The organism is Halioglobus japonicus (assembly GCF_001983995.1).
Lineage (GTDB): Bacteria > Pseudomonadota > Gammaproteobacteria > Pseudomonadales > Halieaceae > Halioglobus > Halioglobus japonicus.
The window spans coordinates 1,669,592-1,784,934 of record NZ_CP019450.1 but is presented as its reverse complement, the minus strand read 5'-3'; the positions used below and the strand labels follow the sequence as shown (position 1 = coordinate 1,784,934).

The 115,343-nt window shown below is 56.2% G+C and carries 99 protein-coding genes, 1 other RNA gene and 4 pseudogenes (2 of these 104 running past the window's edge); 40 read left to right on the top strand and 64 right to left on the bottom strand.

Annotation, left to right across the window (positions count from 1 at the left end; genetic code table 11):
- From BST95_RS08440 to BST95_RS08430, 3 genes are all read right to left on the bottom strand, one after another.
- A protein-coding gene (locus BST95_RS08440; RefSeq protein WP_229801665.1) for an insulinase family protein crosses the window boundary here: on the bottom strand, nt 1-196 show its 5' end (the start). Its footprint begins 2,669 nt before the window's first position; 196 of the gene's 2,865 nt are visible here — the first part of the coding sequence; it begins with the start codon at nt 194-196; the stop codon falls past the left edge of the window.
- An 89-nt stretch (nt 197-285) separates the two neighbouring features.
- Entirely contained in the window at nt 286-1,296 is a 1,011-nt protein-coding gene (locus BST95_RS08435; protein ID WP_338073414.1) for an AI-2E family transporter, read from the bottom strand.
- Between the two features lie 15 nt (nt 1,297-1,311).
- Nucleotides 1,312-1,542, bottom strand: coding sequence for a sulfurtransferase TusA family protein (locus tag BST95_RS08430; protein ID WP_066058137.1), 231 nt, complete (start codon nt 1,540-1,542; stop codon nt 1,312-1,314).
- Nucleotides 1,543-1,709: 167 nt separating this feature from the next.
- Between BST95_RS08430 and BST95_RS08425 the strand changes: the two genes are divergently transcribed.
- Nucleotides 1,710-3,197 (top strand): M48 family metalloprotease, encoded by a 1,488-nt coding sequence (locus tag BST95_RS08425; protein WP_229801666.1) that lies wholly within the window; start codon nt 1,710-1,712, stop codon nt 3,195-3,197.
- 13 nt (nt 3,198-3,210) lie between these two features.
- Here BST95_RS08425 and nadA read toward each other — a convergent pair whose 3' ends face one another.
- On the bottom strand, nt 3,211-4,284 hold the full coding sequence (gene nadA / locus BST95_RS08420; protein WP_066058134.1) for a quinolinate synthase NadA: 1,074 nt from the start codon (nt 4,282-4,284) through the stop codon (nt 3,211-3,213).
- Nucleotides 4,285-4,392: 108 nt separating this feature from the next.
- On the opposite strand from nadA, the gene BST95_RS08415 reads away from it, so the two are divergent.
- Nucleotides 4,393-4,881 carry a nitroreductase family deazaflavin-dependent oxidoreductase gene (locus BST95_RS08415; protein ID WP_084198892.1) on the top strand — a complete coding sequence of 163 codons (489 nt, stop codon included), beginning with the start codon at nt 4,393-4,395 and terminating at the stop codon, nt 4,879-4,881.
- 50 nt (nt 4,882-4,931) lie between these two features.
- Here the strand turns inward: BST95_RS08415 and BST95_RS08410 are convergent, their stop codons facing one another.
- A complete protein-coding gene (locus tag BST95_RS08410; protein WP_084201109.1) occupies nt 4,932-5,756 on the bottom strand; it encodes an enoyl-CoA hydratase/isomerase family protein in 825 nt (274 codons plus the stop codon).
- Between the two features lie 250 nt (nt 5,757-6,006).
- Between BST95_RS08410 and BST95_RS08405 the strand changes: the two genes are divergently transcribed.
- Nucleotides 6,007-7,713 (top strand): putative bifunctional diguanylate cyclase/phosphodiesterase, encoded by a 1,707-nt coding sequence (locus tag BST95_RS08405; protein ID WP_084198891.1) that lies wholly within the window; start codon nt 6,007-6,009, stop codon nt 7,711-7,713.
- On the opposite strand, the gene BST95_RS08400 is transcribed toward BST95_RS08405, so the two are convergent.
- A complete protein-coding gene (locus tag BST95_RS08400) occupies nt 7,714-8,958 on the bottom strand; it encodes a GGDEF domain-containing protein (RefSeq protein WP_084198890.1) in 1,245 nt (414 codons plus the stop codon). It lies immediately after the preceding gene.
- A gap of 131 nt (nt 8,959-9,089) precedes the next feature.
- Here BST95_RS08400 and BST95_RS08395 point away from each other — a divergent pair, with 131 nt between their 5' ends.
- The 6 genes from BST95_RS08395 (at nt 9,090) to BST95_RS08370 (ending at nt 22,582) form a co-directional block, all read left to right on the top strand.
- Nucleotides 9,090-10,901, top strand: a complete 1,812-nt coding sequence (locus tag BST95_RS08395; protein WP_084198889.1) for a putative bifunctional diguanylate cyclase/phosphodiesterase — start codon at nt 9,090-9,092, stop codon at nt 10,899-10,901.
- Between the two features lie 8 nt (nt 10,902-10,909).
- The gene (locus BST95_RS08390; protein ID WP_084198888.1) at nt 10,910-12,880 is read left to right on the top strand and encodes a S8 family peptidase; all 1,971 of its coding nucleotides are present in this window, start codon (nt 10,910-10,912) and stop codon (nt 12,878-12,880) included.
- A gap of 335 nt (nt 12,881-13,215) precedes the next feature.
- Nucleotides 13,216-13,884 carry a hypothetical protein gene (locus BST95_RS08385; RefSeq protein WP_084198887.1) on the top strand — a complete coding sequence of 223 codons (669 nt, stop codon included), beginning with the start codon at nt 13,216-13,218 and terminating at the stop codon, nt 13,882-13,884.
- 351 nt (nt 13,885-14,235) lie between these two features.
- Nucleotides 14,236-18,501, top strand: coding sequence for a hybrid sensor histidine kinase/response regulator (locus BST95_RS08380; RefSeq protein ID WP_169843886.1), 4,266 nt, complete (start codon nt 14,236-14,238; stop codon nt 18,499-18,501).
- A gap of 99 nt (nt 18,502-18,600) precedes the next feature.
- Nucleotides 18,601-21,615 carry a ligand-binding sensor domain-containing protein gene (locus BST95_RS08375; RefSeq protein WP_084198885.1) on the top strand — a complete coding sequence of 1,005 codons (3,015 nt, stop codon included), beginning with the start codon at nt 18,601-18,603 and terminating at the stop codon, nt 21,613-21,615.
- A 70-nt stretch (nt 21,616-21,685) separates the two neighbouring features.
- Nucleotides 21,686-22,582, top strand: a complete 897-nt coding sequence (locus BST95_RS08370) for an FAD:protein FMN transferase (RefSeq protein ID WP_084198884.1) — start codon at nt 21,686-21,688, stop codon at nt 22,580-22,582.
- Nucleotides 22,583-22,588: 6 nt separating this feature from the next.
- Here the strand turns inward: BST95_RS08370 and BST95_RS08365 are convergent, their stop codons facing one another.
- On the bottom strand, nt 22,589-23,347 hold the full coding sequence (locus BST95_RS08365) for an enoyl-CoA hydratase/isomerase family protein (protein ID WP_084198883.1): 759 nt from the start codon (nt 23,345-23,347) through the stop codon (nt 22,589-22,591).
- Between the two features lie 115 nt (nt 23,348-23,462).
- Here BST95_RS08365 and BST95_RS08360 point away from each other — a divergent pair, with 115 nt between their 5' ends.
- Nucleotides 23,463-24,047 carry a DNA-3-methyladenine glycosylase I gene (locus tag BST95_RS08360; RefSeq protein ID WP_084198882.1) on the top strand — a complete coding sequence of 195 codons (585 nt, stop codon included), beginning with the start codon at nt 23,463-23,465 and terminating at the stop codon, nt 24,045-24,047.
- Entirely contained in the window at nt 24,048-25,391 is a 1,344-nt protein-coding gene (locus BST95_RS08355) for an MATE family efflux transporter (RefSeq protein ID WP_084198881.1), read from the top strand.
- Here BST95_RS08355 and BST95_RS08350 read toward each other — a convergent pair.
- From BST95_RS08350 to hrcA, 13 genes and pseudogenes are all read right to left on the bottom strand, one after another.
- Complete coding sequence (locus BST95_RS08350) at nt 25,388-26,095, bottom strand: histidine phosphatase family protein (RefSeq protein ID WP_084198880.1); 708 nt, start codon at nt 26,093-26,095, stop codon at nt 25,388-25,390. The two genes, BST95_RS08355 and BST95_RS08350, sit on opposite strands and share 4 nt — an antisense overlap.
- On the bottom strand, nt 26,095-27,822 hold the full coding sequence (aceK, locus tag BST95_RS08345; protein ID WP_084198879.1) for a bifunctional isocitrate dehydrogenase kinase/phosphatase: 1,728 nt from the start codon (nt 27,820-27,822) through the stop codon (nt 26,095-26,097). The genes BST95_RS08350 and aceK overlap by 1 nt, the downstream gene beginning before the upstream one ends.
- A 15-nt stretch (nt 27,823-27,837) precedes the next feature.
- Nucleotides 27,838-28,650 carry an SDR family oxidoreductase gene (locus BST95_RS08340; RefSeq protein ID WP_084198878.1) on the bottom strand — a complete coding sequence of 271 codons (813 nt, stop codon included), beginning with the start codon at nt 28,648-28,650 and terminating at the stop codon, nt 27,838-27,840.
- Nucleotides 28,650-29,684 (bottom strand): LLM class F420-dependent oxidoreductase, encoded by a 1,035-nt coding sequence (locus tag BST95_RS08335; protein ID WP_084198877.1) that lies wholly within the window; start codon nt 29,682-29,684, stop codon nt 28,650-28,652. The genes BST95_RS08340 and BST95_RS08335 overlap by 1 nt, the downstream gene beginning before the upstream one ends.
- 75 nt (nt 29,685-29,759) lie before the next feature.
- Nucleotides 29,760-30,896 (bottom strand): acyl-CoA dehydrogenase family protein, encoded by a 1,137-nt coding sequence (locus BST95_RS08330; RefSeq protein WP_084198876.1) that lies wholly within the window; start codon nt 30,894-30,896, stop codon nt 29,760-29,762.
- Nucleotides 30,897-30,911: 15 nt separating this feature from the next.
- On the bottom strand, nt 30,912-32,096 hold the full coding sequence (locus tag BST95_RS08325; RefSeq protein WP_066058625.1) for an acyl-CoA dehydrogenase family protein: 1,185 nt from the start codon (nt 32,094-32,096) through the stop codon (nt 30,912-30,914).
- 153 nt (nt 32,097-32,249) lie between these two features.
- On the bottom strand, nt 32,250-33,155 hold the full coding sequence (locus BST95_RS08320; RefSeq protein ID WP_169843885.1) for a glycosyltransferase family 2 protein: 906 nt from the start codon (nt 33,153-33,155) through the stop codon (nt 32,250-32,252).
- A gap of 116 nt (nt 33,156-33,271) precedes the next feature.
- Nucleotides 33,272-34,126 (bottom strand): thioredoxin, encoded by an 855-nt coding sequence (gene trxA / locus BST95_RS08315; protein ID WP_066058077.1) that lies wholly within the window; start codon nt 34,124-34,126, stop codon nt 33,272-33,274.
- A gap of 43 nt (nt 34,127-34,169) precedes the next feature.
- Nucleotides 34,170-34,975 (bottom strand): annotated as a pseudogene (gene dapB / locus BST95_RS08310) (4-hydroxy-tetrahydrodipicolinate reductase).
- Nucleotides 34,972-36,110, bottom strand: a pseudogene (dnaJ, locus tag BST95_RS08305) (molecular chaperone DnaJ). The pseudogenes dapB and dnaJ overlap by 4 nt, the downstream one beginning before the upstream one ends.
- 119 nt (nt 36,111-36,229) lie before the next feature.
- A complete protein-coding gene (gene dnaK / locus BST95_RS08300; RefSeq protein ID WP_066058069.1) occupies nt 36,230-38,158 on the bottom strand; it encodes a molecular chaperone DnaK in 1,929 nt (642 codons plus the stop codon).
- A 204-nt stretch (nt 38,159-38,362) separates the two neighbouring features.
- Nucleotides 38,363-38,968: a nucleotide exchange factor GrpE gene (grpE, locus tag BST95_RS08295; protein WP_084198874.1), complete on the bottom strand. Its 606-nt coding sequence runs from the start codon at nt 38,966-38,968 to the stop codon at nt 38,363-38,365.
- Nucleotides 38,969-39,152: 184 nt separating this feature from the next.
- Nucleotides 39,153-40,184: a heat-inducible transcriptional repressor HrcA gene (gene hrcA, locus BST95_RS08290; RefSeq protein WP_084198873.1), complete on the bottom strand. Its 1,032-nt coding sequence runs from the start codon at nt 40,182-40,184 to the stop codon at nt 39,153-39,155.
- A gap of 144 nt (nt 40,185-40,328) precedes the next feature.
- Here hrcA and recN point away from each other — a divergent pair, with 144 nt between their 5' ends.
- On the top strand, nt 40,329-41,981 hold the full coding sequence (gene recN / locus BST95_RS08285; RefSeq protein ID WP_084198872.1) for a DNA repair protein RecN: 1,653 nt from the start codon (nt 40,329-40,331) through the stop codon (nt 41,979-41,981).
- A gap of 61 nt (nt 41,982-42,042) precedes the next feature.
- Here the strand turns inward: recN and fur are convergent, their stop codons facing one another.
- Nucleotides 42,043-42,453: a ferric iron uptake transcriptional regulator gene (fur, locus tag BST95_RS08280; RefSeq protein WP_066058057.1), complete on the bottom strand. Its 411-nt coding sequence runs from the start codon at nt 42,451-42,453 to the stop codon at nt 42,043-42,045.
- A 74-nt stretch (nt 42,454-42,527) separates the two neighbouring features.
- Here fur and BST95_RS08275 point away from each other — a divergent pair, with 74 nt between their 5' ends.
- The gene (locus BST95_RS08275; protein WP_066058054.1) at nt 42,528-42,863 is read left to right on the top strand and encodes an outer membrane protein assembly factor BamE; all 336 of its coding nucleotides are present in this window, start codon (nt 42,528-42,530) and stop codon (nt 42,861-42,863) included.
- Nucleotides 42,864-42,894: 31 nt separating this feature from the next.
- Here the strand turns inward: BST95_RS08275 and BST95_RS08270 are convergent, their stop codons facing one another.
- The 4 genes from BST95_RS08270 to BST95_RS08255 are packed head-to-tail and all read right to left on the bottom strand — an operon-like array spanning nt 42,895 to nt 44,998.
- Nucleotides 42,895-43,194 carry an RnfH family protein gene (locus BST95_RS08270; protein WP_084198871.1) on the bottom strand — a complete coding sequence of 100 codons (300 nt, stop codon included), beginning with the start codon at nt 43,192-43,194 and terminating at the stop codon, nt 42,895-42,897.
- Between the two features lie 4 nt (nt 43,195-43,198).
- Nucleotides 43,199-43,630 (bottom strand): type II toxin-antitoxin system RatA family toxin, encoded by a 432-nt coding sequence (locus tag BST95_RS08265; RefSeq protein ID WP_084198870.1) that lies wholly within the window; start codon nt 43,628-43,630, stop codon nt 43,199-43,201.
- Between the two features lie 19 nt (nt 43,631-43,649).
- Complete coding sequence (locus tag BST95_RS08260) at nt 43,650-43,985, bottom strand: SLC5/6 family protein (protein WP_084198869.1); 336 nt, start codon at nt 43,983-43,985, stop codon at nt 43,650-43,652.
- Nucleotides 43,943-44,998 carry a sodium-dependent transporter gene (locus tag BST95_RS08255; RefSeq protein ID WP_084198868.1) on the bottom strand — a complete coding sequence of 352 codons (1,056 nt, stop codon included), beginning with the start codon at nt 44,996-44,998 and terminating at the stop codon, nt 43,943-43,945. The genes BST95_RS08260 and BST95_RS08255 overlap by 43 nt, the downstream gene beginning before the upstream one ends.
- A 107-nt stretch (nt 44,999-45,105) precedes the next feature.
- On the opposite strand from BST95_RS08255, the gene smpB reads away from it, so the two are divergent.
- A complete protein-coding gene (smpB, locus tag BST95_RS08250; protein WP_084201108.1) occupies nt 45,106-45,588 on the top strand; it encodes an SsrA-binding protein SmpB in 483 nt (160 codons plus the stop codon).
- Between the two features lie 339 nt (nt 45,589-45,927).
- Here the strand turns inward: smpB and BST95_RS08245 are convergent.
- Both BST95_RS08245 and BST95_RS08240 read right to left on the bottom strand, forming a co-directional pair.
- Nucleotides 45,928-46,709, bottom strand: a pseudogene (locus BST95_RS08245) (sulfite exporter TauE/SafE family protein).
- 243 nt (nt 46,710-46,952) lie between these two features.
- Entirely contained in the window at nt 46,953-47,432 is a 480-nt protein-coding gene (locus tag BST95_RS08240) for a helix-turn-helix domain-containing protein (RefSeq protein WP_084198867.1), read from the bottom strand.
- Nucleotides 47,433-47,686: 254 nt separating this feature from the next.
- Between BST95_RS08240 and ssrA the strand changes: the two genes are divergently transcribed.
- Nucleotides 47,687-48,078: a transfer-messenger RNA gene (gene ssrA, locus BST95_RS08235) on the top strand.
- 170 nt (nt 48,079-48,248) lie between these two features.
- Nucleotides 48,249-48,581 (top strand): hypothetical protein, encoded by a 333-nt coding sequence (locus tag BST95_RS08230; protein WP_084198866.1) that lies wholly within the window; start codon nt 48,249-48,251, stop codon nt 48,579-48,581.
- A gap of 528 nt (nt 48,582-49,109) precedes the next feature.
- Here BST95_RS08230 and BST95_RS08225 read toward each other — a convergent pair.
- Nucleotides 49,110-49,853 (bottom strand): hypothetical protein, encoded by a 744-nt coding sequence (locus BST95_RS08225; RefSeq protein WP_146004190.1) that lies wholly within the window; start codon nt 49,851-49,853, stop codon nt 49,110-49,112.
- Nucleotides 49,854-49,950: 97 nt separating this feature from the next.
- On the opposite strand from BST95_RS08225, the gene BST95_RS19680 reads away from it, so the two are divergent.
- Nucleotides 49,951-50,202, top strand: coding sequence for a hypothetical protein (locus BST95_RS19680; RefSeq protein ID WP_146004189.1), 252 nt, complete (start codon nt 49,951-49,953; stop codon nt 50,200-50,202).
- A 538-nt stretch (nt 50,203-50,740) separates the two neighbouring features.
- Here the strand turns inward: BST95_RS19680 and BST95_RS21325 are convergent.
- The 3 genes from BST95_RS21325 to BST95_RS19675 all read right to left on the bottom strand — a co-directional run bounded on the left by BST95_RS21325 (nt 50,741) and on the right by BST95_RS19675 (nt 52,484).
- The gene (locus BST95_RS21325) at nt 50,741-50,947 is read right to left on the bottom strand and encodes an RHS repeat-associated core domain-containing protein (RefSeq protein WP_084198864.1); all 207 of its coding nucleotides are present in this window, start codon (nt 50,945-50,947) and stop codon (nt 50,741-50,743) included.
- 287 nt (nt 50,948-51,234) lie between these two features.
- Complete coding sequence (locus BST95_RS08215) at nt 51,235-52,026, bottom strand: alpha/beta hydrolase (RefSeq protein WP_084198863.1); 792 nt, start codon at nt 52,024-52,026, stop codon at nt 51,235-51,237.
- Nucleotides 51,969-52,484 carry a hypothetical protein gene (locus BST95_RS19675; RefSeq protein WP_157114473.1) on the bottom strand — a complete coding sequence of 172 codons (516 nt, stop codon included), beginning with the start codon at nt 52,482-52,484 and terminating at the stop codon, nt 51,969-51,971. Before BST95_RS19675 ends, BST95_RS08215 begins: the two co-directional genes overlap by 58 nt.
- Before the next feature lie 526 nt (nt 52,485-53,010).
- Here BST95_RS19675 and BST95_RS08210 point away from each other — a divergent pair.
- Nucleotides 53,011-54,480, top strand: coding sequence for a flavin-containing monooxygenase (locus BST95_RS08210; protein ID WP_084198862.1), 1,470 nt, complete (start codon nt 53,011-53,013; stop codon nt 54,478-54,480).
- Nucleotides 54,481-54,867: 387 nt separating this feature from the next.
- Here the strand turns inward: BST95_RS08210 and BST95_RS08205 are convergent, their stop codons facing one another.
- The 5 genes from BST95_RS08205 to BST95_RS08185 all read right to left on the bottom strand — a co-directional run bounded on the left by BST95_RS08205 (nt 54,868) and on the right by BST95_RS08185 (nt 58,299).
- Nucleotides 54,868-56,232, bottom strand: a complete 1,365-nt coding sequence (locus BST95_RS08205) for a DsbA family protein (protein ID WP_084201107.1) — start codon at nt 56,230-56,232, stop codon at nt 54,868-54,870.
- 143 nt (nt 56,233-56,375) lie between these two features.
- Nucleotides 56,376-57,005 (bottom strand): flavin reductase family protein, encoded by a 630-nt coding sequence (locus BST95_RS08200; protein ID WP_084198861.1) that lies wholly within the window; start codon nt 57,003-57,005, stop codon nt 56,376-56,378.
- Nucleotides 57,006-57,077: 72 nt separating this feature from the next.
- Nucleotides 57,078-57,308, bottom strand: a complete 231-nt coding sequence (locus tag BST95_RS08195; protein WP_084198860.1) for a hypothetical protein — start codon at nt 57,306-57,308, stop codon at nt 57,078-57,080.
- A 17-nt stretch (nt 57,309-57,325) separates the two neighbouring features.
- Nucleotides 57,326-57,760: a c-type cytochrome gene (locus BST95_RS20940; RefSeq protein ID WP_276205925.1), complete on the bottom strand. Its 435-nt coding sequence runs from the start codon at nt 57,758-57,760 to the stop codon at nt 57,326-57,328.
- Between the two features lie 104 nt (nt 57,761-57,864).
- Nucleotides 57,865-58,299, bottom strand: a complete 435-nt coding sequence (locus BST95_RS08185; RefSeq protein WP_169843884.1) for a nitroreductase/quinone reductase family protein — start codon at nt 58,297-58,299, stop codon at nt 57,865-57,867.
- 303 nt (nt 58,300-58,602) lie between these two features.
- Between BST95_RS08185 and BST95_RS08180 the strand changes: the two genes are divergently transcribed.
- The 4 genes from BST95_RS08180 (at nt 58,603) to BST95_RS08165 (ending at nt 62,443) form a co-directional block, all read left to right on the top strand.
- Nucleotides 58,603-59,550 carry a PilZ domain-containing protein gene (locus tag BST95_RS08180; protein WP_084198858.1) on the top strand — a complete coding sequence of 316 codons (948 nt, stop codon included), beginning with the start codon at nt 58,603-58,605 and terminating at the stop codon, nt 59,548-59,550.
- Between the two features lie 162 nt (nt 59,551-59,712).
- Nucleotides 59,713-60,105 carry a VOC family protein gene (locus BST95_RS08175; protein WP_084198857.1) on the top strand — a complete coding sequence of 131 codons (393 nt, stop codon included), beginning with the start codon at nt 59,713-59,715 and terminating at the stop codon, nt 60,103-60,105.
- A 64-nt stretch (nt 60,106-60,169) separates the two neighbouring features.
- Nucleotides 60,170-60,898, top strand: coding sequence for a class I SAM-dependent methyltransferase (locus BST95_RS08170; protein WP_180962013.1), 729 nt, complete (start codon nt 60,170-60,172; stop codon nt 60,896-60,898).
- Between the two features lie 6 nt (nt 60,899-60,904).
- Nucleotides 60,905-62,443 (top strand): cryptochrome/photolyase family protein, encoded by a 1,539-nt coding sequence (locus BST95_RS08165; RefSeq protein ID WP_084198856.1) that lies wholly within the window; start codon nt 60,905-60,907, stop codon nt 62,441-62,443.
- Here the strand turns inward: BST95_RS08165 and BST95_RS08160 are convergent.
- The 3 genes from BST95_RS08160 to BST95_RS08150 form a co-directional block, all read right to left on the bottom strand.
- Entirely contained in the window at nt 62,440-62,820 is a 381-nt protein-coding gene (locus BST95_RS08160) for a thiol-disulfide oxidoreductase DCC family protein (protein ID WP_066058011.1), read from the bottom strand. The two genes, BST95_RS08165 and BST95_RS08160, sit on opposite strands and share 4 nt — an antisense overlap.
- A complete protein-coding gene (locus BST95_RS08155; protein ID WP_102106219.1) occupies nt 62,813-64,165 on the bottom strand; it encodes a DASH family cryptochrome in 1,353 nt (450 codons plus the stop codon). Before BST95_RS08155 ends, BST95_RS08160 begins: the two co-directional genes overlap by 8 nt.
- 315 nt (nt 64,166-64,480) lie before the next feature.
- On the bottom strand, nt 64,481-64,723 hold the full coding sequence (locus BST95_RS08150) for a carbon storage regulator (protein WP_084198855.1): 243 nt from the start codon (nt 64,721-64,723) through the stop codon (nt 64,481-64,483).
- 229 nt (nt 64,724-64,952) lie between these two features.
- On the opposite strand from BST95_RS08150, the gene BST95_RS08145 reads away from it, so the two are divergent.
- The 7 genes from BST95_RS08145 to BST95_RS08115 all read left to right on the top strand — a co-directional run bounded on the left by BST95_RS08145 (nt 64,953) and on the right by BST95_RS08115 (nt 74,316).
- Nucleotides 64,953-66,836 (top strand): sigma-54-dependent Fis family transcriptional regulator, encoded by a 1,884-nt coding sequence (locus BST95_RS08145; protein ID WP_169843883.1) that lies wholly within the window; start codon nt 64,953-64,955, stop codon nt 66,834-66,836.
- Between the two features lie 148 nt (nt 66,837-66,984).
- Nucleotides 66,985-67,911, top strand: a complete 927-nt coding sequence (rbsK, locus tag BST95_RS08140; protein ID WP_084198853.1) for a ribokinase — start codon at nt 66,985-66,987, stop codon at nt 67,909-67,911.
- 124 nt (nt 67,912-68,035) lie between these two features.
- Nucleotides 68,036-69,577 carry a DUF2235 domain-containing protein gene (locus tag BST95_RS08135; protein WP_084198852.1) on the top strand — a complete coding sequence of 514 codons (1,542 nt, stop codon included), beginning with the start codon at nt 68,036-68,038 and terminating at the stop codon, nt 69,575-69,577.
- Between the two features lie 89 nt (nt 69,578-69,666).
- Nucleotides 69,667-70,626: a sugar ABC transporter substrate-binding protein gene (locus BST95_RS08130; protein WP_102106218.1), complete on the top strand. Its 960-nt coding sequence runs from the start codon at nt 69,667-69,669 to the stop codon at nt 70,624-70,626.
- 1 nt (nt 70,627) lies between these two features.
- On the top strand, nt 70,628-72,160 hold the full coding sequence (locus BST95_RS08125) for a sugar ABC transporter ATP-binding protein (RefSeq protein ID WP_084198851.1): 1,533 nt from the start codon (nt 70,628-70,630) through the stop codon (nt 72,158-72,160).
- A complete protein-coding gene (locus BST95_RS08120) occupies nt 72,153-73,121 on the top strand; it encodes an ABC transporter permease (protein ID WP_102106217.1) in 969 nt (322 codons plus the stop codon). The genes BST95_RS08125 and BST95_RS08120 overlap by 8 nt, the downstream gene beginning before the upstream one ends.
- Before the next feature lie 91 nt (nt 73,122-73,212).
- A complete protein-coding gene (locus BST95_RS08115; RefSeq protein WP_084198849.1) occupies nt 73,213-74,316 on the top strand; it encodes an NAD(P)-dependent alcohol dehydrogenase in 1,104 nt (367 codons plus the stop codon).
- A gap of 100 nt (nt 74,317-74,416) precedes the next feature.
- On the opposite strand, the gene katG is transcribed toward BST95_RS08115, so the two are convergent.
- A complete protein-coding gene (gene katG / locus BST95_RS08110) occupies nt 74,417-76,477 on the bottom strand; it encodes a catalase/peroxidase HPI (protein ID WP_157114472.1) in 2,061 nt (686 codons plus the stop codon).
- A gap of 372 nt (nt 76,478-76,849) precedes the next feature.
- On the opposite strand from katG, the gene BST95_RS08105 reads away from it, so the two are divergent.
- Together BST95_RS08105 and BST95_RS08100 are read left to right on the top strand one after the other, a co-directional pair.
- Nucleotides 76,850-77,743 carry a hydrogen peroxide-inducible genes activator gene (locus BST95_RS08105; RefSeq protein WP_084198848.1) on the top strand — a complete coding sequence of 298 codons (894 nt, stop codon included), beginning with the start codon at nt 76,850-76,852 and terminating at the stop codon, nt 77,741-77,743.
- 85 nt (nt 77,744-77,828) lie between these two features.
- Nucleotides 77,829-78,098, top strand: coding sequence for a hypothetical protein (locus BST95_RS08100; RefSeq protein ID WP_084198847.1), 270 nt, complete (start codon nt 77,829-77,831; stop codon nt 78,096-78,098).
- A 3-nt stretch (nt 78,099-78,101) separates the two neighbouring features.
- Here the strand turns inward: BST95_RS08100 and BST95_RS08095 are convergent, their stop codons facing one another.
- The 14 genes and pseudogenes from BST95_RS08095 to BST95_RS08030 form a co-directional block, all read right to left on the bottom strand.
- On the bottom strand, nt 78,102-78,542 hold the full coding sequence (locus BST95_RS08095; RefSeq protein ID WP_084198846.1) for a DUF2721 domain-containing protein: 441 nt from the start codon (nt 78,540-78,542) through the stop codon (nt 78,102-78,104).
- A gap of 142 nt (nt 78,543-78,684) precedes the next feature.
- Entirely contained in the window at nt 78,685-80,376 is a 1,692-nt protein-coding gene (locus BST95_RS20935; RefSeq protein ID WP_084198845.1) for a prolyl oligopeptidase family serine peptidase, read from the bottom strand.
- A complete protein-coding gene (locus BST95_RS20930) occupies nt 80,373-80,777 on the bottom strand; it encodes a prolyl oligopeptidase family protein (protein WP_084198844.1) in 405 nt (134 codons plus the stop codon). The genes BST95_RS20935 and BST95_RS20930 overlap by 4 nt, the downstream gene beginning before the upstream one ends.
- 33 nt (nt 80,778-80,810) lie before the next feature.
- Complete coding sequence (locus tag BST95_RS08080; RefSeq protein WP_338073420.1) at nt 80,811-81,314, bottom strand: glycerophosphodiester phosphodiesterase family protein; 504 nt, start codon at nt 81,312-81,314, stop codon at nt 80,811-80,813.
- On the bottom strand, nt 81,311-82,186 hold the full coding sequence (locus tag BST95_RS08075; protein ID WP_157114471.1) for a glycerophosphodiester phosphodiesterase family protein: 876 nt from the start codon (nt 82,184-82,186) through the stop codon (nt 81,311-81,313). Before BST95_RS08075 ends, BST95_RS08080 begins: the two co-directional genes overlap by 4 nt.
- An 18-nt stretch (nt 82,187-82,204) precedes the next feature.
- Nucleotides 82,205-84,258: pseudogene (locus BST95_RS08070) on the bottom strand (S9 family peptidase); the annotation flags it as partial.
- Between the two features lie 131 nt (nt 84,259-84,389).
- A complete protein-coding gene (locus BST95_RS08065) occupies nt 84,390-84,749 on the bottom strand; it encodes a HigA family addiction module antitoxin (protein ID WP_066057965.1) in 360 nt (119 codons plus the stop codon).
- Entirely contained in the window at nt 84,746-85,735 is a 990-nt protein-coding gene (locus tag BST95_RS08060) for an SPFH domain-containing protein (protein ID WP_084198841.1), read from the bottom strand. The genes BST95_RS08065 and BST95_RS08060 overlap by 4 nt, the downstream gene beginning before the upstream one ends.
- Nucleotides 85,736-85,748: 13 nt before the next feature.
- Nucleotides 85,749-86,192: an NfeD family protein gene (locus BST95_RS08055; protein ID WP_084198840.1), complete on the bottom strand. Its 444-nt coding sequence runs from the start codon at nt 86,190-86,192 to the stop codon at nt 85,749-85,751.
- Nucleotides 86,193-86,293: 101 nt separating this feature from the next.
- On the bottom strand, nt 86,294-86,467 hold the full coding sequence (locus BST95_RS08050; protein ID WP_157114470.1) for a hypothetical protein: 174 nt from the start codon (nt 86,465-86,467) through the stop codon (nt 86,294-86,296).
- Nucleotides 86,464-86,850 (bottom strand): hypothetical protein, encoded by a 387-nt coding sequence (locus tag BST95_RS08045; RefSeq protein ID WP_084198838.1) that lies wholly within the window; start codon nt 86,848-86,850, stop codon nt 86,464-86,466. The genes BST95_RS08050 and BST95_RS08045 overlap by 4 nt, the downstream gene beginning before the upstream one ends.
- A gap of 9 nt (nt 86,851-86,859) precedes the next feature.
- Nucleotides 86,860-87,819, bottom strand: a complete 960-nt coding sequence (locus BST95_RS08040) for a threonine dehydratase (protein WP_084198837.1) — start codon at nt 87,817-87,819, stop codon at nt 86,860-86,862.
- Between the two features lie 2 nt (nt 87,820-87,821).
- Entirely contained in the window at nt 87,822-88,196 is a 375-nt protein-coding gene (locus BST95_RS08035) for a hypothetical protein (protein WP_084198836.1), read from the bottom strand.
- A gap of 29 nt (nt 88,197-88,225) precedes the next feature.
- Entirely contained in the window at nt 88,226-89,161 is a 936-nt protein-coding gene (locus tag BST95_RS08030) for a winged helix-turn-helix transcriptional regulator (RefSeq protein ID WP_084198835.1), read from the bottom strand.
- Nucleotides 89,162-89,526: 365 nt separating this feature from the next.
- On the opposite strand from BST95_RS08030, the gene BST95_RS08025 reads away from it, so the two are divergent.
- The 4 genes from BST95_RS08025 (at nt 89,527) to nagB (ending at nt 93,869) form a co-directional block, all read left to right on the top strand.
- Entirely contained in the window at nt 89,527-90,765 is a 1,239-nt protein-coding gene (locus tag BST95_RS08025) for an MFS transporter (RefSeq protein ID WP_084198834.1), read from the top strand.
- A 127-nt stretch (nt 90,766-90,892) separates the two neighbouring features.
- A complete protein-coding gene (locus BST95_RS08020) occupies nt 90,893-91,921 on the top strand; it encodes a LacI family DNA-binding transcriptional regulator (protein ID WP_084198833.1) in 1,029 nt (342 codons plus the stop codon).
- Between the two features lie 5 nt (nt 91,922-91,926).
- Nucleotides 91,927-93,081, top strand: coding sequence for an N-acetylglucosamine-6-phosphate deacetylase (gene nagA, locus BST95_RS08015; protein ID WP_084198832.1), 1,155 nt, complete (start codon nt 91,927-91,929; stop codon nt 93,079-93,081).
- The gene (gene nagB, locus BST95_RS08010; RefSeq protein WP_084198831.1) at nt 93,078-93,869 is read left to right on the top strand and encodes a glucosamine-6-phosphate deaminase; all 792 of its coding nucleotides are present in this window, start codon (nt 93,078-93,080) and stop codon (nt 93,867-93,869) included. Before nagA ends, nagB begins: the two co-directional genes overlap by 4 nt.
- Here the strand turns inward: nagB and BST95_RS08005 are convergent.
- The 7 genes from BST95_RS08005 to BST95_RS07975 all read right to left on the bottom strand — a co-directional run bounded on the left by BST95_RS08005 (nt 93,859) and on the right by BST95_RS07975 (nt 105,756).
- Nucleotides 93,859-94,968 (bottom strand): acyltransferase family protein, encoded by a 1,110-nt coding sequence (locus BST95_RS08005; protein ID WP_229801668.1) that lies wholly within the window; start codon nt 94,966-94,968, stop codon nt 93,859-93,861. The genes nagB and BST95_RS08005 overlap by 11 nt on opposite strands.
- Nucleotides 94,965-97,001 (bottom strand): sodium:solute symporter family protein, encoded by a 2,037-nt coding sequence (locus BST95_RS08000; protein ID WP_146004187.1) that lies wholly within the window; start codon nt 96,999-97,001, stop codon nt 94,965-94,967. Before BST95_RS08000 ends, BST95_RS08005 begins: the two co-directional genes overlap by 4 nt.
- A gap of 34 nt (nt 97,002-97,035) precedes the next feature.
- Nucleotides 97,036-99,255, bottom strand: coding sequence for a beta-N-acetylhexosaminidase (locus tag BST95_RS07995; RefSeq protein WP_084198829.1), 2,220 nt, complete (start codon nt 99,253-99,255; stop codon nt 97,036-97,038).
- Nucleotides 99,256-99,259: 4 nt separating this feature from the next.
- Nucleotides 99,260-100,774, bottom strand: coding sequence for a tryptophan halogenase family protein (locus BST95_RS07990; RefSeq protein ID WP_084198828.1), 1,515 nt, complete (start codon nt 100,772-100,774; stop codon nt 99,260-99,262).
- A gap of 20 nt (nt 100,775-100,794) precedes the next feature.
- On the bottom strand, nt 100,795-102,348 hold the full coding sequence (locus tag BST95_RS07985) for a tryptophan halogenase family protein (protein WP_084198827.1): 1,554 nt from the start codon (nt 102,346-102,348) through the stop codon (nt 100,795-100,797).
- A 4-nt stretch (nt 102,349-102,352) separates the two neighbouring features.
- Nucleotides 102,353-103,084, bottom strand: coding sequence for a SapC family protein (locus BST95_RS07980; RefSeq protein ID WP_084198826.1), 732 nt, complete (start codon nt 103,082-103,084; stop codon nt 102,353-102,355).
- A gap of 92 nt (nt 103,085-103,176) precedes the next feature.
- On the bottom strand, nt 103,177-105,756 hold the full coding sequence (locus tag BST95_RS07975) for a TonB-dependent receptor (RefSeq protein WP_084198825.1): 2,580 nt from the start codon (nt 105,754-105,756) through the stop codon (nt 103,177-103,179).
- 413 nt (nt 105,757-106,169) lie between these two features.
- On the opposite strand from BST95_RS07975, the gene BST95_RS07970 reads away from it, so the two are divergent.
- The 3 genes from BST95_RS07970 to BST95_RS07960 are packed head-to-tail and all read left to right on the top strand — an operon-like array spanning nt 106,170 to nt 110,767.
- A complete protein-coding gene (locus BST95_RS07970) occupies nt 106,170-107,063 on the top strand; it encodes a glucosamine kinase nucleotide-binding domain-containing protein (protein WP_084198824.1) in 894 nt (297 codons plus the stop codon).
- Between the two features lie 29 nt (nt 107,064-107,092).
- Entirely contained in the window at nt 107,093-109,258 is a 2,166-nt protein-coding gene (locus BST95_RS07965; RefSeq protein WP_084198823.1) for a glycoside hydrolase family 20 protein, read from the top strand.
- Nucleotides 109,259-109,309: 51 nt separating this feature from the next.
- On the top strand, nt 109,310-110,767 hold the full coding sequence (locus tag BST95_RS07960; protein ID WP_229801669.1) for a WS/DGAT/MGAT family O-acyltransferase: 1,458 nt from the start codon (nt 109,310-109,312) through the stop codon (nt 110,765-110,767).
- Between the two features lie 8 nt (nt 110,768-110,775).
- On the opposite strand, the gene BST95_RS07955 is transcribed toward BST95_RS07960, so the two are convergent.
- The 3 genes from BST95_RS07955 to BST95_RS07945 form a co-directional block, all read right to left on the bottom strand.
- On the bottom strand, nt 110,776-112,098 hold the full coding sequence (locus BST95_RS07955; RefSeq protein ID WP_229801670.1) for an ABC1 kinase family protein: 1,323 nt from the start codon (nt 112,096-112,098) through the stop codon (nt 110,776-110,778).
- On the bottom strand, nt 112,085-113,497 hold the full coding sequence (locus BST95_RS07950; protein ID WP_229801671.1) for an ABC1 kinase family protein: 1,413 nt from the start codon (nt 113,495-113,497) through the stop codon (nt 112,085-112,087). Before BST95_RS07950 ends, BST95_RS07955 begins: the two co-directional genes overlap by 14 nt.
- A gap of 136 nt (nt 113,498-113,633) precedes the next feature.
- The gene (locus tag BST95_RS07945; protein WP_084198821.1) at nt 113,634-113,822 is read right to left on the bottom strand and encodes a hypothetical protein; all 189 of its coding nucleotides are present in this window, start codon (nt 113,820-113,822) and stop codon (nt 113,634-113,636) included.
- A 245-nt stretch (nt 113,823-114,067) separates the two neighbouring features.
- Here BST95_RS07945 and BST95_RS07940 point away from each other — a divergent pair, with 245 nt between their 5' ends.
- Nucleotides 114,068-114,349, top strand: coding sequence for a hypothetical protein (locus tag BST95_RS07940; RefSeq protein ID WP_084198820.1), 282 nt, complete (start codon nt 114,068-114,070; stop codon nt 114,347-114,349).
- A gap of 148 nt (nt 114,350-114,497) precedes the next feature.
- Nucleotides 114,498-115,343 carry the 5' portion of a ferrochelatase gene (gene hemH, locus BST95_RS07935; RefSeq protein ID WP_229801674.1) on the top strand. It continues 153 nt past the right edge of the window, so 846 of the gene's 999 nt are visible here — the first part of the coding sequence; it begins with the start codon at nt 114,498-114,500; the stop codon falls past the right edge of the window.

The window sequence follows — 115,343 nt, the reverse complement described above, 5'->3', positions numbered from 1 at the left end:
GAGTCTGCGGATCAGAGATCAAGAGCACCTGCATCTCGTTGTCGAGCGTCAGCAACCGATACTGCCGGTCGTCATTGGGACTCTGCACTGGCTGCATGCTGTCCGGGTCTGGCGAGCCGGCACAGCCCACGACAAAAACAACAGCAAACAGCAGGGGCAGCAGCAGATACTGGCGCCCAAAGTGAGAAAGCGGCATGAATTACTCCACAGCAGTTTCGATGTCTGGAGCGGGCAGTTCCATCGGGTCACCCTCCCCACTTGGCCAGGCGTAAATAATCGCCTTAATCAGAGTTGCCAGGGGAATCGCGAAAAACACCCCCACATACCCCAGATCCCGCCGAAAAACAGAATGGCGAGAATAATGGCCACAGGATGCAGGTTCACTGCCTCAGAAAACAGGAAAGGCACCAACACGTTGCCATCCAGGGCCTGGATTACAATATAGACCACACACAGCGTATAAAATTCACCGGCAAAGCCCCACTGGAAAAAGCCCACCAGCACTACCGGTAGCGTCACGATTACAGCGCCGATGTAGGGAATGATGACCGACAGTCCAACCAGCAGTGCCAGCAGAGCGGCGTAATTCAGCCCCATCCAAGAGAAGCTGGCGTAACTGACGGCACCCACGACAATAATCTCGATCACTTTGCCGCGCGCATAATTGGCAAACTGCAGGTTCATTTCGGTCCAGATGCGGGTTAACAGCGGGCGTTCTTCAGGCAGGAAGCCGCCCAGCCAATTCAGGATGAGTTCTCTGTCACGCAGGAAAAAGAACACCAGAATCGGGATAAGAATCATGTAAACCATGAATGCGAACAGGCCACTGATACCGGCCAACCCCTGGGTCACCACGAATTGTCCCAGCGTGGCAGCCTCCGCCTGCGCCATGCTGACGAAGTCGCTCATTTGTTGCTCGCTGAACAACTCGGGGTATTGCTCCGGCAACACCGCCAGCAGCTGCTGGCCTTTCCCCAACATGGCGGGTAATTCAGAAGCGAGGCTTAAGAACTGTCGCCAGGCCAACGGCAATAGCCCCAGGGTAACGCCGAAGAAGGCACCGACAAAAACAAGGAATGAGACACTCACACCAACCCATTTAGGCAACCCATAGCCCTGCAGCTTGGACGACAGACCTTGCATCAGAAACGCCAGCACCATGGCCGCCAGCAGCGGCGCGAGAATATCGCCAATGGTCACCACCAGCGTGACGGAAATCACCAGCATTACCAGCAGGAGGATGGCCTCCTCCTCAAACAGGTAGCGCTTATACCATTTGTTGAAAGTGTCGAACATTCGTCAGTTCCGTCCCTAGGCCTTTTCGATGAGGTGGATATAAACGCCGCCGGCGGATTCCTCCGACGATAGCAGTCGATGACCGGACTGCTCGGCGAACACCCTGAAATCGCGCATGGACCCCTGATCGGTCGCCGTAATTCGCAGCCGCTCGCCCGTCGACATGTTGTTCAGGGCGCGCTTCGCCTTGAGCAGTGGCATCGGGCAATCCAGCCCCTTTGCGTCCAGTTCTATTGTTGCCGTCATGTTTGTTCCACACTTTCAGGATGGCCAAGTATACGCATTACGCAAGTGCGAATGAACTTCGCTCCCTCGATGTGCTCTAAGTTGCTCAAGGGGGCATTGCCCCAAGGGTAACTGATTGCAGTACAATGCTCGGCAACTGTGGTTCACAAGATATCTGGTCTGTGTTAGTGCAATTTAATCGCCAACCGGCAACTCCTTCGCTGCGCGCCACGGCAACGCTCCTCTGCGCGCTGCTGACCGCGTCTTTGCTGGCAGCGCCTGCCCGGGCCAATACCGAAGAGCTCAAGTTGCCCAATCTGGGCGAATCCAGCACCAGCCTTTTCTCCGCTGAATTCGAACACCAATTGGGCCGCACCTGGTTGAAGATTTTTCGCAGCCAGGTGTCCACCGTCACCGACCCATTGATGTTCGATTACATTGAGAACCTGACCTACCAGTTGGCGACACACAGCAAACTCGAAGATCGACGACTGGAACTGGTGGTGGTCGACAATCCGACCATTAACGCATTCGCGGTACCGGGCGGCGTTATCGGGGTACACAACGGGCTGTTGCTATACGCCCAGACAGAAGATGAACTCGCCACCGTTCTGGCCCACGAAATTGCTCACTTGAGCCAGCGTCACTTCTCCAGGGGCGTGGAGTTTCAGAAATCCCAGACGCCCATGAACTTGGCAGGCATGCTTGCCGGCCTGGTGTTAATGGCCACCGCCGGCGGCGATGCCGGCATGGCGGCTCTGGCGGCAAGCCAGGCCGCGGCCCAGAACAATGCCTTGCGCTACAGTCGCGGCAACGAACAGGAAGCCGACCGAATCGGTATGCAGACCATGGTAGAGGCCGGCATGGACCCCCACGCTGCCCCGGCCATGTTCGAGCGCATGTTGCAAGCCTCGCGCTACTCCAGCAGCGAACGCATACCAGAGTTCATGCGCACTCACCCGCTGTCTGAAAACCGGATAGCCGACACCCGCAACCGCGCTCGCCAGTACCCGAAAACCATTCGCCCGGTAAGCCTGGATTATCAGTTGATGCGCGCCAGAGCCTATGTACAGCTGGCCAATACACCCGAAGAAGCGGTACAGCGTTTCAAGGGTGAGCTTGGCGGCACACCTCGCTCGCGTGAGGCGGCACAGTACGGGCTGGTGCTGTCGCTGACCGAAGCTGGCCGCGCCGATGAGGCAGCGCTGGCCCTGGACAGCATCTGGTCGGGTAATCCCGATCGCCTGGAATATGTCATTGCCGATGCCGAGATCGACATGGCGCGCAATACGCCGGAGAAAGCGGCGGAAAAACTGCGTAAGCGCCTGGCGCTCAGCCCCGGCAATCACCCGCTCACCATGACCTACGCCAAGGCACTCATGGCCAACGGTGAAGCGCACATTGCCGAAGAAGTACTGCTGGCGCAGAGCACGCGCCGGCCCACTGACCCGGGGCTATGGTATCTATTGGCAGAGGTTCAGGGACTGTCGGGCAATATCGCCGGCCTCCACCAATCGCGGGCAGAGTACTTTATTCTCAATGGTATTCTCGACGAGGCAGAACGGCAGCTTAGCTACGCCCTGAAGCTCACTCGCAACGACTACCACACCACAGCGCAGGTGCAACAGCGCCTGCGGGATGTGGCGCTACTGCGCCAGCAGATGGAAAGCTTCTAACCCGGTGTACGGATCAGGCGTTGCCCTTGACCTTCAGGTTGAGGTCGGCGGCGAAATCCAGCATTCGCGTCAGCGGCACCATGGCCCGCTCACCCAGTGCCGGGTCGACGAAGATTTCGTTGTCTGACTGATCAAACACCCTCGCGAGTGTTTCCAGATCATTCATGGCCATCCACGGACAATTGGCACAGCTGCGGCACGTAGCGCCCTCACCCGCAGTGGGTGCAATAATGAATTCCTTGTCCGGTGCCATCTGCTGCAGCTTGTAGAAGATGCCCTGATCCGTTGCCACGATGAACTGCTTGTTGTCCATCTCCATGGCCGCGCGAATAATCTGGGTCGTAGAGCCCACGCGGTCAGCGTGCTCCAGCACCGCTGCCGGTGACTCTGGATGCACCAGCACGGCAGCGTCGGGGTACACCGCCTTGAGATCGGCGATACCGCGCGCCTTGAATTCTTCATGCACGATACAGGCGCCGTCCCACATAATGATGTCGGCACCGCTTTCCCGGCGCACATAGTCACCCAGGTGCTGATCCGGCGCCCAAATGATTTTCTCGTCCTGTTCGGCCAGATGTTCCGCCACCTCAAGCGCAATGCTGGACGTGACCACCCAATCGGCGCGGGCCTTTACGGCCGCCGAGGTGTTGGCGTAGACCACAACCTTGCGATCGGGGTGCTGGTCGCAGAATGCGGAAAATTCATCGATGGGACAGCCCAGGTCCAGAGAACAGGTGGCCTCCAGTGTGGGCATGAGTACGCGCTTTTCCGGCGTCAGGATTTTCGCGGTCTCGCCCATAAATTTGACCCCGGCGACCACAAGCGTGTCCGCCGGATGCTCATTACCGAAGCGTGCCATCTCGAGGGAATCCGAGACACAACCACCGGTTTCTTCAGCCAGGGCCTGCACGACGGGAGATGTGTAGTAGTGGGCCACTATTACAGCGTTTTCCTCGATCAGCCGCGCTTTGATCTGCTCAATCAATGCAGCCTCACGGGCAGGATCCAGACGATGCTGTTCGGCGTGGTCCAGATGATGCTGTACCTGCTGGCGAATCGTTTCCAGTTTGTCGGTCGCTATACTCATACTTTCTTGGGCGTGGCGGGGCAAAAAACAGGCGGCGATTCTAGCACAGATTGGCACCGGGGAAATCGTCCGATAAGCTGTGCCCTCGAATCAGGGGAACAGCTCACCATGACAAAATACGATTATGTAAAAACTCGCCGCGAAGACGTGGTTCAGTACAAGGAAAGCCAGCTGCCAATGATTAAGGCTTTTCTGAAATTTGGCAGCCGGGCGCAGGCGAAGATCTTCCGCCTGAGCAAAGGCCGACTCATGAAAAGCTTTCTGGGTGGCCCGGTATGCCTAGTCACCATGACCGGCGCCAAAACCGGCAAGACCCGCCAGATTCCGCTGATTCATATTTGCGACGGCGAGAACAAGGTGCTGGTGGCTTCCTGCGGCGGCATGCCAAAGAACCCGGTCTGGTACTACAACCTCAAGGCGCACCCCCAAATCAAGATCATGGCGGACGGTGAAGAGAGAGAGTACATGGCCCGCCAGGTCAGCGACGAAGAAAAAGCCGCGCTCTGGCCCCTGCTGGTAGAGACATACTCAGACTTTGATGAGTACCAGGCCAGGACGGATCGCAATATCCCGGTGTTCAGCTGCGAGCCGCTGTAAGCGTCGCGCCCGACAGGTGGACGTGCCAGCCTCGACTAAACCGGGTTGAGCTAGTCGTCCCCTGCTTCCGCCATCCAGTCGGGCCATTCTGAGCTTACCGAGCCCTGCCAATCGGGGGCGCGTCGCTCAAAGTAGGCCATGCCGCCCTCGATGGCATCGGGGCGCGTCATGCTCAGGTTAAGTGCCCGACTCTCCAACCCCGCAAAGTCGCTCAGAGACATATCCATGCCCCGCCAAAGCAGGCGCTTGTGGAACGCCATGGCCAACGGCGCGCTGTTAACGGCAATATCCCGGGCAATGTCCATGGCCGTGTCGAGGACCTGATCAGCCTGCACGCTGCGTCCGGCCAGGCCCCACTCAACTGCCTCCTGGCCGGTCAGCCGCTGGCCGCGCATGAGCAACTCCAATGCGCGCTCCATGCCGATGACCCGCGGCAGCACGTACTCCATCGCAAAATCTGTCACCACACCCCGACGCACCTGGAGAAAGCCGTATTTGCCCTCATCCGCGAATACCCGCATATCGGTTTGCATTGCCATGCCCAGACCTGCGCCGACCGCGTGGCCGTTACACGCTGCAATAACAGGCTTGCGCACATCCCAGGCCTGCATGCTGAGTGGGCAGGAGTCCACTTCCATCGCCACCGCCTCGCTGTCAAACGTCGTCCCTCCGCCACTCATGTCAGCGCCGGCACAAAAGCTCTTGCCGGCACCTGTGACCACCACAACACGCACAGCATCGTTTTGATCACATTCCTGATAGGCGGCGCCGAGTCCCGCGATGAGCCCTGAGGTCAGGGTATTGTGGGCTTCAGGGCGGTTGAGCGTGATCAGGGCAACGCCCTCAGTCACATCGAACAGTAATTCTTGGGTCATTTTGATTTCTACAGGGACAGACTCGCTCAGCATAATACACAGCCGGCCCGCAGCAATGCCTGGGCAGGCCACGAATCGCTATCGCCAAAGCTCACCAGCCCCAAGATCGGAAATATTTCATAAACAAGCACTAGAATTCCTATGAGTTATTCCGTATAACTTCATGTTATATAAAGAATAAGCAGTCAGGCATTGGGGATTCCCCTGACGCGGACTGCCAAGACCATTGTCGGGCACCCAGGGCGAATAGGTGGAACAAAACACCGTACTCATTATTTCTGAACACCAGGCAGATCATCTGGTGCTGTCAGCTTGTCTTGAGCGAGCGCCGCTGCAGCAGTTCCAACTGGCGAGCTCGGAGTCGATGGAGCGGCCACTGGAAGCCCTGCTGGATCCTGCCATTGATGCTGTCATCATGGCCTACGGCCCACAAACCGAATACCTGCTGCGACTGGCGCAAAAGAACAACGCCACCGTTCCCCTAATTCTGCTGTTAGATGACGCAGAGCAAACCACGCTGGAACAACTAAATGATCTGGGCGCTCAGGACTACCTGGTGCGCGGCCAGATTCAGGATGCACTGGTTCACCGCATTCTGGACTACTGCATCCAGCTCAAGCAGGCACGCGATAAGATCCAGCAACTGTCGAACCGCGATGGACTCACTGGCGCGCTGAACCGGGTAGGCTTTCGCGCTCACCTGGAGCGGGCCATGGAGCGCTCATCACGCTACGGTTTCAACACCGCACTGCTCTACATCAACATGGATCAGTTCGCCAACATCAACGATCACTACGGCGAAGCCGACGGCGACCTGCTGATCAAGACTATTTCGCGGCGTCTACTGAACAAGATGCGCAGCACCGACAGCATCGCCCGACTGGGTGGCGATGAGTTTGCCGTGGTACTGGAAGATGTCAGCTCTTTCGCCGACGTGGAGCTCATCTCGGAGAAGATGCTCAAATCGATTGCGGCACCGATGATTCTGAGCGAACAGCAGGTTTCGATCGACGCCAGCATCGGCGCCGCCATGTTCCCCGACGACAGCAAAGACTTTGCCGAACTGGTTGAGTGCGCACGCAGCGCCATGCAACAGGCCAAGACCGTCGATGGCAACAAGTTTATCCGCTACACCAACCAGATCAGTTTCGACGACTCTGGTGCCAGTTCACTGGCCGCGGAACTGCGTACCGCTGTGCGCAAAAATCAGTTCGAGCTGCACTACCAGCCCCGGGTAGATCTCAACACCGGCGCACTGGTGGGCCTTGAAGCCCTGTTGCGCTGGAACCATCCCGAGCGTGGCCTGCTATGCCCCGGCGAATTTTTGTCAGCCTGCGAAGATATGGGGCTGATGAAAACGATCGGCTACCAGGTTATCCAGCACGCATGTGCAGCGCAGGTATGGATAGAAGAACAGGGCATTCGCAACGTCGATGTAGCGGTGAACATTTCGTTCTCGCAAATCCAGGACGACCGCTTTGTTGAGATCGTCAAAGACATCATCAGCCGCACCGGCACCAATGCTTCGAGGCTGGAGCTGGAACTGACCGAAAGCACCATTCTCAAGAGCCCGGCGGCCATTAAAGCCCGCATGGACGAATTGCGACTGCTGGGTGTGTCCTTCTCACTGGATGATTTCGGCACCGGCTTCTCACAGCTCTCACACCTGACCGAACTACCGATCTCCGCACTCAAGATCGACGCTTGCTTTGTGCGCGACCTGCCGCACAACGCACACCAGGAGGCGGTGTGCACCATGATTATCGAGATGGCTCGCCGTCTCGGTATGCTGGTGGTGGCAGAAGGTGCCGAGACCTACGAGCAGGTGGAATTCCTGCGCGAGAAAAACTGTCAGCAAGTGCAGGGCTTTTACTACAGCCCGGCCATTCCACTGCAGCAAATTCCCCGTTTTGTCGAAGAACAGCGCCTCAAGCGCAACGACCCACTATTTTCTTGATTACTTTCTAGAGCCCGGCCATGCCACCCGATTGCGGCCACCGCGCTTGGCTCGATAAAGCTGTTTGTCTGCGGCGGCCATAACCTCCTCCGGCGTCTGCAGCTTGTCATCCCGTTCCGCTATGCCGGCACTGACGGTGACGTAAACGGACGCCGCGGACAATCGAGTGGCGCCACGACGTCGTGTGCCCTCCTTCGCCTTGACCGGACGCCTGCCCTGGTCGCGAATGGACATTTCATAGTTAGCGATACGCTCGCGCGCCTGATCGAGTACCTCCGCGCACTCCTCCGCGGACTTGCGCGGGAACACAACACAAAATTCCTCGCCGCCGTAGCGGTAGGCAGTGCCGCCACCACCCACCTGCCGGATGCGCGACGCAACCAGCTTCAGCACCTCATCGCCCACCTCGTGGCCATGGGTGTCATTGAATTTCTTGAAATGATCCACGTCGAGCATGGCAATAGCATAATGCCGCCCCAGGCTCTGCAGGCGCTCGCTTAAGGCCCGCCGGCCCGGCAAGCTGGTGAGATCATCGCGATAAGCCATCGCGTGCGAGCCGCGGATCAGTCCCCAACCCACACTGAGCAGGCCCGCACAGGCCATCACCACAGAGATCTGCTCCAGGTGCAAAAACGCCAGCGCACAAAACCCTGCCAACAGCGCGCCAAACAGCGCACCCTCCGTTTCATCATCGCGCGCCAGCACCAAAAAGATAGCCAGCAGCGCCGCACCGGCGATCAGCCACGACACCGCATGGGACAGAATATAATCGTCGTGGGTGGGCGCAGCGAAACGCGCAGACCATGCGGCATCCGTTGCGCCAATCCACTCCGCGGCTCCATAACAAAGACCCAACAGCCCCGCGAATATGATCACCATCAACAAACTGCGCAGCGTCAGCAAGCCGTAATCGCGCACGACCAGGAGGTAGGCCACTCCCACTGCGAGGGCGAGGCCAGCAAAGAGATACAATTCACCCGCGGGCGACTCGGAAAGACTGACCTGAAGGTGCAATTTGATAAGCAGATACAAACCCGTGGAGGCCAACGCCGCCAGGGCCAATCGCAGACGATTGAACATCCACCCCAGACCGCAGCAGATAGCACACAAAAGGTAGGGAAGATTTTCCAGCAGAATGCTGGCTTCATGATCCAGCGAGGGAGCGAAACCACGCGCCCACATTGCCAAGGCAACGAGCATAAAAGGAACCACCAGCCTGTATACCGCAGACAGATGTACTCGCATGCCCAGTCCGTTACACCCCCCTTGATCGTCCCTCTCCGCCAATAAACCCACTGCATTTATGATTCGGGCTAGGCGGACGTAGTCAGTGATGATAGCCTACCGCACTCTCAAAAATTTTTCTGCTTCTAATAATGATCAGTGAAGATCGAGCGCATTATCGCGCGAAAATTCTGGTATGCGATGACGACTTCAATGTTCGTCTGCTCACTCGCCAGTGCCTTGAGGCAGAAGACATGGTGGTGGTTGAAGCCGCCGATGGTACCGAAGCGCTCGACGTCTTCGCCCGCGAGCGACCCGACCTTGTTTTCCTGGATGTAGAAATGCCCGGCATGACGGGCCTGGAAGTGTGCCAGCGAATTCGCCAGATGCCCCAGGGGGAATCCATCCCTATCATGATCGTCACTGGTTCGGACGATCGCGAATCTATTGACCAGGGATTCCAGGCGGGCGCCACTCAGTACAAAACCAAACCTGTGAACTGGTCACTGCTGGGCCGGGATGTGCAGTACATGCTGCGCGCCTCAGACGCTTTCAACGCGCTCAAGCGCCAGGAAGACCGGCTGCGCTATCTGGCTTACTACGACCCACTGACCAGCCTGCCCAACCGACGTAGCTTCAACGAACAGCTCAATCGAATTCTCAAGCGTTGCCGCCGTCACGATACGGGTGCTGCATTGTTGTTTATCGACCTCGACCACTTCAAGCGCATCAACGACTCCATCGGCCACAGTCGCGGTGACCGTCTGCTGGTAGAGATCGCCAAGCGACTCACCGTGGAGTTGCGCGAAGATGATGCGATCAACTACTACACTGAGAACAGCGCCAACGACGAACACGAATACACCAGCAACACCGAAATAGCGCGCCTGGGTGGCGACGAATTTACCGTAGTGCTATCGGATGTAAAAGACAGCGCGCATATTGAGAAAGTGGCCAAGCGCATTCTCAACACGCTGTCCGAACCCATCGCTCTGCAATCACATAACCCGGTGGTTACTCCCAGCATTGGCATAGCTGTCTTCCCGCAAGATGGCCAGGATCCTGATGCACTGATTCGCAATGCGGATACCGCAATGTATGTAGCCAAGGCGGCAGGCCGAGCCTGCTTTCGCTTCTATGATGAAGAAATGAACGCCCGGGCAGTCGAACAGCTCAAGATGGAAGAAGAACTGCGCTACGCCATGAGCAGCAACCAGTTGGAACTGCGCTATCAGCCCCAGATTGATACCGCGACCGGCACCGTGGTCAGCATGGAAGCCCTGGTACGCTGGAAGCACCCCGACAGGGGGATGATTTCACCCCTGGAGTTTATTCCGGTGGCCGAACGTACCGGCCAGATTATAGAGCTTGGCGACTGGGTGCTCGGTGAGATAAACCGCCACTGTCGCTACTGGGATTCACTGGGACTCCCCCCGTTTCGGGTGTGCGTCAATATCTCACCGATTCAGTTCAATCAGGACGATTTACCCAAGCGCATGCGCGCTTTCCTCGAAAGCGCTCACATACCCGCCAATCGCCTGGAAGTGGAACTCACTGAGAGCGCCATCATGAACGATGCGCCAGCCAACATTAAAAAGCTGAGCGAGCTCAAGGAGCTTGGACTGGAAGTCGCGGTAGACGACTTCGGCACCGGCTATTCCTCGCTCAGTTATTTGAAGCGCTTCCCGATCGACACATTGAAAATCGACCAGAGCTTTGTCGCTGACCTCGACACCACCGATGGTGCCGCGATAGTCGACGCCATTATTGCCTTGTCGAACACCCTCAATTTACGCGTGATCGCAGAAGGCATTGAACAGAAAGACCAGCTGGACTACCTCGTGGCCAAAGGCTGCCATCTGCTCCAGGGATACTATTTCGCCCGACCGCTGTATCCCGAAGATGTTCCCGACACGCTGCAGCAAGACTTCTCTGCTGACCTGACGCCCAAACCACAAGACTGATTCACGGCATGAAATATTTGGCGCCGATGCGGGCGACATTGATTGCCATGACATGTGCTGTGAGCTTCACCGCCAATAGCGAAGAACAGCCTCTGCACGTGATGCTGCAGGGCGAATCTGCCGACGCCATGGCCGCATTGGTGGCTACCCATAAGGGCGAGATCACCCATCAGCTACCCATCATTGATGCCGTTGGGGCGCAGCTTAATCGCCAGCAACTGGAAGCCATACTGGTTTCAGACAAGGTACATCGATACATCGATGACCTGGCGTTCGATCCCCCCGACGAGTACACCGAGCCTTCTTCGGACTGTAACGTAGCCGGCTACCTGCAGCTCGAGTTTTCACCTGACAGCATGCGCTGGCGCTTAATCAACAAAAGTGACGCCCCCGCGAAAGCAACGCAGATAGACATGACCTGGCCTGCCGCCTGGGGAGCCGTCACCCGCGCGAGCGTCGGTGACAGTAACGTAGCTGCCGACACGCTGCCCAACACGCCAGGCAAAATGTCACTTGCCCTCAGCCAAACCACTACTACCCCCTTTTCGGGCACGGCTCACCTGGAGATCGAATTCGCCAATAAAGATGATGCCCCCTCCCCTGAGCGCCAGAACAAAGTAAGCGCCGCCATCCACTTTGGTGAGAATTGTAAAGTTGAAAGTCCGCCCGCGTACCCGGATAACCACAATGACTTCTACTACGCGACCGTAGCAGGGGCAGACAGCCTGCATCTGCACGATATTCGCGGCGCGGGTGTCACCGTTGCCGTGCTCGACTCAGGGCTTTGGGAACACGATCATCTGTCACTGAACACCCAGGGACAACCCCGGGTTCTGGGCCGCTATGATGCGATCAATGGTCGTGAAGTTGATGAAGCCTTTGACGAAAGCGGGCACGGTTCGCACATGACCAGTATTTTGGGCAATAGCGGCCCCACGCTGCGCAACGGCAAACCAACCGGCTCTTTCAAGGGCATCGCCCCCGACGCCAATTTGGTGACGATCAAGGCTTTCAATGTCGAAGGTCAGGGGGGCATGCTGGATATTGTGCGCGGCGTTCAGTGGGCCATCGATAACCGCGAGAAATTTGATATCCGTGTGCTCAACCTATCATTTGCATCGCGACCCCGGTGGCCCTATTTCCTGGATCCGGTTAATCAAGCTGTGATGCGCGCCTGGCAGGCAGGCATTGTCGTAGTCGCAGCTGCTGGCAACGAAGGCCCTGAATTGATGAGTGTGGGTTCACCCGGCAACCTGCCCTACATTATCACCGTTGGGGCGATCACCGACTCGTGGACCCCCTTGGATCGCAGCGACGATTATCTTCCGGATTTCTCATCGCGCGGCCCTACCCCTTCGGCGCACATCAAGCCTGACATAGTCGCGCCGGGCGGGCACATGACTGGACTTACCCGCCCTGGATCAAGTCTCACCAAGGACTATCCCGAATACGTACTGGACACCGGCGAATTCGTAATGACCGGTTCCTCGCAAGCGGCTGCCCTGGTGTCCGGGCTGGTAGCCCTGTTACTGCAACTCGAACCCGAACTGACTCCAGACGACGTCAAGTGCATGCTCACCAGCACCGCCGATCTCGCTATTAATCATGATGGCCTGCTCTCCTACAGCCCGTTCGAGCAGGGCCAGGGCTATGTGAGCATCACGCGCGCAATCACTCTGGGAAGGCGCGGCTGCGGCAACGAAGGCCTCAGCCTGGCAGACGACATCGCCGGCCAGGATCACTTTCAGGGCCCCGCCATTATCACCGATGAAGGCGACACCAGCCTCCCCGGCCTCGAACTGATGCTGTCGCCCTTCCCCGCTGAGAAAGGCCGCAGTGACACCCGCGTTTGGGGCATCAAATCGCACGTAGAACGCCTGCCTCCCGACGCCAAAGAACCCCCCGATTCACCCTTCCAATGGCTGCAAATCTACGAGATGGAACGCCGCCAGATTGAGCAACTCGGTAAGCAACCGTAATTGCATCGACGCCACGGTCCGGTAAATTACCCAGACTGGGTCAATTTTTAACCAGACCACCCTCAGCACTGAGTTATTTCATATAAATCAGTGACCTAGAGCATACCGCTGCTCGCCTCAGCTTTCTCACAATCAAATTTCACCCGCCAACTAACCCAAAATGGTTAGACCTACTAGTTTATTTTGGTCAGTCGTTGCTCTTATATCGAAGTCAAGCACCGCAGAAAAAGAGTGTGAACGGGGTCTCAAACTGCCCCAAGAAAACACAAAAACATATACGCGTGTCACAGATTTCCGCGCGAACAATTCCCATCAGAAAACAGTAGGTAGGCAAAATGAAAACTTCGGCAAAGATCAAAGCTCTGGGCATCTCTAGTATTTCCGCACTCCTGATCGCGGCACCAAACACAACTTTGGCTGAGGTTTCTCAATCAGGCCCGACTTTAGGTTCTGGCGGCCACAGCACCATTCAGAGGGTCAGCCACTCAATTGCCGGAGCCACCTCCTACACTCGAGCAAATACCTCAGGCTACAAGTGGGGCAAGAGTGTCGAAACGCAGACTGAAAGCTTCAAATGGGGAGCAACGGAGCGCGCTGCAGGCGGGAACAAATGGGCCAAATCCAATCCCAGCAATAACGAATCCAATCAATCGATTACAAGCTCTACAAGCTATGAATGGGGCACCATGAATCACTCAGGGCAGAGTGCCTTCAAATGGGGCCTCAAGACAACTGGGGAGCAAAGCGCATTCAAGTGGGGCCTGAAATCGTTCAGCGAGCAAAGCGCCTTTAAATGGGGCCTTAAATCTACTGGTGATCAGACTGCGTTCAAGTGGGGTTTGAAATCGACTAGCGAACAAAGCGCATTTAAGTGGGGCTTGAAGTCTTTTGGTGAGCAAACAGCTTTTAAGTGGGGCCTGAAATCTGCGGGTGAACAGAGCGCGTTTAAGTGGGGCTTGAAGTCCTATGCAGAGCAGAATGCCTTCAAATGGGGCCTGAAATAGCCATAGCTAGCAATCTGTAAGACTGTAATACCCTCCAGATAACAAATTTCTTTCTGGCGCGGAGATCCTAGGACTGCCTACCCCTAGCTCCGCGCCGTCTTTACTTGATCAGGCGATTCCGCCTTTTGAACTTTATGCCCACAATGGCATAAAATTTATCCTCCAGAATAACAATGTTAGCTGACTATGCAGCGCTTGATTCTATTAGTACTACTTATATGGGCTACTGCAGCTACACATGCATTAGACCAGCATCGCTATATTAGATTTAGCAAGTCGCCAATCTCTGACCAACTTACTCAACAAAGTGTCAGGCAGATACATCAGGATTCTCAGGGAGCCTTATGGCTCGTGACCCAGGAGGGACTAACCAAATACACTGGTCGCCACCTCGAAAGCTTCACCGCCTCAGCACAGATCGATGATTCACTCACAGTTGATACCATTTCAGGTATCGACGAAGACATTGAGGGCAATCTATGGGTTGCAACCCATGGAGGTGGCCTGAACCTTTACAACCAGATAACAAATGGGTTTCGCGCATACAGATACAACCCCGCTGATCGAAACTCTCTATTATCTGACGACATTCAATCTATATATGCTGACAGCACTGGACGCCTATGGATCGGATATATAGATCGCATCAGCGTTTTCGACCCCGTTTCGGAAACCTTCAAACATCTGATTCCAGACAATCAAAAAATCCCGAATTTCGGGATCGTCCATTCTTTCGATCAAAGTGAGGACAGCGGCGTAGTTTGGGTAGCTACCCAACGCGCCGGTCTGATTAGCATTAGTATCGAAGACTTGGTAATTGAGAGACATAGACTCGTACCAACAGCAACACCAACCTCCGAGCAAGCCAAACCGACCTACATTGCGGCTGAATCCGCTGACAAAATTTGGATAGCTACCGAAAATCAGGGAGCCTACAGATACGACCCAGTAGAGGGTTCTTCAACGCACTTCGCTCATCTGGAGAGTCAGTTAGATTCTATCTCAAGCAATAGCGTTACAGAGATATATGTCGATGCACAAAGCAATGTGTGGTTTGCCACAGAGAATGGCCTCAACCTTTTTGATCCAGCCGGAGAAAGCTTTGTTCGATATAGAGAGCAAAATTCGGGCCTACCAGAAATTGCGGCGTACTCAATTTTCCAATCGCGTGATGGCCAATACTGGGTCGGCACAGTCCATGGCCTTGCCAGCGGAAGCGAGAACCGCTTCGAAGCGTTCGATGAAGTTCGTGGCGGACTATCGAGCAGTTCCGTAAACGCATTTGCCCGGACCAAAGACGGCAGTTTATGGGTAGCGACCGACAGAGGACTCAATAGACTACCGGAGGGGTCAGAGGAATTTGAATGGATCAATCCATTTACTGACCCTGGCATTTCATCCGATACCGTAATGAGTCTACTTGCCGACAACGAGTACTTATGGATAGGTACCTATGATGGTGGACTAAATCGATTAAGCCTCACCAACAACAAGGTTGATGTATATCGACATTCCCCCCTTTCTGACACATCGATTAGCAGCAATGGCGTCACATCACTACTTAGGCTATCAAGTGGAGAGCTGCTAATCGGCACTTATGGAGGCGGGCTCAATATCTACAACGAGGAGTCCGACTCTTTTACACAATTGCTACATGACGAGTACAACATACAAAGCATCAGTGACAACCGTGTGCTAGCAATGTTTGAGGACAGTCTTGGCTATATATGGATAGGCACCCAAAACGGACTTAATCGTTTTCTGATAGAAGAAGAGACTTTTAGTCGAATCTATACAGATAGCCAAAATCCAAACAGTCTCGAAAGTGACATGATTTGGGCCTTCAAGGAAGACAGCCATGGAACACTTTGGCTAGGTACCGCCGGTGGTGGCATAGCCAAATGGACCTATGATTACCGCACAGAACTCAGACCAGTGTTTGAAAATGGTATTTCTAACATCACCATCCCAAGCTCTAGCATTTACGGAATTCAGATTGATTCTGAAGACTACCTTTGGCTTTCGCATAATAGAGGCCTGACCCGAATCGCACCTTCACTCTCGGAAGCCACCAACTTTGGGATCGAAGATGGATTGCAAGGTTTAGAATTCAACATGGGAGCGTCCTTTACAGATGTCGACGGAAAGCTTCTGTTTGGCGGTATTTCGGGGTTTAACGTTGTTGATCCAGCTTTGATCCAAAATACAGGACAACTGCCAGAAGTAGCCATTTATTCCATCAAGGTCATGAACGAGCGCAGAACGTTTGACGTTCCGTACCATGAACTCGACAAGTTAAATCTCACATACGAAGACAAGATGCTTTCGATTGAATTCTACGCTTCAGAATTCTCAGCACCCGACCTTGTCCAGTATGCATACAAAATTGAGGGGCTGAACTCAACCTGGAACATATCACCAGACTCCAGAATAGTATCTATTACCACTTTGCCACCGGGCTCATACACACTCAAGTTAGCCGCAGCTAGTACGGCAGGCGAGTGGAATTGGGATGCCCTATCTTTACCCATAGAAGTCTCACCTCCACCCTGGCAAAGCCCACTGGCGTACGCGGCCTATACGGCTTTGGCTTCGTTCCTATTCGCCCTGTATATGCGAGCACAACGGAGACAGACCGCCGCTGCTATTGAAAGACAGCAAGAACTTGAGCGGATGGTTGATGAAAGAACTTCTGATCTTCAAGAGGCGAGACTAGCTGCGGAATCTGCAAACACTGCAAAGTCTGAGTTTCTTGCAACCATGAGTCATGAAATACGCACTCCTATGCATGGAATGATTGGCATGACGGAGCTTCTACTGCACACAGAATTGGATACTCAGCAGAAGCAGTTTGCGACAGCCGCCCATAAAAGCGGCAATGCACTTCTCACGCTTATCAATGAGATACTCGACTATTCAAAGCTAGAAGCCTCTAAAGTCGAGTTAGAGCAAATCGAATTTAGCTTGGTAGAGTTACTTGATGAGGTCTGCTACTTACAGGCAGAACCTGCGGCAAGAAAGAACCTGGATATTAACGTCATTATTGGAACATCGATTAGCAATACTTATGTCGGTGACCCGACCAAGATTCGCCAGGTTGTAATGAATCTCGTCAGTAACTCCATCAAATTCACGCATCACGGTTGTATTGATGTTCTAGCCTCGACTAGAAGCAGTGATGCGGATAGTCAAAAAGAATTGGTGATAATATCGGTTAGAGATGACGGTATCGGCATGGATGGAAACACCCAAGCAAGGGTTTTCGAAGCGTTCACTCAAGCTGACGCAAGCACAACTCGTGAATATGGTGGCACCGGCTTAGGTCTGTCAATCTCAAAGCACTATATTGGGATTATGGGCGGCGAAATTGAAATTAGATCTGAAATCGGCGTAGGCACTGAAATATCTATATGCGTCCCCTTACAACCAGAAACTACCAAGTCAGACTCGATAGCCCAACATCCCACCACTGTTTATATCGCGACTTCTACACCTGCTTTTTATAAGACGATCGAAAGCCATCTGGCTTTCGAGAACATTCAATGCAGTTGGTATAAAGAGGAAAATGCACTCGACCCCAATGGAGTCTACATAGCAGACTTCAACGATCTGAGAGAATATCCACAACTGGAACAGTCACTCATGGTTGAAAACATCTCTTGTGGGTATCTAATGCTTCGAATGAACGAAGTGCGGCCTGAAATTATATCGAGTAAATGGATGACGCTCCCGAAGCCATTTACTCTACAGAACGCTAAAAATCTCAAGAAACAGCTCAATGAACGTCGGGCTGAAAGCAATATTGATACGAAGTCGCCAAAGAACAATGAGAATCAAATTTCGATTCTTGTTGCCGAAGATGTTTCAACCAACCAAGAAATTGTAATAGAAATGCTTGGAATGATGGGGCTTACCGTAACGATTGCGGAAAATGGCGAAGAAGCTGTGACCAAGTATAAATCCAACCCATTTGATCTGATACTGATGGACTGTCAGATGCCTGTAATGGACGGATTCGACGCTACTAAGAAGATCAGAAAATTTGAGACGGAGCTCAAACTAAAACCGGCGAAAATTGTCGCTCTCACCGCAGGAATAAATCCAACTGATCGTGAAAAATGTGTTGATGCTGGAATGGATCATTTCATTTCTAAACCATTTTCCATTGACGACATTAAGGGCGCCCTCGACATTTCAACAAGATCCGGACTGAAAGATATTCAGTTCACTAACAACACCAATAGCCTGGAAGTGGTTGATCTGCATCAGGATATTTTTGATGAGAAGGCTATTTCAACAATTCTGGAAGTTGAGAAATCCACAGGTAAGCCCCTGCTTTTCAAAGTCTTCGACGGCTATCGCGAGCAGTTCGCCCAGAAGCTATCTCAAATTGAACACTGCATCGAGAGCAATGACTTTACAGAAATTGCGCGCACTGCCCACGCAATAAAATCGTTGAGCGCAAACGTAGGAGCGATAAAAGTGCGAGGGATAAGCGCGACAATTGAGGAAGGCGCAAAGAAGAATGAGGATACTGACTATCTCTTCAAACTCAATCTCCTTAGGACAGCCGACTCTGAGTTTCAAAACGAATTTAGGCGAATTTACGTCGATTGATCGATAACGGAACTATCAGTATTTTTCGTTGAAGGAGTAGCAAGAAGGATTTTCGCCATTTAGAACATCTTGATCCTTACCGGAGCAGGACTTTTCGAAATGCACATCGATCTAAGATTCTTAACCTTGATAGCAGCTCTCTTTCTCGGAGCCAGCGGTCCGGTCTACTCGAACTATCAAATAGTTTCCCCAACATTCGCTCAGCAAATTGCGCAGCCAACAATTACCTCATTACATCAAGATTCAATGAGAAACTTGTGGATTGGCACACAAGAAGGACTGTACAAATTTGATGGGAGTACTCTATCTAGGTTTCAGGAAGCCAGGTCAAAGGAAGGCAAAGTCCTCTTCTCCGACATTCGCGGAATTAGCGAGTCCAATACGGGTGATATCTTGGTGGCCGCATACGGCATTGGGCTGGTCTCAATTTCACTCAACAATCATGCAGCAACGATTGTTAGCCATAGTACGAATTTCGACTTAACCAATATAACCAGTGTATCGAAAGACGAGACTTCTCAGAATTGGATCACTACTCGCACTAACGTATTCAGGCTCAAGGGGACATCAAAGTTAGTTCAAGTCCGTACCGACGCCCTCGAACAGCGAAACTCCTTCGAAATTGTTTCAATAACACATACACAAACAGGAAACACTTTTATTGGAGGCTCGTTCGGTCTAGCCAAATTTTTCGTCAGTGGGAACTCGTTTGAGAAGCTATCCACAGCCGAGATCGAGCAGCAAATAGTTGCCATAAGTGAAGGGCCTGAGAATTCGCTGATAGTTGCTGACCGCACAGGGCAGATTTCTAAACTTTCACCAGACTTCGGATCAAGTATCTCTCGCATTGAACTTCCGGAAAAGTATGACATTCACATCGCGAAAGTACTCTGGATCGACAATGCTCTATTTGTTTTGACCAACAAAGGGATCTATATTTTTTCGAGCAATCTTAAGTTAGCAGAGGTAATCAGAGCCGAAAATACGTCTTTAGGCAACGACTCAGTAATGGCCCTGCTGAAAACTGACTCCGAGCTATGGATAGGCACCTACCAGGGTCTCTACGCCGCAACGAAAATCGAAATGGAGCTTCATAGCGCACAAAGCTCTGGAATACACCCAGAGGTGCTGGCATTTACGAAAGATTCATCGGGACAATTATGGATTGGCACCTACAACGGACTATTTAGACTCGATGAATCAGGTTTTCATGAAAGATTTGACAAGGGCCATCCAAATGCTCTCACTGACCACCGTATCATGACGTTAACAACTATTGGTGAGTCAATTTGGGTCGGTTATCAGGAACATGGTATCGACCTAGTACACACAAATTCCGGGCTTGTAGAGCGCCCTTTACCGACTTCAGCAAAAAGCCTCGCTGTCACTTCAATACTTCAATCGAACTCAGGCCACATCTGGATAGCCACATACAACTCTGGCTTGTATCTGCTTTCAAATGGAGAGTTAGTTCGTGATTTATCAATTGATGACGCTTCAGTGACTTTAGTCAAAGAGGTATCTGATGGAGAAATCTATGCTGTAAGTGAGAAGCGCATATATCGTCTTTCGAAAGACGTGTCTGAGTTTCAAGTGGTCGACATAAAGTTCGATGGTCTCGAAAGTGCCCCTCGAATCCTCGCCCTTCAAAGTGGCGCCGGCGGCGATCTTTATATTGGCACCAAAGATCACGGCTTATTTTATGTAAAGTTCGAGAGCGACAGTGAGTCGCTGAGCGCTATGGCTAGAGCTATCTCCAAAGAAAACTCGAACACCACTGTTTACAGCATCGAAATTGACGATTTAGGTCGAATATGGACTGCAACTCAGAAGGGGGTTCTCTTGTTCAGCCATGACAAAACACCGCTACGCCACTTCTTGGTAAAAGACGGACTTCAAGGAAATGATTTCAATTTCGCTGCATCATTCAAAGACGACGATGGGAACTTATACTTTGGAGGAGTCAATGGTTACAACAAAATTTTCCCCCAAGATGTATCAACGGAAATCAAGTCGCCCCAACTGAGAGTTACAAGTATCAAGTCACAGGCAATTGATGTTCAAACAAACTTTGGCTCAGAAAAAGCGGAAGTACACTTAAAGCATGACGATATGTTCATGATGTTCAAGTTTTCAGTCCTGGACTACATTGCACATGACTCATATGAATATCGATATCGCCTCCTTGGCCTACAAGAGGAGTGGGTGTATTCAGGAAGAGATCACTCCGCCACTTACACAAACCTACCCGCTGGCGGATATCGCTTTGAGATCCAAGCAACAAACTTGGAAGGAACATGGAGCACCGAGTCTTCGATGGTACACGTTAATGTCGCAACTGCCCCATGGAGAACCTGGTGGGCATATACTGGCTACCTAATCCTGATTCTTGGCGTCCTCGGCATTCTTCGAAAGCTCTACGATGCTATTTCCATAAAGAACAAAGCCCTAGAATACGCTCATGAAATGTCAGTGGCAGCAAATTTAGCCGAGAATGAAATGTCACAGCATTTCGAGTTCCAGAGAGAAAGACGCGATGCTATATCCTCACATTTCGATGAGCGACTCAAGTTACAATCAGATAGCGCTCCCATATCGCCGAGCGACTGCCATACGCAATCATGGCTGATCGCCAACTCCCTTCGCGTATTAGATATGTACTTTTCAAAAGTACCAATGCAACGCGGAGTGGACTTGCAAAGATTCGTGGAACTCGCAATAGAAGATATATGCGATTCGCGAGAGCTAAAGCGAACCAATGTGATAAGCATTAATAGAGTTGAACCGCTATGTATACCCTTCGAACAAACTCCGCCAATGACAGTGGCGCTATATAGGTCAATTTGGGGCAGCTTATCTCTAATAGGCAAGCTCGAGACGACGGATTTCTTTCTAGAGGTGGATAGTAATATTTTCGAGTACATGAGCGGAAATTCGACTTTTCGAGCTTGCTCATCAGTAGCGCCAGTAAATCCGGATTTGTCTACAGATTTTCAGCTTTCGGCTCTCGGAGATCTGGATAATGCAATTGGAGGTCTGTGTGAAATCACATTCGATCCAAACCAACAGAAACTTGAAATTCATGTGTTCGGACCGAAACCACGGGCCCACTAACGATAGGCGATTGGAACTAAAAGTGGCAAACTAGTACACAGCCAAAAAAAACAAGGTCTTACAAAAAACCATGACCTCAAAATGCAGGCTCCATGTTTTCGGTCGCTCATGTTCTCTCATTATCACGGGCCCTCGTAACAACGGAGATGAACTGATCGCTGCGGCGGAGCAGGAATTACGACGCCTGGAGGTCAAGTTCTGCTCCTACGAGCAACACTCACTGGTAAGCCAGATAAATCAGGTAGCGGGCACTGGCGCTTTTATAGAACTGGATGCTGAGGCTCGCGGGCTGTTTGATTACGCCACCCGGCTTTGGGAACAAAGCAATCATCTCTACGACCCCACAACACGTTTGCTTCAAAATTGTTATTCCGACAATGGCGGATTAACGGCCACAGAGTCACAACTGCAGAGCCTGTTGTCGATAATTGGATGGTCAAAACTCGAAATCACTGAAGCAGGCGCCAGGCTTGAGAGCCAGGGCATGCTGATCGATCTCAATAGCCTTGTATGTGCCTATGCTGTGGACTGCGTTCGCAAACTTCTTCTGCGAGACGATGTTGCAAGCGCGATGATTGAACTCGACCAGGATGTTATCACCATCGGCAAAGCTGCCGACGGCGCGAACTGGTTGATAGGGGTCCGGCACCCACAGGGCGTACGCACAGCCATTGCACGGCTCAAGGTCAATAACGCGGGGTTCACAAAGCGCGGCGACTTCGAAAAGCGGATCAGTTTTAACGGTGAAAACTTTGGCCGAGGCCTCAGCCCTATCGACGGCCATCCGATTCCCGGGCTGCTAAGCGTAGTAGTAGTCGCCGAGAACTGCCTGACGGCATCAGGGGCTGCAAGTATCGCACGCCTCAAAACCGAGCAGGCAGCTATGGCATGGCTGGATACCCTAGGGGTTCAGTGGATGGCGATCGACCGAGAGCTCTCTTGTCACGGCCCACTCGCGCCACGCTGAGTTTAATCAGCATCCACTAAACACCGGCTTACGCTTCTCCCTCTGGGCAGCGAAGCCCTCCTGCAAATCATCAGATTCAAGGCACAAGTCAGACAAGACGTTGGCCGCCTCGGGATCAATGCCCTGGCCGGCAGCCTGTTGGAGGATGTCTTTCATTGCGCGCACAGCCAGGGGCGCGAGCCCGGCAATGTGCTCTGCGAGCGCGCTGGTTTTCTCTGCGCGGCCCTCGGAAGTAACTAGATGATCCAGAAAGCCTATGTCCAGCATCTGGGCGGCTGTAAACGTCTCCGACGCCACGAGAATCCGCTTGGCAAGATTCACACCTAGGCGCTCTACAAAGCGATTAATGCCGCTGATCGGATAGCACAGTCCAATGGCCGCGGCAGGGACCCGCATACGGCTGCCTTCGACACCAATACGGAAGTCACAGCTCAATGCCAGCTCCACTCCCCCACCGAAAACATTGCCATTGAGCGAGGCAATCGTCGGAATGGGCAACTGGGCCAGCATATCCGTCGTCGCCTGGAAGTGATCGCCGCTGATCTTGCCAGCCCCCAACTCGTTGAGCGCAGCACCGGCACAGAAAGTTTTCTCGCCAGCGCCGGTCACCACCAGCACTCTCACATCACGATCTGACGCTACTTCCTGCAAATGATGCTGAATCGCCTCTAGTTCCTGCTGGCCGAGCGAATTGTGCTTCTCGGGCTTATTGAGGGTGAGTTGGGCCACGTGGCCGTGTCGAGTGAAGAGAATTGAGTCAATCATGAGAGGGTCTATCGCTAGGGGACGCAAAGTGTGGCACAGGCCACCTCGCTGTACCAGTGCAGCCTAGACAGGCCCACTACCCGGGACCATACTGTTACCCCCGCGGAGAGAGACTATGACCAAGCGCTGTACCTGGTGTGGAGATGACCCCCTCTATGTTAAATATCACGATGAAGAGTGGGGCGTGCCCGTATGGGACGACCAGACCTTGTTCGAGTTCCTTATTCTGGAAGGCGCTCAGGCTGGGCTTTCATGGATTACCATACTCCGCAAGCGAGAAGGTTACAGGACGCTTTTTGATAATTTCGATGCCCGGAAAATCGCCCGCTATCGTGACAGCAAGCTCGATAAAATCCTGCTGAACCCAGCCATCATCCGCAACAAACTGAAAGTCTATGGCGCCCGAAAAAATGCCCGGGCGTTCCTGGAAACACAGGCCGAATTCGGTATCTTCGCCAACTATATGTGGAACTTCGTCGACGGCACCCCCATCCAGAACCATTGGAAAAGCATGAAGCAGGTGCCCGCCACTACGGCGCTATCGGACACAATTAGCAAGGACATGAAGAAGCGTGGGTTTACCTTCGTGGGATCTACCATCATCTATGCGCACATGCAGGCCACCGGCATGGTCAACGACCACACCGTCGACTGTTTCAGACACAAAGAGTGTGCTGCTCTGGGAAAGAAAGGCCCCTGAATGTCGTCGTCTGACCAGGAGACCGGCTCTACCAGTCGCCGCGTATGGCAACTGGCCTGGCCAACGATCATCTCGAACCTGCTGTTCACCACCGTAGGCTTTCTACATATTAAGATCGCCTCGCCCCTGGGGCCCAGCGCCGTAGCCGCAGTCACAACGGGCCACCGGGTGTTCTTCCTCATCCAGGCGGTGTTAATGGGGCTATCTGTTGCCACTACAGCCATTGTCGCCCGCAACTGGGGCGCCAACGACCACCGCCAGGCAGAGATGGCGACTTGGACGTCCATGGCCATGGCCGTGTTCTTCGGACTGCTACTCGGACTACCGCCACTGCTCGTACCAGAATTTATTGTCGGCCTGTTTGGCCTCGATGAGGAGACCTCAGCCTCAGCTGCCAGCTTCATCTTCTGGCTGGGCCTGTTTAACGTGTTTTCTGCACTTAATACGATTCTGTCGACCGCACTGCGTGCCACAGGCGACGTAATCACCCCCCTGCTCTTCTTGTTCTGCAGTTCGGTGCTCAACATCATAGCGGCCTGGGTTCTCGCCACAGGTGTCGGCGCTGTCCCTGCCTTCGGCGTTCAGGGCATTGGCCTAGGCGGAAGTGCGGCCGCTGCCACCATCACTACCATATTTGTTGCCATCTGGTGGCGAGGGGCCTTCAACATCAAACCCGTAAAACGGCTGCGCGTTAACATGATGACTGCGCGCCAGCTAATCAGTATTGGGCTGCCTTCAGTTGCTGAGCAGGGTTTTGTACAAACCGCCTTTCTGGTGTTCTTCGGTCTGGTCGCCAGCTATGGCACAAATGCATATGCCGCCTACGGCATCGGCATCAGTTTGGTGTCATTCTCTATTGTCATAGGGTTTGGTTTCGGTATTGCCGCGGCTACCCTGGTGGGCCAGCAACTCGGTGCAGGCAACCCGGAAATGGCCATGAAGGCGGGCTGGCGCGGGCTCAGGATGGCGCTCATCGCGATGGTTTCGATCTCCGTGCTGACCGCCATTTATGCTGAGGAACTCGCTGGCTTCATGATCGAAGATCCTGAGGCCGCTGAGTTTACTCGCATATTCATCTATGTCATCGCGCTTTGTCAGCCTCTTATGGCCGTTGATGCCGCCATTGGAGGCGCGCTGCGTGGCGCAGGGGATACCCGCTTCCCGCTCATCGCGACCGTTAGCGGTATAATGCTGGGACGGCTCCTTCCCGCATTCCTTATACTGTCACTGGACATGTCCATCCACTGGATGTTCCTGGTGATGTTCATGGACTACGTGATCAAAGCAACGCTCTTGCTGTGGCGTTACAATTCCCGCAAATGGATGCAGATCAAGGTACGCTAGCGGTAGGTCACCAGATTTTCGCCCTTCTCCAGGCTGAGCATCTGCAGGAATGACCGATCATTGAAATAGGATAAAGAGACGTTGTCGCCGCTGTAAAAGAGCTGGGTCACGGAACAGTTAAAAATAGGCTCATAGAAGCGATATACCTTCTCTCCTGACACCCCCAGAACATGCGCCACCAGCGTGGCAATGGTGCCACCCGAGGTAAAGATGCCAACACTCTTACCCGACCCTTGCTGCTTCATCACCTCGCGCAACGCAGAATGCGCCTTGCTCGAATAATCTTCCCAGGTCTGAATGCCGTACTGTGAACAGTCCTGGGTTACCCAGTGAGTGAACACCGCCTCAATAATTTTCTGATAGTCCTTGCTGGAGGGCTTGCCGCCACTAATCAACTCAGCCAGCGCAGGATTGCTCTCCATAATCACGGGTGCCAACGCCGCGACCTGCTCGTCATTATTCACTTCGTTAAACCGCGCATCGATGTGATGTGGTACACCGTCCACCTGCCCTGCCAGCGCTCTCTCGCAGGTCTCGCGCTGGCGCGACAAATCGCCGCTGTAGGCAGCGTCGAGCTCAATGCCAACACTGGCCAGGTACTCAGCGGTAGCGTCCGCCTGCCGCTGACCCAGCTCCGAAAGCTGATCATAGTTGGCGGAACCAAAGGACGCCTGTCCATGGCGAATCAGATAAATAGTTGCCATCAGGCAGTCTCCAGATCTCGGTTGAATCGCAACTTTCTGCGATAGGGGAAAAAACTCTCTACGTAGCCGCTGCGAATCTGCGCCTGCAGGCTCTGCCAGAATGCTGCCTGATAAATATCGCTGTGAAGTGCATCGAAGGCGGAACGCGCGCGCTGATTGCCAGAAAAGAACAGTCGGAATTCTTCGGGAAAGATGTCGTTAGGCGCAACAGAGTACCACGGCTGACTGGCCATCTCTTCCTCTTCGGTACGAGGCTCAGGAATCACTCTGAAATTACAGTCCAGCAAGGGCACAATTTCGTCGTAATCGTAAAACACCACGCGCCCATGCCGGGTCACACCAAAGTTCTTAAGTAACATGTCGCCGGGAAAGATATTAGCCGCTGCCAATTGCTTAATGGCATTACCGTATTCGTCCATGACCGCGAACACCTGCTCCTCGGTCGCGTCTTGCAGGTAAAGATTCAGCGGCGTCATACGGCGCTCAACGTACACATGCTTAATAATCAGCGCCTTGCCGCGTTCCTCGAGCACAGACGGCGCCACACGCCAAAGTTCTTCCATCAGTTCATCAGAGAACCGTTCTCTGGCGAGGGTAAGATTGGTGAATTCCTGAGTATCAGCCATTCGCCCTGCCCTGTCCCAACGCTTCACCATTTCGTACTTGTCTTTCACCTGCTGGCGGCTCATGTCCTTGGGCGGCGTGAAACGGTCCTTGATGATTTTGAATACAAAGGGGTAGCTGTCCATGGTGAATACGCTCATCACCATGCCCTTGATACCAGGCGCCACCACAAACCTATCCGTCGTGCCTGTCATATGCCGATAGGCGCTGCGATGGAAGTAAGTTTTGCCATGCTTGTTGTAGCCCATGGCGCTGTAGATCTCTGATATCGGCTTGGCGGGCATCAGCTGCTTCAAAAACAAGACATACGCCGATGGAATACGAGCATCCACAAGAAAGTAACTGCGCGTAAAACTGAAGATGACACTCAGTTTGTCCGCACCGAACAGCACGGTATCGACAAACACCGCACCTCGCTCATTATGCAGGATCGGCAGTACGAAGGGCACACTGTGATCACCACTCGCAGCCCGGCCGACAATATAAGCGCCCTTGTTGCGAAAAAAATGGTGCTCAAGAACCTCAAACCGAAGCTCACGTTCGATGCCAGGCAGTTGCGGCACAAGCACTTGCTCCGCAACAAGCAGAATATTCTCAAGGTCTCGCGTCAGATTTTCGTAGGGGATATCAAAGGCGAAATCTGCCAGAACCTGGCCAAACAATTGATCCATCGGCTCACGGGAGTAGCTGCGAAATACCGCAGCAACATCGGCCGCCGGCATATCGCTGTGGGCGGAAAACACGAACGCATAGTCGTCGCGAATGTTGCGATGATCGAATACGGCGCAGTAGACGGAATTGAAAAATGTCTCTGCGATCTCGAAGTTGTTATGTCCTGCGACCAGGTTTGCGTAAATCTCTCGGGAGGCCTTCCAGAATTCAAAGTTCCTCAAATCTTCGCCTGCGACCAACTCCACATACTCGATGATTTCTCGAGTGCGCTGCTTACGCAGATCAATTCTGCGCCGCGCAGAATTCTGCATGCCTTGCCAGTCGGCATTCTCGAAGCGGCTTTTAGCCGCCAGGGTGATGTTTTGAAATTCTGCGAAGAAAACCTCAAAGCCATTGAGGATGGTGCGCGCGAAGCGTTCTCTCTTCTCCACTTCGCGCGCCCAGCACTATTTCGCTGTACTCAAGTTCAACATGCGCCGCATCTTGCGCATACCGCCAATCCAGCGGCCATAGTCACGGGCCTTGTTGGCGCGATATTGCTCTACTTCCGGGTGCGGCAGAATAAGGAATTGCTCATTGGCTAATCCCTCTACTACCGAGTCTGCCACTGCTGTCGGGCTCAGCACACCATCGACGCCGGCAGTGCCACCGACCATATCGTCACCGGCATCTTCAGTTGCGTTTACCATACGTGTGGCAACGGCCTGGGGACAAAGCACAGACACCTTGATGCCGTCATCACCGTGCGTGATCGCCAGGGATTCCGCGAAACCTACAGCGGCATGCTTCGTCGTTGAGTACGCTGCATCGCCAATCTGGCTAAGTAGCCCCGCGGCGGAAGCGGTATTCAGGAAGTAACCCTCACCGCGCTCCAACATACCCGGCAGACAAGCTCTGGCAGCAAATACGTGGGACATCACGTGTATATCCCACATCGCCGACCAGGTTTCGTTACTTGCCGACGTTGCCCACCAGGGCTCCCCATCGAGGGCGATAATCCCCGCATTACTGCAGAACAAGTCGATTCGGCCGTATCGGGCTTCAACGTCAGCGACCATTGCCGCTATTGCAGCTTCATCGCGCACATTGACTTCATATGCATCACCATCGATGGTGCTGGCAAATTCGCGCGCATTGTCACCCTCGAGGTCGGCCACAACCAACTTTTCAGCACCTTCGGCATGAAAGCGTTCGCAGAGGGCGCGACCGATACCGTTCGCACCCCCAGTGACAATGACGACCTTACCGGCCAATTGCATCAGAGCATTTCCTGCGCAAACAGCTCCAGGACTTCAGGGTCGTGAACGCCCAGCAGCATGGTGCCTACCTCACCGCGTTCACCTGCCTCTTTCCAGGCCTGCAGACGATCGCGGATCCGGTCCTTGGAACCCACCAGCGACACTTCGTCCAGGAGTTCATTGGGCACTTCTGCAGCAGCTTCAGCGGGCTTGCCATCCAGGTACAGATCCTGAATCTTCTTGGCTGCGTCGCCATAGCCCATGCGCGTGGCATAGTCGTTATAGAAGTTCTTATTGCGCGCGCCCATGCCGCCAATGTACAGCGCCAGCCAGGGGCGCAGAGAATCAAACGCGGCATCCAGGTCGTCGTTCATCGCTACCGACACGAAGGGCGCAATGTCAAAGTCCTTAAGGGTGCGGCCGCTCTTCTCCAGGCCGGTGCCAATGTGTTCACCCAGCACGTCGTAATTGGTGGGATCCATCCACACGGGGAACACACCATCGGCAACCTCACCGGCGCAGCGCAGGCCCGCGGGGGTGATGGATGCAGTGTAAATGGGAATGTCCGGGTTGCCCTCAAGAATCGATTTGAGCGGCTTGCCCAGGCCGGTAGTGCCCTCTGACTTGTTCGGCATCTGGTACATCTTGCCGTCAAATTCAACCGGCCCGTCGCGCTCGAAAATCTTGCGCACGATCTGGATGTACTCTTTGGTACGGGTTACAGGCTTACCGTAAGGAACGCCGTGCCAGCCTTCCACTACCTGAGGGCCGGAGGCACCCAGGCCCATGATAAAGCGCCCGCCGGACAGCTGATCCAGCGACATGGCGGTCATGGCGGCCATCGCCGGCGTACGTGCAGGCATTTGCATGATGGCGGTGCCCACTTTGATCTTGGAAGTCTGGGCCAGGATCCAGGAAGCCGCGGTAATAGAATCGTTGCCGTAGGCCTCAGCGGTCCAAACGGAATCGTAACCCATGGATTCAGCCTGTGTGATCAGGTCCATGGGAATGTGAATTTGCTTGCCGGAATAACCGAGCAGAAAACCTAGTTTCATCGGGGGTCTCCTAGGATGAAGAAAGAAAGGAGCTGCGCCCACTCAGTTTAGTGGGCGCAGGATTGGAACAGTGTACTAGTTATAGCGCAGGCTGTTGAATTTTGCCTGATGATAATCGCCATCGCCGAAGGTGGCGCCGATCATCATGAGTCGCTTGGCGTAATGGCCAATATCCAGTTCATCGGTAATACCCATACCGCCGTGGATCTGGATGGCTTCGCCGAAGATGTGCTTGCCGGACTTGGTAATCATCACCCGCAGGGCATGAATGGCTTCGTCGGTATCCATTTCGTCATCGGTCAGCGCACATACCGCCCGGTACAGCAGCGATTTGGCCTGCTCGTACGACATAAAGGTGTCTACCATACGATGTTGCAGAGCCTGGAAGGAGCCGATAGCCACGCCAAACTGCTCGCGCGTACGGGCGTATTCCACAGTCTTGCTGTTCAGCGTTTCCATAATGCCGATGGCTTCCGCGGAAAGCGCCAGGTTGGCCTCGCGAACCACTTCATTGATCACTGCCTGGGCGTCGCCTTCCGTTCCCAGCAAGTGGCCGGTGGGAACCGATACATTGTCCAACACCACATTCGCCAGAATCTGGCCGTCCATCATGCGGTAGCTGACCCTTGATACACCCTCAGCGTTGGCTGGCACCAGGAACAGGCTAATGCCTGAGTCATCACTCTGCTCGCCACCGGTACGGGCGGACACCACGAAATAGTCGGCATTGGCGCCATTGGCTACCGCAACTTTTTCGCCATTGAGCACGTAGTTATCGCCCTGCTGGGTCGCCGTGGTTTTCAGGTCAGTCAGTTCATAGCGGCCCTGCCGCTCCAGGTAGGCGAATGCGCCCAGCTCTGAGCCATCGATGATCGCCGGAATACGCTCGGCTTTAACCGCGGCACTGCCCGCCTTCTGCAGCAGGCCACCGTAGAGCAATACGGTAGCGAAGAACGGTTCGAGTACCAAGCCTTTCCCCAGTTCTTCCATGACAACCATGACATCCACGGCGCCACCGCCGAAACCACCGAACTCTTCCTCAAAGGGAATAGACAGCCAGCCCAGCTCCGCAAACGTCTGCCACTTGGCTCGGTCGATACCGGCTTCGGAGTCGGCAATGCCGCGACGAGTGTCGAAATCGTAATCGTCTTGTACATAGCGCGCAACGCTGTCGCGGAGCATCACCTGTTCTTCAGAAAAATCGAAATTCATTGTGATACCTCCTGCTTACAGACCGAGTACGGCCTTGGCGATGATGTTGCGCTGCACTTCGTTGGAACCGCCATAAATAGTCGATGCCCTGCCGTACATATATTTCTTGAATGCCTTGGAGCCGAATTCATGCCCCAGTACTTCTGCCTCAGGAGCGCCTGGGCGAACGCCCTGATAGTGCGCTGCCAGATCCATCAGCAACTCCTGGCTGGCCTGTTGCAATTCGGTGCCCTTGATTTTCAGCAGTGAAGATTCCGCTCCCGGGGCACCCCCTTTGGCGACCGACGCCAGTACACGCAGCTCGGTAAACTCCAGCGCCATGAGCTCAATCTCAACGTCGGAGATGCGCTTCTGGAACAGCGGATCGTCGATCAGGCGCTTGCCGCCGTTTACTTCGGTGGTAGCGTAATCCTTGACCATTTGTACCCAACGCTTGGTGTCAGCCACTTCGGCAATCGCTGTGCGCTCGTGCGCCAGCAGCGCCTTGGCGTAGGTCCAGCCTTTGTTTTCCTCACCGATGCGGTTGGCAACGGGCACGCGTACGTTGTTGAACTCAACCTCGTTAAGGCTGTGATGATCATCAATGGACACAATTGGGTTGACCTTAATGCCCGGCGTCTTCATATCGATCAACAAAAAGCTGATGCCTTCCTGCTTCTTGCCCTCGGTGCTGGTACGCACCAGGCAGAAGATCCAATCGGCAAACTGAGCGTAGCTTGTCCAGATCTTGGCACCGTTAATGATGTAGTCATCACCGTCGCGCACGGCGCGGGTTTTCAGTGAGGCAAGGTCAGAGCCGGAACCAGGTTCAGAATAGCCCTGACACCACCACTCATCGCTGGCAAGAATCTTGGGCAGGAAGCGCTCTTTCTGCTCATCGGTGCCAAAGGTATAAATAACGGGGCCGACCATTTTCAGGCCAAAGGGAAGCACATCGCGAATACCGTGCGCTGCGCGCTCGGTTTCGAATATAAAGCTCTGGGTCGCTGTCCAGCCCGTACCACCCACGGCCTCGGGCCAACCGGGCGCAATCCAGCCGCGGTCATGCAGGCGTTTCTGCCAGTCCACAATCGCCGCCGGAAACACACTGGGATCGGGGTTGTTCAGGCGAGCGTCCAGTTCAGGGTCATAGGCGGTGGCGAAGAACTCGCGCACCTCGTCTCGGAACGCCAGGTCCTCGGCGCTGAAAGATGTGTCCACTGCAAATACCTCCTCGGCTGCAAAATTGGCGCAAAAGAAGGGCTCATAGCCCCTGCTGGCCCGTACCATAGCGAGCACCGACGAGGGGTACAATGTTGACAGAAATCACAATAATTGACCGTAGCGTACTCGGTCAATGGGGAGGCAATGTGCTCAGGTATTGTCGCGCAGAAACCGAATGTTATGCTCGAGGCTGATACGGGTCTTGACGTCGACCACACCCAGGCCGATCGCCCTCTCCAGGAGGTCAGCAGCAAAGGGTTTCTCGTTACGTTTTACGGCGAGATTGGCCAGATTAATACAGAGATTAACGCTGACGTGCTTCTCGTCATAGAGAGCCCGATAGCCATCGTAGGCAGCCTCAAGGTCACCGGCCAGATACTGGCACAGCGCCCAGCCTTCGCGGCTGTCCTGTGGCCGCCAGCCCAGACGAATAGCTGACTCATAGTACCTGGCCGCGGTGGCATAGTCCTTGAGGTAGTGCATGCGAATGGACGCCGCCGTACCGTAAAGGCGACCGGAAGGATCGCTGTCGAGATCCTGCTCCATCAGCCGGAGATAGCTCCTATGGCGAACTTCCTTGGGCCGCTGAGGGCTCTCTTCCCCATGGTGGTGAATCACGATATTCACCACCTCGTACTGCTCTTCACCAAGCGAGGTATCAATCACCTCATGTACATGGCCGCGATAGCGAATTGCCGGTGAATTTCGGAACAGCCGGGCAATGGCATGCACCTTGTAACCTTTGAAACCGCGGGTGTAAGGTGTTTGCTGCTTTGTCGGGACAAAGCCGCCCTCGAAGCGCTGATTCGTGTAATTATGTTCGCTGAGAAAGAACGCATCGCGCTCGGTGGTCGTCACCAGCTCACGAAGGCGCAGCCAGTTAGCTGGGTCGATCATCTCGTCTGCATCCAGCACGACGATCCAATCGCCGCTAGCCTGCTCCAGCGAGTAGTTGCGCGCGGCGGAAAAATCATCACACCAGGCGAAATCGAACACCTTGGCCCCCAGGCGCTGTACAATATTTCGCGAGTCATCGCTTGAGCCGGTGTCCACCACGATCATCTCATCGACAAAATCAGCGGCGGCTTAAAGACAACGGGGCAGGAAGTACGATTCGTCCTTGACGATCATACACAGGGAAATACTAGGTGGGAGCATTACCGCATTCGCCGTCAATAAAGTAGGCTGTAGAGCTTGCGCTGATACTCCGCCGCCAGAGGGTCACCCTTACCGAGCGAGGCGATGGTGTCGAGCAACGCCTTTCTGGTGGCACCATCGCCGTGATCCAGGTCCTTGCGCAAAATGGTGACCAGATATTCCATGGCGTCCTTGAATTGACCAGCATTGGTCAACTGCACCGCCAGCTGGGCCATCACATCCAGATTATCCGGGTCAGCGACCAGCTGCTGTTCCAGCGCTTCAATTTCTGGTGACTTGGCTGCCTGACGCTTAATTTCTAACTGAGCCCGCAGTTGTTCATAAGCGGCGTCTTGATCCGCCATGCGCACGCCGTCGAGCAGTGCTTCGGCTTCGTCCAGACGCATGGACTCAATCAGGCAGTGCACATAGGCCACGGTGATCTCGTACAATTGACCGGATTCTTCCCAGGCCTGGCGCAGCGGGGTCAGAGCAGCGGCAAAATTGCCCTCCTCCATGGCTTCTTTCGCCAGTTGCAGAAGGCCGTCCCAGGGTTTGGGCAGATACTTGCCCAGAAGTTCGCGAATTTCCTTTTCGGGTTGGGCACCGGCAAAACCATCTACAGGCTGCCCGTCTTTAATCACCATCACCGTCGGCAGGCTGCGCACGCCAAACTGCTGCGCAATCATGCCCTGTTCGTCCGCGTTGACCTTGGCCAACAAAAACGCGCCGTTATATTCGTTGGCGATTTTCTCCAACAGCGGCATAAGCACTTTGCAGGGCTCACACCAATCTGCCCAGAAGTCGACGACCACCGGACGATTATGTGATTCCTCGATCAGTAGCGCTGCAGCGTTGGTCTCATCGATATTAACTATGTGTTCGGACATAGCGGGTTCCATCTGCTAATAAGTGAATGAGATTGCAGCGTGCCTAGAGGCCAAGTACGTCGCGCATGTCATAGAAGCCGGGGCCTTACCATTCAACCAGCCGGCGGCCCGCACTGCGCCACGACCGAAAGACATGCGACTGGACGCTTTGTGGGTAATCTCAACCCGTTCCCCGTCAGCCATAAAACTCACGGTGTGATCGCCAACCACATCGCCACCGCGCACGGTGGCAAAACCGATAGTGTCGCGCTCTCGCGCACCGGTCTGGCCTTCTCGTCCATACACCGCCACTTTCTTCAAATCACGGCCCAGGGTATCTGCGACCACTTCACCCATGCTCAGCGCTGTGCCAGAAGGAGCGTCGATCTTGTGCCGATGGTGGGCTTCGACAATCTCAATATCAACGTCATCGCCCAGCACCTGGGCAGCCACTTCAAGTAACTTGAAGCATAGATTCACACCCGTGCTGAAATTAGTCGCCTTACACAGCGGGATCTTTTTGGCGGCCTCATCAATAACCGCTTGCTGAGCATCATCGAAACCGGTGGTGCCGATAACAATGGCAGTATTACTCGCCGCACATACCTGTACATTGGCAACCGTAGCAGCCGGGATCGTGAAATCGATCAGCACATCGATGTCTTCAACGACATCGTCGAGCGAACCAGCAATGGTCACGCCCAACTTGCCAACACCGGCAAGCTCACCGGCATCTGCGCCAATCAGGCTGGACTCAGGTCGCTCAATGGCCGCCGCCAGCTGCAGTTCGTCGCCTGCCAGGCTCACCGCCTCGATCAGGGTTTTGCCCATGCGTCCGGCGGCGCCGGTAATACCTATTTTTGTTGTCATGATGAGGTCATATCGTCAAAGAAATTTTTCACACCTTCAAACCAGCTGTGTTGGCGCGGGCTCTGCTTATGCCCGGACTCACCCAGTGATACCGACAATTCTTCCAGCAATTCCTTCTGACGCTTGGTCAGATTCACCGGTGTCTCAACGACGGCCCGACACAAGAGGTCGCCCACGCTGCCGCCACGCACAGGCTTCACGCCCTTGCCGCGCAGACGGAACAGTTTCCCTGTCTGGGTTTCCGCTGGAATCTTCAGCTTCACCTTGCCATCGAGGGTGGGCACTTCAAGCTCACCGCCCAGGGCAGCATCGGCAAAGGTGATCGGCACTTCACAATACAGGTGCTTGCCATCCCTTTCAAAGATGGGGTGCTGCTTCACCGACATCTGTACGAACAGATCACCCGCGGGGCCACCCATGGGGCCGGCTTCGCCTTCGCCGGACAGGCGGATGCGATCGCCAGTGTCCACACCCGGGGCACTTTTACAGACAGAGTCTTGGTCTTTTCTACCCGGCCCTGGCCATGACAATCGGTGCAGGGATCGGAGATGATCTGGCCGGAACCGCGACACTGCGGACAGGTTTGCTGAACCTGGAACAGGCCCTGTTGCATGCGGACCTGGCCTGCGCCACCACAGGTGGTACAGGTGACCGGGCTGGAACCTTTCTTGGCGCCGGAGCCATCACAGATTTCACAGGTGTGCAGCGTGGGCACCTTGATCTCAACGGTGGTGCCTTTAACGGCATCTTCCAGGGAGATATCCAGGGTGTAGCGCAAATCGGAACCGCGCTGCGGTCCTGCGCGGCCACGGCCACCGCCGCCACCACCGAAGATGTCGCCGAATACATCGCCAAAGATGTCGCTGAAGCTGCCGCCGCCAAAGCCGCCGGCGCCGCCGCCCATGTTCGGATCCACACCGGCATGACCGAACTGGTCATAGGCCGCGCGCTTCTCTGAATCCATCAGGACATCGTATGCCTCGGTGGCTTCCTTGAATTTTTCCTCGGCGTCGGGATCATCCGGATTGCGGTCGGGGTGATACTTCATCGCCACCCGGCGGTAGGACTTTTTGATCTCCTTGTCGTCAGCGCTTTTGCTGACTCCGAGAACTTCGTAGTAATCGCGTTTTGACATGATTTCTCAGCGTACTTTTACAGCTATTCCTAAAATGACTACGCGGGCATCAGTGGCCCGCGTGGTCGAACTTGGTAACCGGAGCGACCGAAGTCGCTCCTTCAGCAAGGAAGCGGGACTTACTTGTTGTCGTCCTTAACTTCCTCAAACTCGGCGTCCATGACGTCTTCACCGGCAGGCTCTGCCTGAGCACCTTCGGCGCCGGCGCCAGCTGCCTGTGCCTGCTCTGCCTGGGCAGCGTACATCTTCTGCGCAACAGGGCCAGTAGCTTCAGTCAGCTTCTCGGCAGCGGCATCAATGGCGGCTTTGTCGTCGCCCTTAACGGCTTCTTCTGCTTCGGTGATCGCAGCTTCAATCGCAGCTTTCTCCTCATCAGTAGCGTGCTCGCCAGCTTCCTCGATGGTCTTCTTGGCAGCGTGGATCAGGCCGTCACAAGTATTGCGCGCGGTGATCAACTCCTCGAACTTGGCATCGGCTTCAGCATTAGCTTCAGCGTCAGCAACCATTTGCTCGATGTCTTCATCGCTCAGACCGCCGGAGGCAGTGATGCGGATGGACTGTTCCTTGCCGGTTGCCTTGTCCTGGGCAGACACGTGCAGGATACCGTTGGCGTCCAGGTCGAAGGTCACTTCAATCTGGGGCATGCCGCGCGGTGCCGGCGGGATGTCGGCCAGGTCGAAACGACCCAGTGACTTGTTGCCAGTCGCCTGCTTGCGCTCACCCTGGACTACATGAATGGTCACGGCAGTCTGGTTGTCGTCAGCGGTAGAGAAGATCTGCGACTTCTTGGTCGGAATCGTAGTGTTCTTCTCAATCAGCGGAGTAGCCACGCCACCCATGGTCTCGATGCCCAGAGTCAGCGGAGTTACGTCCAGCAGCAGTACGTCTTTCACGTCGCCGGACAGTACCGCACCCTGAATAGAGGCACCCATGGCAACCGCTTCGTCGGGGTTAACGTCCTTGCGCGGCTCTTTGCCGAAGAAGTCCGCGACAACGCTCTGAACCATCGGCATGCGGGTCTGGCCACCGACCAGGATCACGTCGTCGATCTCGGAGGGAGACAGGCCCGCGTCCTGCAGGGCCGTCTTCACGGGCTCCATGGAGCGCTTGACCAGGTCTTCCACCAGGCTTTCCAGCTTGGCGCGGCTCAGCTTGACCACCAGGTGCTTGGGACCGGTTGCGTCTGCAGTGATGTACGGCAGATTCACTTCAGTCTGCTGGCTGGATGACAGCTCGATCTTGGCTTTTTCAGCAGCTTCCTTCAGGCGCTGCAGAGCCAGCGGGTCGTTGTGCAGGTCAATGCCCTGCTCTTTCTTGAACTCGTCCGCTAGGTATTCGATCAGGCGCAGGTCAAAGTCTTCACCACCGAGGAAGGTGTCACCGTTGGTAGACAGCACTTCAAACTGGTGCTCGCCGTCGACTTCTGCGATCTCGATGATGGAGATATCGAAAGTACCGCCACCGAGGTCGTAAACCGCCACAGTGTGGTCGCCCTTGGCCTTGTCCATGCCGTAGGCCAGCGCAGCCGCAGTCGGCTCGTTGATGATGCGCTTGACTTCCAGACCAGCGATTTTGCCGGCGTCCTTGGTCGCCTGACGCTGGGAGTCGTTGAAGTAGGCAGGTACGGTGATGACAGCCTCGGTTACGGGCTCGCCCAGGAATTCCTCGGCAGTCTTTTTCATCTTGCGCAGAACTTCAGCAGACACCTGCGGAGGCGCCATCTTGTCGTCCTTGGCCTGAACCCAGGCGTCGCCGTTGTCAGCTTCAATGATCTTGTAAGGGACCATGCTGATGTCTTTCTGAACCACATCGTCCTTGAACTTACGGCCGATCAGACGCTTAACCGCGAACAGGGTGTTGGTGGGGTTAGTCACCGCCTGACGCTTGGCGCTCTGGCCAACCAGGATCTCACCGTCGTCGGTGTAACCCACGATAGAAGGGGTAGTGCGATCGCCTTCCGCATTCTCAATCACGCGAGGTGCGTCGCCGTCCAGTACGGATACACACGAGTTAGTGGTACCCAGGTCGATTCCGATAATCTTGCCCATTGTAAATCTCTCCAGTTTGGGTGGCGTCCGAGACGCCTAATCAATTGCGTTGTTCTCTATCTGGGGTCGTCTTGGCCAGATTCAACCCCTTTCGGGGTCAGGTCTCTGTTTTCTCAGACAACCCCGGGGTCAGGTCTTATTTTTCTCAGACATCCGGGTCTGACCCCGGGGTTGTCTGAGAAATTTGAGACCTGACCCCATGGTTTATTTGCTGACCATTACCATGGCGGGGCGGATGAGACGGCCGTTCAGGGTGTAGCCTTTCTGCATTACCGCGATTACGGTGTTGGGCTCTACCTCGGGGTTCTCGATCATGCTCATGGCCTGGTGCAGATTGGGGTCGAAGGGCTCGCCATTGGGCTCTACCACTTCGATATTCTGCTTGCCGAGGACGTCCAGCAGGCTCTTAAGGGTCAGCTCAACGCCTTCGGCAATCGGCTTGATGGCCTCGTCATCGCCAGAGGCGGCCTCGAGGGCGCGTTCCAGGTTGTCGGCGACGGGCAGCAACTCACCGGCAAAGCGTTCAAGGGCAAATTTGCGGGCCTTTTCCACGTCCTGATCGGCGCGGCGCTTGGCGTTCTGGGCCTCGGCCTGGGCGCGCAGGGCGGCGTCTTTGGCAGCAGCCAGTTCTTCCTGCAGCTGGGCCACTTCATCGTCCGGCGAAGCCTCTGCTTCTGCTTCTGCTTCTGCTTCTGCTTCTGCTGCTTCAGCGGCAGCCACTTCTTCGGCGGTTTCCAGTTCAACCTCCACGCCAGTGGACTGTTCTTCCTGGATCTCGTTTTCGGGCTGTTTTGGGTCTTGCTCGGCCACGCTTGTACTCCGTTATGGCATCAATTCAGGGGATGTCACGGATATGGGGACGGATTGGGGAGGTTCAAGGGAAAAAAATGAGATTTTTCGGCCCGGTTCGAGCCTGGCCCAGGCCAGACAGGACCTGGCCTGGAGGAGAATTGACGGCTGTCGGAAACAGGGCCCGCCGGGGCCCGAATGCGGCTTATTTGGCCAGTGCCTGGCTCAACATTTTGGCAGTGACATCCACAATGGGAATCACCCGCTCATAGGCCATCCGGGTGGGGCCGATCACACCCAGCACACCCAGGGTTTGCACCCCATCGCTGTAGGGGGCGGTCACTACGGAATAATCGCCAAAGACCTCGTAGCCTGCCTCTTCGCCAATGAACACCTGCACACCCTCGGCGCTGGAACAACGGTCCAGCAGGTGCAGCAGATCTTTTTTCTGCTCGAAGGCATCAAACAACTCGCGCAGTTTGACCACTTCTTCGGCCGTGGCATTGCCGATCAGCGTGCTCTCGCCCGCAACCACGTACTCCTCGTTGTCTTCCTGACCCAGCGCTTTGCTGGCCAGATCCAGGGAGTCGCGCAGATAAGCGTCGATCTGGGCGCGGGCGTCATGCATTTCCCGCAACAGACCATCCTGCACCCGATTCAGGGCCTGTCCCGCGAAGCGTTGATTCACCATGGCGGCCGCCTCACGCAGCTGTTCCTCAGAAAATGGTCGCTCAGTGTGGATGATCCGGTTCTGCACCTCGCGCTCGTTCACCACCAGTATCGCCAGCACACGGTTGCCAGACAGAGGCAGAAATTCCACCTGACGCAGCTGGTTAGCCTCCTGCTTGGGCACCGTCACCAGCCCGGCCTGGGCGGTAATATTGGCCAGCATATTCGAGGCGCTCTGGACCAGTTCCGACGAGGTCTTGTCGGGATTAAGCTCGGTGCGCAGTGCCGAAACAGCGTCGGCGGTGAGGGGCTGGACCTGCAGCAGGCTGTCCACGAACAACCGGTAACCCGCCGCCGTAGGAATGCGCCCGGCTGAGGTATGGGGTGATACCAGAAAACCACGATCTTCCAGGTCGGACATGACATTGCGGATTGTCGCAGCACTGACAGGCAGGCCGGATTCTTCCATTAGTGTGCGCGAGCCCACCGGCTGGCCGTCGCGAATGTGCCGCTCTACCAGTGTTTTGAGCAGTACACTAGCGCGATCTGATATGACTTCAATACTCATGCGGTTCCTGTCGTCCCTGGTCACAGGTTGTATCACAGCCCAGTCAATTTACAAAACCTGTGCGTCCAGGCGACAGGCACACAGCATGGATGTTTATGCGCGCAGGCTTCTGGGGTATAAATGCCGAAACCATTGGGGAACCGCATGCTCAGCCATATCAGCATAAGCAACTACACGATTGTCTCGGAACTGGAGATGGAATTCGCCGAGGGCATGACCGTGATCACCGGCGAGACCGGCGCCGGCAAATCCATCACCCTGGATGCGTTGGGCCTGTGTCTGGGCGACCGGGCCGACCCCAAGGCCGTGCGCCACGGCGCCAAGCGGGCGGAAATTGCCGCCACCTTCGATATCAGCGCGCTGCCCGCGGCCAGCGCCTGGCTGGACAGCCGCGACCTGGAGGGCGGCGATGAATGCCTGCTGCGCCGGGTCATTACCGCAGAAGGTCGCAGCCGCGCCTATATCAACGGTTCACCCTCCACACTGCAGGACTGCGCGGAACTGGGCGCCCTGCTCATCGATATTCACAGCCAGCACGCGCACCAGTCGCTGCTGCGCAAACCCGTCCAGCGCGCATTGCTCGACGCCTATGCCGGGCACCAGAAACTCGCCGCTGACGTCGAGCAAAGCGCGTCAAACTGGCTGCGCGCCCAGCGTGAGCTTGAATTGTTGACCGGCTCGGCCGATGAACACGCCTCCCGCGCGCAACTGCTCGCCTACCAGGTGGAGGAGCTCGACCAACTGGCACTGGGCGAAACCGAACTGCAAGAGCTTGAGCAGGAACAGAAATTATTGGCCAACGCCGAGCAGATTCTGTCCTCGGCCCATTCTGCCCTGGATTTGTGTGACCAACAGGAAAATGGCACCCGCCAGGCCCTGCAGCTGCTCAGCGACGACGCCCATGCCGGCAACGCCGCCGACTCTGCCCGGGAACTGCTCGACAGCGCCGCCATCCAGATCGCCGAGGCCCGCAGCGAGATCCAGCGCCATCTCGACGCCGTGGAAATCGACCCGGAGCGCCTCGACATCGTCCAGCGCCGGTTGGAGACTATTTACGATGTGGCGCGCAAGCATCGCGTAATGCCTGAGCAGGTCGCCGAGGTCCATCAACGCCTGCGCGAGGAACTGGATTCACTCGCCGGCAGCGAAGAGCGCATCAAGGAGTTGCAGGGCGAGATGGCCAGCCTCGAGCGAGCCTATGCCGGGCAGGCCAAGAAACTCAGCAGCAGCCGCTCCCGGGCAGCCAAAAAGCTCGTCAAAGCCGCTCAGGAGGTACTCGCCACGCTGGCCATGGCGCAGTGCACACTGGAAATTGCCCTGACACCCCGTGACAACAGCTCCCCCCACCCCCATGGCGTTGAAGACATTGAGTTTCTGATCAGCACCAACCCAGGAGCAGCGCCACAGGGGCTGGGCAAAATCGCTTCCGGCGGTGAGCTCTCACGGATCAGCCTGGCCATTCAGGTTGTCACCGCCAGCGCAGGTACCGTACCGAGCATGGTCTTTGACGAAGTGGATGTCGGCATTGGCGGTGCCGTGGCCGAGGTGGTTGGCAAGTTGCTGCGCGACCTGGCTGGCACCGCCCAGGTCCTGTGCGTCACCCACCTGCCTCAGGTTGCAGCCCAGGGCCAACAGCACCTGCAGGTGAGCAAGCAATCAAACAAGGATTCCGTGGAAACCCGCCTGAGCACACTTGGCCAGGATGAGAAAGTCGAAGAAATCGCCCGCATGCTCGGCGGCGTCAAGATCACTGAACAGACGCTGGCACACGCACGCGAAATGCTGGAAAGTGCCTGATTCTGGCATCAGGCACATTCCAATCGCGTAACTTCAGGGATATCGGGCGACTGCCCGAAAACTAGGACTTCTTGCGAACGTAAAGCACCAGCGAGTGGTCCGCCAGCTCGAAACCGTGCTGCTCGGCTATCTCCCGTTGACGCTGCTCAATAATCTCGTCGTGGAATTCAATCACTTCACCGGACTCCACATTCACCATGTGATCGTGGTGTTCGCCTTTGGCGAGCTCAAACACCGAATGTCCGGTTTCAAAATTGTGGCGCGTCACCAAGCCGGCAGTTTCAAACTGCGTCAGCACCCGGTATACCGTCGCCAGGCCCACGTCTTCGCCAGCGTCCAGCAACGCGCGATATACGTCTTCAGCACTCATATGGTGCGGGCCGGCTTCGCTTTCAAGGATCTGCAGGATCTTGACGCGGGGGAGGGTCACCTTCAGGCCCGCTTTGCGCAGTTCCTGGTTTTCTTCGGCCATATCTTCAGGGCTTCTCGTTGGGATTCAGTAGCGGTATGATGCCACCCCAGTTAACGAAGTGGAAGTTCTACCCCATGCGCATTGCTTTTATTGTATTCGCCCTCACCTGTCTCAGCGCCTGCAGCGCCGTGGGCTTTCCGGGTGTTTACCGCATCGACGTGGAACAGGGCAACATCGTCACACCGGACATGGTAGAGCAGCTGGAGCCAGGCATGAGCAAACGCCAGGTGCGCTTCATTCTGGGCACGCCACTGGTGGAAGACCCCTTCAACAAAGATCGCTGGGACTACGCCTACCGCAAGAGCAATGGCCTGGACATTCTCTCCGAGAACCGCCTGACCGTTATCTTTGAAAACGACGTACTGGTGGAAGTCAGCGGCGATGCCGCTGAAGATCGCGCCGGCGCATAAACGCCGGCTCTAAAAGCAAAATCTGCTAGCGTTACTTGCTGCGGCGTTCCTTGGCGCGCGCCGCTCGTGCCTTGCGCACTTCTTTAGGATCGGCGATCAAAGGCCGATAGATCTCCACCCGATCGCCCTCACGCAATACCTGGGTCGGTGCCACGACCTTGGCAAATATCCCCAGCTTGGCATTGTCGAGGTCAATATCCTCGAACTTTTCGGTAATGCCTGATTGCTGGGCGGCTTGCAATGCTGTGGTACCCTCGGTGACATCCAGGGCCATAATCGCCTGCTTTCCCGCCAGGGCATAGGCCACTTCAACGTGAATGGTTTCGCTCATCAAATCACCCGTAAAGTTCTCTGGCGCGCTTCTCTACCGCGCTCACCAGATTGGTTGTCACTGAATCAAACAGTTTGGCTGCCGCCGCCCCCAGCACCGCGCTATTCACCTTGAAACGCAGTTCCAGGCTTACTTTGCACGCCTCATCACCCAGGGGTAGAAACTCCCAGCTGCCAGCAAATTGCTGGAACGGCCCATCGACCAGTTCCAGCGCAATATGCCTTGCATCCACCACCCGATTGCGCGTGCTAAAGCTTTGCTTTATCCCCGCCTTGGACAAGTCCAGCCGAGCTTCAATGATGTCTTCCTCACGGCGCAACACTTCGGCGCCGACACAGCCATCCATATAGCGCGGATAGGCCTCGATATCATTCACCAGGTCAAACATCTGCTTGGGCTTGTAGGGCAGCAGCGCACTGCGCTGGATATGGGTCATGGTCTTACAACAGTTTTATTCAAATCAGCCTGGCGAGGGCAACAACGATAATTGCCAGCGGCGCAATATAGCGCAACAGACCCCGCCAGAGCGAGAACATCAGCGCGGATTCACGCCCCAGCTGTTCGCGTAACACCGCAGGATGCAGCCGCCAGCCCACCAGTAGGGCCACCATCAAACATACCAGAGGAATAAGAACACCCGCGGCCAGTTCATCAAAAACCTGCAGCAAGTTGTGATTGGCAAACCACCCCTCCCCCGCCAGCGACCAGGCAATCGCCGCCGCCAGCAGCCAAACAATTGCCGCACACATCAACACGGCGGCCCAGCGCTGGCCGCGCAACACCTGGCGCACGCTCGCAATGGCGGGCTCCAGCAGGGCAAGGCCGGCCCCAGGGCGGTCACCACCGTCAGCAGAAAGAACGCCACGCCGAATCCATCACCGTGAGGGATATTACCGAAGGCGTAAGGAGCACTGATAAACAGCAGTCCCGGCCCGCTATTGGGCACCAGGTTAGTTGCCAGCATCAACGGGTAAATCGCCAGTGCCGCCAACAATGCAATCGCAACATTAAACGCGGCTACCGCCAGCACTGAACGCGCCACCGGGATGCGCCGTGGCGCATAGGCACCGTAAGCCATTCCCACGCCCACACCGAGCCCGAACGTCAGCAACGCGTGACTGATAGCGGCCAGCACCGCCTCGCGCGTAAAGTCCACCGCCTTCAGGCTGAACAGATAGTCGCCGGCCTGATCCAGGTTGCCGTTGTCCAGATTAAAGCGCACCAGCACCCCCAGCAGCGTAATCATCAGGGGAATAGCCAGCCACACAAATACGCCCAGGCCGCGCCTGACACCCTGGGCGCTCACAATCAGCAGCACCACCACAAACAGGGTTTGCCAGAACCACTGGCGCTGCGGGTCTGCCAGTAACTCGGTGAATGCCTCGGCCACCATCGGGGCACTGGCAGCAGAGAAGGTACTGCCCTGCATCAGCGGGATATAGGCAAGCGCCCAGCCGGCCACTACCGTGAGGCAGGACAGCACCATCAGGCCAGTGATGGCAGCCAGTACGCCCAGCACCATCCAATAGCGCGAAATCAACGACCTGTCTGCCACCCAGCGCAGCGCCAGCGGCGGCCCCGACCTGCCGTGGCTACCGATCACGACTTCAGCCACCATCAGTGGCGCACTCAGGAGCAACAGCGACACCACATACGTCAGCATGAAAGCGCCGCCGCCAAAACTGCCCATTAACCAGGCAAAACGCCACAGGCTGCCCAGGCCAATCGTGGCCGCTGCCAGTGCCAATACGAATGTCGTGCGGGTACGCCAGCCAGGCGAGCTCTGCCAGAGCGCTGCAGTCACCTAAAATTCCTTAGCATTATCATGAGCTTAGATTGCCCCACCCCCTGCCGGGTGAAAAGGGAAAGATTACCGTTTATGAACTTTCCCGCGTCCGTATAATGCGCGCCATGGCAAAGAAGAAACACAAGACACCTGCGAACGTGATCGCCCAGAACAAACGGGCGAGCTTCGACTACACCCTGCTGGAAACCTTTGAGGCCGGCGTGTCTCTGTCTGGCTGGGAAGTGAAGAGCCTGCGTGCAGGCAAAGCGGACCTCGCAGATTCCTACGTATTCATGCAAAACGGTGAAGCCTTTCTGCTGAATGCGCATATCACGCCGCTTAATTCGGCCTCGACGCACTTTGTGACCGAACCCACTCGCACGCGCAAGCTGTTGCTGAACAAGAAAGAGCTGGCAAAAATCCTCGCGGCCACCACCGCCAAGGGCCAAACCTGCGTGTGCACATCGCTCTACTGGAAAGATCACCTGGTGAAAGCCAAGATCGCCCTGGCGGTGGGTAAAAAAGCTCACGACAAGCGCGACACCCAGAAAGAAAAAGACTGGAACCGCACCAAGCAACGCATCATTCGCGACAACGTCAAGCAGTAACGGCCGTCGCCGCATCACAATCACTATTTACCGGGCCGGCTCTTAGACAAACTCGGTCTATAAATTGGCTTGCCGAATAGCCGCACCGATACCATAGTTAATAGCGTGGGCCCCCGAGCTATCTCCGTCCCTGGAGCAGACAGGGGAAACCTACACAGGTATACGGTGATTACCGCAATACTCTCCCATGGAGGAGAGCACCTGGCGGAGGGCCCTGACATTAGCTTGCGGGCTTTGGTTATCCCCCGTCAAAGGTCACCCAATAACCGCAGTCGACTGCTCCCCTGCACTCGATTGCGGTTTTCTGTTGGAATTTTCCCTCTAAAGCAGCGCGTTCCCTCAGGCGAAGGCGCGTAACAGCATTCTTATCGACACCAGCAACAGGAATATCCCAAACAGCAGGCTGAGCTGCCGCTGGGTCATTTTGTGGGCTAGCTTTGCGCCAAGCGGCGCCATGAGCACCGTCATCGGTGAAATCGCCGCCACACCAATCAGATTGACATAACCGACATTCATGGCCGGCAGCCGGGGATCGCCCCAGCCGTTCATGATGAACCCGATGGTGCCGGGAATGGCGATCAGCAATCCAAAGAACGCCGCGGTACCCACGGCGCGGTGAATCGGCTGACTCATCATGGTCAGCGCGGCAACACTGAAGGTGCCGCCACCAATACCCATCATCGAAGACAAGCCACCGATCATTGTCGGCACTGTGATCGACAGCGGGCCACGGGGCACATCCTTCCAGGGGCGAAAGTTTTCCAATGGCAACATCATGTGAATCGCGATAATGAGCGCGACCACACCAAAGATGCCTGCCAGCACAATGCTTTGCACCTGCGCCGCCAACACCGAACCCAACAGTGAGCCCACGAAAATAAACGGCCCCAGAACTGCACCAGCGAGACATCCACCGCGCCCTTCGCGTGGTGAGCACGAGAAGAAGAAATCGACGTAAAGATGATGGTCGCCAGGGAAGTACCCACGGCAATATGCATGCGGATAGCAGGATCAACGCCCCGCAGCGCCAGCGCTGTGTCCAACACCGGGACAATCACTATGCCGCCACCCACGCCCAGCAGGCCGGCAATCAATCCGGCGACTGCGCCTGTGGCCAGCATCGTCAGTATCAGCGGTATCAGGCCTTCCATCGGGACCTCCAGAAACAACAAAGCCGGCAGCTTACACTGCCGGCGATCAAAGGTGCCAGTGCTGAGACTTACTTCAGTCGACGAGCGCCCGTCAGCAGCAACACTGCCATCGGTATCCACAGCATACCTGCTTGTGCTACCGGAATGGCTGAAGGCAATGAGCCGACAGCATCAGGATTCTATGCGCGCAGCTCTTACTCGGTCGTTAAAGCTCTAAAGCTTACGTCCGAGTTTCTTTTCGGCGATGCGCTTCTCCATATTCTGGAAAGGCAGTCGAATAATCTCGAACGTAAACAGTGCCTGTACACCCATGAGGAGCGTCATGCCTCCAAAGAACAATAGCAACTTGGGTTCAGGGCCCAACTTGGCGACAAAGACAATGCCAAGCACCACGAGCACGAAGATGCCCTGGTAGAAATCCTTCACATTCTTGGCGTAGGTGAGCGCGGCGCGTTCATCGTCTTTGATCTCAGCGCGCTCGGGGGGAGTTTCAACGGTTTTTTCCATGGTGGTGTCCTCAGGTATGAAAGTAGAAATATCCACCTCGAACACAGATGCCAGCGCCTTACTGGATTCCAGGCTGGGCCGCTGGCCGCGCTCAATCCGCTGGATTGTGCGCACACTCAAGCCGGTAAACTCCGCGAGTTGATCCTGCGACCAGCCGCGCTGAAGTCTTAGCTTGCGTACTATCATCTGTTACTCCCCATTGCTGTCGGGTTGATTTCGAGGTGGCGTTCATCCTGCTGACGAAACGGCCCAGACACCACGACAGACACCTGACACCAACCTGAAATTCCATATAAATCAATGCGATAGAAAATAGCTTGTCACCTTGGTGTCGCCCTGCCACTGCCACGGTCCGACTCTAACCCAATCGTCCGCAGGAAGATACTCGGGACAAAATTCCACCCCAACGGCCACCAAAGCGCGTATAATGCCCCGTCCACGGGGGTGATTTGGATTCGACGACGGATACAAAACCTTCTGGTGCATGCCGTGATGGCAGCCAATCACGTAAACCCAAAGCTGTAACTTTATAGTTGCCAACGACGACAACTACGGTGCTCAGCTGGCTGCGTAAGCAGTCAAAAGACACCATCTAGTAGCTTCGGCTCTAGCGGTCATAAACAAGGTGCCAGTACCGCGTTTACTGACTGTCATACAGAACTGGACCGCAGCGAAGTACGTTCTGGGCTTTGCTGTTAAACAAATACAGAGCTCGCCAATCACGTCCTGCCCGTTGGGCTGTGTGCGGTTAACTTAATAAACGGAATCTAAGCATGTAGAGCCGAAGGCAGCGGTCTGGCGGACGCGGGTTCAACTCCCGCCACCTCCACCAAACAAAAAAAGTTAACCGAACGGTTGTGATGAAATCACTACAAGGTGTCCACTTTGGACACCTTGTAGTGGAATCGTGGAGCCAGTTCCTTCTGAAGTTCAAGGCCCGAGCAAAAGAAAACGCACATAACGCATATACTGAACACATGATCATCTAATAGGCAGAGCAAAATGAGTGGCAATAATTTTGAGTACCCATTCTGGGCTACAGCCTTTTACAAGGGCCTGTTGTTTGGAGGCATGCCAGTTTCATTTCTTGCGGTCGACTATCCACTGGAAGTTGCGGCCTACTATGGCATTCTTATATTCCTTGGCCTTTTCCTGCGTCCACTCATCGAGAAGTTCGCGCTTGATGAGTTGTATTACGCAGTCACCCGGGCACCGTTTCGTCGGATGATGGAGCGTGAAGCCGCCAGGCGTGAGGTGGAGTTCCGACACAAGCAGCATAATAAGCGATATCGCTACATGAGGTACCGCAGTAAAGAGCTCCCACCTAAATGGTGATGAAATCTCAGCAGGAATTCCTCCAGTCCGGGGGCTGATGTACCTGTGATCTACGACCAATTCAGGGATTAGGACATCTTTTGGTAGAATTTTAGGAAATCTAGTGCCGGAATCGACAGTTGACCAATCCGATAGAAACTGTCAAGTACTGACAACTTCCTTCGGACTATTTCAAATTAATGATTTTGGAAGTCGCCAATAGGAATCATCATCCTCAGACAGGTTTAGATCTGATAAATCTCAAATGCGATTGTACCTCGGCCTCGCCCTCAAGATCAGGCGATCCATCTTCAACTCGCAGAGCTGTAAGGCAAGCCAGCCGGATAGCGAGGACACGCCACAGCCTTAAGATACGTCCCCACCGGCGCTGCAAGGTGGTTTCGACGATGACATTCCTTTTTTGATAAGGCGGCTTGCATGCTTTTGTAACTCACCTAAGAAGACACGTGAAAAGCAAGTCCTCCGCGGCTATTAAACTGTCAAGAAAACACCTTTGAGTGACTCTAGAACCAGGCGCGACGAGCCAACTCAGTTAGGTAAAGCGACAAACGTACCCGAGCACGTGCGACCGTTAATTTTCTTTGTAAAGGTGCCTGTCAGCACCCCGTTTTTAAATGTTCCCTCTGCCTTCAGCGAGACTCTAGGGCCATAACCGAAATACGGAACATTGAAGGACTTGGTGAAGTGATTCCCATTTATCGGTATCTCTGCCTTATCCCAGCTAAAGTGTCCATCGTCGCAAGCACCTGTCATACCGCGATCGAAATCGATATCCATAGCGTCGCGATCTGGGCATTCGCTGCCTCGAGCCGTCAGGGCTGTACCGCTGGCATTGACATGGAAACACACCTCGTAGTTTGACTCGACACCTGACCATACTCCACTACGAATCTGACCCGGCTGCTCAATCCCACCCAGATCACCGCTCCAGAGCACCAGCCCAACTGAAGCAAACCCCTCGGCTTTTCCAGCGGGCACGCCGAAAACCCGAAGTCTGTACGAACCGGGCTGAAGTGTCTTGACTATTCCAGCCTCCAACTCGTCTAAACGGTCAAGGTTCAGATCCTCCACTGCGCGAGCGACTGCATCTGCCGTTGAATGCTCGATCCAATTGTCATTCCCAGCAATGACTGTCTCGGTGCCATCTCCATCAATTCTAAACAGTTGTATGCGCGGATCATCTAGAGTGCTTCCACTTCCGGAGTCAGACAGAGTGGGACCAAGCCCTATTAGAAGCACCTGCTTTGCTTTGTTGCCGGTGATAGCAAACACATTATCAACGGCTCTATCCCGCGTACTGACATAGCCCTCAGCGAACGAGTCAACGGCGAGTGTATGGTGTATCGGCAGCGCGGCGAAGAGAGCCACTATGAATACTAACTTACATGTTTTCGATGGACGCATGACCCACTCCTACAGCAATTCTGCGATTGGGAAAGACCTTCCAGCAAACTCTGTGCCAACGTGGGCTGAGTATATTTTTACTCACTCCAAATTTGTACGACTGCGCATCATGCGTCCATATCAGCTCGATTTCTGCGACTATGCTGATGCTGATGCTGATGCTGATGCTGATGCTGATGCTGATGCTGATGCTGATGCTGAAAAGGTATCAGCATAGTCATCTAGGCATGCCGTCCGATACGCGTGGGCGGCCGTGAATGTAACAATTGTCAGTGTCGACGCACATTTCGTCTTTAAACAGTCTGCCATGTATGAAGTACGCAAAGAGTGTTCCATCTTTGGTGGCCACACCGACTTGCACTAGCACGATAAGCCACTGATCTGTGCAACCGCGGATACGCGTTGGACCAAAGACCAAGGCGTCTCTCGGCAGAGTGAGAAAATCCACTTTGCAATGCAGTCTGACTTGCCGTTTGCGGGAGCTCTTTACTCCCAAGCCGTGCTCACCGGCCGACCGATCAATCTGGTCAGGCGGTGAACTGCGTCACCAATGCTACTGTTTCTTAGAGGGGGTCACATATTACCCGCTGTAGCAAGGCAACCATCTACTGTTGTGCGGATTGTGCTCACTGCCCCATTCGCACGCTATGCTGGGATAACCTGAACAACCGTGCCGGAATAATCCGCATGGCGTGTTGGAGGACTTGAGCAAAGGTAGCGGCACATCTGCTACTACCAAAGCTAAAATGCTAGCGCTAAATGCACCCGCAGTATACCGCCGCAACTATGGCAGCGATCGTTCCAGTCCATTCTTTGAAGTGACCAGTAGGGTCGGTCCCATTCAATGGGTTGTTATGGAAGTGTCTGTATCGATTTAAACCTTGAGATAGCGGGGCGCCCTCAATGAATGAATCCGCCTGCAGGAACCTGCCGCGGTGTGGGTCATAAATCCGCCCGTTCATGTGAGCGAGCCAGCCCCAGGCAAAGCCTGTTCATCCAGCCGAGGGGGCTGAAATTGCGTGTGATCTACGACCAATCCAGGGATTGAGACATCTTTCGCCGGAATCGACAATAGTGTTTGATCCTGCCCTTGATCATCGGATGATATAGGGCACCTCGTGTGTGCCCTTTGGCTCGCTGCGACCAGCCGATCATGCCTTGATTTTTTTGTTTTTATATCCGGTCGCAAATCGGGGTGAATATGATCAGGTCTGTATAGCTTGTTTGTTTTCGAATTTTTTGCCGTGATTTATTCAATCGTCAAATCTTGCCTTTCAACTAAAAAGTCAAAAACCAATTCGGACAAACCTTTACCCTCCACTTTCGCACCCCACGCACCATGACCTGCTCCTTCTAAAGGCACAAGTTTGTTATAAACACCCAGAGGATCATATATATCCTGCAACTCAATGGCTTCAGAAAAAGGTGTAGAGGGGTTCATATCTTGGGTGCCGTGGGCCATAAACAACTCAGGGTCACTACCATCGTAGCGATTCAATCCATATACCGACTCGAAAACTTCCAACTTGGCATTAGATCCCCAGAAGTAAACCAGACTTCTGACGATATAGGTCTCTGTTAAATTGGTGGTGGACAGTGTAGGGTCATCGCTAATTAGAATTTCGTCTCTAAAGTCCTCCAGGTTCGAAATACCCAGCGCAATGGCGGTTACTGCTCCTGCTGAGGCTCCGCCTACGGTGATAAAATCTGAGCTTATGCTGTAAGTATCCGAGTTGGCCATAATCCAGCGAAGTGCAGCTTTTGCATCCCTTTGGGCGGCATAAAGGGCAATGGCTTGTTGAAACTGTTTTGGAGTTTCTGCTCCTTGCAGGGCAAACTCAATCCATTCTTGCGGAGCGATCCCCTTGTAAAACGATAAGACGTCCTCGCGGGACATACCTTGTACGGACCCGAGTTCCTCTGTTGTTCTGTAATCTACAGAAACAAAAACCCAGCCCCGTGAAGCAAAATAATTCGCCATCTCTACGATTTCTGGCTTGGTTTTCGTGCCGCCAGTAAATCCTCCACCATGCAGGAACATAAACAGGGCCGACCCACAGAGTCATTATCTGGGTAGTAGGCGTCCAGTAACTGCGCTTTTGCAAAGGGTGAGGTACCTGCAGCATCGTAGCTGAGTCCTTCAGCGTAAGTGACGTTTTCGTCAAGCAGTACCTCGTAATTAGGTTCTACCGTAATGATAGGTAACTCAACGTCTGTATTCCCGCCGCCGTCAACGACAGGGGGTTCATTACCTTGGTTATCACCACCACTGCCTGACGATGAACATCCTTGACTCAATATGGCGAGCCAAATAACCAATGCGACTGTTTTCCCGTTTATATTCATAAAGCTCAAGTCAGGTCCTTCAATGATTTCATCGGGTAGTTTAGATTCAAGTGCACGTGTTGTCTCGCATGGTTTGTCCCAGGTAACCACAGCATCGAGTAAATCAGGTCGCAGGAGGGGCGAGGTGTATGCCAGCATCCCATTAAACAACATGTCATATCGGCTCAGAGCCAGAGAACTTGTGATCAAAAACCCTTAAAGCCTATTGAGTCCCCACGCATAAACGGGCAACTAGTAAGAATGACTGAGCCCCCGTAGGGATAAGCGGGTGATTTGACCGACAAGCAGGCTGACAGCGTCGAGTACTCTGAATTGGCTCTATTCTCCAAGCGAAGAGTTACGACTTATATGTCCTTTTTCCCGAAAGTGTCCGTTGACATCGGAATAGCGCTTGAGCCGACTCTACCCACGAATTGACCAATATTGACAGGTGTGCATTAAAGGCGTGATCTAGAATTATCGGACATCTATTCCCCGAATAGACAAAACGGTGGCCTTTTTCTACCACAAGAAAAGTGCCAAGCCCCACCATCATCTGACCCAAGCACATGTGTGAGCATCAGCCCGCTTATCCGCACAAACCAACGCAATGAAAAGGTCTCGAGTCTTGATATTATCTATCTTGCAACTCTCGTCACACTTATAATCTTACTACTCCAATATTTTCTGAAGCTAAGCCATGACTGACAATTCCGAGTTCATCGACATACTTGTGATCGGTGCAGGCCTCTCTGGTATCGGCAGCGCCTGCCGGTTTCGTCGTGACCTGCCGGGTCTTAGCCTGGCCATCCTGGAGTCTCGCCCGGCCAGCGGCGGCACCTGGGACTTGTTCCGCTACCCGGGCATCCGCTCAGACAGTGATATGTACACGTACAGCTACGGGTTCAAGCCCTGGACAAATGGATCCGCTATCGCCGACGGCGACAGGATTCTCAAATACATTCGAGAAACCGCCGACGAATACGGACTCAACCAGCATATCCGCTATAACCACAAGGTCATGGCCGCGCACTGGTCGTCACAAGACAAGCTGTGGACCGTGACTGTGACACGAGCGTCCGAATCACACCCAGCAAGCCAGGAAACGCTGACCATGCGCTGCAGATTTATTCTCAGCTGCACGGGCTACTACGACTACGATCAGGGGTACACCCCTGAATTCACTGGCATAGATCACTTCAATGGCGACATTGTCCACCCGCAGTTCTGGCCCGAAACGCTCGATTACAAAGATAAACGTGTGGTGATTGTCGGCAGCGGGGCTACGGCTGTGACACTGGTACCAAACATGGCGAATGACACGGCAAACCTGGTCATGCTGCAACGGTCACCCACCTATATCGCCACGGTGCCCGCCGAGGATCCCTGGCTAAAACCCTTGCGCAAGTATCTACCCGACAGTTGGGTATATCGGCTGATACGCTGGAAAAAAGTACTGTTCCAACAATACATCTACCGCTTGTCGAGGCGTAAACCCGCCGCTTTACGAAAGTTCCTGCTCGATCAGGTTCGCGAAGAATTGGGCCCGGAGTACGACGTCAAAACCCACTTTACACCCAGCTACAAACCCTGGGACCAACGCCTCTGCGCGGTGCCCGACGGGGACATGTTCGCCGCTATCCGCGAGGGCAAGGCAGAAGTCGTGACTGATCATGTCGAAAACTTTAATCATGCGGGTATCGCACTGAAATCTGGCAGACAACTGGACGCCGATATCGTAATTCTGGCCACCGGTCTGCAACTGAAGTTCGGTGGCGGTATTGCCTACTACATCGATGGCGAAGAAGTTGAATTGACGGAGCACTTTGTCTACCGGGGCATGATGCTTTCCGGCGTGCCCAATTTTGCGATGAGCGTGGGTTACACAAACTCCTCATGGACATTGAAAACCGATCTCACCGCCAATTATGTCTGCGAGCTGTTTAAAAAGATGGAGCGCGGCGGCCATCAGTATGTGATTCCAGTGCCAAAAGAGGCCATGGATGAGGCACCGCTACTGGATTTCAATGCTGGCTACGTGCTGCGCGGACGCGATCTCATGCCCAAGAACGGTGACCGAGAGCCCTGGAAAAACAGCGACAGATACACCAAAGACTTCGTCGGCTTGAAGCTGAGCCGCAACAAGTACAACGAACTAGAGTTCCATTAGCATCGGAGTCAACCGCTCTGAAAAGGGGCGAAATTGGACTAGGCCTCTGTGTTAAGTACCCCAGGCAGGCTAGTCCTCCCAGCCCGTTGCAAGCAGCCTTCTCATCCAAGAGGATCAAAGTGAAGCCAGCGGCCTGCGCTTTTCCCCGAAACGAAAAAGCGCAGGCACACGCGGGTCAGCCGCGTGCGTTGCGACGTATAGCCGCAACTATAAGCAACATTAGTGCCGATACCCCACATGCCCATTGCAGGGATGGGCTGCGCGGCAATGAGCTCCCAGCGCCCCCTGAACAAAATGTGATCATTCTCAAGCATTTGAAAGCTTTCATTCCGCTGCAAGAACGGAATCGGATCTCGCCACACTCACGGGAAGGTTTGACGCACCGACCTAGGCGCCGCTAAGCGCCACTCGCCGACGAATCTCCGCGGCCACCAGCCACAATCGATCCTGACCCCACACCTCCAGGTCGGGCTCACCGTCGGGACCGCACAGACGATAGGACGGCACACCCCACAGGCCCATGCCCTCCACCATTTCATCCTGATGTTGCTCGATATAGGGCTGCCAGTCCGCGGTGCCCAGTTGCTGACAAGCGTCAGTCCAATCCAGGCCCACTTCCTCAACCGCCATTTTCAGGTACTTCTGCTTGTGCAGGCCCCTGCCCTCAGACCAGGCATAGCGCAGCAGGATGCTTAGCAGCTCCGTGTCCTTGCCCTGGGACCTCGCCCACGGGAATAGCGAATAGGCTTGCCGCGTGGGCTCACCAATCGGTGTCACATGCTTGCCGAAGGGCACGCCGAAAAAGTCACCCTCGCGCTTGGTATCAAAGAAAATGTAGGTGCCCTTGGTGGTAGTCGCCGCTACACCGCGCATAATCATGGGCAGCACCGGCTTGAGATGAAAATTGACATTGCAGGCCTGGGCAAGCGCTACCGTGCTGTCATAAATAATTGAGGTATAGGGGCTATTGAGCGACGGGAAGAAGTGCAGGTCCAAACCACTTGCATCGACATCACTCACATCGATCTCCGGCCGTGGCACGATATATGGCTCATCTGGCGACTTGCAGGCATCGAGGTCACGCAGCCGTTGCTCAAGATGAAACAAACGATCCACACCCCAGTACCACTCACCACCGTAATACAGCATGGCACCTGAATAGTGACCCAGCTCCGCCAGACGGGCAGATCCTGCCATTATGGCCGCTTGTGTCTCTGTCTCGGATACAGTTGCTTGCGCACCATCGATTGGCGTATCAGACCAGGCGCTGGCTGTCAGGTTTTGTACTTGTGCCACAAACTCATCCGGGCCTAGTGCCGCGAGAGCGCCATTGACGGTTGCGTGATGGGCGGACTCGGGTCGCACACCTGCGGTCTCTGGAAAGCTCAGGCCGTAGTGCGGCGCTATCAGCCCACAATCGCGCCGCGCCCACACTGCTAGTTTTTCTTCCTCGGGCTGGTTACGCCCACCGGTGGCGCGGATCAGGTGCGGCACAAGTTCAATGTCGTAACGCTGCACGAACCGCTCCAGTACTTGTGCCATCAAGTAGGAGTACGGATCGTCTACCTGGTGAAAGTACTCCACCACATGTGCGCTACCTGCTGCCTGACGAGCCTTCTCAGCTTTGACGCGCTTCTTTGCGATCTGCTCCGTATTGGCAACCCGGCCCAATGCCCTGGCCATAACAAAGCGCAGCAATCGAGGCGGGTCTACGATATACGCGGGATTGGGATTATTTTCTGGCTCAAGCATTTTCGACAACACCTGCTGCAATACGTCAGTACCGTTCCAGAGCCGTGCTCACCGATGCAGTGATGGCGCGGCCTGGCGTTCTGAGCACTCTAGCGCTTTAGGCATAAATACTGCAAATTTATTGAAGCGGAGGATCGAAGCTCTCAGAGACGCCGAGGCGGCAGGTCGGGCTTCGCATAGGCCATGCGTTTCGGTGCATCCACGCGGTGGTATGCATCAAGGCCGCTCAGGGCAACCGTACCGGCGGCAACAAGGTCCAGCGTTCCATCGTCCCGACAGGCAGCATCTGGCAACGCAACAAACACGACTTCGCCAATCACCATGTGGGTGCTGTTAATCGCCAGCGGCATATGCTCACGTAGGCGCAGCACCATGCTCACCTGCGCCTCAGCAACCATTGGCGCCTCAAACCCCGGCTCCCAGAGCGGGGTCAGCCCTGTCGCATCAAACTCTGAAACCTCTGCGGGATACCTAGCCGCGCACTGGTGTGCCGCTTCGACGATCTCTGCGTTGACGTGGTTAATGGAATAGCACTGCGTGTCTAGAATATTTTTGAGCGTATGTCTCTCATCGCCGCCGGGGCGTATCACCAGCGCCAGCAGCGGTGGGTGGGAGCCCAGGTGCACTGCGGAGCTCATAATGGCGAGATTGGTATGGCCCTGCGAATCGGCAGTGCCCACCAGGTTGGCGGCCTTAAAGCCCGACAAGCTGTTTACAAACGCTGCGCGCTCGCGGCTTGCCATAGCGGCAATGTTTTCTGCGTTTAGTTTCATCTGCCCTCCTCCGAGTACTTACGGCGAGGACAGTAACACGGACCAAACTAAATGCGAGTTACAGTTGCCGCTTCAGGCCTCGCTGTCGAGCCGCCAGACACACCGGGATGCTCCCGAGAATCGGCGGTTGGACTCCTCCACTTTTGCGCCGTTGCTGTGCGCCTCAGGTACGCCGTTTTCCTCATACCACTGCTCCCATTCATAGGGCGTCAGAGTTTTGGGGATCTCCTTACCCAGCGCACGCTGCAGTGACTTGCCGCGCAGGCTGTTATCGGCATGCTTATTGGAACTATTAAAAAACATGATTCTCACCTCAACTGCTAAAGCGACTCGATAAAAGCCGCGATGTGTTGCATATCCTCGTCGCTCAACATGGCCGACTGGGCCCACATCAGAGAGCTCTGATTACCCCGCGTCTCGCCGTTTTTGTATTGGACCAACTTGGCATATATCTCTTCCGCTGTCTGACCGGCGAGAGCCGGGCCGATCCCCCCCTCGCCCTGCTGACCATGACAGGCCACACAACCGGCGTAGGCCGCTTTGCCCAGCTCCTCGGGGGACGCGCTCGCCCGGGCCTCGGCCTGTGCCGCCGCGAGCATGACCACACCGCCCGTCTCATCCTTCCAGGCCTCATAGCATTCACCGGTGCAACCGTGCACTCGGCCTTGGTTAAACTGATTGCTTTCCATGGCCCACAAGGGCAAGCCCAGCGAAAACAGGGCGAACATCCAAAGATGCAGGTTTTTTCTCAACACGACACAAACGCCTCAAACAAATTGGTTACCTAAAGCTACGGGGAGGAAGAGGAAGGTAGATGCCTCGAGACCAAGGCAATGTTGGTCAAAAAGCGGGCTCTAACTCAGCCGTCAACGGGAGTGAGAATCACTATCGCCAGCCCATTGCGGGCAAAAATGCTAAGCCACGCTACCAGACGCCGGAGAAAAAATGGCAGTGTGGCTACATCCACCGAAGACTCGCCGTCGCGCAGTACTACAGCTGTGGCATTGCGCCGGCGGCCCGCTAAAAAATAGCTGACATCCGGCTGCTTCAGCAGATTCTTGACCCAGAAAGAGCGCTGCCCACGCACCGTACTGACTATGCGGTATCTACCCGCTCGAAAGCTCAACAACGGGGTAGAGCGGAGTTCACCACTGGTAAAACCGGTGGACTCCAGCAGAATCAACCCTGCCGGCAGCAAGCGTGGGGAGCCAATGCCCCTCCGCACCGCCGGCTCTACCACCGCATTAAGTTGGCGAAAGAATTGCTGCTCGAGCTTGGGAGAGATGGCTTTCAATGGATTCAGACCCCGTGGCTATCACAACCTTATACGCGCAAACGTCTCGCCCGGACTCGATCGCTTACACGGGGACTCGTTATAGCGTTAAAAACCGGTACTCTTCCTGAAACCGCCGCAATCAAGTAGTTATCAACCATCAATCCGGGAAAAGTCGAGAAAAGCGCACCCTAAAAGTGACCCATTCCTCACTTTCCGGATCTGTGGGTTTTATCTGTGCCCTGCCCCCTCTAACATTGCCTGAATAATGAACAAAAACGCCCCATCCGCTCGCAGGGGTGACACCGTTGCAGGGACACACATATGAAACCACGCCAAGACTCACTGTTGGGCCAGGCTTCCCAGGACGAACTCACCGCCTGCATACGTCTACTGGCACTGAACGTGGTGCAGCAACGCTCCAAAGGCGAGTTCACTTCATTCCGCGATTCAGCGGAAATGCTCCGTCCCGGCAGCGCTGATCCAAACAAGCTGGAACTGATTGTCGGCAGCCGCAATGTCGTCGAAGAGGCCCTGGAACTGGTGCGTACCCTGGCCGCCGAGCCAAAACCAGAGCAGGCAGACGAGGTCGCCGCCAAGCCCGAGGAACGGCGCCGTCACATGCGCATTGCCGTCGCGGCGCCCATCAAACTACTCTGGCCCGGTGACGAAACACCAACGGCCGCTCGCCTGCAGGACATTTCCTGGGGCGGCGCGGCAATCAAGGTGGACAAGGTCAAAATGGTCAGCAGCGACACGCTCAAGGTCATTATTCCGGGCATCCAAGGCACCCCCATTACCATCGATGCGAAGTACTTGCGCAGCTGGAAGCTGGATGAAGGTGCCGGTGAAGGCCTGGCGGTGCGCTTTACCAGTATGGCGACACGCGACCAGGACGAACTGGAAGCTATCCTGCTGCGGCTGGCCCAGTCCGGTGACAGTGACGGTCAGCGCGAGCATGCGCGCCTGCACCAGCGCCTCGACCTGCAGTTTGAAGGCGACGAACTCAAAGCTTCACTGGAGGATATTTCCGCCGGGGGGCTGGGTGTTACCGTGCCGGAACCCCTGGAAATTGGTCAATCCTTACAGGCGGTAATCAGCACGTTCGACGACAAGCACAGCCTGAAGCTGCGCGCTCGTGTGGTCCGCCAGGAAACCATCAGCATGGGTAAAACGGAGCTCTATCACGCGGGCCTCAAGTTCGAACACCCGGCTGAAGAGCTGGCAGAACTGACCAGTGCGCTAATCAGTCAGATCGGGGGTAACCGCTAGTTCTGTACTTCCGGTAACAGCGGCGGATCAATTTCGTCGCTATCGCATTGCTATCATCACAGGTTAATCGACTTCCACGCCTCCCCCGTATACCGTTCAAGATCCACGCAGGGTACTGCCTACCTTGCGTGAATGACAATAAATCGACCTGGGAGCAGGAATATGATCAACCACGTAATGATTGGCACTGACGACATAAAGGCCTCGCGTACATTTTACAATGCCGTACTAGGCGTTCTGGGGGCTGGCGCGCCGATAGAGCACACGAACGCCACCGGGCAACTGCGACTTTTCTACTTGCACAACGGCTCTACGTTCTGCCTGACACAACCCATTAACGAGGAGCCGCCCAGTGTGGCGAACGGCTCCACCATCGGATTTACCTGCGATTCACCGGAGCAGATCAAGGAGTTTCACGACGTGGCCATTGCCAACGGCGGTCAGAGTATCGAAGAACCGCCCGGCGTACGTACCGGAGACATGGGCGACGTTTACCTGTGCTACTTCCTCGATCCGGACGGCCATAAAATCTGTGGCTTCCACCGCCCAGGATAACATCACCTCCGCGGCACCCCGGGCCTGCGCGCCCCGAGTCGCCCGGTAGTTAGAGCACGAGTAGATGAAAGCCGCAAAGCCAACTCGCCCAGCCAGCCTGGCCATTACCCTGATAATGCTGCTTACGGTGTTCGGCTGCATAGCGAGTGAGAGCAACCCTGGCCACTACGAACAAGTGCGGCCCAACAGAGATGGTATCGGCAAGGTTTATATGGGCCGTGAAATCTCACATGTCATGGGTCACCTCGGCGCGGGTTGGTTGGAGCGCCCTCAGCGCGAGCGCGAGGAACGTACTGACTTGCTGCTCAGCAGTATCCAGCCCCAAGCGGATGACACCATCGTCGACCTGGGCGCAGGCACGGGTTTCTTCGCGTTTCCTCTGGCAGAGAAAGTTCCACAGGGTCAGGTCCTGGCCGTGGATATCCAGCCCGAAATGCTACAAATCCTGGAACAACGAATCGATTACACAGGGGCTACCAACGTGGTGCCGGTGCAGGCCACCGAATGCGACCCGGCGCTGGCAGGCTACAGCGTTGACCTGGTCCTGCTGGTAGATGCTTACCACGAGTTTTCTTGCCCCCGGGAAGTCATGGAGGCGGTGGTGGCATCGCTGTCTGAGCGGGGCCGCGTGGTATTGGTCGAATATCGGGGTGAAGACCCGAGCATCGGTATCAAGCGTCTGCACACCATGACTAAAAAGCAGGTAGAGCGCGAGATGGCCGCTGTAGGCCTGACACTTGAGACGGTGCTCGACGTGCTGCCCAAGCAACACATCATGGTATTCACGCGATAGTCGCTTATGGAACCGCGTCTGATTCTTGTTCTAGGAGACCAACTCACCCTTGATCGCGCAGCATTGGCAGACGCTCGCCCTGGGATGGACACCGTCCTGATGGCGGAAGTGGCTGACGAGGCAAATTACACCAAACACAATCGCCATAAACTGGCGTTTATATTCGCAGCCATGCGTCACTTTCGTGATGAGCTGCAGGCACGGGGCTTCACCGTCGAATACCTGACGCTGGATGACAACATCGACAGTCTCTGCGACGCGCTCGACCAGGTATGGAACCAAGAACACTTTGCCGAGGTAGTATGCTGCGAGCCTGGCGAATTCCGCGTTCAGAGCCTTCTTGACGCCTGGTCCACGCGCAGGGCAGTCCCGCTTAAGTGGACGACTGACGATCGGTTCTTGTGCGATCGAGACACCTTCGACGACTGGGCCAGCGGCCGCAAGCAGCTGCGCATGGAGTACTTCTATCGGCTGATGCGGCGCCGTTACAGTGTGCTGATGGAAGGAGATAAGCCTGCTGGCGGGCAGTGGAACTACGACAAGGAAAACCGCAAAGGCTGGCGCAACAAGCACACTCCGCCGCCACTGTGCGCCAGCGAAAACGACCCGGTACTAGACGAGGTCATCAGCCTGGTCAATCGCCGCTTTCCCGACAATCCCGGCGATCTTGATACATTCCACTGGGCCGTTACCCGGCCGCAGGCACTACAGCGGCTGCAACACTTTGCCAGTTACTGCCTGCCGCTGTTTGGCACCTACCAGGATGCCATGGCTGAAGACTTTCCCTGGCTTTACCACAGCCTGCTATCCCCGTACCTGAATGTCGGCCTGTTAGACCCACTGGAAGTCTGCGAAGCCGTGGAAGACGCCTGGCGCGAAGGCCATTGCGAGCTATCAGCGGCGGAAGGGTTTATTCGCCAGATCCTCGGCTGGCGCGAGTATGTGCGCGGCATATACTGGTATTCCATGCCTGAGTACGCGCAGCGCAACGGCCTCGAAGCCTCGGCTCCCCTGCCCGCTTTCTTCTGGAACGCCGATACCGACTTGCACTGCCTGCACAAGGCGCTCGATCAATCATTGCAGTTGGGCTATGCCCATCACATCCAGCGGCTAATGGTCATCGGTAACTTCGCATTGCTAACCGGTCTGGACGTGGCCGAGGTCTGCGATTGGTATCTCGGGGTTTACATAGACGCATTCGAATGGGTGGAGTTACCCAATACCCTGGGAATGGCGCTGTCCGGCGACAATGGCCTGATGGCGAGCAAGCCCTACGCCGCCACCGGCAAGTATATCCAGCGCCAGGGCGATCACTGTAAGCACTGTCGCTACAAGCCGACACAAACAACCGGTGATGGCGCGTGCCCCTATAACAGTCTCTATTGGGCGTTTCTGCACCGCCACGAGGTGCGCTTCAGCAACAATCCGAGAATGGGCCTCGCCATGCGCAACTGGCAGCGCAAACCAGAAAGTGAGCAAACTGCTATTCTGGCCTGGGCTGGCAAGGAACAAGCACGGCTGGCGCCGGCACGCCGCGCCACCTAGTGATTGCAGTTGGCGCCCTCGTCGCCCGAACCATACAGACGTCGGTAACGCCAGCCTGCCCAGAGCGCGTACCCAACATCAGCCAGCTGACGAATGACCGGCCACCGCAACCAGGACAGCCACGCGCCACGTCCGGCGTATGTCCAGGCCCTGACGTTGGCGTCGACACCGGTGAGCCATTGCCCGTCGGCTAGGCGCATATGCAGATCCCGCAACAGGGTATCCCGATCGGGCATGCCAGGTTCGGCGAGAATACCGTGAATATCCACCAATTGTAATTCATCGGATTTCAGCGTCGCCAGCTTGTCCATTTCCCGCAGGCACAGCGGACAGCGCCCATCGTAGTAAAGGGTGGCTGCGGGCAAGGGCTTACTCATCGACGACCGCACTCTCAGCAGCATGGTTTTCAGGTATCGACATGGGCCAGTCTGCCGCGTCATTCACATACTCGGGCTGGGGCTGGCAATGACCTCGCCAGCGCGCCGTGAACGTGCCGTCTTTGTCGTACAAAGCGGCCTGTTTTTCCTGGTTGAAATGCCGCCCTCCACGAGGGTCTGCACCGACACCGGCAATGTACTGCCAATTGCCATAATTGCTCGCCACGTCATAATCGATAAGGTGCTTTTCAAAAAATGCTGCCCCGTAACGCCAGTCCATGCCCATTTCATTAATAAGGTAACTGGCTGCAATCTGGCGCCCGCGGTTGCTCATCCAACCCGTCTCGACCAACTGATGCATCAATGCGTTCACCAACGGTACGTCTGTGGAGCCGGCACACCATCGCGCATAACTGCGCGGCTCGAACGTACACAGGGTAAGGCGGCGTCGTGCGCCACCCCGATGGAACAGACTTGCGGGATCGCGCAATGCACGCCACTGGAAAAACTCTCGCCACAGCAGTTCTTTCAGCAAGTGCTCACTTGAGCGGCTCTTGCCATATTCTCGCTCATACTCAAACAACGACTTGGCGACTGAGCGGACAGACAAGCTGCCATTCGCGAGCCACGGCGAAAGATTGGAGGAAGAAAAAAGTCCCTCAAGATCATTTCGGCTTTCGAGATAATGATCTACAGAGCGTTCACGAAACATCCAGGTTTCCAGACGCACCCTCGCCGCTTGCTCCCCACCCTTGAAGGCGAAAGCGGGGTGAGCCCGAGTGGTGGGTGCCGGAATCTTGTATGCATCCAGGCCTACTGGCGGTGGAGGTAACGAGGCCACTTCCAAAGGGGACTCGATCCTGCGCTTCATTAACGCTTTGCAGAATGGTGTGAAGTGTGGCGGCAAGCTGGGCATCCAGGCATCCAGACTCGACGGCGGAAAAAGCTGATTGCCTGGCAACACGTTGAGCGGAACACTCAGAGAGTGTGTCAGCCGCTCCACCGAGGCCTGTTCATGGACGCCAGGAACCGAGGCAATGTTGATGCGTGCGACATTGAAGCGAGCTGCTAGACGAGGTATTACCTGATGCACATAGCCCTTCACATACAGGAGGTCTTGTCCTACCGAACGTAACTCCGCCTGCAGACTACACAAGCTCTCGCGCAGAAACCTACTGCGCTGCTCGCCAACGCCCCGAACCTGAAACCAGGGTTGACTGGGCTCCTCCACATAAACGCACAACAATCTCTGAGCTTTCTCATGGGCAAATAGTGCCGCATTGTCTTGCACACGCAGATCACGACGAAAGACGAACATTTCTGTTCTTTCAATATCTGTCGCCATGTTTAAGCTTCCCGGTTCGATCTTGATGCGGCCCTACAACCAACACATCGGCCTCAGGAACTGCTTACCGTGGGAGTGTCAGCCTGGCTGGTTCTTTTTGGCGTTTGCCAACTTCTCTTGAAGCAGTTTCCGCCAGGAAGGCAACTCCGCGTCTCTGACACTGGTGTGTTTCTCAGTATTTCTCGTCCAGTTAATGGGGGTTCTGTCTAAACCGCCAGATTCAAATGCCACGCTCATTTTCGCTCACCTCTCAAGTCTGTTTAGTCACTCAGTAGGCGTCCTAAAAATTATTACGTTCCGAACATCCTCACCGGATCAAATGCCACCTCCTGCCGTTTTGGTGAGTGTCAGTGTTTTACGCTTTCGCTCGTCACACTCCGCATCAATCCTTTCGCGTATCTCCTCACGATCTACGCGCATGCTTCGTTGGGCATCAATGCCGATTCGAACCTGATTGCCCTTCATTCCCAGCACCGTGACGGTAACTGGCCCTTCAAGAACATCCTCCAATTGACCAATTTTCAGGCTCTCGCCAATTCGCCGAGTCACAATAAGCACATGCTCTCCTTCTCGCTAACGTTCAACTTCTCTGCCCAGTTCTGCTCCAGGCAATGGGATTTTGCAAGTATCATGCCAGCGATAAGTGCCAATATTTATTCATATTTTTCAGATGCTTAGAATACTGCAAGCATGTCTGCTACACTCCTGAGACACTGATCGAGACAATCAACTGTCTCACAAGACACATAGGCTCATCATGGACACACAACATTCCCCTGACTGGTACATGCGTCTACTGGGCGCCATGACCCGCGCGCAGTCTCAATTGATAGGGACAGTAGATAGACAACAGCTGTTTGACGGACTTCTTGACGCTTTGCTGGAGCTCGGGGATAGCGAGTACGGCTTTATCGGAGAGACACATCTCAACGAAGAGGGAGCTGTCTACCTCCGAACGCATGCCATTACCAACATCGCCTGGAACGAGTACACTCGCAAACACTTTGAAGAAAACGCGCCGAACGGCCTTGAGTTCCACAATTTGAAAACGCTCTTTGGTCACGTCATGACTGAAGGCAAACCTGTCGTGGCGAATGCCCCGGCTGAGGATCCTCGACGCGGCGGGCTGCCACTGGGCCACCCAGAGCTAAGGTCATTTCTGGGTCTCCCACTGCATAGCGCAGGACGCATGATTGGTATGGTTGGTATTGCAAATCGCCCGGATGGCTATGACGAAAAACTCATCGAAGACTTATCGCCCTTCCTCCAAACCTGCGCAAACGCGATCTTCGCATTGCGCGCTGATGACGAAAGGAATCAAGCTGTTAATGAGTTGTCCGACGAGCAGCAGCGCCTACACGCAATTCTCGACAGCGCCTATGAGGCAATCATCACGATAGATCAATCTGGCGTCATTGAATCCATCAACCAACAAGGGGAAAAGATGTTTGGATACTCCGGCGAAGAACTGGTCGGCGCCAACGTAAGCACCCTGATGCCCGCGCCATATCGACTGGAACACGACAGCTATATCTCGAACTATCTCGATACAGGAGATAGCAAAGTGATTGGCCAGGGACGGGAAGTCCTTGGACTCAAGAGAGACGGCGAGGAATTCCCTGTTCATTTGACGATTACTGAAACCAAAGTCAAAGATACCGCGCTATTCATTGGCATGGTTAAAGATCTCTCCGAGAGAGATCAAGCTGACGAAAAACTGAGGCAACTGCAAAGACAATTAGACAAGAGCCGGTTCGGACAAATGATTGGAAAAAGCCCACCAATGCAGAACCTGTACAGAGTCATCAACGATGTGGCGACTGGCGATTGGACCGTATTGATCGAAGGTGAAACAGGCTCGGGGAAAGAGCTTGTTGCAAGGGCGATTCACGCCGCAAGCCAAAGGAGCAAGGGCCCTTTCGTTGCAGTCAATAGCGGCGCACTTACTGACTCCCTGCTAGGGAGTCAGCTCTTTGGGCACCGGCGCGGCGCATTTTCGGGAGCCATTAAGGACCAGCTTGGCTACTTCCAGGCTGCCGAGGGAGGGACTTTATTCCTCGATGAAATTGGGGACATCTCAGATGAGGTACAGATCAGTTTATTGCGAGCTATAGAATCAGCAGAAGTAGCACCCATAGGACAGGTAGACACGCAACAGATCGACGTTCGTATCATCGCAGCCACTAACAGGAATCTAGCCGATGCTGTAAGAGAAGGCACGTTCCGTAGTGACTTTCTATACAGATTGCGCGTAGGGAGAATCATTGTCCCTGCGCTGAGAGAGCGAAGTCAGGATATCCCGCTGCTTGCTGAGGCATTTTTGGCTGAAATGCGGCTGGCTACAGGCAAGGCCATGAACCCCTTAGCCAATCCAGTAATGCACTTACTCGAGAACTATAACTGGCCTGGAAATGTGCGGGAGCTTAAGAGCGCCATTCAGTTCGCCACCATTCACTGCCGAAATGATTCGATCAGTCTTCACGATCTCCCGCCCGAGATTCAGCACCAGGAGGTCGCCACTCTTCAAGGTGCAAGCAAACAATCGAGCCTCGAACAAGACATAGTTCTTGCGTTGGAGCAGACGGGTGGAAATCGTACAGAAGCAGCGCGATTGCTTGGCATGAGTCGCGCAACGTTTTATCGCAAACTAAAGTATCTGGGCATCAAATAGGTCACTGGGTTCGGGATTGGGACATCACTTTTTGTAGTGACAAATTTAGGGCATGTTCCAGCCTTATCCAGGCTCTTGCTGCAGCCCAACACCCAAAGACAATCAAAGGTGATTCCCAAATCATCTGTCCAATTCCAAGGAGGCCACTATGGCGCCAAATTCAAAGATAGCCGTCATCGGCTCGACGAATTGGGACATCTGTCTTTACCTCCCCACCCTACCCGCTCCTGGTGAAACCGTGGGTGGCGGTGAACTGAAGTCCAACCTGGGTGGAAAAGGTGCCAACCAGGCCGTGGCGGCTCACCTGGCAGGGGCCACCACCACGTTTATCAGTTGCATCGGCGACGATGGCAGCGGCAACGACATCTTGGCAAGGTTCAATACCCTGGACCTGGCTACCCATGGGATCACCCAGATACAGAATACGCCTACCGGCACTGCCTGCATCTTCATCGATGCTGCCGGCGAGAACTGTATCGGCCTGACCGCAGGCGCCAATGAAGCGCTTTCGAAGGGGCTGATCGACTCACAGCTCGACCAGATAAACGATGCCTGTGTGGTGGTCCTGCAATTGGAAATTCCCATGGATTCTGTCGTTCATGCCGCGACACTGGCTTCCCGACAGCAACAGACAGTTATCCTCAATCCGGCGCCCGCCCAGGCGCTGCCAGAGGCGCTGTTCAAACACATCACGATTATCACTCCCAACCTGAGCGAACTGGCGACCATCACCGGCATGCCCACGGATACCCCCGAAGCCATAAATAGCGCCGCTGCGGCCCTGCTGCAAAAAGGCGTTGATACCGTGGTTGTCACGCTGGGTGGCGAGGGAGCCATGCTCGTCACTCCGAGCCGCGCGCAGTTATTTCCCGCACAATCTGTCACTGTGGTCGATACCACCGCCGCTGGCGACTGCTTCAACGGTTACCTGGCAGCTCACCTGGCGACCCATGGCCTCACAGACATTGACGCCGGCATTGAAACCGCCATCCGCGCATCCGCGATTGCGGTGTCACGCCCGGGCGCCGTGGCATCACTACCCACCGCGGACGAGGTGAAAGCGAGTACCGGCTAGGTATTACTCTGTATTACAGAAAGCCCTCTCTCGCTGGTAAACGGCACCCTCTCAACTATAAGTCCTGTACAAGCGCCGCACGTCGATGCGTGCATTCTTTTGCGCAGAACACAGGGGAGCCATCATGACCAATCTCATCATCTGCTGCGACGGCACCTGGAACAATCCCAGCCAGGAAGATAACGGGGTGCCTGCGCCCACCAATGTCGTCAAATTATTCAACGCGATTGGTGACCACGACGGCACAGGCACACTGCAAAAAAAGTACTATCACCCGGGCCTGGGCGGTGAAGACATGGGGCTCAAGGAGAAGTTACTGGGCGGCGCGCTTGGCGTTGGAATAACGCGCCATATCTGCAGCGCCTATCACTGGTTGGGCACGCAGTACGAGGACGGCGATCAGGTCTACATCTTCGGTTTCAGCCGGGGTGCGTTCACGGCACGCTGTCTGGCCGGCATGCTCAACAAGGGCCTTCTGAACCTGCGCGGCATTAGCTCCAGGCAGGCGTGGCGCCGGGTGGAGTCTGCCTACAAGTCCGGCTATCGCAAGAACAAACGCAATCGCATCAAGTCAGAGTGGGCTGCCTTTAATCGCGGCAACGGACTGAAAGTACAGTTTCTCGGCGTATGGGACACTGTGGGTGCCCTGGGTATTCCCGATGATCTGGAACTGCTGAACTTACTGGACCGGCCTGACAAGTGGCGCTTTCACGACAGCAAACTCGGTAAGAATGTGCGCTGCGGCCGTCACGCCATGGCGCTGGACGAATTGCGCAGCAGCTTCACCGTCACCCATTGGAGCAATGCGGACAAACACGAGAACTGTCAGGAGCTATGGTTTCCCGGCGTGCACTCCGACGTCGGCGGTGGATATGCAGAGACTGATCTCTCCGACAGCGCGCTTGGCTGGATGATGGCGGAGGCCGAGAGCCAGGGGCTCGGCTTTCGCAGCGGCGCCGTAGATCAACTGCAGCCCAACCCCAATGGCGTAATGCACAATTCCTATCGTGGCTTGTTCGCCACAATGCGCTCGCGTCCACGGGCGATTCCTGAGATGGGGCTCGACGCCAACTCGAGCGTGTTCCACGACAGCGCCCTCACCCGCCAACAAACCTCGCCTCTCAGCTATCCCGAGTACTATCCGCACAGATCTCTGGATGTTGGCGAATCGATTACGCTGCCCGTTTATGCCGACACGCGCTGGAATCCCACGCACCTGTTCCTCAATGCGGGCGAGGAATATACCTTTAGTGCCAGCGGTGAATGGCAGGACAGCGCCGACACCTGCGACTGGCATGGCACCGAGGACGACAAACTAACCGTGGGCGACATCATCCGCAGCACCTCCGCCTTTCTAGGCAGGTTTGAGAGCCTGTACCGCAAACTGACAGACAACAATGCCACCGATGTCCTCGGCACCAAGCGCATAGAAAATTTTCCCTGGTTTGTGCTCGTGGGCGCTATCGCCAACGACAGTGGTGCTGACAATGCGGTCGCCAACGACGGCAGCCCGGTGGCCCATGAATACATAAAACTTCCGGACTTCGCCACCCCACCACTGAAAGTGACCCAGGCCGGCTACCTGTACACATTTCCGAATGATGTCTGGTCACTGTACGAAAACAATCACGGCAGTATCGACCTGACGATTACCCGGGTAAGTTGAACGGCAAAAAACGACTACTCTTCAGCGCGCAACCTGGCTCAGTTTCATCTATTATTGCGGCTAACAATAATGACGCCGGGCCAAACAGTATGTTGCGCAAAGTCACCTCTCTCCTCGCCTGCCTGTCGCTGGCGCTGACCCTCACTGGCTGCGGCAATGCCGAGCAATCCTCGGCACCTGCATCGACGCCCGAAGATACGCCCGACAAACCGCGTGTGGCCCTGATCATGAAGTCGCTGGCCAATGAATTTTTTATCAACATGGCCGCAGGGGCCGAACAACACCAGGCGCAAAACGATAGCTACGAACTGGTGGTCAATGGCATCAAGAACGAAAGTGACCTCGCGCAACAGGTATCGCTGGTGGAACAAATGATGGCAACCCAGGTCGATATCATTGTGATTGCCCCGGCGGATTCCAAGGGCCTGCTACCGGTGGTCAAGCGCGCTATCGACCAGGGTATTGTCGTGGTCAACATCGACAACAAGTTTGACGACAGCATCCTCGCAGATATGGGCATCAAGGTACCCTTCGTGGGTCCGGACAACCGCGAGGGTGCCAGGCTTGTCGGCGACGCGCTGGCAGCCCAACTCACTGCCGGCGACCAGGTCGCCATCATCGGTGGTATACCGGGTGCCTTTAATGCCCAACAGCGCCAACTGGGTTTTGAGGATGCCATGAACGCCGCGGGCATGGCGATTGTCGCCACCCAGGCTGCCGACTGGGAGCAGGCCAAAGCAGCCAGCGTAACAGGCGCCATTCTCAGCGAAAACCCTGATCTCAAGGCCATTCTTGCCGCCAATGACAGCATGGCTCTCGGTGCCGTCGCCGCGGTTCGCCAGGCCGGTAAAACTGACGCCATTGCCGTGGTGGGCTTTGACAACATCTCCGCCGCCGCCGAATTGGTCCAAACGGGTGAAATGCTGGCGACGGCAGATCAGTTTGGCGACCAGCTCGCCGTATTCGGCATTGAGTATGCTCTGCAGATACTCGGTTCCGGCGATATTCCTGAAGATCGTAAAACACCGATCGAGTTAATTACCCGCTAGCATGGTGATAACGCCCCTGCTGCGCCTGAAGGGGATTAGCAAATCCTTCGCCTCTCCGGTGTTGCATGACATTCATCTGGACATTCAACCCGGAGAAATACATGCGCTAATGGGAAGTAACGGCGCGGGCAAGAGCACGCTATGTAATCTTGTCGCCGGTATCCATCATCCCGACGCGGGCAGCATGGAGTTTGGCGGCCACCCCCATGCACCGAAATCACTGCGGGATGCCGAGCGCAGTGGCATCCAGATGGTCATGCAGGAACTGAGTTTGTTCCCTACATTGAGCGTCGCCGAAAATCTCTGCTTCAACCGCCTGGGCAAGCGCGCCGGATTGATCGATCACACCGACCTCAGACAGCGCGCTGCAGCCATGCTGGCGGCCCTCGGCATGGATGATATAGACCTGCAGGCGCCGGTGGCTGAACTGGGTGTCGGCCTCCAGCAGCTGGTGGAGATCGCCAGGGCGATTTCCCACGACGTGAAACTGCTTATCCTCGACGAGCCCACCGCCTCCCTGACTGACCCGCAAATAGACACCCTGTTTCAGCGCCTAAAGGCGATGCGTGAGCGCGGTGTCAGCGTTATTTATATCTCACATCGCATGGATGAAATTGCCCGTATTGCCGACCGGGTATCGGTATTGCGCGACGGCGAGCGCGTAGCCACCCTGCCGGTTGCTGAAGCCACCACCGACACGATTGTCGAACTCATGGCCGGTGCTTTAACCGCGCCGGCAGCTGCCCAAACTGAAAGCGAACAACCCGCTGCCCCGCAGGTGTTGATCAAGGTCGACCGACTGGGACTCACCGGTTCCATCCAGAACATCAGTTTCGAGATTCGCGCCGGTGAAGTCCTTGGCATTGGTGGGCTGATTGGTTCGGGGCGCACAGAACTGCTGCGCGCGATTTTTGGCGCGGATCGTGCTGACAGCGGCGCTCTGCGTTTTGCACAAGACAACTTTCAGCGCGCTCAAGTCATGCGCTCGCCACGCGAGGCCATCGACGCAGGTATCGGGCTGGTTGTGGAAGACCGCAAAGGCCAGGGGCTGCTATTGCAGGATTCCATCTCCAGCAACATGTGTCTGGGAAAATTGCGCGAGCTCACGCACACAGCCGGTGTTATCAGCGCGGCCGACGAGCACGCCATGGCAAGCGAAATGCGCGAAAAACTGCAGATCAAGTGCGATGCGTTTGGGCAGCCCGTGGCCCAACTTAGCGGCGGTAACCAGCAGAAAGTCCTGATTGCGCGCTGGCTGCTGAATGATCTGCCGGTGCTGTTGTTCGACGAACCCACTCGCGGCGTCGACGCCCGGGCCAAGAGCAGCATCCAGTCGCTGCTCGGCACCCTGGCAGCGGCGGGTAAAGCGGTAGTCGTCGTCAGCAGTGAAACGGATGAGCTGATTAAGGTCTCCGATCGCATTCTGGTGATGTCTAACGGGCGTCTCGCCTGCGAATTCAATGCCCGCGAGGTCACTGAAGAACAACTACTCCAAGCGAGCTTCAAATACTATTCCAAGGCCAGGCATGCTTAAGATAAAACTTCCGTGGAATTCTCTGGGCCTGATTGCGGTGCTCTTGGCACTGGTGCTATTTTTCAGCCTTGCCAGTGAATACTTTTTCACCGGTGTCACATTCCGCACGCTGGTTAACCAGATTCCCACACTGACCGTGATAGCAGTGGGAATGACCTACGTATTGCTGATCGCCGGCATCGACCTGTCTGTGGGCTCCGTCATGGCACTGTGCTCGGCGGTGATGGGCATAGTGATTGCCGATATGGGTATGCCCCTACCCGTGGCCATTGCGGCGGCTCTTGCCTCTGGCCTCATGGCGGGGCTGGTGAATGGTCTGATCAGCGCCCGCTGGGCGATACCCTCATTCGTTGTCACGCTGGGTATGCTGGAAATTGCGCGCGGCGGCGCCTACCTGGTGACCAATTCCGAAACCCGCTATCTCGGTTCTTCGGTAGAAATTATTGGCTCTCCACTGGCAGGTTTAGGTGTATCACCCGCGCTGATCTTCGCTGTTGTGGTGGTCGTTGTCGCTCAGTTCGTGCTTAGCAAGACCGTTTTCGGGCGCTATATGATCGCCATAGGCACTAACGAGGAGGCCGTGCGCCTCACCGGTATCAATCCCGTGCCCTGGAAAATATTGGTGTTCGCCCTGTGCGGTCTGCTCGCTGGCCTGGGCGGTGTGTTCCAGCTCGGCTATCTACAGACCGCAGATCCCAACGCGGGCATTGGCCTGGAGCTCTCAGCCATTGCCGCCGTTGTCATCGGTGGCACCAGTCTCACTGGCGGTCGAGGCTCGGTGGTCAATACATTTATTGGGGTGTTAATCATTGCCGTGATCCAGACGGGCCTGGCACAAATGGGCGTGTCGGAGCCTTCCAAACGTATCATTACCGGTGCTGTGATTATCGCGGCTGTCCTGTTTGATCAGTTCAGGGATCCCATGAGTCATCGCCTGAGAACAATTCTCTTGCGCAGGTAGTCGCAGCGACGATGATGTTCGTCGCATTAGCCTACACTTACATCGTAAGTATCCTAGTATGGGCGCAACGTGGTAATACAGGGGAAGATACATGCGTGTACTTAAGCATTTGATATTGGCGATTGCCGGGCTATTGGGTATCGCCCTGATTGCGCTGGCGTTGGCGGTCAGCCACACGGATGACTGCCCTGCACCTGCGGCACCCTCCTCAGCAGCACAAACCGCCACGGTCATCAGCTACCACTGCTACGGTCCGCCAGAAGTGCTCACCCAAAGCGTCATCGACAGGCCTGCGCCCGGCCCCGAGGAAGTCCTGGTGAAAGTGCACTACGCCGGCATTAATCCACTCGACTACCACCACATGCGTGGCTCTCCCTACTTAATGCGGCTCGGCATCGGGCTGGGCGCTCCGGAGGTCTCCCGATTGGGTGTCGATTTTGCAGGCATTGTCGAGGCAGTGGGCGAAACCGTGAGTGCCTTCAAACCCGGCGATCGCGTATTCGGCGGCAAAACCGGCGCCTTCGGCAGCCATCTGGTGATTAACGAAGGGGGTGCCATTGCCCACGTACCCGCAAACGTTCCGCTGGAGCAAGCGGGTGTTGTCGGCATTGCTGGTGTCACAGCACTGCAGGCGCTAGTGGACGAAGGCGAGCTTGAAGCCGGCGACAGCATTCTCATTAATGGCGCCTCAGGCGGCGTCGGCACGTTTGCCGTGCAGATCGCAGCGGCTATTGGCGCCGAGGTCACCGGGGTCAGCAGTGCCCGCAACCACGAGTTGGTGCGTGAACTTGGCGCCGTTCACATGATCGATTACAAAAGCATTAACTACACTGACATGCCCCAACGCTATGACGTCATTCTGGACATGGTAGGCAACCATTCACCGCTGGCAAATAGCAGCGTGCTCAAGCCCGACGGCAAGTTAATAACGGTCGGCGGTGCCAAGGGTAACTGGATTGCGCCACTGCTGGGCCCCATGAACATTCTGATCAGCCAACCCTTCATGGCACAGGAGTCGATTATGTTGCTGGCCCAGATGCGCAAGGAAACGTTGGTTGACCTGGCCCGCTATATGGAGCGGGGCGAATTGACACCAAGTGTGGGGCATCGCTTCCAACTTGGAGAGATACGCGAGGCTATGGCCCTGTCTGAATCGGGTCGAGCGAGAGGTAAGATCGCAGTTGCCATTCCCTAAGCGTCCAGTGCTCGCTGCCATGCGACCATAAAAAAGGGGGCCATACAGCCCCCCGAGAACGCAACTTGGACACGACCTCGTCGGTCGCTGGCAGAGCCAATCAATAAAGATCGGCTTCCATCACCTTGTTCCAGGCAGCCACAAAGTCGCTGAGGAATAGGGCCTCGCCATCATTTGAGGCGTAGGTTTCCGCCACCGCGCGCAGTTCCGAATTTGACCCAAAGATCAGGTCAACCGAAGTCGCGGTGTAAACCGCCTTGCCGGTAGCGCGATTCCTTCCAATATACGTCGCCTCACCGGACTTAGACCACTCGTTGTCCATGGTCAGCAGGTTGACGAAAAACGCGTTGTTCAGCGTGCCTGGGTTGTCGGTCAGGACACCGGCGGTGGCGCCATCTGCGTTAGCGCCCAGAACACGCATACCGCCGAGCAGTGCTGTCATCTCCGGAATCGTCAGGCCCAGCAGATCCGCCTTGTCGATCAGCATTTCTGTCGGTGGCATATACGCTTCACCCGTGTAGTAATTGCGGAAGGCGTCTGCCTTGGGCTCCAACACCGCAAAGGAGACAACATCGGTCATTTCCTGGGTGGCGTCGCCACGCCCGGTCGTGACCAGCACATCGATCTTGTGACCGGCTTCCCGCGCGGCCTGTTCGATGCCAGCAGCACCACCAATAACAATCAGATCAGCCAGCGATACCTTGCCGTGGTCTGCCTGGATGGCGCCTAGCTTGGACAGCACCTGCGCCAGTTCTTGAGGATTGTTCACCGCCCAGTCTTTTTGCGGCGCGAGTGCAATCCGTGCACCGTTTGCGCCGCCGCGCATATCCGACTCACGATACGTAGAGGCAGATGCCCAGGCGGTACGCACCAGTTGCGGTACCGTCAGGCCCGATTTCAGGACGGCCTTTTTGAGCTTGGCCACGTCGCGGTCGCTGAGGGTGTTGCCCTCGGGCACCGGGTCCTGCCAGATGTAGGTCTCCTCGGGTACTTCCGGCCCCACATAGCGCGCGCGAGGCCCCAGATCCCGGTGGGTCAATTTGAACCAGGCCCGGGCGAAGGCGGCATCAAACTCCTCGGGGTTCTTCCAGAATCGCTCTGCGACTGCGCGAAAACCGGGGTCCTCCTTGAGCGCAATGTCAGTGGTAAACATCACCGGCGGATTCCGTCTGCTCGCGATATGCGCGTCGGGCACGATTTCGTGCATCCGCTTGTCCACAGGGCGCCATTGGTGGGCGCCAGCGGGACTGGTGTGCTGTTCCCAATCCATCCGAAACAGATTATCGAGATAGAGAATCGACCAGGCTGTAGGGGTCTGGGTCCAGGCGCCTTCCAGACCACTGGTTACCGTGTCTTCGGAGTGGCCCTTGCCACAGCTATTCTTCCAACCAAAGCCTTGCTCCTCGATGGGCGCTGCGCCCGGCTCAGGACCAACGCAATCAGCGGGCTTGTGGGCGCCGTGACCCTTACCCAGGGTGTGACCGCCGGCCACCAACGCGACGATCTCCTCATCATTCATGGCCATGCGGCCAAAGGACTCACGCATGTCCTGAGCGGCCGCGAGGGGATCCATATTGGCATTAGGCCCTTCTGGATTCACGTAAATCAGGCCCATTTGTACAGCCGCCAGAGGCCGCTCCAGTTCGCCACCTTCATAGCGTTCTTCATTGCTCAGCATGGAGGTTTCCTTACCCCAGTAGACCTCGTCCGCCTCCCAGTCGTCAGCCCTGCCACCGGCAAATCCAAGGGTTTGGAAGCCCATGGATTCCAGCGATACATTACCGGCGAGAATCATCAGGTCTGCCCAGGACACCGAGCGTCCATACTTTTGCTTTACCGGCCACAGCAGGCGGCGAGCCTTGTCCAGATTGCCGTTGTCCGGCCAGCTATTCAGGGGATCGAAACGTAGCTGGCCGCCATCGGCACCGCCGCGCCCATCGTGCACACGGTAGGTGCCCGCGCTGTGCCAGGCCATGCGAATCATCAGGCCGCCATAATGGCCCCAATCCGCTGGCCACCAGTCCTGGGAGTTGGTCAGCGTGGTTTCGATGTCATTCTTCAGCGCCTGATAGTCGACTTTGGAAAATTCAGCGACGTAATCGAAGTCGGCCCCATAGGGATTGGATCTCACGTCGTGAACGCGCAGCGAACTCAGGTCCAACTGCTCCGGCCACCAGAATTTATTGGTGGGGCCCCGATAGGGGTGGCGTTAACGCTACCTGCGAGCAGCAGTGGCGTCAGTGTGGCCGCCGCCACAGCAACGGCAAGTCTGGATGGTTTAAACATGATCTATCCCTCGTGAAATTGATTTTTCCGGGGCGCTCAAAAGCACCCAACGTCCATTCAGCCTAGAGCCTCGGCACGTAAATGCTTAATTGAAAAAATTGAACATCAAAATCACATTTCCCGATTGCACTGGAACAACGCCACGTTCAGAAAAATCAATCACTTTGATACAAACGATCAAATGGCTGAATGAATGGTGTATCCTGTCTAATGTTGGCATCGATGAAGGTGGAGCCAAAACCCGGTCATGATCTCCCTGAAACAGATTCACTACGCGCTTGCCGTAGAGCGCCACCTGCACTTCAAAAAGGCGGCTGAGGACTGCAATATTTCCCAGTCGGCCCTGAGCACGGCCTTGTCAGAAATGGAGAAACAGCTCGGTTTCCAGGTGTTTGAGCGCGATAATCGCAAAGTACTGGTCACGCCCCTGGGGCAGCAAGTGCTCGAGCGCGCGCGCCAGATCAAATTGCAAATGGAGGACCTGGCCAAGCTGGCCGATGCCCAGCGCGAGCCACTGAGCACACCGCTGACCATAGGCGTGATTCCCACTATTGGCCCCTACCTGCTGCCCAAGGTGCTGCCCGCGCTGCACCAACACTATCCCGCCCTGCAACTGGATATCATTGAAGATCAATCGGCCGAAGTGCTGGATCAATTGCGCCGAGGCGCACTGGATGCCGCCATAGTCGCGCTGCCCTATGACTGCGAGGGCCTGCTTACCTTCCCGTTCTGGCGTGAAGATCTGTTGTGGATTCTCAACAGTGAAGACGCAGCCGCATCGCTGCGTGTGGCCAGCGCCAAGGACCTTGCGGAAACTCACCTGATGTTGCTCAAGGATGGCCACTGCCTCACCGACCACGCACTGTCGGCCTGCCAGCTGGAGAGCATATCGCCGCACAAGTTCAGCGCCACCAGCCTGTCGACACTGATTCAACTGGTCATCGGCAATATCGGCTCTACGTTGGTGCCGCAAATCGCCTTGGAGCAGCTGGTGAGCGGCGATAAACGACTGGCCAGCATACCCCTGGAAGAGCCGGGGCCGCATCGCGAACTCGCGATTGCCATCCGCCCCAACTATCCCGGCATGGCCAATATTGAAGCCCTGCTGGCGCTGTTTCAAGATCAATTGGCGGCTGCCTGAAATCTCGACTATTCGCCAAAAGAAGACTTACCCGAACCCGTCGTTCGCCTATACTCGGGCCCAATAAGAACCCAAGGGGACAGTTATGGGCCTGCGAGAAATCCTGCTCCTCGGCGCTATTTTCGGCGTCGGCTACTGGTATTACGAGAACTACATCGCCCGGGGCGGCCCCGATCTGCGTGAGGCCCAGTGGGAAATAAATCGCAAGGCCATGACGGAGTGTATTACCCGCGAAGAACGCCTGAGCACGATTGCCGGCAACGCCGGCGTGACGCGCAATACTTCCGACGTGCAGCTGCGCTGTGCCGAAGAACTTAATCTTTTCTGGGAGGACGGCCGTTGGAATTCCTATTAACGCTCAAGCGTTAGCACTGCCCTGCAGCAGCCGCGTGGCCAGCTGCACTTCTTTGAGGAACAACACCAGTGCCACAATCAGTAATAGCAAGGCCACCACAAAGAACACGACTATCACCTCGTCGCTGTTGAACGTCCACATACCGCCAATAAACAAGCTGACCACCAACAGACACACCATTAACGCTGATGCGGTACACAAGCCAATTGACCAGTTAATGATTTTTACCCGGCGCCAGAGGGTGCGCAGCTCGGCATTGGCCACATCCAGGCGCACCGATTCTTCTAACTCGGTCACCCGCTGCTCAAGCACCCGGGCCCGGTCGACAATGCGCCCCAGGCGGGCCGACAGAACATTGAGAAAACCAGCGATGCCGGCCAACAGAAACACCGGCGCCACGGCCGTGTGTATGGTCATCGCCAGCGTACTTGCAGAAACGTCCATGCGCGCATTCCAGTATTAGTTGGGACTATCAGGGCAGGACAATACCCTACCCTGACAGCCTCGCGAAGATGCCGACAGTGACCTCCAGTCGCTACTGCGAGTGAACCTGATGCCCCCGTCAGACCGGGGACGCCCTAGCTGGCTATTTTAGACGACTCCACAGGTAGGCGTACTCCAACGCCGATGCACGGGCCCGCTGCTCATTGGTCGATCCTGCCCCGTGGCCACCCTCTGTATTCTCAAAGTACAGTACCGGATGGCCGTAGCTCTGCAACTTGGCGACCATTTTACGGGCATGGCCGGGATGCACCCGATCGTCACGCGTTGTCGTCCAAATGAATGGCTCGCCGTAGTTATTGTCCTTGCTGATCAGGTGATACGGCGACCAGGTCTTGATGTATGCCCACTGCTCGGGCTTGTCGGGGTCACCGTATTCAGAGATCCAGCTCGCGCCATTGAGCAGCTTGGTGTATCGCTGCATATCCAGCAACGGCACCTGGCTGATCGCCGCGCCGAACAGATCCGGACGCAGCATCAGCGAGCCGCCAACGAGCAGACCGCCCTGCGAGCCACCGCGAATGCCCAGGTGCTGGGGCGAGGTAATCTTGCGATCGACAAGATCTTCTCCGACCGCAATCAGGTCTTCAAAGTTCTTCATGTGATTTTCCTGCACCGCCGCCTGGTGCCAGGCTGGACCAAACTCACCGCCACCGCGAATATTCGCTACAGCGAGCACACCCCCGTTCTCCAGCCAGGATTTGCCGGTAACCGCGCTGTAAAACGGTGTGTAGTTCACGGCAAAACCGCCGTAGGCAATCAACAGCACCGGTGCCTTACCGTCGCTGGGTGTTTTATGCGGCCCCACCAGAAAATAGGGGATCTTGGTGCCATCTGCAGACGTGGCGTGTAACTGCTGCAAGGAGAGCGACTGCGCATCGAACAGCGGCTGCATCTGCTTCACCGCCGCCGGCGCCCGGCCATCGCGGGTGTGGTACAACGCGTCGGGCGTCAGAAAGTCTTCATACTGGTAGTACAAACCATCGTGATCGTGGGCGAGGGTTTCTGAGGAGCAACTGCAGGTAAAGGGATTGGCCGCTACCCCCAGGCCAGGGAGCTGGATGTTCTCAGAGTCCCAACCGTCGGCCGTGCGACTGGCCCGGTATAGTCGACTGGTCACATTGTCGAGTGTGGCGTAATAGAGCTCGCCGTTGGTCGCCTGAACCCAGTCGAGCGAGACCCGCTCGGACGGTGAAAACAACGTGGTGGGAACGGGCTTGCCAGCAATAAGTTGCTCAATGTCCACAGACACCAGCGCGCCACCGGGAATCGTCTGGCCGGCGACGGACCAATCACTGGGTACCTTCAGGAGTAATTCATCGCCAAAGGCGGCCTGAATCTGGATATCCTGGGGCAGTGCCAGCGGAAATAACTGCTCGCCGTCCCAGAGCACCTGCTCACCATTAAAGAAATCGACAGCACGCGTCAGTACAAAGTAGGACTTGCCCTTGACCTCGGCACCGCGGGCGTAAGCAATGACGTCTTCACGCCCCACCTCAAACAGCAACTGGGCCTGATCCAGGGACTGGCCGCGCTTAAGCACCTTCAGCTGACGCGGCAGCGTTGATACTGTCAGGCTGCCCTCGCCCCAATCCGTACCGATCAACCAGCTGTCCGCATCAATCCACAACACGTTGCTCTTGGCTTCAGGGAGGTGCAAACCACCCTTCACAAACGTCTTTTCCTGCAGATCGAACTCGCGGATCTGCGAGGCATCGCTGCCGCCGGGCGACAGCGTCAGCAGGCAGCGCTGATTGGCCGGCGCTAGGCAGTTCATACCCTTGAATACCCAGGGGCGCCCTCGCGTTTACTCAACGCATCAAGGTCCAGAACAGTTTCCCATTCGGGCTCATTGGCGCGATAACTCTTGGCGCTGGTGCGGCGCAAAATACCGCGCGGATGGGCATCGTTCTGACGGTAGTTATACACGTCATCGCCCACCGGGATCGGGCGCTGGATAAGATCATCCGAGTCGAGAATAGCCAGCGTCGAATCATAAGAGGCCTGATAAGCCGGCTCCGCCATCAAGCGCTTGGTCGAGACCGCATTCTGCTGCTCCACCCAGGTCAGCGCCCTATCGCCCTGGATATCTTCCAGCCAGAGGAAGGGATCTTCGGTTTCGGCCACGGCATTCACACCCATGAGTGCCGCTGCCATTAACAGGGGTTTGAGATTCATGTACTTGCCTCGTTGCTCTGACTGGATACAGGCTTATTCACAGCTGCGCTGATCCGCAGGTGTATTGAGTAATTCTTCCAGCAGCACCGGCCGGTCCGTCATAATGGCATCCACCCCGAAGGCCATCATCCGCAGCATGTCCTCGCAGGTGTTAATCGTCCACACCTGCACGGCCAGGTTGGCGGCGTGCGCGTCCGCGACAAAGTCCTCGGTGACCACCTCAAGAAAGAAGTCATCCGGCAATTGACCGGACCCGGTAATCTGACTGGTATCCGGCGGCACCTGGAACGCCACGTGCTCAGGTACGGGTGGAATCACCCCGTCTCCCAGCGACCCAAGTACCAGCGCAGACCCCTGGTCGAGGGGGACCGAGGTATGTACACAGGGCGCCACTGCCTTGAAGTTCATCGCGGCCTCATCCACGAAAGACGCCGCTATCACATCACTGGCGCGGCCGTAGCGCTGCAACAGTGAAGCCATCTGGCCCTCGTAGTCGCCCACACCATCGAGATCCGGCTTAAGCTCGACATTGATCAGGTTATGGGGAAAACGCTGCAGGGCCTCTTCCAGAGTAGGTATCTGGAAATCTTCGCGGCTGTAACCTGGCGGTGGGGGGCATCGCCCGTGGCGATACCGCGGAAAACGTAAGCGTCGTCGGGCCGATCATGGGGCGTACCTTCGCCGGGTACAAACCAATAAGCGGCATCCAGGGCTTTGAGCTCAGCCAGCGTGAGATCCACTACCCGGCCGGTGCCATTCGTGGTGCGATCCACGGTCAGGTCATGCAGCACAACCAGTTCATTATCGGCTGTCTGATACACGTCCATTTCCAGCACGTCGGCACCGACTACAGCGACTTCACCATAAGCGAACAAGGTATTCTCGGGGAAGTCGATAACGCCACCGCGGTGGGCGTAGTTGAGCGGATCGGCGCCGAAGACACGCCAGGGATTCTCGGTGTAACTGTAGGGCGTATCGCAAACGGTATCATCGTTGGCGATCGTGCCGGTGGGAGTAACATCGACGAGATTGGCATTGCCCAGCACACTGAGCTCGAGGGTAAATGTCTCGGCCGATTCCTCTTCGGCATCGCCTAATAGATCCACACTGATGAAGGCCTCAAGCTCGCCTGCACGAATCACCGCTTCACCCGCTGTGTCGAGATAATCATCACCGGGTGTGGCCGACTCAGCTTTGGTTGAGTAGTTAATGCTGACGTCCCGCGGCTGAGGTACGTCCAGTACCGCACGGAACATCAGGCTGGGCATTTCGCCCGGGGCGCCTTCCGGCAGAGCCGTTGAAATTACAGAGAGATTGGATGCGCTGACAGCAGGCCGAGGGTCACTGTCAGAACAGGCCGCCACCGTAAGCAGAGCCACGGCGACGGAAAGAGGTTTATGGATTTTCACACTATAGGTCCTGCAGCGTTAGTCCTGAGTATCGACGGATTCAACACCCAGTTGCGTCAACACGAAAGCGAATTCTTCTGCCCACTCGTAAACAGAGGCATAGCGACCAGTTTTACCCTGGTGGCCCGCGCCCATATTAATCTTCATGATCAGCTCATTATCATCGGTTTTGAGAGCGCGCATTTTAGCGGTCCACTTGGCGGGTTCCCAGTAGGTTACACGGGGGTCATTCAAACCACCGGTTACCATCATCGCCGGATAGTCCATAGCCTCAACATTGTCGTACGGACTGTAGGACTGAATGAGTTCAAAGGCCGCCTTGGACTCAATCGGGTTGCCCCACTCCAACCATTCCGGCGGAGTCAAAGGCAGAGTCTCGTCCAGCATGGTGTTAAGCACATCGACAAACGGCACCTGCAGCACCGCCGCCTGATACATCTCGGGGCCTGGACCACAGCAGCGCCTACGAGTTCACCACCCGCGCTGCCTCCCATGATGGCCAGGCGCTCGGGGTTGGTATAGTCGTTTTCAACCAGGTGACGACTGACATCGACAAAGTCGTTGAAGGTATTGGTGCGTTTTTCGAGCTTGCCATCGAGATACCACTGGTACCCCATGGCGGCACCGCCGCGAATGTGTGCGATGCCCCAGATCACCCCGCGATCCAACAGGCTGGGACGCAGCGTGGAGAACGTCGGATTCACCGTGTGTGAATAGGCACCGTAGCCGTACAGCAGCATGGGCGCCTGACCATCGAGCACAACATCTTTGCGATGCACGATGGACACCGGCACCTCGACGCCATCCCGGGCAGTCACCCAGATGCGGCCCGTGGTGTAAAGGCTCTTATTGTAACCGCTGGGAATCTGTTGCTGGCGGCGCAGGGTCATTTTCTTTTGCGCCGGAATGTAATCGTACACTGTATCCGGCGTAATCATCGATTCATAGCTGATGCGCAAAAACTTCGCCGCGGGATCTGCATTGATCCCCAGGGAGGCTGTGTAAACGTCCTCGTCAAAGCGGACATAGTGCTCCTCGCCACTATTGAGACGAACACGCACCCGGCTCAGCCCCTCAGAGGTTTCTTCAATTGCTACAAAATCATCGAACACCGTAATGTCGCGGTAATAGATGTCGTCGGACGGCGGGAACAGGCTCTGCCAGTGAGATGCATCCGGCGTGTCTTCAGGGGCGGTGACGATGCGGAAGTTGACATGCTCATCATTGGTGCGAATGTAGAACTGCCCATTCGCATGATCCGCCACATAGCGCACACCCTCGCGTGCCGGGCTCACCAGTTCGGGTTTGGCCTCGCTGGCATCAGTCGGAAAATGGTAGGTGTAAGTCGTGGTGCGATCATCCATGGTGATCAGCACATATTCGCGCGACCGTGATTCAGAGAGGCTCAGGAACAGAGTGCGATCCGGGTTGTAGAAAATTTCCCGATCTTTCGCCGCCGAGGTCCCGATAACATGCTGTTTGACCCGCAGCGTATACCAGGCGTCTTCTTCGACCTCACTGTAGTAGATGGAATCGCTATCGGCGGCCCATGCCAGGCCGCCTGAGGACACCCGCTCCGAGCCATCTGCGAAACGCTCACCGGTGGCAAGATCGTCTACCACCAGGTGCTCGCGCTCCGATCCATTGAAGTCGGCGCTCCAGGCAAGACGCTTGCCATCCGGGCTGATACTGAGATTACCAAGGGAGAAAAACTCGTGACCCTCTGCTTCTTTGGCTTCATCGAGAATGGTCTCGTACTCGTCGCTGCCCGACGCACGGCGCTCCCACAGCTTGTACTCTGAGCCAGGGCTGTAGCGCCAGCGATACTCGTAGCCCCCTTCAATCCAGGGGACTTCCGCGAGATCTTCCTCCATACGCCCTTTCATCTCCTCAAAGAGCGTTTCCACCAACTCATGACGCGGTGCCATCTGGCGTTCGAACCAGGCGTTTTCCGCGCGCAGGTAGTCCAGCACGTCCTCGTCATCCGTGTCCGGGTATGACGGGTCTTTCAGCCAGAAATAATCATCTTCAAGAACGAGGCCGTGGTAGCTGCGCTCGCTGGGGCGCTTCTCAGCAACGGGGGGCCATCGGAGTGATTGTTTTCAGGCATATTTTCACAAGCAGAGAGCAGAGGCAGCGCCAGCAGCGCCGCCAGAAGGGCTTTGTTCATAGTCGTTATTGGGTCGTTTGGCCAAAAAGCTAATCATGCGCGAAGTTGCGCACTTAACTCAAGCAGTGAATCGCAATCGCTATTACACGCCATTTCAGCCTCGACCGACTCAACCATAGCGAGCCTGGTACGCGGCATGTCACGGCGCGCCTGATCCAGTTCCCAGCGCAATTGGGCCAGCAGCCAGAACTCAGCATTGTATTCGCCGCGGGTGGCACGCTCCAGCAGCAGCGCCATTTTGGGCGTGATGCCACGCTTGCCCTTCACCAGCTCATTCACTGGCTGGGGCTGATTGAAACCCAGCTGACGCGCAAGCATCGACTGGGAGATTCCCGCGGGCTCGAGAATGAGCGCGGGAATCAGGCTACCAGGGTGCGGAGTACGTTTGCTCATGTGGCCTCAGGTGCTTTGCCAGCTGCACCCAGGAGCGACTTATAACCGCCAATAAAGGAACCCAGGTCGGTCGCGGAATGTGGCATCCACACCACGTTCTGATTGCCGGCCATCTGGTCCAGAGTTTCCATATAGCGCATGCCAATCAGGTAATCGCCGGTATCTGTCGCCAGGGCTTCCTGAACCCGCTGCAGCTTGGCTTTCTCGGCTTCCGCCAGGCGCTCAATCGCCTGGGCATTACCCTCGGCCTCGCGAATGGAGGCTTCCCGCTCACCGTCAGCCAGCGCTATTCGGGCGTCGCGATCGCCTTCAGCACGCAGCACCTCAGCGCGCTTAAAGCCCTCCGCCTCGGTTACCCGGGCGCGACGCTCCCGCTCGGCCTTCATCTGCTGCTCCATTGCTGCCTGTACATCCTGCGGCGGCATAATGTCCTGTACTTCGACACGATTCACCTTCACGCCCCAGGCCTGCGCCGCACTGTCAATGGTCTCAACCAGGCTGGCGTTAATGGTTTCACGCGAGGTCAGGGTGTCATCGAGATCCATTTCACCAATCACATTACGCAAGGTGGTCTGGGTTAAGGTCTCCAGGGCCATCGGCAGGTTGGAGATCTCGTACACCGCCTTTTGCGGGTTAGTGATCTGGAAGTACACCACAGCGTCCACCTGGATACCCACGTTGTCCCGGGTAATCACCGACTGACTGGGGAAGTCATACACCTGCTCGCGCAGATCGAGATTGCTGATATTGGAGACTACATAGAACTTCTGGCCACCGTCTTTCACGGTACTGCGCCAGGGCACTGAGCGCGGCTTGTCGACCACGGGAATAATAATATTCAGCCCGGGATCCAACTGGGCGCGGAACTTACCGAGTCGCTCAATCATAACCGCTGATTGTTCCGGAACAATACGAATACCTTTCACCAGCAGGGTGATTACAAAGATGCCTATCGCGGCGATCACTATCATTACAGCTTCCGTCATAACTGTTCCTCCATTAACGGTTAATACGCTTGACCACCAGCACGGTGGACTTCACGGCGACAATTTCAGCCTCATCGCCTTCCATCAAGTCGTCTTCAGACTCGACATTCCAGTGGGTGTCACGAAACAGGGTTTGCAGATTGCCACCCACATCAGGGCTGTCACTTATAACGACGCGCTTGCCCAGCATGGCATTCACACCAAAGGGTGACGGCTTGTCATCCATAAAGGTGCGCAGTGCAAACGGACGGATACCGAAGAAAAACACCAGCGCGCCGACAGAGAAAGCCGCGAGCGCCCATCCGGTGCTCCCGGTCAGGTACTGGGTGGCGCTGGCCACCACGGCGGCAAACCCAAGCCCGGCAAGCACAAACCCGGGCATAAAGATTTCAGCAGTAAGCAGCACTGCACCAGCGATTAGCCAGAGATGCCAAAATTCCAGACCCGTAGCTTCCATACTCACTCCGTCCTTACATATTACGCATGTAAGATTAACCCATGAAAGTATAGGCAATGTCAAACCGTACACAGGGTCGATGAATCAGGGTAGAGGCGGGATTAGCGTGCCAGACTGGCCGCCAGAGAATCCAATTGCTCTTGCTGCACACCCGCCACAACAGGCGCGAGCTCCTCGAGATTGAGCTCGGTAAAGCCGCTCACACGGTAGTCGTGAACGATGCGTGTGCGCCCGTCACTCATATCCTCGAAGGTGAATACAGCCGGGGCGCTCAAACCCAGCGCCTGCAAGGGGCCCAGCCACCAAGCATAATCAGCTTTTCGCCGGGCACCACAGTGGACACGGTCAAATGCAGCACAGATTTGTCACCGAGGGATTCACAGAAACAGCTCCCTGCCACAGGGTCTAGCATAAAGTTCTCGCGCGAGCCAAACCAGGAATGGCTTTCGCTCCACCAACGGGCTGGGTGCACAAATTGCTCCCAGGCTGCGGACTTATCCACCGGCAACTCGGTCTGCACACGAATATGAAAGCCATAGTCGCCAACCGCCACCACTTCCGCGCGGATACCGCCGGCAAGTAGCAACAAGAAGAGTCCCGCCAGAACAATCAATCGCGTTTTCACTTTCACCTCCATGATGGAGGCATTAATCGCCATCAGCTCTAATCAGGCAGACAAGGCCCGGGCAAACAATGAGGCGTCGACATTGCCGCCCGTAAGCACCAGGCCGACCCGGCGTCCGCGGTTATCGGCCTGCTCGCTGATGGCTGCAGCCAGCGCCGCAGCACCCGCCCCCTCAGCAGTATTGTGGGTGTCCTCAAAATAATGTGCCATCGCAGCAAGCACCTGGTCATCGTTGACATCGACAATGCGCGAGATACCAGAGCGCATCATGGCCAGAGCGTCCGGGTTGGGCACTCGCACCGCCATGCCATCGGCCAGCGTATCGGCAGTGGCTGTCGCCACACACTCACCCTCAGCCAGCGACTGCTGATAACATGTGGCCTCTGACGACACCACCCCGACAACTTCTGTATCCAGTCCCAGCGCATCACGCGCGCTCAATACACCACACACGCCCGAACCCAGACCAATGGGCACATATACCCGGTCGAGCACGGGTCCGGCACGAAACATCTCCAGCGCGTAACTCGCCACACCGCAGACAAGATCCTCATGAAACGAAGGTATTCGATGCAAACCCTCAGCCCGCTCAAGATGCTGTGAATGCTCCACCGATACATCAAAGTCGCGCCCATGCACCACCAGTTCGCAGCCAAGTGCCTGCATGGCGCGATTCTTGGATTCGCTGTTGCCCTCTGGAACCACAATCACTGCCCGCATACCCACCATTCGCGCCGCGAGCGCAATGCTCTGGCCGTGATTGCCTCGGGTGGCCGTGACCACCCCGGGGCAGTCCGGTAAACGCTGCTTGAGCCGCTGGAGATACACCAGGCCTCCACGCACCTTGAAGGCACCGGTGGGGTTGTGATTCTCGTGCTTCACCCAGGCTTCAAAACCCAGGCGCTGCTCCAGCAAAGGCCAGCGCAATAGGGGACTGGCCTGCATATGCGGGTAAACAAGCGCCGCCGCTGCATCCAGCTCAGCCAGCGAAAATCCGCTCACCGCTAGGACTCAGCCATAACCTGATCAGCTTGCTGACGATAGGCCTCGCACGCGTCTGTGTGAACCTTCTGCTCATCCTGGAAGTCGCTGCAGCTGAGCTCGGCCATGCTGCGCATACAAGCCACCGCCGGTTGGTAAAGCTCGTGATTGGTCGGCACTTCTTTGATACCTGCGCGCATGGCGTCGCACATACTATTGACCATAGGCTCGATCATTTGGCGCATTTCCGGCGTCATATCGGCTTCCCCCATGTGGGCGATCGTGCATTGCTTCACCTTCTCGCACATGGCATTAGCCGCGTCCGAGAGCGCCTCCGCCTGGACCAGTTGGGTGCTCAACGCCGACCACACCAGTGCTGCAAATAACGTTCTCTCCATTAAACTGCCTCCATTACATAGGGCCAAGCTCACATCACCTCGCCATTCAGCGTGAACTCAACATCGTGGGCAAGTAAATGCTTACCGCACTCACTACAGCAAACCTCGGCCTCTACCGGTTCATTGCAACCGGTGTGAGTCACCAGCACAGGAGCACCCTTACCCTGTGGATCGCACCACTTGTCGCCCCATTGCAGCAGTGCCAAAAACCACGGGAACATATCGCGCCCTTTGTCGGTAAGTTGATATTCCTGGCGCAGGGGTCGCTCCTGGTACACCACCTGCACGAATACCCCTTCCTCTACCAGAAGCTTGAGGCGGTCAGCCAGAATGTTGGTGGCCACCGGCAATTCCGTGTGGAATTCCTCGAAGCGGGTAATGCCATGAAACGAGAGCGCAATGACGTTGGCCGTCCAGCGATCGCCCACCAGGTTGATCAGATTACGATACAACGCGCGGCGACTGGGAATCTGCGACGCTGCGATAGAAGACCGGCGCCGCACTTTCTTTTCGCGCACATCGCGCGTCGCACCGGGGCCAGACTGAAAGCGAACTTCGCCCAGAATCACCTGGTCAGAACAATGGCCGCAACGTAACTGCGGCTGGAAGGTTTGTCCGCAGCTGCGATGGCGCAACTGCACGTTGTCGAGCTGGGGATTGTCAAACCAATTGCGCTCCCAACGAATGGCCATGAGCGCGCAGTCATACAAATCTATTGTCTTGCTGGTGAGATGGTAGGTGGGATGACGACCGGCAGCATCGGTTTCCCGGCGCAGACAATCAATATCCTGCAACCACTTCAGGCGATTGGACAGAACTCCCCGGGAGACGCCCATGGCTTCCATCATCTCATTGAACGTATTAATGCCCCACAACACTTCCTGGATGATGAGAAGACACCATTTATCCCCGATCTGATCCAGAGCCCGGTTAATGGAGCTGGCTCTGGTAATGAGTTCACTCATTCAGGTGAATCCTTTTCCCGATTTATTTTGTTACCACTGTGTGAACTTTTTCACAGCAGGTCAACTATCCATTGACCACAACTCACTAGAAGCGCAGTATAGCCCCGTACCTGCCGCGTGCAGGTAAATTTTTATTTGAGCGAACAAGATGACCATTCTATTTCAGACATATTCGGATAAGCGAAACGGCATGCATGCCGTCGTGCCCGTGTGTCTGTGGACGCACAGGATGGTTTGAGGAAGCGCTTGAAATAATCAAGATTTAAAAAAAGGCCTCCGAGAACCCAGATTCCGGAGGCCTTTTTTATTTCCCAGTAGAAAATCACCTCCGCTTTCAGGGTTCTCCCGCAGTAGGGATAGGAACCGTGAAAAGGTCACTCGAAAACAATATCAAAGCTATATACCTGATGGGGTTCTTCCAGGGTTTCCTGGTGGTTGTACCCGTCTTTGTGCCACTGCTACAGGGGCATGGTCTGAGCATGAGCGAGGTCCTGCAAACGCAGGCCCTGTTCGCATTGACCATTGCCCTGTGTGAAGTGCCGTCAGGTTATATCGCCGACCTGTGGGGGCGGCGCAACGCCATCTTGCTCGGCTCTGGCTTGAATGCGATTGGTTTTCTGTCACTACTGTGGGCTGACAGCTTCGTCGACTTCCTGATTTACGAAGCAATTCTCGGCGTGGGCTTTAGCCTGATCTCCGGCGCCGACCTCGCACTGCTGTATGACACCGAAGTCTATCTGCGCAAGATTGGTAAACGCGGCCCCGGGGCAAGCAAGGCGCTCAGTCGCCTGATTTCGGTGGAAGCTGCTGCGTCAGGCGCAGCGGGTATTGCCGCAAGCCTGCTGTTGCTCTGGTCTATGGACTGGGTGGTAACCGTACAGGCGTTTACCGGCTTTGCGCCCTTCCTGCTCGGGTTACTGGTCGTCGAAGCGCCGCGGCCAGGTGATGCCTCGCGTGGCGATAGCCACGGCGCGAATGCCAGGCACATTGTTGAACTCTTACTGTTCGGCAAGCCTGTGGTGTTCTGGACAGCATTCGCTATCGCCGTGTTCGGCCTGCTGGCAGTGTATGTATTCTGGATTTACCAGAAGTACTGGGAGGTACAGGGCGTACCGCTGGCCTGGTTTGGTTACATCTGGGCAGCTTTCGCTCTGACTGTTAGCCTCGCGGCGCGTTACGCGGAAGCCCTGGAAAAGTACCTGGGGTATCGCAAACTGCTGATACTCATCGCCGCCCTACCCTTGCTCGGGCTGGTCGGTATGGCGTTAGGTGTCGGCTGGTGGGGAGTCATCTGCGGTTTCGCCGTGCAGATCTCCCGCGGCCTGTCGATGACGGTTTTTTATGAGGCCTTGAACAGCCGCGTTCCTGGCGATTTTCGCGCCACTGTGAACTCGCTGGTCAGCCTGGGGGTAAGAAGTATCTTCATTGTTACCGGTCCTGTGCTCGGCGTCGTCCTGGACAGCTATGGTGTGACCGCCACGCTGGTTGGCCTGGCTGTACTCTTTGCGCCGCTCATGGGACTGGTACTCATTCCGCTGGTCATGCGTATCCATCGGGAGAAAGCAGAGGACGCTCTGCAGCCTGAGCCTGCCGCCGCCTGCTAGCGCGGGCGGCGGCCTTTTTCTGCTGTCGACACAACCTCCACGCTGTTGGCCACCCTGAGCTCAGAAACACCATAACGCGCGCAATGACAACGTTGTCTCAGGCGCGCCAACGCGATAAACTAAGCCCATGAAAGCCAAAGCAACCATTAAGGACGTAGCCAAACTGGCTGGCGTGTCGTTCAAGACCGTTTCCCGCGTCATCAATCGTGAACCCAGTGTGGGTGAAGCGATGCAGGAGAAGGTCTGGAAAGCGATCGAAGAGCTCGACTATCAGCCCAACCTGTCAGCCCGACAGCTGCGTGGTAGCGCCAGCTTTATCGCCTTTATATACGACAACCCCAACAGTCACTACGTGATTGAAATGCAGCACGGCATTCTCAAAGAGTGCCAGAGCAATGGCTTTGAACTTTTGATTCACCCCGTCGACGCCACCGGCGAGGGGCTGGTCGACGAGCTGCTGAAAGTGGCAAGCAACAGCCATATTGCCGGCCTGATTCTCACCCCTCCCTTCTCCGAATCCGATGAGGTAGTCAGCATTCTGGCAGAACGTGGCGTTAAATTTACGCGGATCATCTCCGGTGACCGTGACCCCGACCAGTACGGCCCCAAGGTATTCATCGATGACTACCGGGCCGCGTACAAGATTACGCAGTACCTGATTGGACTGGGCCACCGGCGCATCGCATTCCTGGGGGGCGAAGAAGAACACTTGTCGAGTGTCACCCGTATGCAGGGCTACAAAGCGGCCTTGGAAGCCAACAATGTCAGCCCCGAAGATGGCCTGGTTCTGCCGGGCGAATACAACTTCGATTCCGGTACCGATCGCACCCGTTCACTTCTCACCCTCGACCCGCCACCAACCGCCATTTTCGCGTGTAACGATGAGATCGCCGCGGGTGCATTATTCGCGGCGAGAATCCAGCAGGTACCGGTGCCCCAGCAATTGTCGATCATCGGTTTTGAGGACAGTCCATTCTCCCGCCAGAGCTGGCCGAAGCTGACGACCGCACATCAGCCCAATCCCGAGATCGCCGAAACCGCCACACGATTGTTGATTGACCTGGTTCGCGCATCGCGGCAAGGCACCGACAACCAGGTCGCTGATCAGGGTTTCCAACCGCAGCTGATTGTCCGCGATTCTACCTGCCCAAGATAACACTCATGCACTATTTAAAAGCCGCTCGCATCTTTGATGGCGACGCCTTCCACTACCACAGCGCGCTGGCAATTAACGGCGATCACATCGTCGGTGTGGTGGCGACCGAGGACATTCCCGCGGACGCAGCAGTGATCTCCTGCCCGGGCACGCTGGCACCCGGGTTTATCGATGTACAGGTTAATGGCGGCGGCGGCGTGCTGTTCAACAATGCACCGAACGCTACCACGGTCACCCAAATGGCCGTTGGACACCGCAGCGCCGGCACCACGGCAATCATGCCCACGATTATCAGCGACACCGCCGCGGTTCATCGCGCTGCGGCGCAAGCTGTTGCCGAAGCCAGGGCCGCAGGCTGTGCCTCAATCCTGGGAATCCATATCGAAGGCCCTTTCTTCGATATGGCCAAGCGCGGCACCCATAACCCGGACATGATCAGAGCCCTGGACGATGAGGATATCGCCTGGCTCAGTTCACTTACCGCGATCAAGGCCATGCTGACGCTGGCACCGGAACACGCAACCGCAGATCAGATTCGCGTACTTAGCGACGCCGGCATTCTTGTGTGTGCGGGCCACACCGATGCCGTCTACGAGCAGGTCAACGACGCTCTGGAAGCAGGCCTGCGCGGTTTCACTCACCTGTATAACGCCATGAGCCCGCTGACATCGCGCAGCCCCGGCACCGTAGGCGCGGCGCTGGACAGCGCACACAGCTGGGTGGGAATTATTGCCGACGGCCATCACGTACATCCGGCCAGCATCCGCATCGCCCAGCGCTGCCTGCCCCGCGGCAAGCTCATGCTGGTCAGCGACTCTATGTCTACCGTGGGTAGCGACGAAACCAGTTTCACGCTCTATGGCGAAAAGATCGAGGTACACGAGGGCAAACTGGTTAATGCCGAGGGCGCGTTGGCCGGCAGCGCCATTGGCTTGAATGACGCCGTACGCTACTCCCGCGACAGCGTTGGCATTGCCGAAGAAGAGTGCCTGCGCATGGCCTCGCGCTACCCCGCCGAGTTCCTGGATCTCGGCGATCAACTGGGCAGCCTGCACAGTGGCTACCGCGCCGACATTGTCCACTTCGACGCCGAGCTTAAGGTGTACGACACCTGGGTTGCCGGCAACCACCTCTCACATATCCATGGACCGAATTCATGAAAGTAGTCATTCTCGACGACGCCGATGCCGTTGCCAGCTACGGCGCAGACATTTTCCGCGAACAGCTGCAGGCAAAACCCGCCTCGGTATTCGGTCTAGCCACCGGCTCCACGCCGCTAAAGCTTTACCGGGAACTGATTGAGAGCAATCAACAGGGCGATATCTCCTTCAGCGAGGTCCGCAGTTTCAACCTTGATGAGTACATGGACCTGCCTCCGGAGCACCCGCAGAGCTATCGCTACTTCATGGATGAAGAGTTCTTTAAACACATCGATATCGATCGCAGCAACACCCACGTGCCACCAGGCAACGCCGACAACCCGTTGACCGCCTGCCGGGAGTACGAAGGGGCGATTGCTGCGGCCGGCGGCATCGACATTCAATTGCTGGGGATCGGGCGCAATGGCCACATTGGTTTCAATGAGCCTACGTCGTGCCTGGCATCACGTACACGGGTAAAAACACTCACCGAAGAAACCATTGCCGACAACGCGCGTTTTTTCAGTGAAGGTGAAACCCAGCCGCAGCTGTCGATTACCATGGGTATTGGCACCATCATGGAAGCGCGTCTGGTGGTATTGCTGGCCACCGGTGAGAGCAAGGCGGAAGCCATTAAGGCTATGGTGGAAGGACCGGTCTCTGCGTGGTGCCCGGCATCAGCGCTGCAAATGCACCCGGCCACCGTCGTGATCGTCGACGAGGCAGCCGCGAGCGCTCTCAGCAACCCCGAATTTTTTAAGCATATTGAGCGCCACAATCAGGCGCTGCTGGCGCGCATTAAAGCTTGATGATAATGCCGCGCCGGTAGAGCACCAGCGACAACCACCACAGCAAGGCCACGTTCACCAGCGCAAAAATCAGTGATGCATTCACGGGCGATGCCATCGGCAGCAACTGCTCCCACAGCCACGTATAGAGGCTGACGGTGTCGCCATTGTCGCGCTCAAGCTCAATCAACCAGAGCGTGCGAGCCAGGACAATCGACACAATATAGATGAACAACGGATTCGTGCCGTAAATCTCCAACGGGCGGCCGAGCTTTCTGAACCCCCACACATCCAGCACCAACATCAGCAGCGCCAGAGTGACCCAGCCTATCCCCGACGTGAACAGTACATAGCTACTGGTCCACAGGGCCTTGTTAATCGGAAACCATGCATTCCAGAGCATGCCGGCACCTATCATGGCAGCACCAATCACCAACAAACGGGTAACTATCCCCACGCCCACAGGCGCCCTGCCCACCAGGCGCGCCGCCTCGAAGCCAGCCACCACGCTAACCACCGAGGGCAACGTGCTCAGCAGCCCCTCGGGGTCGAAGGCAATACCAAAGCCCGACCACAGATGACTGGTTCCAAAGACCGCCAGGTCCACATCGCGAACCAGGTTGTGTTCTAACGAATAGGGAGAATCTCCCCCAAAGGTCTGTAACAGCCACCAGTAACCCAATAACAAGGCCGCCGAAATCAGGTAACGCCAGCGCCCGGGACAGTACAGAATGAGTAGAGCGCCTAGCGCATACGCCAGGCCAATGCGCTGCAACACGCCGGGAATACGCCACTCCGAAAGCGGCGTCATAAAGGGATAAGCGTTCAGCAGAATACCGATCAGGATTAGCAGCGCGCTACGCCGGGCAATGCCGCGCAACACATCAGGCTGCGGCTGGTACTGGCTCCGCGCAAACGAAAAAAACATCGCCGCGCCGGTGGCAAATAAAAAGAACGGAAAAACCAGATCAGTGGGCGTACAACCGTGCCAGTCGGCGTGACGCAGGGGGGCATAAATATGAGCCCAGGAACCCGGCGTGTTCACCAGAATCATGCCGGCAATGGCGATACCGCGAAAGACATCCAGGGCCAGCGAGCGCTGTCCTGCCGCTGGGCTCACGCCTGGTCCCCGGCGCCGCGGTCGACAGCATTAATCCCATGCACCGTTATCACCAGCGCGACAATACACAGCGCCAGCAGACCAAAACCAAGTGCGTAGTTCAGTTTAAGCAGGTAGCCAATACCGAACATGCCGGAGTAAATGGACACCGTCCCGGTACACCAGTAAACCACTGACGCCAGCAGGCCGCGCTCCGAAGAATAGCCGTGGTTGTGGCCGTTCCAGAAACCCATTGGCCGCACGCGGCGGGCGAACTCTTCAAGTATCGACTCATCCACGGGCCGCGTCAAAAAGGTGGTGATCAACGAGCCAATACCTGCCGCGAGGGAAATCCAGGCGATCACATGCACCGCATGACTTGCCATAAACGCGGGGAATATCGACATCTGCCCCTCGCCGTAACCCGAGGTCTGGCCCACCGCAAAGTTAATCGTCGCCAGACTCAATCCAATGACCATGCCGGAAATTTCAGTCCAGGCATTGGCTCGCCACCAGAACCAGCGCATCAGGTGCGGTAAGCCAAGCCCTGCCATCATGCCGCCATACAGCTCCCACATAGAGCCGATATTGTCGATGAACGTTGCCACCCAGGCGCTCACCAAAGCAATACCCAGTGTGGACAGGCGCCCCACCCAGGTCATGCGCCGGTCGGAGGCATTGGGGTCAAAGAAGCGCTTATAAAAATCGTTGGCAATATAGGATGCACCCCAGTTAATGTGCGTCGATACCGTGGACATAAATGCCGCCATCAGTGAGGCCAGCGCCAGGCCCAGCAGCCCCACCGGCATCACATCGCGAATCATGGCCGGATAGCCCCGCTCGCGATCCTCTAGAAAGACAGTGTTACCGCTGGCATCGACATCCTTGTACAACAGCGCGTACTCAGAGATCTCACAGGCATAGCGATTGTCCATGCAGGTCGCTATCTGCGCGGTGCAGTAGCTGGCGTCCTGCAGGCAGTTGGTGAAATCCTGCGCCACCTGAGTCACTTCTGCCCGGGGGTAAATCACCAGCGCAGCCACACCGGCAATTGCCCAGGGCCAGGAACGCATCATGAAGTTGGCGAAGGCATACCAAAGCGCGCCCTTCTCGGCCTGCCCGCCATCCTCGGCGCTATACAGACGCTGGGCAATATATCCCGAGCCATCGACCTTACCGCTGGTCCACCACATCACTCCCAGCGTTAGTACAAACGCGGTAAAGGGAATGCCCAGTGATCCCGTGACGCCTTCACCAAAGGCCGGTGCAAACGAGGCCACTCTCTCCGCCGACAAAAACTCGCTGTCAGCGTCCGCTGGATACAGCGTGTCCAACTGTCCCCACATGGACTCCAGACCGCCCACGTGCTGTACCGCCAGATAGGCCACTAGAATCGACATACTCATGGCCAGGATAAATTGCACAAGGTCAGTAATCATGACCGCTCGCAGTCCGCCGAGCGTGGAGTAAAACAGCGTCACCATCAGCAACAGCACGATCGTGATGGAATTATCCAGGGTCTGGAACATCAACGATTCCGGATACCAGGCCTCGATAAAGCTATAAATACCCGGCCCGAGCAGCGCTTCCCAATGCATGAACGGTTCGGAAATCTTGGCCATGCCTGCAAACACCCAGCCGAGAATAATGCAGTTCACAAACGTGGAAAACACCGATGCCTTGACCGTACGCAGCACCGTCGCCTGGGCACCACCGTAACGCAGCTCGGCAATCTCTACATCGGTGACCACGCCACTGTTGCGCCACTTACGAGCGAAGAACACCGTCATGGCCACGGCGGCAATGACTTCACTCCACCAGAACCAGTTGCCGGCAATACCGTATTGAGCTATCCAGCCCGTAATCGCTAGCGGGGTATCGGAGGCAAAGGTCGTTGCCACAATCGACGTTCCCAGAAACCACCAGCGCATTTTCCTGCCGGCGACAAAGAAGCCCTCCATGCCGCCCTCGGAGGCCTTGTCTTTTACCAACAAGCCCACGGCCAGGGAAAACAGCAACAGGGCAACAATCATCGCCCAGTCCAATCCAGTCAATACAGCATCCTGCACTGAGATCTACCTCTCGTTATTATCGTATGACGAGCTCGTCGATCTTAAGCGTCGACGGCACGTCTTTTGATTGCTCTTCGGACCAGTGCAACTGATCGCTCGCGGCAACAATACGCAGCTCACCAACCGTCGCGGTCGGAAAGTTCAGTTCAATGCGGTGGCCATCCAGCGCCGCAATGGCCTCGCGGTCAAGCTCGGCCGCCAACTGCCACTCACCCTGCGAGTTTTTCAGCAACACGCTGACCGCAGTTGGCCGGAATAATTTGCGGTGAACACCCGCCTGCCAGCCAATACTCACACTGGAAACAGCAGCCGGATGCAGCAAATCAATCACGACATCCATACCCTCGGGGCCGAAAGACGCCCACTCGGGATAACGGAAAATTCGGTCGGTTGCCAAGCGTCCATCCACCAGCGCCGCGGCGTGCATAGCGCCGTGAATCGTTGCTCCCCGTGCCGCGTGATCAACCAGAGTCAGTCGAGCATCCCCGAGCGGTGAGCCGTCATGTTGTGTTGTCCATGCATTTACCGCGCCGGATTTGGCGACGGTAAAAGGCGCGCTGTAACGCTGCTCTGCACCACCGTCGATGCGGTAGCGCATATCTTGGGCCAGCGACTCCAGCGTCACGGTAAAGCTACCATCGTCATTTTCACTGGCCTTGATATGCGGCTTGTAGTGGCTGTCCGCCAACTCGTATCCCAATGCCCTGAGCTGGGCTTCCAGTGCCGGCAGACGCTGGGCGAATGCTTCGAAATTGCGCTTCTCTACAGGGGTCCAGAGCACCTCAGCGAGTGCTGACATGCGCGGCAACACCATACGCTCAGCATCAGTTTCGGTGGGCACGTATTCCGTCCACAAATTTGCCTGCGCACCGAGAATGTGGCCTCGCTCTTTGGCGCTGAGTTCAGCCGGAACGGGCTGAAATGCATAGACATCTGGCAGCCGGGTCAAACCGTGAATAGCCATCGGCTCATCGACCGACGACCCCTGATAGAAGTCGAAATACACATGCTGCAGCGGTGTCATGATCACGTCGTGGCCTGCCCGCGCAGCGCGAATACCACCTTCCTGACCGCGCCAGGACATCACCGTTGCCGATGGCCTGACTTCACCGTCGAGAATTTCATCCCAACCAATAATGCGCTTGCCCAGGGCGTTGACGATGGTTTCGGTGCGATTCACAAACCAGGCCTGGAGCTCGCCGTGATCCTCCAGCGCATGCGCCTTCATTAGCGCATCGCACAGGTCACAGTCTTCCCAGCGATCCTTGCGCACCTCATCGCCACCAATATGGATATAGGGCCCGGGGAACAGTTCAGCCACTTCTGTCAGCAGCGTTTCCAGGAAGGTGAAGGTTGCATCACTGGGACACAAGATCTCAGGGAACACACCGAAGTGAGTCTGAACCTTCGCCTGCGATTCACCACACCCCAGCTCCGGGTAGGCGGCAATCATCGCCGAAGCGTGCCCCGGCACATCGATCTCCGGGACAACCATAATGTGGCGCTGGGCCGCATACGCAACAACCTCACGCACCTCATCCCAGCTGTAGTAACCCCCGTAGCGACGGCCGTCACTCATCGCGCCTGCGTCGTGGGTGTGCCCCACCACAGTGCCGCTGCGCCAGGCACCGACATCCGTCAGGCGGGGAAACGCCTTGCTCTCGAGGCGCCAGCCCTGATCGTCGGTGAGATGCCAGTGAAAGACATTCATTTTGTGCAGTGCCAGCAGATCGATATAGCGCTTGATAAAATCCACGTCAAAGAAATGCCGACTCACATCCAGGTGCATGCCGCGGTAGCCGAACCGCGGCTGATCCGTAATCACCAGCTGAGCCAGTTGCACGCCCTGCTCTGAGATATCCGCCTGGGCCAACAGCTGGCGCAAGGTTTGCAGGCCGTGTAATACCCCGGCCTGGTCGCCCCCGACGATAGACACACCGGTACCACCCACCTCCAGCCGATATGCCGAGGCCGTTAGCGCCTGGTCTATGGCAAGACCAATACCGGGACCGGCTGCGCCACCAAACGCAATGTCGGCACTGTTGAGGTATTGCTGTAACAACTGCTGCTCAGATACCAGCGCGGCATCCACGCCAAGTAGCTGCAATGGCAGGGGCAGCACCGTAAATCCATTACCGTGCTGTATGGATACCGGTGCGGGAATCACCGCGGCTCGAGCAGGACCGACGATAAGGGCTGTGACCAGCCCCAGGCTTAAGAGAAAAATTCGCAGCATAGAATCAAAGATTGAGTTGGCTCAGGTAGTCACCCTGGGCGCTAGTAAGTTGACGAGCGCGCTCGGCGTTGGCATTTGCCTGAGCAAATAACTGCTCACTGGCCGCAGCATCAACCGACTGGGTCAGCGCCGGGTTGTGATGCATCCCATAGAGAATATAGCGATAATTTTCGTCATTGAAGGTAGTCGAAAAACTTCCGGCAAGGTCGTGGAACTCACAGATTTTGTGTTTCCAGATCTGCAATTGCGACTGCAGCCAGGGGGTGTGCTCCACAGTAGCCGGAGCAGCACGCCAAAAATCGGTGTCGTCGCGGTCAGTCAGGCAGTAGTGCAGCACGATAAACTGCTTTAGGTCCTGATAGAAACCGCGCATCAGGCGACTGTAAGAATCTCGTATGGATTGATCGACCTCGCGATTCGGCTGGTGCGTCGCCAGCAGGCCGGCGCCGAGGTTGATCAAATGCAGCCCCGTCGATTCCAGTGGCTCGATGAAACCGGCGGATAGTCCGATGGCCACACAGTTGCCCACCCAAAATTCCTTGCGGCAACCGACCTTCATATTCAGGTGCGCACACTTGAGCACCGCCGCGTCCGGCCCCAGGAAATCACGCAACTCCTGCTCAGCTTCTTCCTTGCTGAGTCGATTACCGTCATAAACATAGCCGGTGCCCTGGCGATTCTGTAAATCGATCTGCCAGGCCCAGCCATTGCTGAGTGCGGTTGCCGTGGTGTAGGGCTTGGCGCCGAGGTCGTCGGGCAGTTCTCGCTGAATAGCCACCGCCTTGTTGCAGGGCAGCGCATCGGCAAATGACTCCCAGTTGTCCTGCTTGAGTTGATCAATTAGCAGGCCGCGAAAGCCCGTGCAGTCGATGAAAAAGTCTGCGGTGAAGCTGCCCTTATCAGTCTCTACCGATTGAATCATCTCGCCTTCGGTGGTTGCTGATGTGACGGTCGCCTCGATATGCTCTACGCCCTCAGCCACGGCTTTACGCCTGAGAAAACGGGCCAGCAGGGTGGCATCAATGTGATAACCGTAGGGCACAACACCCTGATAGGCCTGGGAGTTGGCGGTTTTTGGGACATGGCGATGGGCGACTAGCTCGGAGCTCAAACTGACCGCCTCGTCATAGCGCTCGCGGGTGCCGCGCCCGGACATATGCCACATGCTGGAGATATCCATGCCCCGCCCCAGACGCTGCTGTTCAAAGGGGTGGAAATATTCGTGGGTCTTACCGTCGACCGGCTTCATCCAGTTACGGAATAGAATACCCAGCTTGAGAGACCCGTTGGTTTCCCTAAGCAGTTCGTTTTCGTCCAGCCCCATTGCGGCAAAGAAGAACCGCACGCTGTGTACCGTCGCCTCACCCACGCCGATGATGCCAATGTCGGGGCTCTCAATCACCCGGATCTGGTAGTTGAGCTGTTCCTTGTTGAACAGGGTGTTTAGATAAAGCGCGGTCATCCACCCGGAGGATCCGCCGCCTACAATGGTAATTGTCCGGCTGTCATTATTATTCATAGGATATTTCCTGTCCGGCGCTACACAGGCTGGAGTCCGTAGCGGTGGATTTTCTCGATGAGCTCACGATGGGGTAGCAGGTTAGCCCTGGCCTCCTCCACAACTGCCTGAGTGCGCTGCACAGCTTTCGCCGCCAACGCCGAATCGCGGTAGCGATAGGCCAGCGGCTCAATGGCAGTACCGTAGTTCATGCCGTAGAGCACATAGAGATAGTTTTCGAGATTGAAAATTTCCAGTTTGCTGGAGAAGTCGTACTCGCTGGGCACCTGATGGCGCCACAGGGCGAGATTTTCCTGCAGACTCTCGGGAATACCAGCCGGGTCGCGGTTGTCCCGCCAGAAGGCAGTGTCGTCCCGGTCGGAGATGCAGTAGTGCAGTTTGATAAAGTCGATCACGCGTTCCCAGGCAAACTGTACCCGGCGATTAAAACGCTCGCTGAGCAATGGCATCAGGTCGCGCGATGCAGGAAACTGTTCCGCCAGCATGCGCGCCGTGGCATCAAACATCAGCAGGCCGGTGGCTTCCAGTGGTTCGACAAATCCCTGGGAAAGGCCAATGGCGGCGCAATTGCGGAACCAGAAGCGCTCGCGGTAACCCACCTGCATGGGAATGCGTCGGCAAGCAAGATCGTCGACCCGGTCACCCAGGCTCTGACGCAGGTAGTCCCGCAACTCCAGTTCCGCCGCATCGTGGTCGATATGATTGGAGGAATAGACGTATCCAGTCCCGCGCCGGGTGACCAGACCGATATCCCAGATCCAACCGGCGCTACGCGCCGTGGCAATGGTCTGGCTGGGGATGGGGCTGTCAGGCTCAGGGTATGGCACCTGCACCGCCAGAGCGTGATCGGCCAACAGGACATCACTGCGATCAATAAACTCAACGCCCAGCGCCTTGCCCAGGAGCATGGAATTAAAGCCGGTGCAGTCAATAAAAAGGTCGGCGCGCAACTCGCCGAGACGATCAGTATCCAGCGCCTCAATATCGCCATTGGCCGCCAGCTTTACCTCACGGACATTAGCCTTAAGGTGCTCCACACCAAGCTTTTCGGTGGCATGGCGGGTTAATAGCTCGGCAAATTTCCCGGCATCCAGATGGTAGGCATAGTTGGCTACGCCAGCATACTCGGGCTGGGTCATCTGCTTGGGGCCTAGCCCCGCGTCGCAAATCCCCGCCTGAATGCCGACCCACTGGGCGTAGGATTGCTCCTCGCCGCCTAGTAACCAATAGGGCGTGACATCGACGGGGTCGCGACGCGGATAGTCAAACACATGGTGGTAACTGTGGTCCGGGGCAGCCATCCAGCCATCAAAGCGAATACTTTGCTTGAAGGTGGCTTCACAGTGGCGAATAAACTCCGTCTCGCTAATGCCCAGATACTGCAGGCTATTGCGAATGGCGGGCACCGTGCCCTCACCCACTCCAATCGTCGGAATATCGGGCGACTCTACCAGCGTGACGCGCACACCCTGAGGATCGGACGGATGCAGTTTGCGCGCCAGGTGACAGGCGGCCAGCCAGCCGGCGGTACCACCGCCGACGACCAGAACACTTTTTATCCGCCCGTTGTCCACGTTGCTATAGTCCGAGGATGGTCGGACCACCGCTCTTGCGGTCGACGCGGATCCGGGCCAGACGATTGGCCTGCCGCAGGGAGATCAGGTGTGCATAAATGGCCTGCAGAAAACCGCGACGGTTCAGATCGAGAATGTCTTCATCCGACAATTCGCGCAGCTTTGCTTCGCTGACCAGGTAAATGCCATCGACTTTGATTTTTTCGCCGTCGATATCCATGTTGAGCGTCTGCGACACCAGCAGATCCTTCTCCACCAACAGGCTGACAAAGGCCCGAGTGACCTGGCCGTTCTGGTAGTACTCTTCGAGTCCCTTGCGCCGATTCTGCATGAACTCAGTCAGCTCGCCAGCTTCGTCAAACAGTTTCTCGCCCTCGGTTTCACTGACCATGGGTGACTCGGGGTCGATACCCACGGTGACCCGCTCGCCATTGGGGTCGAGCATCAGCAGCTTGAACGGCGGCATTTGCAGAGCACCGGGCAATGTCGCACCCAGCCACTTGCCATCTTGCAGCATGAGATTCTCACCCTCAGCGAGGCCCAGCAGTGCCACAGCCTGAAACTGGCCGGTTTCGGCGTGCTTCAAAAACACCAGGGGGAATTCCACAGACAACTGGGCAAACTCGTGCACGACAACAGGCAGCACCTGCTGATTTGCTGCAATAGACAGTTCTGGAGAGGGACGCACACGTGTGCTGGAATGGATCGCGTGATCCAGAGGTACAGGATTAGCCATAGATAGCTCCAATGGGTATTTCAGGGGCCTGGCAGTATAAACAAAAAGGGGAAGCTGAACTTCCCCTGATTGCTTAGCAGAGACCTGCGCGCTTAGAAGCGCGCAGAGACTCCCAGTACGAAGCGACGCGGCATTTCGTAGGCATACAGAGGGAAGCCTTCGGTGAAACCGCTGTTCGGAGAGTAGGATTGGTTGTTACCAAACTGCTCTGCATCTTCTTCAGTGATGTTGATCACGTCAAAGTTCACAGTGATGTTGTCGGTGACAAACCATGCAGACGAGAAGTCCAGAGAACCGTAGTCATCGTGCAGACGGTTGGCGTAGGCGCCGACGTCACGAATCATGTACTCGCTACGCCAGTTGTAAGCCAAACGCGCCTGGAGCAGGTCGTTCTCGAAGTAACCTGACACGTTGTAGGAATCCTTCGAGCTGTCGCTCAGGACGGTGTTGCCGTCAGTAAAGGTACCGTCGTCAGCCTCTGCATCGGTGTAGGTGTAGTTGGCTGTCAGGCCAAAGCCGTTACCGAAGTCCTGCTGGTACTGCAGTTCAAAACCTTCGATCTGGGCAGACTTGCCGTTGACTTTTTCCTGCACGGTCCAACCGAACGCCGCTTCCTCAGGAGGCAGCGGGAACGGAATTTCACCGGCGCTGGCGGGGTACTCGACAAAGGTCACGAAGTTTTTCACGTCCTTGGTGAAGTAAGTGAACGACAGCAGTGAGGAGTCGTTAAAGTACCACTCGACGCCCGCGTCGAACTGATTGGCGATGTACGGATCCAGGCCAACGTTACCGATAATCCAGAATTGGTTGTTGGGCAGGTCGTCGTTAGTACCGGTGTTATCCGGGTTAACGTACATGTCAACGTACTGAGGACGGGCCATGACACGAGCCGCTGCAACACGGAAGATCAGCTCATCGCTGAGATCCATGGCAAGGTTCAAGCTGGGCAGCCACTCAGCGTAATCTGCGTCTGCTTCCTGCTTCACACCGTCCAGGTAGTAGGTGGAGGTAGCATCGGTCGACACATAGCGCACACCAAAGTTACCTCGGAAGGATTCACCTTCAAACTTGGCCATGGCGTACAGGGCCGTGTTCTCTTCGTCGATTTCACTGTAGGCACCGAGATCTTCGGTACGGCCAGTGATGCTGCTCTTGGCCCAGCTCTTGAGCGCATCGGCGTCAACATTAAGGATTTCATAGCTGCCGGCGCCCACATCAATAGTGCCATCGGCCACTTCAGAGGTCGCAATCACCGGGTTGAAGCTGGGATCCTGCTGGAACTCATAGCGACGGCTGGTGGTGTTGTGGTCGGAGTAACGTACACCGGCCTTCACTGCGTAGATCGGGCCGAGATTGCTCATATCAAACTCAGCATCGAACTGGGCGTACTGTTCTTCGTCGGTCTTGGGTGTCGCATTGAAGGCGGAACCGGTGCCCATTGCCAGCGTATCGGGTGTGTAGCTGGTGATATCGAAGCCAGCCGTATCCCAGGTCTGCTCACCGCCGCGGAAATCGTAAGTGCCACCGGGAATTGGGGTACCACCGGTGCCGTCTTCGACAACCATTTCAAAGTCAGTACCACCTGATGATGTGGTCTCACCCACCTGGAATTCCAGGACGTAGTTGTCGCCGCTGTAAGTGAAATCCAGATCGATAACATCACTTTCCATGGTCGCTTCACGCGGACGCGCCTGGTAGAACGCCACATTCAGAGGGCCACAGACCGGTGTACCACCCATCAGGCACTCAGGCGGCGTATCGACACCACTCCAGGACGTGTTGCCCTGGGTCAGCCACAGTGCGTAGTTGGTGTTATCCGCCTCCATTTCCATGTCGATGTAGTTCACAACGACATCAAAGTTTTCATTGGGGCTGTACTGCAAAGAGCCGGTAAACGCGGTGCGCTTACGCTCCTGCTCAAAGGCCACAGGGCCGGCGCCCCACTCCCAGAACGCCTCGTTGCCCTGACGCTGCAGGGAACGCTCCTGGGATACAGCCGAGATCAGCGCACCAAAGGTTTCGCTGTCATTCTTCCAGCTCACCAGGCCAGAAATCATGGGATCGGTTTCTTCAGAATCTTCCTGATACTGTCCTTCAGCAGAAGCGAAAACCGTGAGGGAATCCAGCTCCAGAGGCGTGCGGGTGTTAATGGTAACGGTACCACCTACGCCGCCTTCAGGCAGGTCCGCCTGGGAGGTCTTGTAAACTTCAATGTTGCCGACCAGTTCAGAGGGCAACAGCTCGTAGTTGAAGCTACGCTTGGCGGGCTGGAATACGAACCAGCCGGTAGAAGCAACATTCTGACCGTTCAGAGTGGTCAGGGTCAGCTCGTTACCCACACCGCGGATAGATACGGCAGAACCTTCGCCGAACTGGCGCTGAATGGTAACACCGGGGACGCGCTGCAGTGATTCAGCCACGTTTTTGTCGGGGAACTTACCAATGTCCTCGGCGGTAATCGCGTCGACAACGGCATCGCTGTCGCGCTTCATGTTAATGCTCTTGAGCAGGCTGCCGCGGTAGCCAGTTACAATGACTTCCTCTATCACCTGTTCTTCATCTTGCGCCAGCGCGACACCATTCACACCGGCCAGGGCAATCGCCCCCACAGAGGCTGCGGCGACGGTGCTGCGGTTTACGGCGCGGATAGCTTCTCTCAGTTTACTGGACATTTAGCTTCCCCAATTAATCGAATTATCGTCTCTCAAACCGGCCTGGCGATGAGCCTGCCACGACGGCGAAGTCAGACTCTAGTGCCGACAGGACAACGTTGTCAACTATTTTTTGAAAAGCACCAGACAACATATAAATCGCTTAAACCCCTTAAATAACTATATATATTGAGATTGCTAGTTATTAGGAACAAAACGAAATATCGAAATTCAAGTTTCTTTCGAGTCTTGTGTTGACAACGTTGTCTCAAATATCTAGAGTTCCCTCCAGTCAAGTGTGCGAGAGCACATAACAGTTGTGTGTCGGGCGTTGCGGTGACGCCCAACAGCGAGCCGGGTGACAAGACCAGGCTTAGCTTGGCCGGTGCACTTTGCTGTGCACCGGCTTTTTTTATTTTTCGATGGGGACATAAATGACGTGCAATAACACTCCCTCCCAACCCATTTACCTGGGCATCGACGGTGGCGGCAGCAAGTGCAAGGCCCGCGTGAGCACCCCGGGAACACAGGGCTGCGGTATCGCTGGCCCCGCCAATCCCTTCCAGAACCTTGAACAGGCAAAGTCGTCTATCATCGAGGCCACCCAACTTGCCCTCGAAAGCGCAGGACTTTCAGCCAACCAGATGGGCGAGACTATTGCAGGCGTTGGCCTGGCAGGGGTCAATGTGCCCCGCTTTATGAAGCTGATGCAGGCTTGGGATCACCCCTTCGGCGAGATGCACCTTACCACCGACATCCACATCGCCTGTCTGGCCGCCCACGGCGGCGAAAACGGCGCAGTCATCGTCGCTGGAACCGGCTCTGTTGGCTATATGTCGATGGATTCCACCACCCGCAGCTACGGCGGCCACGGCTTCCCGATCGGCGATATCGCCAGTGGCGCCTGGTTGGGCCTGGAAGCCATCAGAGACGCCCTCCTCACCCTCGACAGCATTGGTCCTTCCACAGCATTGCTCCCCATGCTCGAACAACAGCTGCATGTGCAGGGCCTGGGCATTACCGACAAAATGGCGGGAGCCACATCGCGCGAGTACGCCACTCTGGCCCCGCTTGTCTTTGAGGCGGCAGAACAGGGCGACGCAGTCGCCGAGCAAATCGTGCGCCGGGGTGCCGCTTATCTGTCAGCCATGGCCGAAAAAATGCTGGCAGAAGGCGCTACCAGTTTCTGCATGTTGGGCGGTCTGGCCGACAAGTATCAGCCATGGCTGAGCGCTGCGGTGATCAACCACGCCAAACCGCCGCAACAGGAGCCTGACGCAGGCGCCCTGCTTTACGCCCGCAACTGCCACCTGCAAACTATGGGCTAAACCCCGAACCTCAAGCGAGACCGCGAGCAATGCAACCAGCCATTCTTCCGTTTCCACAATCACTACAACGGGATGAAGGCAGCTGTGACCTCTCAGCGGTCACCGTGAACTGTGACAGCTCGCAGCTCGCCGCCAGTGCAGAACTACTGCAAGCCACCCTGAGCACAGCCGAGTCAGGCACCCCCCTGACCCTGAGCCTGGCACCCGATATCGAAACGCCCGAAGGCTACCGACTGAGCGTGGCTCACGCAGGCGTCACCCTCGAAGCTGGCACTCCCGCTGGGGCGTTCTATGGCTGTCAGTCTCTATTGCAACTGGTTGCCACTGCCGACAGCCATAAAATTCCCTGCCTGCGTATCGATGATGCACCGACATACGCCTGGCGCGGCATGCACCTGGACTGCAGCCGCCACTTCTTCGATGTGGCCTTTATCAAACGCTACATCGACCTGCTGGCGCTGCACAAAATGAACCGATTCCATTGGCATTTGTGTGACGACCAGGGCTGGCGCCTTGAAAGCCGGCGTTTTCCTCGCCTTACCCAGGTGGGCGCCTGGCGCGATCGCAGCGTCATCGGGCATACCGCGAACCGGGAGCGTCGATACGAGGATAAGCCTCACGGTGGCTACTACACCCAGGAAGAGGTCAAGGAAGTCGTCGCCTATGCCGCGGCTCGTCATATTGAAGTGCTGCCGGAGATCGATATCCCCGGCCACGCGGCAGCTTTACTGGCGGCATACCCCCAACTGGCCTGTGACGACGGCGACTATCAGGTAGAGGCGCACTACGGCATCTTTCCGGATGTGTTGTGCCCCAGCGAAGAAACCTTTGCATTTCTCGCCGACTTGTTTGCAGAACTCGCCGAGCTGTTTCCCTTCGAGTATGTCCATATTGGCGGCGACGAAGTCATCAAAGATAAGTGGCAGCAGTGCCCGCGCTGCCAGCAGCTGATGCGCGATCAGGGAATGACCTCGGTCGACCGTCTACACGGCTACTTTGTCTCCCGGGTAGAGGACATTCTGGCCTCACTGGGCCGACGCGCCATCGCCTGGAACGAGGTCATGGAAGGCAACGTCGACACCAGCACCACCATTATGTGCTGGACCGGGTTTGACGCCTGCCAACAAGCCCTCGAAGCGGGCCATGAAACCATCATGACGCCCGTGGAATGCACCTACTTTGATTTCTACCAATCCACGTCGCTGGACGAGCCACAGGCCATTCACGGGCTTGCCAGCCTCAAGCAGGTATTCGACTACGACCCATTGCCGGACGGGGTAAGTGAGGCTCTGCGCCCACGCATCCTCGGGGCGCAGGCCAATGTATGGACGGAGTACCTGCGCGATACCGCGACCGTGGAGTATGCCTGCCTGCCGCGCATGACAGCCCTGTCCGAAGTCACCTGGACAGGACCCGGCCGCGATTGGACAAGCTTTTGCCAGCGCCTGCCCGCACTCATGGACACCCTGCGGCAACAGGGCCACACCGTGGCGGACAGCGCCTGGAAACCGCGCCTTGAGTTCACCCCGGCGACGAACGGCGGGCTCAGCGTGACCATGGCCTGTGACATGCCAGGTACGGTGATTCACTACACCACCGATGGCAGCCCGCCCACCACTGAGTCGCCAATTTATCGGGCGCCGCTGGTCATTCAACAGAGCTGCGTAGTGCGCTGCATGAGCGTTGATTCTGTCACCGGCCGGTGCTACGGCGACGAACGCCAGCACCTGAGCATCCACCGTGCTCTCCACTGCCCACTCTTTCGGCTAGCGTCAGGCGAACTGCACGAGGCACCCGAACTCGCACGCCTGACCGACGGCAAGCTGGGTAACGAGCGCATCTTCCACGGCTTCGAGTGGACGCAGTTCACAGATGTCGACAACGATCTGGTCATCGACCTGGGCAGCTCCCAGCCAGTGACCCGGATGAGTCTGAACTTTGAAGCAGGCGCCCATCGCGAACTGTTTTTTCCTAGCAGGATCGAGGCATATTCATCCGATGACAGCCAGCAGTGGCAGCCGCTAGGCCAATGTGAAGGTGACGCACTGAACAACGGCGCCGTCATACTCGAAGCAGACACTACGTCAGCCAGATACCTGCGCCTGCGCCTGGAAAACCGCGATCAGCACTACGGCCCCGAACAGCGCCAGCTGATTACCCGCCCTGTTCACCTCGATGAAATTGTCGTCGACTAGACAGGGTACTGCGCCGGGCCCACACGTTTGACGTTGGCTGGAAAACCCGCAATGCTGAGGATTCGACAACAGGAGCCTGGAAAGTCCATGCAGCAACTCTCCGGTCAGGACGCCATGTTCCTGCATGCCGAAATAGACGGCATGCCCCAGCATATTGGCGGCGTCAGCATTTATGATCAGTCCACCGCGCCCAATGGCAAGGTACGCTTTAAGCAGATCCTGGACATGCTAGAGCGCCGCAAGCATCTATCGCCCATTTTTCGCCGCAAACTCGCGTTTGTTCCCGGTGGTGTCGGCCGCCCTTATTGGGTGGAAGACCCTGACTTCGACATGGAGTACCACGTTCGCCATATCGCCCTGCCCAAGCCCGGCGACTGGCGCCAGCTGTGCATTCTGGCCTCCCGCATTCATGCCGTACCCCTCCGCCGCGACAAGCCCATGTGGGAACTGTATGTCATTGAGGGGCTGAACAATGTAGAGGGCTACCCTCCAGGCTGCTTCGCGCTGTTGATGAAGGTACATCACTGCGCAATGGATGGCGCCACCGGTGCCCAGTTCATGAACATCGTGCACGACATGACACCTGAAACCAGCGATCCCGGTGAAGCACCGCCGTGGATCATCGAGCGCCCTTCCAAGGCCCGCATGCTCGGCCGAGCCTATGTCGATGCCTGGAAAAAACCGGCCCAGGCATGGCAGTTCGTTAAAGACAGCGTCCCCGCATTCACCCGTATCCGTGCCGGCCGCAAAGCGGGCGACTTTGAGGAAATGAACGAGCGCCAGAACACGCGCTTTCAGGGCAAGATTTCACGCCACCGGGTGGTGGGCGCAAAACGCTTTGATTTTGAGAATGTGCGCGCGATTAAAAACACCAGCCCCGGGGCGACCATTAATGACACCATGCTCGCCATTGTCGGTGGCGGCATGCGCCGCTACCTCGACTCGAAAGGCGAGCTCCCCAATGACAGCCTGATCACAGGCTGCCCTATCGACGTGCGCTCCGTCGAGGAGCGCGCTGCCGGCGGCAACATGGTGGGTTTTATGCACGTCAGCATGCATACCAACATAGAAAATGGTGCCGAGCGACTGGCCGCCATCCACAAGGCTTCAACCTCCGCCAAGGCCTATGCCGAAGCACTGGGACCACGCTTTGCAGTCGACGTAGCCGACGTGCTGCCAGGCAACGTATTGTCGCTGGCGATCCGTACCGCCGCAGCCACGGGCCTGGCCGAGGCCGGCACCATGTTCAATACCGTGATCACCAATGTTCCCGGCGCCCCCTTCCAGTTGTATATGTGTGGTGCGGAATTGGTGGACTCCATCAGCCTGGGACCACTGCTGCCCAACGTGGGGCTATTCCACATTGTTTACAGTTCGGTACAGAACAAAAAGGGGTCGATCACGCTGTCGTTCACCGGTTGTCGCGACATGCTGCCGGACCCGGGCTTTTACACGGATTGCCTGCAGGAATCCTTCGACGAATTATACGCGGAGACTGTGGGCTCCTGAGGGCGCCCCTACAGAAACTGCCGCAACAGCTGCTGTACATCCACCCGCGCCTTAAGGCGGCTCGCCAGCATAAACATCCCCCCCAGCTTGCGATGAAAGTAAACAGCATCGGTGGGCGGTGCCTTCCAGAAATCCTTGAAGCGGGTGACGTCCTCACCCAGTTGTGACATGCGTGCCGCCATGTCTGAGGCGGCAAAATCATAGGGACCTTCGTGCTGCAGCGGCTCCAGAGCCACCAGGAACAGCGCCAGAATCATCTCGCGATACTCGCTGTCCTCATCGCCAACGGCGTATCCTACTTTTTCAGCCGCGGCCAGCAGCCGCTTTTCGTTTCCGGCGATGGCCGCCTTGGCCAGGCTGCGGTAGTTATTGACGAAACCGGCCTTGAACCGGCGGGTGGCACCAAAATCCAGCAACACAATCTTGCCGCTGCGGCGGTTGTACTGGTAGTTGGCGAAATTGGGGTCGGTCTGAACCATGCGTAGCTCGAACAACTCCCGGAACATGAGCTCCACCAGCGCCGTCATCACCGCATCGCGATCTGCCTGGGGCAAGGTGGCAATGGTTTCTATTGGCTCGCCTTCCACATAGGTCATGGCGAGTACCGTCTTGCGGGTAATATCGGGAATCACCTCCGGGACCACAAATCGCTCATCGTCCGCCAGCAGCTCACCGAATGCAGCGAGGAATTCAGCTTCCTTGTGGTAGTCGGCCTCGTCGTGCAGCTGGGCTTTGGCGTCTTCAAGCAGCGGCTGAATCTCCAGCTCTGCCGGTAACAGGCCGGAGATATTCAACAGCGACGCAATATTGTCGACATCCGCGTCAATGCTGTTTGCAATACCCGGGTACTGCACCTTGAGCACGATTTCACGGCCATCAGGCGATACGGTGCGATGGACCTGACCAATCGAGGCAGCGGCCAGGGGCTTGTGCTCAAAGCCGTAGAACATCGCTTCCCACTCTTCGCCATAGGCTTCGGTCATGACCGCATTGAGCTGGTTTGGCGGCATGTAGCGAGCGTCAGAGCGCAGCCGAGCGAGAATGTCTGCCAGTTCCCGGGGCAGAAAATCGCCGGTATCCATCGACAGAATCTGGCCCACTTTCATGGCGGCGCCGCGCATGGTCGCAAGCTGGTCTGCCACCCGCCGGGCATTGCCCGGGGTGAGCAGCATGTCACGTGCCCGCGGCCGCTTGCCGGCCTTCAACTGGCGCGTACCCTCGGCAATCATGCCACCGGCCACGCCGCCGGCCATTTTAGCGACACGCGCAAAGCGCCCTACCCGGCTGGTGGGAATCGCTTTCTGGTCATCATCTGGTTTACGTCCGGCCACGCGATTCACGCTCCTGCCAGGCGGCAATATGGGATTCAATCATGTCACAGGCATTAAACTGGGCATCCAGTACGGCAATAAAGTTAAATACGCCGGTCAGCTTGCGGGCGATCAATGCAAAGTCCCGCGAGGGCGTGGTGAAGTGCCGACTGGCCGCCGACACCGCCGCCTGTTTGCCGGCGCGCCGCATCAACCGCGATCTTCCCCAGCAGTACTCGCCATCCGCATTGAGATACTCAGCCGGCAACTCCGCCACCGGGCGCAGTGGCTCCAGCAAATGTACGCAGAAGTCTGCAAACATGTGCCGTGCCTCATCGCTGGCATCGGGCTGCAGGCAACCCAGACCGATGAGACCCTCTACGATCGCAGGCTCATCCTGGCGCTGGCTCGCGGCTATCGTGTGGCGTAGATGAAAGAGAAATTCGTCGCTGCAATCGAGCACAGAACCGAAATCGAGCAGGGCCAGCTGGTCGTTGCCCTCGCGTTTGCGCCGGTCGTCGAGCTGCAACAGATAGTTGCCAAAATTGGGGTCGGTCTGCAGCGTGCCCCAGTCATACAGCTCATAGAAGAATAGCTCCAGCATCGCTTTGCCCAGGTCATTACGGCGTTGCTGCGAGAGCCCCTGAATGGAAGTATCGACCACCGAGTACCCCTCGATGAACTCCATCGCCAGCACAACGCCCGTACAGTAGTCACGATGTAGCTGCGGCACTTTGTAGCTCACCCCCGAGGCCGATAGCCCCGCAACACGCTGCCCCATCTCTTCGGTGAGCAGGGCTTCGCGGTGGTAATCAATTTCGTTGTGCAGGTGTGAGCGCAGCGACTTCATCCAGTGATCGAGATCGCGCCCGGATTTCACCCAGCGGGCCAGCACCAGCATCTTGATCACAGCGTCGAAATCGCTGTCGATCATACTCGCCAACCCGGGGTACTGAACCTTGATGCAAATCCACTCGCCCGTCGCCCGTACCTGCGCCAGATGCACCTGCGCCAGCGAGGCGGCGGCGATGGCCTCCGGATCGATGTCCAGTTCATCAAAACGCGCCCCGAGCGAGCCGCGCACAAACGACTCCAGTGCATCCCAGTGCAAAGGCTCCGTCTGATCAGACAGATCGCGCAGTGCATCGACCAGCACCGGGGGCAGGAAGTGTTCGCCAAACAGGGCCAGCATTTGTCCAATTTTGACGTAGGTGCCCTTGAGCCGTCCAAGTTCTGCAGCAAAACGCTGCGCCTCGGACCGGGCAAAGTCCGATTGGGGATCATCCTCACTCTTGCCCATCAGGCGCGATACCGCACCATCCACCGCAAGGGCACCACCAGCGCGTACGCCGGCCATGGAAACACTCAAACTGCGGCGCAGTGCGCCAGCGGAAAACGTGGGCTTGTCTTTCTTTGCCACGGCTACCTCATTTTCAATACCGGGATCACCGGAACATCAGACATAATTATTATCGACCGCGGATATTACGGACAGTTTCGCCCTTTGAGAAGCGCGACATCCCCCCAATTTCATGCTAACCCACTGGGGTCAGGTCTCAAAATTCTGAAACGCTTGCTTCAGAATTTTGAGACCTGACCCCAGGGTTAGTGTTTTTTGCGGAGGGGGCGTCGGGTTCGATCTGGCCGGTTTCCAGGCGTTTGGCGTGGATGAGTTGCAGTTTGTAGAGATTTTGTTGCAGCTCGAAGAAGCCGTGCCAGTGGGCGTAGTCCGCGGCGGCCTTCATGGTGCCACTGATGTTGGGCCAGGTTTCCGGTGTTGGGCGCTTGTTTTCGTCGAGCTGATCTCGGTACCTTGGCACTGCATGCAGCCGGTCCCCTCGTGCACATTCACGAGCGCGTGGAGGCTGTCCTTGGGAATAATCTGGCGATAGGCGCGGTAGTGGCCACACTGAGCAAACTGCTCTTTCGCCGCAACATGGCAGCGGCCACACACCTTGGGTGACACCAGGGGCGAAACATAAACAGGCGTGTGATCAACATCGACATGGCGGGCCGCGTGGGGGGCGTCCTCAACCACCGCGTGACAGTCGCTACAGGCACCTTCGCCTGGCCAATGCTACTGGTGTTTGCCTGCCTGCCCCAACTGCCCCGGCTATTTGGGGTATTTTCTGCACCAAAACCCACAGAAGCACCCGCCAGTTACCCCGAGGGCATCTGGCCCCTGCGGTTTTCAGCGAACGCATTTCGCCACACGCGGCGCTTTACCTCGCTGTTCCTGCTCGGGATGATTCTGGACACGCTTATGACCTAAATGAGTCATCCCAACTCACCCCACTGTCACAGCCGCGGTTTCACGCCCGATCTACGACGTTTTTCTTTACCAAAAAAATCAATCCACCCCTTGGCGCTCAACGTATCCCCACGTATATTGGCGCCCCATGGAAAAGAGCCGTACTGCAGTGAATTATGCACAACGCCCACGGATTGGCGTTCTCCTGACCAACCTCGGCACTCCCGATGCCCCCGACAAGGCAGCGGTGAAGCGCTATCTGAAAGAATTTCTGTCCGACCCCCGGGTGGTTGACCTGTCCCGCTGGCAATGGGTGCCCATTCTCAACGGCATTATTCTCAATACCCGTCCAGCCAAGTCGGCAGCCGCCTACGCCACTGTATGGACCGAACAAGGCTCGCCGCTGATGATACATACCCAGGCGCAAACTAATGCCCTGAGCCATATCATGAGTGAACGTCACGGCGACGATGTGGTGGTAGATTTCGCCATGCGCTACGGCAATCCCTCCATGGCCAGCGTGGTCGAAAAAATGCTCGACGCCGGCGTTGAGAAACTGCTGGTCCTGCCGCTCTTTCCCCAGTACAGCGGCGCGACCGTGGGCTCCACCTCCGACGCTCTTAACGATTGCCTGGAGTCCCGGCGCTCCATGCCGAACCTGCGGTTTATCTCCGGTTACCACGACAACGAAGACTATATCGCCGCCCTGGCCCTCAGCATCAAGCGCTACCAGGCGGAACACGGTGTGCCGAAAAAGTTGGTGTTCTCCTACCACGGTGTACCCCAGCGCTACTGCGACGAGGGCGAGCCCTACGAACAGCAATGCCATCGCACCACGCAACTGGTCGTCGATTTGCTGGGCCTCACCGAGGACAGCTACATGACGGTCTTTCAATCACGCTTCGGGCGTGAGGAGTGGCTGCGCCCCTACGCCGATGAGACACTGGCCGACCTGCCCAGCCAGGGCGTCGACAGCGTGCAGGTCATCTGCCCCGGGTTCTCCTCAGACTGCCTG

What these genes read in the sequence shown, in the direction of transcription:
- BST95_RS08120 (WP_102106217.1), top strand. Translation starts at nt 72,153, where the DNA reads ATGCTTAAGATAAAACTTCCGTGGAATTCTCTGGGCCTGATTGCGGTG.
- BST95_RS08205 (WP_084201107.1), bottom strand. Translation starts at nt 56,232, where the DNA reads ATGCTTGAGCCAGAAAATAATCCCAATCCCGCGTATATCGTAGACCCG.
- BST95_RS08230 (WP_084198866.1), top strand. Translation starts at nt 48,249, where the DNA reads ATGAGTGGCAATAATTTTGAGTACCCATTCTGGGCTACAGCCTTTTAC.
- BST95_RS08195 (WP_084198860.1), bottom strand. Translation starts at nt 57,308, where the DNA reads ATGTTTTTTAATAGTTCCAATAAGCATGCCGATAACAGCCTGCGCGGC.
- BST95_RS08265 (WP_084198870.1), bottom strand. Translation starts at nt 43,630, where the DNA reads ATGACCCATATCCAGCGCAGTGCGCTGCTGCCCTACAAGCCCAAGCAG.
- BST95_RS08020 (WP_084198833.1), top strand. Translation starts at nt 90,893, where the DNA reads ATGAAAGCCAAAGCAACCATTAAGGACGTAGCCAAACTGGCTGGCGTG.
- BST95_RS07975 (WP_084198825.1), bottom strand. Translation starts at nt 105,756, where the DNA reads ATGTCCAGTAAACTGAGAGAAGCTATCCGCGCCGTAAACCGCAGCACC.
- BST95_RS08415 (WP_084198892.1), top strand. Translation starts at nt 4,393, where the DNA reads ATGACAAAATACGATTATGTAAAAACTCGCCGCGAAGACGTGGTTCAG.
- dnaK (WP_066058069.1), bottom strand. Translation starts at nt 38,158, where the DNA reads ATGGGCAAGATTATCGGAATCGACCTGGGTACCACTAACTCGTGTGTA.
- recN (WP_084198872.1), top strand. Translation starts at nt 40,329, where the DNA reads ATGCTCAGCCATATCAGCATAAGCAACTACACGATTGTCTCGGAACTG.
- nagA (WP_084198832.1), top strand. Translation starts at nt 91,927, where the DNA reads ATGCACTATTTAAAAGCCGCTCGCATCTTTGATGGCGACGCCTTCCAC.
- BST95_RS20930 (WP_084198844.1), bottom strand. Translation starts at nt 80,777, where the DNA reads ATGAATCTCAAACCCCTGTTAATGGCAGCGGCACTCATGGGTGTGAAT.
- BST95_RS07960 (WP_229801669.1), top strand. Translation starts at nt 109,310, where the DNA reads ATGCTGAGGATTCGACAACAGGAGCCTGGAAAGTCCATGCAGCAACTC.
- BST95_RS08270 (WP_084198871.1), bottom strand. Translation starts at nt 43,194, where the DNA reads ATGAGCGAAACCATTCACGTTGAAGTGGCCTATGCCCTGGCGGGAAAG.
- BST95_RS08115 (WP_084198849.1), top strand. Translation starts at nt 73,213, where the DNA reads ATGCGTGTACTTAAGCATTTGATATTGGCGATTGCCGGGCTATTGGGT.
- BST95_RS08060 (WP_084198841.1), bottom strand. Translation starts at nt 85,735, where the DNA reads ATGACGGAAGCTGTAATGATAGTGATCGCCGCGATAGGCATCTTTGTA.
- BST95_RS08175 (WP_084198857.1), top strand. Translation starts at nt 59,713, where the DNA reads ATGATCAACCACGTAATGATTGGCACTGACGACATAAAGGCCTCGCGT.
- BST95_RS08055 (WP_084198840.1), bottom strand. Translation starts at nt 86,192, where the DNA reads ATGGAAGCTACGGGTCTGGAATTTTGGCATCTCTGGCTAATCGCTGGT.
- trxA (WP_066058077.1), bottom strand. Translation starts at nt 34,126, where the DNA reads ATGTCCGAACACATAGTTAATATCGATGAGACCAACGCTGCAGCGCTA.
- BST95_RS08240 (WP_084198867.1), bottom strand. Translation starts at nt 47,432, where the DNA reads ATGATAGTACGCAAGCTAAGACTTCAGCGCGGCTGGTCGCAGGATCAA.
- BST95_RS08215 (WP_084198863.1), bottom strand. Translation starts at nt 52,026, where the DNA reads ATGTTCCTGCATGGTGGAGGATTTACTGGCGGCACGAAAACCAAGCCA.
- BST95_RS08125 (WP_084198851.1), top strand. Translation starts at nt 70,628, where the DNA reads ATGGTGATAACGCCCCTGCTGCGCCTGAAGGGGATTAGCAAATCCTTC.
- BST95_RS08430 (WP_066058137.1), bottom strand. Translation starts at nt 1,542, where the DNA reads ATGACGGCAACAATAGAACTGGACGCAAAGGGGCTGGATTGCCCGATG.
- BST95_RS08355 (WP_084198881.1), top strand. Translation starts at nt 24,048, where the DNA reads ATGTCGTCGTCTGACCAGGAGACCGGCTCTACCAGTCGCCGCGTATGG.
- BST95_RS08095 (WP_084198846.1), bottom strand. Translation starts at nt 78,542, where the DNA reads ATGGACGTTTCTGCAAGTACGCTGGCGATGACCATACACACGGCCGTG.
- hrcA (WP_084198873.1), bottom strand. Translation starts at nt 40,184, where the DNA reads ATGAGTATTGAAGTCATATCAGATCGCGCTAGTGTACTGCTCAAAACA.
- smpB (WP_084201108.1), top strand. Translation starts at nt 45,106, where the DNA reads ATGGCAAAGAAGAAACACAAGACACCTGCGAACGTGATCGCCCAGAAC.
- BST95_RS08105 (WP_084198848.1), top strand. Translation starts at nt 76,850, where the DNA reads ATGATCTCCCTGAAACAGATTCACTACGCGCTTGCCGTAGAGCGCCAC.
- BST95_RS08045 (WP_084198838.1), bottom strand. Translation starts at nt 86,850, where the DNA reads ATGGCGATTAATGCCTCCATCATGGAGGTGAAAGTGAAAACGCGATTG.
- nagB (WP_084198831.1), top strand. Translation starts at nt 93,078, where the DNA reads ATGAAAGTAGTCATTCTCGACGACGCCGATGCCGTTGCCAGCTACGGC.
- BST95_RS08100 (WP_084198847.1), top strand. Translation starts at nt 77,829, where the DNA reads ATGGGCCTGCGAGAAATCCTGCTCCTCGGCGCTATTTTCGGCGTCGGC.
- BST95_RS07965 (WP_084198823.1), top strand. Translation starts at nt 107,093, where the DNA reads ATGCAACCAGCCATTCTTCCGTTTCCACAATCACTACAACGGGATGAA.
- BST95_RS08035 (WP_084198836.1), bottom strand. Translation starts at nt 88,196, where the DNA reads ATGGAGAGAACGTTATTTGCAGCACTGGTGTGGTCGGCGTTGAGCACC.
- BST95_RS08360 (WP_084198882.1), top strand. Translation starts at nt 23,463, where the DNA reads ATGACCAAGCGCTGTACCTGGTGTGGAGATGACCCCCTCTATGTTAAA.
- BST95_RS08155 (WP_102106219.1), bottom strand. Translation starts at nt 64,165, where the DNA reads ATGGCGACAGATATTGAAAGAACAGAAATGTTCGTCTTTCGTCGTGAT.
- BST95_RS08165 (WP_084198856.1), top strand. Translation starts at nt 60,905, where the DNA reads ATGGAACCGCGTCTGATTCTTGTTCTAGGAGACCAACTCACCCTTGAT.
- BST95_RS08435 (WP_338073414.1), bottom strand. Translation starts at nt 1,296, where the DNA reads ATGTTCGACACTTTCAACAAATGGTATAAGCGCTACCTGTTTGAGGAG.
- BST95_RS08210 (WP_084198862.1), top strand. Translation starts at nt 53,011, where the DNA reads ATGACTGACAATTCCGAGTTCATCGACATACTTGTGATCGGTGCAGGC.
- BST95_RS08200 (WP_084198861.1), bottom strand. Translation starts at nt 57,005, where the DNA reads ATGAAACTAAACGCAGAAAACATTGCCGCTATGGCAAGCCGCGAGCGC.
- BST95_RS08160 (WP_066058011.1), bottom strand. Translation starts at nt 62,820, where the DNA reads ATGAGTAAGCCCTTGCCCGCAGCCACCCTTTACTACGATGGGCGCTGT.
- nadA (WP_066058134.1), bottom strand. Translation starts at nt 4,284, where the DNA reads ATGAGTATAGCGACCGACAAACTGGAAACGATTCGCCAGCAGGTACAG.
- BST95_RS08130 (WP_102106218.1), top strand. Translation starts at nt 69,667, where the DNA reads ATGTTGCGCAAAGTCACCTCTCTCCTCGCCTGCCTGTCGCTGGCGCTG.
- BST95_RS08170 (WP_180962013.1), top strand. Translation starts at nt 60,170, where the DNA reads ATGAAAGCCGCAAAGCCAACTCGCCCAGCCAGCCTGGCCATTACCCTG.
- BST95_RS08395 (WP_084198889.1), top strand. Translation starts at nt 9,090, where the DNA reads ATGATCAGTGAAGATCGAGCGCATTATCGCGCGAAAATTCTGGTATGC.
- BST95_RS08365 (WP_084198883.1), bottom strand. Translation starts at nt 23,347, where the DNA reads ATGATTGACTCAATTCTCTTCACTCGACACGGCCACGTGGCCCAACTC.
- BST95_RS07980 (WP_084198826.1), bottom strand. Translation starts at nt 103,084, where the DNA reads ATGGCTAATCCTGTACCTCTGGATCACGCGATCCATTCCAGCACACGT.
- rbsK (WP_084198853.1), top strand. Translation starts at nt 66,985, where the DNA reads ATGGCGCCAAATTCAAAGATAGCCGTCATCGGCTCGACGAATTGGGAC.
- BST95_RS08335 (WP_084198877.1), bottom strand. Translation starts at nt 29,684, where the DNA reads ATGAAACTAGGTTTTCTGCTCGGTTATTCCGGCAAGCAAATTCACATT.
- BST95_RS07990 (WP_084198828.1), bottom strand. Translation starts at nt 100,774, where the DNA reads ATGAATAATAATGACAGCCGGACAATTACCATTGTAGGCGGCGGATCC.
- BST95_RS08410 (WP_084201109.1), bottom strand. Translation starts at nt 5,756, where the DNA reads ATGACCCAAGAATTACTGTTCGATGTGACTGAGGGCGTTGCCCTGATC.
- BST95_RS08180 (WP_084198858.1), top strand. Translation starts at nt 58,603, where the DNA reads ATGAAACCACGCCAAGACTCACTGTTGGGCCAGGCTTCCCAGGACGAA.
- BST95_RS08370 (WP_084198884.1), top strand. Translation starts at nt 21,686, where the DNA reads ATGACCTCAAAATGCAGGCTCCATGTTTTCGGTCGCTCATGTTCTCTC.
- BST95_RS08145 (WP_169843883.1), top strand. Translation starts at nt 64,953, where the DNA reads ATGCGTCTACTGGGCGCCATGACCCGCGCGCAGTCTCAATTGATAGGG.
- BST95_RS08330 (WP_084198876.1), bottom strand. Translation starts at nt 30,896, where the DNA reads ATGAATTTCGATTTTTCTGAAGAACAGGTGATGCTCCGCGACAGCGTT.
- BST95_RS07970 (WP_084198824.1), top strand. Translation starts at nt 106,170, where the DNA reads ATGACGTGCAATAACACTCCCTCCCAACCCATTTACCTGGGCATCGAC.
- BST95_RS08065 (WP_066057965.1), bottom strand. Translation starts at nt 84,749, where the DNA reads ATGAGCAAACGTACTCCGCACCCTGGTAGCCTGATTCCCGCGCTCATT.
- BST95_RS08350 (WP_084198880.1), bottom strand. Translation starts at nt 26,095, where the DNA reads ATGGCAACTATTTATCTGATTCGCCATGGACAGGCGTCCTTTGGTTCC.
- BST95_RS08340 (WP_084198878.1), bottom strand. Translation starts at nt 28,650, where the DNA reads ATGCAATTGGCCGGTAAGGTCGTCATTGTCACTGGGGGTGCGAACGGT.
- BST95_RS08385 (WP_084198887.1), top strand. Translation starts at nt 13,216, where the DNA reads ATGAAAACTTCGGCAAAGATCAAAGCTCTGGGCATCTCTAGTATTTCC.
- BST95_RS07945 (WP_084198821.1), bottom strand. Translation starts at nt 113,822, where the DNA reads ATGAAGGCCGCCGCGGACTACGCCCACTGGCACGGCTTCTTCGAGCTG.
- BST95_RS20935 (WP_084198845.1), bottom strand. Translation starts at nt 80,376, where the DNA reads ATGAACTGCCTAGCGCCGGCCAATCAGCGCTGCCTGCTGACGCTGTCG.
- BST95_RS08275 (WP_066058054.1), top strand. Translation starts at nt 42,528, where the DNA reads ATGCGCATTGCTTTTATTGTATTCGCCCTCACCTGTCTCAGCGCCTGC.
- BST95_RS08135 (WP_084198852.1), top strand. Translation starts at nt 68,036, where the DNA reads ATGACCAATCTCATCATCTGCTGCGACGGCACCTGGAACAATCCCAGC.
- BST95_RS08030 (WP_084198835.1), bottom strand. Translation starts at nt 89,161, where the DNA reads ATGAGTGAACTCATTACCAGAGCCAGCTCCATTAACCGGGCTCTGGAT.
- BST95_RS19675 (WP_157114473.1), bottom strand. Translation starts at nt 52,484, where the DNA reads ATGTTGTTTAATGGGATGCTGGCATACACCTCGCCCCTCCTGCGACCT.
- BST95_RS08390 (WP_084198888.1), top strand. Translation starts at nt 10,910, where the DNA reads ATGAAATATTTGGCGCCGATGCGGGCGACATTGATTGCCATGACATGT.
- BST95_RS08400 (WP_084198890.1), bottom strand. Translation starts at nt 8,958, where the DNA reads ATGCGAGTACATCTGTCTGCGGTATACAGGCTGGTGGTTCCTTTTATG.
- BST95_RS21325 (WP_084198864.1), bottom strand. Translation starts at nt 50,947, where the DNA reads ATGAACGGGCGGATTTATGACCCACACCGCGGCAGGTTCCTGCAGGCG.
- BST95_RS19680 (WP_146004189.1), top strand. Translation starts at nt 49,951, where the DNA reads ATGAATACTAACTTACATGTTTTCGATGGACGCATGACCCACTCCTAC.
- fur (WP_066058057.1), bottom strand. Translation starts at nt 42,453, where the DNA reads ATGGCCGAAGAAAACCAGGAACTGCGCAAAGCGGGCCTGAAGGTGACC.
- BST95_RS08375 (WP_084198885.1), top strand. Translation starts at nt 18,601, where the DNA reads ATGCACATCGATCTAAGATTCTTAACCTTGATAGCAGCTCTCTTTCTC.
- BST95_RS07995 (WP_084198829.1), bottom strand. Translation starts at nt 99,255, where the DNA reads ATGCTGCGAATTTTTCTCTTAAGCCTGGGGCTGGTCACAGCCCTTATC.